Below are 112,870 nucleotides of genomic sequence, written 5' to 3' on the forward strand. Positions count from 1 at the left end.
TAAAATACTTTCCCTACACCCCCCTGTTCCTAACTCAAAACCCCAGCCCCCCAAAACCCAAGCACCCCCAGCCCGTCCGGCGCTTGAGGACGGAACCCCCAACCCCCCGGAGGCAGAACCCAAAGAACGAGCCCCACCCGGAACAAGCGAAGGGACCCGCACCCCAGCCCCGGGCACAGGCCCAGCGCCAGCCACCCCAGCCCGTCCGGCGCTTGAGGACGGAACCCCCAACCCCCCGGAGGCAGAACCCAAAGAACGAGCCCCACCCGGAACAAGCCAGCCCCCCCACCCGACAAGGGCACCCCCCTCACCCCGGCAACACCGCCGAAACCCTAAACCCCCCCGCATCCGTCGCCCCCGACACGAACACCCCGCCCAACGCCTGCACCCGTTCCCGCATCCCCACGAGCCCGTTCCCCCCGCTCGGCAGATCCGCGTCCGCCGCGCTCCCGGCGTCCGATGTGTCGGGCGCACCGTTCTCCACCTGCATGGCGACCTCGGCGTCCCGATGCGCGATGCGCACCCTCACCTTCGCGCCCGCCGCGTGCTTGTGGACGTTGGTGAGGGCCTCTTGGATCACGCGGTACGCCGTCTGCTCGACCTCGGGTGCGTACTCCCGCACCTCGCCCTGCACCAGGAGTTCCACCACCATCCCCGTCTGCCGGGACTGGCCGATGAGGGCGTCCACCTCGGTGAGGGAGGGTCCGGTCTCCGCGGCGGCAGCCGCTGCCGCCGCCGCTGCCGCGCCGACCGCGGCCAGTGGCACGGACGCCGTGTGGCGTTGCTCGCCCTCTCCCGTACGCAACACCCCGAGCATCTCCCGTAGCTCGGTCAGCGCCTGTCGTCCCATGTCGCCCACGAGCGCGGCGTTCTTGACGGCCTTCTGCGGGTCCTTCAGCGCCACGGCCTGGAGCGCCGCGGCGTGCACGACCATCAGGCTCACCCGGTGGGCGACGACGTCGTGCATTTCGCGGGCGATGCGGGTGCGTTCTTCCGTACGGGCCCACTGCGCGCGCTGCTCGGCCCGGTCGGCGAGGAGGGAGAGCTCCTGCTCCAGGCTGTCGGCACGTTCTCGCAGGCTCTCCATGAGCCGGCGCCTTGCGCCTATGTAGAGGCCGAACAGCACGGGCGGAAGCGTGACGCCGACGGCGATGAAGCCCGACATCAGGGGCACGTACCAGACGCCGGGGTCGACGAGGTCGGATGCTGCGACGTCCTGGCGGACCCGGATGAAGCTCACGATCATGGTGCCGATGAGCGACATCCCGGTGAGGATGGCGATGATCCGCCGCGGCACTTCGGAGGCGGCGAGCGTGTAGAGGCCGACGACGGACAGCAGGTAGCCCATTTCGGCGGGTGTGACGGCGATGGCGACCAGGACGACGGCGATCGGCCAGCGTCTCCGTACGACGATCGCCGACCCTGCGATCAGCCCGAGCAGTACGCCGATGGGAACGGGCAGTGCGGTCCTGTCCGCGAAGGCCGCCCCTTCGACGGCGCACTCCAGCGCGGAGACCAGACCGAGCCCCACGTCCAACGCGACACTGCGCCGCCGTCCCCACCACAGCCAGCCGCGGGCGGTCGTGCCCGTGGCGTCCTGGTGTGCCCCCGTTGTGGTCATGGCTCCCAGCCTACGGGCGAGGGTGGGGCTTTCTCCCGGCACTTTTGTGGTGATGGTTTCGGCCGTTGGAACTCTCAAGGTGGTGGTTCCGGCCGGCGAAATCGATGTTCGTTCGAGGGCGCCGCGCCCTACCGTCGCATCAAGTGCCGTTGGTACGGCATAGTAGGGGCTGCCCTATCGCGACCGGTCGAGCAGGACTCAGCGACGAGTCAGACCGGACATAGGGGGCGATCTATCCCAGGTCGTCTAATGGCAGGACAAATGGTTTTGGTCCATTGAATGAGGGTTCGATTCCTTCCCTGGGAGCACAAAGCGGTGGGTCCCGGCCTCAAAGGTCGGGACCCACCCTTATTTTCTTGGCGAAACCCCCCGGTATCCTGCGGATGTCCACCACTCGAAGCCGAAGGGCATTTCCGTGAGCGTCAACCGCCCGGCAGCCGTCGTCGTCCTCGCAGCGGGTGAGGGCACCCGCATGAAGTCGAAGACTCCCAAGGTCCTGCACGAAATCAGTGGGCGATCCCTCGTCGGCCATGTCGTGTGTGCCGCACGCGAGCTGCAACCGGAGCACCTCGTCGTGGTCGTCGGCCATGCGAGCGAACAGGTCACCGGGCACCTCACCGAGCAGTACGCCGGCACCCGCACCGCGTTCCAGGCCGAGCAGAACGGCACCGGGCACGCCGTCCGCATGGCCCTCGAAGAGCTGGGGCAGGGCTTGGACGGCACCGTCGTGGTCGTCTGCGGCGACACCCCGTTGCTCTCGGGCGAGACGCTCACCGCGCTGACCTCCACCCACGCCGCCGACGGCAACGCAGTGACGGTCCTCACAGCCGAGGTCCCGGACTCGACCGGCTACGGACGCATCGTGCGCGACGCGGCCACCGGCGCCGTCACCGCGATCGTCGAGCACAAGGACGCCACCGCCGCCCAGCGGGCGATCCAGGAGATCAACTCCGGGGTGTTCGCCTTCGACGGACAGCTCCTCGCCGACGCCCTCGGCAAGGTGCGTACGGACAACAGCCAGGGCGAGGAGTACCTCACCGACGTCCTCGGCATACTGCGCGCGGACGGACACCGGGTCGGGGCCTCCGTGGCCACCGATCACCGCGAGATCCTCGGCATCAACAATCGCGTCCAGCTGGCCGAGGCCCGCAAGCTGCTCAACGAGCAGTTGCTGGAGCGGGCGATGCTGGCGGGGGTGACCCTGATGGATCCGGCGTCCGTACTGCTGGACGTCACCGTCACTTTTGAGCCAGACGCCATCGTGCACCCCGGAACCCAACTGTTGGGCTTCACCCATCTCGGCGAGGGCGCCGAAGTCGGTCCCAACACCCGCCTCAAGGACACCAAGGTCGGCAGCGGCGCCCGGGTGGACAACACCGTCGCCGACTCAGCCGAGGTGGGCGACGGGGCCTCGGTCGGCCCGTTCGCCTATCTGCGCCCGGGCACCCGGTTGGGCGCGAAGTCCAAGGCGGGCACCTATGTGGAAATGAAGAGTGCCGTCATCGGCGAGGGCACCAAGGTCCCCCATCTGTCCTACGTGGGCGATGCAACCATCGGCGACTACACCAACATCGGTGCCGCAAGCGTGTTCGTCAACTACGACGGAGAGGCCAAGCACCACACCACGATCGGCTCACACTGCAAGACGGGGTCGGACAACATGTTTGTGGCTCCCGTCACTGTCGGGGACGGCGCCTACACCGCCGCCGGCTCGGTCATCACCAAGGACGTACCGGCGGGTTCGCTGGCCGTCGCCCGCGGCCAGCAGCGGAATATCGAGGGTTGGGTGGCCCGCAAGCGCCCCGGCAGCGCGGCTGCGCAGGCCGCCGCAGCGGCCACGGATCGAGCCACTGACGAGAACTGACCGGAAACAGCTGCGCCGAACTCGGCGTACCGTGATACGTGCACACAAATTCGGCTGGCTCGCGACTGGCGAACACACCGCGGCCAGAGAACACCCTCTGAGGAGACAGTGCTGTGACCGGGATCAAGACGACCGGCGAGAAGAAACTGATGCTCTTCTCCGGCCGCGCCCACCCCGAGCTGGCCGAGGAAGTCGCACATCAACTGGGTGTCAGCCTGGTGCCGACCAAGGCCTTCGACTTCGCCAACGGCGAGATCTACGTACGTTTCCAGGAGTCGGCGCGCGGAGCCGACTGCTTCCTGATGCAGAGCCACACCGCTCCCATCAACAAGTGGATCATGGAGCAGCTGATCATGATCGATGCTCTGAAGCGGGCCTCCGCCCGGAGCATCACCGTGATCGTGCCGTTCTACGGGTACGCCCGGCAGGACAAGAAGCACCGCGGCCGTGAGCCGATCTCCGCCCGTCTGGTCGCCGATCTGATGAAGACGGCCGGCGCGGACCGGATCCTCACGGTGGACCTCCACACCGACCAGATCCAGGGGTTCTTCGACGGCCCGGTCGACCACCTGTTCGCCCTGCCCCTCCTCGCGGACTACGTGGCCGCCAAGGTGGACCCGTCCAAGCTCACGGTGGTCTCCCCCGACGCCGGTCGGGTCCGCGTGGCCGACCGCTGGTGCGACCGTCTCGGTGCCCCCCTGGCCATCGTCCACAAGCGCCGTGACAAGGATGTCGCCAACCAGGTGACCGTCCACGAGGTCGTCGGCAACGTCAAGGGCCGGGTCTGCGTCCTGGTCGACGACATGATCGACACCGGCGGCACGATCTGCGCCGCCGCCGACGCCCTGTTCGCCAACGGCGCCGAAGACGTGATCGTGACCGCGACCCACGGAGTGCTCTCCGGTCCGGCCGCGGACCGGCTGAAGAACTCGAAGGTGAGCGAGTTCGTCTTCACGAACACGCTGCCCGACCCGATGGACCTGGAGCTGGACAAGATCACGGTCCTCTCGATGGCCCCCACGATCGCGCGCGCGGTCCGCGAGGTCTTCGAGGACGGCTCGGTGACCAGCCTCTTCGACGAGCAGGCGTAGGGCGACGAGCAGGCGTAGAGCCGGCACAGTCGCAGCGCAGGGCCCGTATCCCGCATCGGGGTACGGGCCCTGCGGCATATCCGGCCCTGCCCCGACCGCTGCGCCGAGGCCGTCAGTGATCGATTGGGTGCTGGGGGCCGACGTGCGTAGACTGTCGAAGTTGCTCGGCGAGGGAGGCCGCGTCTTCGGACGCAGCGGTCCGTTATCGACGCGCTCTTCGTAGCAGGCCAGTCGTGGCCGGGTGACCGCCAGTTCTCTCACCCTACGAGGAGTGCACATGTCCGAGGTCAAGATCGCCGCTGAGCTCCGTACCGAGTTCGGCAAGGGCGCCGCCCGCCGCACCCGTCGCGCCAACAAGGTGCCCGGTGTCCTCTACGGCCACGGCACCGACCCGGTCCACATCTCGCTCCCCGGCCACGAGCTGCTGCTCGCCCTGCGCACCCCGAACGTCCTGCTCGCGCTGGACATCGAGGGCCGCAACGCCGAGCTCGCGATCCCGAAGGCCGTCCAGCGCGACCCGCTGAAGGGCCACCTGGAGCACGTGGACCTGCTGCTGGTCAAGCGTGGCGAGAAGGTCACCGTCGAGATCCCCGTCCTCACCGAAGGCGACCTGGCCCCGGGCACCTTCCTGGTGGAGAACGTCCTCAACACCCTGACCGTCGAGGCCGAGGCCACCCACATCCCCGAGTCCGTCACGGTCTCCATCGAGGGCCTTGAGGCCGGCGCCTCCATCCTCGCCAAGGACATCTCCCTGCCCAAGGGCACGACCCTGGCCATCGACGAGGACGCCGTCGTCATCCAGATCCTCGCCGCGCAGGCCGAGGAGCCCGCTGCCGAGACCGAGTCCACCGAGGACGCGGCCAACGCCGAGGCGTGAGTCTGCGCCGCTTTCTCTTCAGCCGCCGCCCGGGCCCTTCGGCCCGGGCGGCGGCTGGTCTTCCGGATGGAGGCAGTCAGATGACGACCGCGGCGAACGCCCCCTGGTTGATCGTGGGGCTCGGCAACCCCGGCCCCGGCTATGCGGCCAACCGCCACAACATCGGCTTCATGGTCGCCGACCTCCTCGCGGAACGCGTGGGGGGCAAGTTCAAGCGCGCACAGAAGGCCCAGGCCCAGGTCATCGAGGGTCGCATCGGTCCTCCGGGGGACGCAGGACGCCGCATCGTGCTGGCCAAGCCCATGTCGTACATGAACCTCTCCGGCGGCCCGGTGATCTCCTTGCGCGACTTCTACAAGGTGCCCACCACTCAGATCGTCGCCGTACACGACGAGTTGGACATCGACTACGGCGTGCTGCGGCTCAAGCTCGGCGGCGGGGACAACGGTCACAACGGTCTGAAGTCCATGACCAAGGCCATGGGACCTGACTACCACCGGCTGCGCTTCGGGATCGGTCGCCCGCCCGGCCGGATGCAGGTCGCCGACTTCGTGCTCAAGGACTTCTCCGGTGCGGAGCGCAAGGAACTCGACTACTTCGTCGATCGCGCGGCCGACGCGGTGGAGTCTTTGGTGATCGAGGGCCTGGAGCGCGCGCAGAGTACGTATAACTCCTGAAAAGTCAGCCACCAGTTCAGGCCAAAGGTTGACCGAGTGCGGTCGAATGGCCAAGGATCGCGCCCCATGAAGCGGAGTTCTTCGCACCGCGCGCTGACGTACGGACGCTATTTCCTGATGTCCCTGGTCGCGCTGGTGCTCCTGGTGGCCGGGGTCTGGTCGTCCTGGGGGACGGCACAGCACGTCATCCTCTCCAAGGGCCGAGAGCACGGGACCATCACCGTCACCGGCTGCGGTGAAGAGACGTGCACCGGCCCCTACGACCCCGACGGCGCAGCCGCTCCGCGCACCGGGATGACGATCGAGAAGTCCGTGGCGGTGGAGAAGGGCGCAAAGCTGGCGGTGGTCGTGAAGCCCGGTACGGCCGAAGTCGTACGGGCGGGCACGGGCGGTCTCTTCCACGCCTGGTTGCCCCTGGGCGGCGCGCTGGTGCTCGGCGCCCTCGTCATCGGCGGTGGGCTGGGACTGACCCGGTGCGCCTGGGCAGCGGCAGCCCTCGGCGGTGGGGTACTGGCCGGCGCCTTCTTGACCATCTGAACCCTCGGCCGTCCACCGGCCCCGCCCCTCGAACACACCGCTGCCCGGTGCGCCGAGCGCGCACCGGGCAGCGGACGTGGGGACGGAAGGCGTCAGCCCGTGTTCCGCAGTCCCGCCGCGACTCCGTTCACCGTCAGCAGCAGCGCCCGAGCCAGCAGCGGATCCGGCTCCTCACCCCGCGCCACCGCACCGCGCTGGCGGGCGAGCAGCGAGACCTGGAGGTAGGAGATCGGGTCCAGATAGGCGTCGCGGATCGCGAAGGTCTGCTGGAGCACCGGGTTGGAGTCGAGCAACTGCTCGCCACCGGTGACCTTCAGGACCTCACTGACCGTCAACTCGTGCTCGGTCACGATCGCGTCGAAGACGTGCTTCAACTCGTCCGGTACGAGGGTGTCGACGTAGTGGCGGGCGATCCGCAGATCGGTCTTCTTGAGCGTCATCTCCACGTTGGCGATGAAGTTGCGGAAGAAGTGCCAGCGCTCGTGCATCTCCGTGAGGACCGTGTCGAGCCCGGCCTCCCGTAGCGCCCTGAGCCCCGATCCGACCCCGAACCAGCCGGGCACGATCTGCCGGGACTGGGTCCAGCCGAAGACCCACGGGATCGCCCGCAGCCCGTCGAGACCCGCGCCCGAGTCGGGACGACGGGACGGCCGGGAGCCGAGGTGCAGATCGGCGAGTTGGTCCACCGGCGTGGAGGCGAAGAAGTACGCGGGCAGGTCCGGGTCGTCGACCAGCTTCCGGTAGGCGGAGTGCGCGGCGTCCGACACGGTGTCCATCGCCGCGTCCCAGCGGGCCAGCGCCTCGTCGGACTGGCGAGGGGCCGTGTGGAGGGCGGACGCCTGAAGGGTGGCGGCGACCGTCAGCTCCAGGTTCTCCCTGGCCAGCGACGGGATCAGATACTTGTCGGAGATGACCTCGCCCTGCTCGGTCACCTTGATCTCACCTTCCAGCGTGCCCCACGGCTGGGAGAGGATCGCGTCGTGCGAGGGGCCGCCACCGCGGCCCACGGTGCCGCCGCGGCCGTGGAAGAAGCGCAGCCGCACGCCGTGGCGGTGGGCCACGTCGCGCAGTCGCCGCTGGGCACGGTGGATCTCCCACTGCGAGGTGGTGATGCCGCCGAACTTCGACGAGTCGGAGTAGCCGAGCATCACTTCCTGCACGTCGCCGCGGAGCGAGACCAGACGGCGGTAGGAGGGGTCGCCGAGCATCCCGTCGAGGATGACGTCGGCGGCCCGCAGTTCGTCCGTCGTCTCCAGCAGGGGCACGATCCCGATCTTCGCCCACCCGGCGTGGAGGTCGATCAGTCCGGCCTCACGGGCCAGCACGGCCGCGGCGAAGACGTCGTCCGCGCCCTGGCACATGGAGATGATGTACGACTCGATGACCTCGGGCCCGAAGCGCTCGAACGCCTCCTTGACGGTGAGGAACACCCCCAGCGTCTTCTCGCCCGCCGCGTCCAGGGGCGCGGGGGAAGGCGCCAGCGGCCGGCGCGAGCGCAGCTCCTTGGCGAGCAGCTTCTCGCGGTGCTCGCGGGGCATGTCCGCGTAGCGCCAGGACTCCTCGCCGAGTCGGTCGAACAGCTGGCCGAGGGCGTGGTGGTGGGCGTCCGCGTGCTCGCGGACGTCCATCGTGGCGAGCTGAAGGCCGAAGGCCGAGAGCGTACGGATCGTACGGTCCATGTGGCCGTCGGCGAAGAGGCCGCCGCGGTGCTCGCGCAGGGAGGTCTGGATGAGGGCGAGGTCGCTGATCAGCTCGGCGGTGCCGAGATAGTCACGGCCGGCCTCGTGCGGAATGCCCTTGGCGAGGCGCTCGCGGGTGTTGACGAGCTTCTGCTGGATGCAGGTGGCCTTGAGACGGTACGGCTCCTCGGCGTTGAGGCGCTTGTAGCGGGGGCTGATCTCCGGGAGCCGTTCCAGATCGGCCTGGAGGGAGCTGAGGAGCTCCTCGGTGGCGCCGGTGTAGCGGATGGAGTTGGAGAGCAGTCCGCGCAGGGAGTCGATCAGTTCCAGGGCGTCCGTGATGCCGTGCTCGTGCTGGAGGATCAGCACCTCACGGGTGACGGCGGGGGTGACGTTGGGGTTGCCGTCGCGGTCGCCGCCGATCCAGGTGCCGAAGGTCAGCGGACGGGTGTCGGCGGGCAGTTCGACGCCGATGCGCTCCAGCTCGGCGGCGAGGTCTTCGAGGACGTCGCCGACGGCGTTCGCGTGCAGCTCGTCGAGGTAGTAGATGGCGTTGCGGGCCTCGTCGGCGGGCTCGGGCCGCACCACGCGCAGCTCGTCGGTCTGCCAGATGAGGTCGATGTTCTCGGCGAGGCGGAGGTCGGAGCGGCGCAGGTCATCCTGGCCGACGCGGGCCTCAAGCAGCTGGGCGATGCGGCGCAGCTTGTTCAGCACCGAGCGGCGGGCGGCCTCGGTGGGGTGCGCGGTGAACACGGGTCGGACATTGAGGTTCTTGACGGCTTCGCGCAGGTGGTCCGGGTCGGCGTCCTTGAGCCGGTCCGCGGTGCGGGCCAGCAGACTGCCTTCGGCAGCCCGCCGCTCGCGCATCTCATGGCCGCGGTGCACCTGCTCGGTGACGTTGGCCAGGTGGAAGTAGGTGGAGAACGCGCGCACCAGCTTGGCCGCGGTTTCGAGGTCGGTCTCGCCCAGCAGTTGCGCCGCCGCCTCGCCGTCGCTGCGGGTGAGGGCGCGGACCTGTTCGACGAGGTCGAGCAGATCGGAACCCTCCTGGCGGACGATGGTCTCGCCGAGGAGGTCGCCCAGTCGGCGGATGTCGGCACGGAGTTCGGCGCTGGCCGTGGGTGTCTGGTCGGCACTGCTCACAGGTGCGGCTCCTTGCAGTGTTTAAGCACGTCTGGAGGGGTACTGGAGGCTGCGGACCGCGCTGTCCGACGAGACCTAAGGATAGGCGCCCACCGTTTGACGTTATCCACAGGGCCCTTGCCGCGGAGCTACGCACTGACATACTTACGTCGCCGTAGGTTACGGATCCGTAGCCACGCCTCGGTCTTCACCTCTCTCACCCCCCAGGGGACCTTCATGACGACAAGCCCCGATGTGCTCGGCGACGCCCAGAAACAGGGCGTCGAGGGCCTTCCCTCCGCCACCCTCGGTGGAGACAGCAAGGGTTCCATCGAGCAGATCGCCCTGCTGCTGTTCATCGTGGTTCCGTTCCTGGCGCTGGTCGCGGCCGTGCCGCTGGCCTGGGGCTGGGGCGTGAGCTGGCTGGACCTGGGTTTGATGACGGCGATGTACTTCCTCGGTTGCCACGGGATCACCATCGGCTTCCACCGGTACTTCACCCACGGCTCCTTCAAGGCGAAGCGTCCGCTGCGGATCGCGCTCGCCATCGCGGGGTCGATGGCGGTGGAGGGACCGCTGGTGCGCTGGGTGGCCGACCACCGCAAGCACCACAAGTTCTCGGACGCGGAGGGCGACCCGCACTCGCCGTGGCGGTTCGGGGAGACGGTCCCGGCCCTTATGAAGGGGCTGTGGTGGGCGCATATTGGCTGGATGTTCGACGAGGAACGGACCCCGCAGGACAAGTACGCCCCGGACCTGATCAAGGACCCTGCGATCCGTCGGATCTCGCGCGACTTCATCTGGTGGACGATCCTCTCGCTGGCGATCCCGCCGATCGTGGGCGGTCTGGTGACGATGTCCTGGTGGGGGGCGTTCACGGCCTTCTTCTGGGGTTCGCTGGTCCGGGTGGCGCTCCTGCACCACGTGACCTGGTCGATCAACTCGATCTGCCATGCGGTCGGCAAGCGCCCGTTCAAGTCCCGGGACCGCTCGGGCAACGTCTGGTGGCTGGCGGTGCTGTCCTGCGGCGAGTCCTGGCACAACCTGCACCACGCGGACCCGACGAGCGCACGGCACGGGGTGCTGAAGGGCCAGGTGGATTCCAGCGCCCGGCTGATCCGCTGGTTCGAGCAGTTCGGGTGGGCGTATGACGTCCGCTGGCCCAGCGAGTCCCGTATCGATGCCAAGCGCAAGGGCGATCCCGTTCCGAGCACTGACACGGCATGATGGATGACGTGGCGACCGAAGGCAGCAGTAGTGGTACGGACAAGGCCCGCGCCGGACGGCGGGCGCGCCGGGTGCGGATGACCGGCGCGGAGCGTCGCGAGCAACTGCTGGACATCGGTCGCACCCTCTTCGCCGACAAGGGCTTCGAGGGCACGTCGGTGGAGGAGATCGCCGCCAAGGCCGGAGTCTCCAAGCCGGTGGTGTACGAGCACTTCGGCGGCAAGGAGGGGCTGTACGCGGTGGTCGTGGACCGCGAGATGCGCCAACTGCTGGAGGGGGTGACGGGCGCCCTGACGGCCGGCCATCCGCGCGAGCTGCTGGAGCAGGCGGCGTTCGCCCTGCTCGACTACATCGAGCGGTACACGGACGGCTTCCGGATCCTGGTCCGGGACTCGCCGGTGGCCCAGTCGACGGGCACCTTCGCCTCGCTGATCAGCGATATCGCCACCCAGGTCGAGGACATCCTCGGGATGGAGTTCAAGAACCGCGGCTTCGATCCCAAGCTGGCCCCGCTGTACGCACAGGCCTTGGTGGGCATGGTCGCGCTGACCGGCCAGTGGTGGTTGGACGCACGCCGGCCGAAGAAGGCCGAGGTCGCGGCCCATCTGGTGAATCTGGCCTGGCACGGCCTCGATGGCCTGGAGCAGAAACCCCGTCTGATAGGTCACCGCAAGAACTGACGGACCCCCGTCGCACACCCGCCCGTCGCCCCGGTCGCTCATCGCTTGAGCGTCCGGGGCGTCGTCGTGCGGAGCCCGGGAAGGGGCACCGGTGCCACGGGCGCGCTTCGACGGCTTCCGTGGGCCCCAACCGGTTCGCACCGGGACGTCCGCCCATAGGCGATGCGTCACGCTGGGGGATCGCTCTTCACCGGGCGGAAGGGGTCTTCACGCCGCGTGTCTTCACCCGGTGGGAGCGGCTTTCCGGGCGACGGCGAAGAGGCGGCGGAAGGGGTAGACGGTGCCGTGCGGTCCCGTCGGATAGGCGGTGCGCAGCAGCTCTCGGTACTCATCGAGGAACTCCTCCCTGGCATCGTCGTCGTCCGCCAGTTCGGTCAGGACTGGGCGCAGGGTGGTGCCCTTGAGCCAGTCGAGTACGGGGTCCTCGCCGGGCAGCAGTTGGGCGTAGGTGGTCTCCCAGACGTCGGCGGTGCAGCCGAGGTCCAGCAGGCGGTTCAGATAGTCGGCGGGTTCCAGCACGGCGGCACGCTCGCGCGCTCCTGCGAGGCGCTCGTGCCAGCGCGGCGAGGTGAGCAGTTCGACGAGCAGGGTGTGGCTGGGGGCGGCGAAATTTCCCGGGGCCTGGAAGGCGAAGGTGCCGCCCGGCGTGAGGCCGTCGATCCAGCGGTCGAAGGAGGCGGCGTGGTCGGGCACCCAGTGCAGGAGGGCGTTGGAGACGATCAGGTCGTACGACGCCGGTGCGGGCGTCCACTCCTGGGCGTCACCGGGGCGGAAGTCGAGGTGTCCGCCACCGCGGGTGGGGCCCGCGTGGTCGCGTTCGGCCGTGGCGAGCATGTCGGGGGAGTTGTCGAAGCCGGTGATCCGGGCGGTGGGCCAACGATCGGCGAGGAGTGCGGTGACATTGCCCGCGCCACAGCCGAGATCGGCGATCCGGATCGGCCGCGCAGCCCCGTCGCGCTCGGCGGGGAGGTCCGGGATGCGGGCGAGGAGGTCCAGGAAGGGACGGGTGCGGTGGCCTGAGTGGCGGAGGTACTGCTGGGGGTCCCAGGTGGCTGGCGTGGGGGCAACCGGCGGTTCGGTGGTCATGGTGTTTTCCTCGCTGGGGCGTACGGGGACGGACGGCGGGAGCGGTACGCCCGTCGACGGCGTCATCGTCCAGCAGAGAATATCTTGACGTCAAGAGACTTCATGTCGACAGACCCTTTACACTGATCGTTATGGAGGACGAGGTCGATCGATTGGTCGCAGCATGGCGTCGCGAGCGCCCTGACCTCGACGTGGAACCGCTGGAGGTGCTCAGCCGGGTCTCCCGGCTCGCCCGCCATCTCGACCGCGCCCGACGACTCGCATTCTCCGAGCACCAGCTCGAACCGTGGGAGTTCGACGTACTGACCTCGCTGCGGCGCGCAGGAGCGCCCTACCAGCTCTCCCCGGGACAACTGCTGACCCAGACGCTCGTGACGTCGGGCACCATGACCAACCGCATCGACAGGCTGGCCAAGAAGGGTCTCGTGGAGCGGCTGCCCGACCCCAGCGACAGGCGCGGGGTACTGGTGCGCCTGACCGCAGAGGGCCGGGACCGCGCGGACCAGGCGCTGGCGGGACTGCTCGACCAGGAGCGTGCGATCCTCGGCGAGCTGTCCCGGGCCCAGCGGGCGGAGCTGGCGGCCCTGCTACGCCAGCTGACCGCCCCGTTCGACAACATCCCCGGCTAGGTCCACCGGACCCACACCCGCGCGGCGGGCGAGCGCCACGGCGGCGAGCGTGGAGTGCACGCCCAGCTTGCCCAGCACGTTCTGCATGTGGGTGCGGACGGTGTGCGGGGAGAGGAACAGCCGCTCGGCCACGGCCTTGCGACCGAGCCCCGCGACCATGCACCTCAACACCTCGCGCTCGCGCGGGGTGAGGGACTCCACGAGCCGCTCGCTCTCCGTGCGGTGCTTGCGCGCCGCGGTCAACTCCCGCAGCACGCCCGTGAGCAGCGCAGGCGGCAGATGCGTCTCGTCCCGCAGGACTCCGCGGATCACGGCCAACAGCCGCTGGAGCGAGCAGTCCTTGGCGACCCAGCCGGAGGCTCCGGCCTGGAGCGCCAAAGCAGCCCGGCGCGGATCGTCCTTCTCGGCCAACACCACCGTACGGACGGACGGCTGGCCGGTGCGCACGCCCTCGACCAGCGTTATGCCGTCCACGAGGCCGTCGTCGCCCTCGTCGGACACGGCACGGGCGACGGGCGCACGGGCGAAACCGCCGTGCGCTGCACCGAGATCGGCGTCGACGAGCATCACGTCGAACGCCCGACCCTCACCCGCCGCCCGCTCCAGACATCGCAGCGCGGCAGGTCCACTGCCGGCAGCGGCGACGTCGACGTCGGGCTCGGCCGCAAGAGCGGCAGCGAGCGACTCGGCAAAGATTCGGTGGTCATCAACCACCAGGACCCGAATACGGACCACAGACACCCCCTGGCTCGGAGGGCGATCGACGGACTCGGCGCCCGGAGACATGGTTGCAGCACCTGCCCGGCCGACGCCGTGCTGTGCCTGGTTCCCCGCCCCCGGGTGTCCTACCCGACTGTCTCGCCCCCTGATCAACACCGGCCCCCACCGGCGCTGAGGATCAGAGTACGGGCGGGGGGACCTGGGGGAAGGATATTTGCAGAACTGATTGCCTGAACTGTGCCGGGTGCGCTGATTGTTTGGTATTGGGGCGGAAGTCGACAGAGATCGACGAGTTGACGACGGAGAGTCGACGTACTTCTTCTACCCCGCTCTTTCTCCAACCCGCCGGCCCAGCAGCCAACCCGCCCGGAGCTCCTGACAGCGGATCACGGGCTGCCGGGTGCTCCGGAGCAGGATGCGGTCGCGAACCTTCACCGGGAAGGAAATCCCCTCGGGTGCGGCGCGCTCGTCCGGGGTCAGGACAGACGTCTCGCCCCGCTGGACGGAACGGCCTCCAGCACGAGGGGCGTACGGTACGAAGCCCGGCCGAAGGCGGACACGACCGCGTCCGCCACCGCCCCCGCCTGCGCCCCGGGGACCAGGGCGATCGCCGAGCCGCCGAATCCGCCCCCGGTCATCCGTGCCCCGAGCGCGCCCGCGGCCAGCGCCGACTCCACCACGAGGTCCAGTTCCGGACAGGAGACCCGGAAGTCGTCCCGCAGCGAAGCATGGCCCTCGGTGAGGATCGGACCGAGTTCGCCGGGCTCGCCCACCAGCAGCCGTTCGGCCGACCGCTCCACCCGCGCGTTCTCGGTCACCACATGGCGCACCAGGGGGCCCAACCCGGTCGGTAGCCGTTCCAGTGCCGCCGGGAGGTCCTGCGGAGTCAGGTCCCGTAGCGCAGGCACCCCCAACAGCCGTGCCGCCGACTCACAGCCCGCACGGCGCTCCCCGTACTCGCCCTGGCTGTGCGCGTGGGTGACACGCGTGTCGACGACCAGGAGGGCCAGGCCCCGCGCTGCGAGGTCCAGGGGGATCTGACGTCCGGACAGATCCCGGGTGTCCAGCAGGAGGGCGTGTCCTTCGGTGCAGCACGCGGACGCCATCTGGTCCATGATCCCGGTGGGGGCGCCCGCGTAGACGTTCTCCGCTCGACGGCAGAGCAGGGCGAGTTCCGTGCGGTTCACGTCGAGTTCGTGGAGATCGCGCAGGGCGAGGCCGGTGACGACCTCAAGGGCGGCCGACGAGGACAGTCCGGCGCCGGTCGGCAGCGTCGAATCGAAGTGGAGGTCCGCGCCGGCGACCGGGTGGCCCGCCTCCCGCAGGGCCCAGACCACCCCCGCGGGATAGTCGGTCCACCCGCCCGGACCGCTGCCGGGTGCGAGGTCCTCGATCCGGAGTTCGACGCTCTGGCCCGGGGCGTTCGCGGAGGACAGCCGCAGCCGTCCGTCCGTGCGCGGGGACGCGCTGACCTCGATGGCGAGCGGCAGGGCGAAGGGCATCACCAGACCGTCGTTGTAGTCGGTGTGTTCGCCGATGAGGTTCACCCGGCCGGGCGCGGTCCACACCCCTGCGCTCATGAGGCGCGCACCCGGGCGAACTCCCAGGCATCCGTGATGATCCCGGCCAGGTCCGACCGCTTGGGGGTCCAGCCGAGCCGCGTTCGGGCGAGGGCCGCGGACGCCACCAGCGCGGCCGGATCGCCCGCACGGCGGGCCGCGGGGACCACCGGCACCGGATGCCCGGTGATCGTGCGTACGGCGTCGATGACCTCGCGCACGGAGAAGCCCCGGCCGTTGCCGAGGTTGCAGATCAGATGCTCCCCCGCAACGGCCGCGCCGAGCGCCAGCAGATGGGCGTCGGCGAGGTCGGCGACGTGGATGTAGTCCCGTACACAGGTGCCGTCCGGAGTGGGGTAGTCGTCCCCGTACACGGAGATGGACGCCCGGCTGCCGAGGGCGACGCCGAGGACAAGGGGGATCAGATGGGTTTCGGGGTCGTGGCGCTCACCGAGGCCCCGGTAGGCACCGGCCACGTTGAAGTAGCGCAGGGAGACGGCCGCGAGGCCGTGGGCGGCGGCCTCGCCCGAGATCATGTGGTCGACGGCGAGCTTGGACGCTCCGTACGGGTTGGTCGGCGCGGTCGGATCGGACTCGGTGATGGGCGTGCGCGCCGGCTCCCCGTACACCGCGGCCGTGGACGAGAAGACGAGCGTCCGCACGCGGTGCGCGCGCATGGCCGCCAACAGGGCCATCGTGCCGCCCGTGTTGTTCTCCCAGTACTTCTCGGGACAGGTGACGGACTCGCCGACCTGCGAGAAGGCGGCGAAGTGCAGGACTCCGGCGTAGCTGGGGTCCAGCCAGTCGGCGGCCTCGCGCACATCCCCCTCGATGAAGTCGGCGCCTTCGGGGACCGCCGTGCGGAACCCGGTGGAGAGGTTGTCGAGGACGGTGACCTCGTGTCCCGCCGACAGCAAGTGGAGCGTCACCACGCTGCCGATGAATCCGGCCCCACCGGTCACCAGATACCTGCTCATTGACTGGCCGCCTCTCGCAGTCGCCGGGCCGCGGACTCCGGCTGTACATCGTTGATGAAGACGCTCATACCGGACTCCGAGCCGGCGAGGTACTTCAGCTTGCCGGAAGTCCTGCGAATGGTGAAAAGCTCAAGATGGAGTGCGAAGTCATCCCGTCCGGATGCGTGGAAGGGCGCCTGGTGCCACGCGGAGACATAGGGCGTCGGCGATCCGGAGATTCCGAACAGTCGGTCGAATCTCCGCAGGAGTTCGAGATAGATCCGGGGGAATTCCGCTCGGGCCGCTTCATCGAGCCCGCGGAGGTCGGCGACCCGACGCCGTGGATAGAGATGCACTTCATACGGCCAGTGCGCGGCATAGGGGACAAACGCCAGCCACTCCTCCCCCATGAGAACCATGCGTTCGCGCGCCGCCAGTTCACGGGCGACCACGTCGTCGAAGAGGTTTCCGCCGGTGCTCCGCCGGTGCGCCTCGGCCGATCGCAGCATCAGGGCCGTGCGCGGGGTAACGAAGGGATAGGCGTAGATCTGTCCGTGGGGGTGGGCGAGCGTCACCCCGATGTCGGCGCCGCGGTTCTCGAAGCAGAAGACCTGCTCGACCTGCGGCAGTGCGGCCAGGGTCGCGGTGCGATCGGTCCAGGCAGCGAGCACCAGCCCGGTCTGCTCCTCGTCGAGGTCGGCGAAGGAGCCGTCGTGGTCGGGGGTGAAGCAGACCACTTCACAGCGGCCGGAGTTCCCCGCGAGGGAGGGGAACCGGTTCTCGAAGACGACCACGTCGTAGTCGGCGGCGGGGATTTCGCTGAGGCGCCCGTCGCGGGACGGACAGAGGGGGCATTCGCCGGGGGGCGGCTGGTAGGTGCGCTCCTGACGGTGGGAGGCGATGGCGACGAAATCGCCGAGCAGGGGGTCGCGCCGGATCTCGGAGCCGGTGGTGACCGGTGCGAGGGGTCTTCGGTCGATCACCTCGCGCACGGTGTCGTCACGGCAGTCGTAATAGAGCAGCTCTCGACCATCGGCGAGACGGGTCGCGGTCTTCTTCACCCACAGACTCCCTCCTACCTCAACAGAATCACACATAAAAAACCACAATCAAACAATCAAGGCAAGGAAGACGCTGGTCTTCCACTGGGATCCGGGGATCGGACCACCCGTTCGGTGGCCCAAGTTCCGCCGGACGCACGATCCCTCCGGACACACGCTCCCCGCCGCGCGAACGTTCCGCCCAGCACGCGATCTGTCCCCCACCCGATCCGTCCGGCGCACGCTCCGCAACGCGGGAGGGAACCGGGGACGCGGCCCGCACGGGAAACAGAACGGAGCGGCCTTGCCGCACCCTCCGCGAACGGGGGTGCGGCAAGGCCGCTCCGTCTTCGACATCCGTACGGCCGGGCGTCCCGCCCGGCCACGAGTCCTCGACTCCGCTGCCCGCCCGAAGGCACGCGTAACGGCTCGGCGGTCAGCGCTCCATCGGCAGCGACGGCCGGGGCACCGTGGACGACAGCGCGGGCGGGAAGACTCCCGGTGACGCCGTCGCCCGGTCCAGCAGCCCCGTGCGGGCCGCCAACGCCGCGGCCTCCAACCGGGAGCCGACGCCGAGTTTCATCAAGACACGCTGGACATGGGTGCGGGCGGTGCTGGGTGCGATCCCCATGCCCGCCGCGATCAGCCGGGTGTCCTCCCCCTCGGCGACCCGCACCAGCACCTCGACCTCGCGCGGGGTCAGCAGGTGCAACAACCGCTGGCCCTCGTCGTCGGGCTGGGCCACCGGGTTGAGCAGTTCCGAAAAAGCGCCCTGGAGGAGCTGAGGGGCGACCACCGCCTCGCCCGCCCGCGCCTTGACCATGGCCCGCTCGACTCCCTCGATGCGCTCGTCGTGGCGCACATATCCGGAGGCACCGGCGGCGAAGGCCGCCGCGATACCGCGGGGGGAGGGCACCGGGCCCAGGACCACCACGGCCACCTGGGGCCGCTCCCGCTTGATCTTCACAATCGGATCGAAGGCGCCCGGCTCCGCCGGTGTCGCCGTACCCAACAAACAGACTTCCGGCGCCCTACTGACCACCAGATCAGCCGCACCCGCGGCCGGCGCCGCCGCGGCGAGCACCCGGTGCCCCCGCAGCTTCAATGCTGAGGCGAGCGCCTCCGCGAGCAGTCGGTGATCGTCGACCACCATGAGCCGCACGCCCATCGAGCAACTCCTATCCCCCGCCGCATGCCGCTCCACCCCGGCCCTGCCCCGGCAAGTTACACGCTTGTTCGACTTTGCGCCGCGCTAACTTGTGAGAAGTCCCCCGTACTGCCGAATTCTTCACCAAACAGGGCTACTTATGACCTTCCCATGACCAAAGCATGACCTTGGCCCGGCATTTCGGTTCACCGATCGGCCGGGCCAAGGAAGCGCGAGAAGCGGCTATCAGTCGGCCGTACTGAAGGCCACGGCCAGATACTTCTTTCCGATGGACGACTTGCTCATCAACGTGGCACCGACATAGAGCCGGCCATTGGCGTACCGGTACTCGGCCGAGTCGGAGGAGAAGGCGGTCTCCGACTCCCGTACCGAGCGGTCCGCCGGATTCTTCATCAGCACGGTCTGCTTGAAGGTGGCGCCGTCGATGCTGACGACCTGACCGCCCGCGTCATACGGGGGCCACTTGTAGGCGATGAGGTTCCCACCGTCCATGCGCAGCGGGAACATCGAGTAGCGGTCGCCCGCGTCGGCGCGGTCGCTCGTGGGCTTCCCGGTGGCGAGGTCGTACGAGACGATCTCGTTGGTGTCGCCGTACTCGCTGGCGCCGTCGTGGTCGGCGGTCGGCAGGTAGACGCGGTCGTTGCCGACGACGATCTTGGTGCAGCTCTCGACCTCGGTGGTGCGGCAGCGGGCCTGGAACTTGTCGCCCGTCGCCGAGATCTTGGCCCGGAGCGCGCCCTTGTCGTCCAGCGAGAAGAGGTCGGAGAAGCCTCCGGCGCCGGCCGTGTCGCCCACGTCGGCAGCGACCACGAGCGGCTTGCTGGACACGACGCTCGCGTACTCGACGCCCGCCGGGAGCTTGTACGAGAACAGTGGGGTCCCGTTGTCCGGGTTGACCGACTGCACGATGATCTGGGCGTTGTCGTAGCCGCCGCACTTGCGGATCGCGACCAGGGCGGGGCCACCGCCGTATCCGAGGTCGTCGCACTGGTCGGCGTTGACCGTCGGCTTCCAGCGGACCGCGCCGCTGTCGAGGTCGAAGGCCGCGCCCCCGTCGAGACCCCCTGCGGCCACCGTCTGGCCGCTCTGGGTGATCTCGTTGAAGCTCACCTTCTTGTCACCGCTGGTGGTGCTGGTGAGGGACTTGCTCCAGAGCAGCTTGCCGGCCGCCAGATCGACGACGCCTACCTCCGTGCACTGCTGGAAGTTGCGCGGGGGCGTGCGCTTGCCGGGCTCGAACGCGATGGCGACCTTGTTGTCCGTGGGCTGCTGACGGGAGGCGGCACAGATCTGGCCCGGCAGGGGCAGGGTCCACAGCACGGTGCCCTTGGCCGGGTCGTAGCCGGTGATGGACCGCACTCCGGGCTTCACGTACGCCTTGTCGGTGACCCAGGAGCCCTGGACGTCCGTGAGGTCGGTACGGGCCGGTTCCGGCAGTTGGAACGCCACCTTCGAGTTGACGTTGGCGGGCGCCTTCTCCTTGCCCGGGCCGTCACCGGGCTTCCCGCCCTCCGCTCCCTGCGAACCGTCTTCTGACGGGCCGTCCTTGCGCTGGGAGGTGTTCTTGTCGGCCGTGTCCTTCGTGTCACCGTCGTCCCGCGTGTTGGCGAAGTAGACCCCGCTGCCGACGATCAGGACCACGGCGACGGCCGCCGCGATCACGATCCGCATCTGGGTGCTGAGCTTCTTGCCGCCGCCGGGACCACCGCCGGGGCCGGGAGCCGGGTACTGCTGCTGCATGGGTGCGGTCGGATGGCCGTAGCCCGGCTGCTGGCCCGGTGCCTGGGGCTGTTGGGGATAGCCGTACTGCGGTTGCTGGCCCGGTGCCTGCGGCTGTTGCGGATAGCCGTACTGCGGTTGTTGCGGCTGTTGCGGCGTCTGGGGATAGCCGTAACCGGGCTGGCCCTGACCGGGCGTCGGAGTGCCGAAACCCGGGGCCGTGGGCTCTTGGGGAGCGCCGAAACCCGGTCCGGAGGGCTCCTGCGGGGCGCCGAAGCCCCCTGCGGGCGGCTCCTGGGGCGCGCCGAAACCACCGCCCTGCGGCGGCTGGTTCGGCGGAGGTGGCTGCGTCATGGCGTACGTACCTCGGAAGGGGAGTGGGAGACCGGGAGGGAGTCCGCACGGGTGCTGCGGCCCGACCCGAGAACGGCCGGCGCATCCAGCCGGCGAGCGGTCCGGGGACCGGTGCGAACCGGTCCCCGAGAACACGGGGTGAAGCTCACTTGCCGAACGCCATCATGGTTTTGACCTGCTTCTCCTCGGCGTCGTTGGACGCGGAGACCCGGCTGCTCGCCATGAAGAACCGACCGTCGGCGTAGACCATGCGCGGCGTCCAGATGGTGCCTTCGATCCGGGCGGTCGACTCCGGATGCTGGAGCAGCACCTTGGGCGCACCGCCGGTCGGGGCGATGGTGGCCACCGCGCCGCCCTTGTCGAAGGATCCCGACTGGTAGACGAGGAGGTCGCCGCCCTCCATCCGCAGCGGGGTCATCGCCCGGTCGCCGATCGCCGGGGAGCGCCACTTGGCCTTGCCGGTGTCGAGGCTGAAGGCGACGACCTCGTTGGCACCGCCGAGCCGCTTGCCCTCGGTCGCCATGTAGAAGGTGTTGGCGTCCGCGGCGACGCCGGTGCAGCCCTCCAGGTTCTCCCCGAAGATCACGAACGAGCCGCCGCAGCGCGGACGGAACTTGTCCTTCCCGCCGTCGATCTGCGAACGCTGGGTGCCGTTGGCGTTGAGCGCGAGGATGGCCCACTGCTTCGGTTCGCGCTGGATGAGGGAGACCACCGTCGGATTGGTCGAGTAGACCTTGTCGACTTCCCAACCGGGCTTCAGCTTGAAGGTCCACCGGTGCTTGCCCGTGGTCGGGTCCACCTCGTGGATCTGCTGCTGGGGCTTGTTGTAGTCGGCCGTCGGGCAGCTGGAGGCGGCGAGCAACTTGGGTCCGCCGGCGAACGCGAACGGCTTGCAGCCCGAGGTCGGCCCCTTGAAGAGCTGGCGGCCGTCGGTGAGCGAGAACCCGTACGAGCTGCCCGTGCCGGCGGCGGTGAGGGTGTTGCCGCTGATCGACAGCGTGAACTCGCTCAGCCCGGAGAAGCCGAACCCCTCGGGGATGGACTTCTTCCAGCCGGCCTTGCCGGTCTTGATGTCGATCAGTTGGAGGTCGAGGCACTTGGCCTTTTCGGTGGTGCCGTTCTTGACGCCGACGACGATCTTCCCGTCGGCGGACGCCTGTACGGGTGCCGAGCACACCTCGGTGGCGACGGGCACGGACCACTTCTTGGAGCCGTCGGTGACGGAGTACCCGGCGACCTCCCGGTACATGGCCTTGGCCACGACATCACCGGCCACCCAGGGTCCGAACACATCGGAGCCGTTGCGCGGCAGGTCCACGTCGTTGGTCGTCAGGAAGAGGACCTTCGCCTCGCCGCTCTTGCGGCCGGCGTTGAGGTCGTCGTCGGCCTTCTCGCCACCGGTGCCGTCGCCCTCGTCGACGGATGCGGAGGTGGAGGGCTTGGGATCCGCGCTCTTGCTGACGTTCTTCTTCTTGCCGCTGCCCTCGTCATCGCCGCCGGCTATGAGGTAGGCGCCGCCGCCGATCACGAGCAGTGCGGCCACCGCCGCGGCGATGATGACGCCCGGCTTGCCCTTGAAGAACCGCCCGGGTCCGCCGCCGGTCGGCGGTGCGGGCGGTACGGGCCCGCCCGGGTACTGCGGTTGCGCCCCCGGATAGCCGTACGGTCCGGGAGCCTGCGGGTAGGGCGCGGTCTGCTGCGGATAGCCGTACCCGGGTGCGCCGGCGGACGGCTGTTGACCGTAGGGACCGGGCTGCTGGCCGTAGGCACCGGGCTGCTGCTGGCCGTACGGACCGGGTTGTTGCGGCGGTTGCTGCGGAGGGCCGCCCGGCTGCTGGTAGGGCCCCGGCTGCTGCTGGTACGGACCGGGCTGCTGGCCGTAGGGGCCCGGCTGCTGCTCGCCGTAGGCACCGGGCTGCTGCTGGCCGTACGGACCGGGCTGCTGCGGCGGTTGCTGCGGATAGCCGTAGCCCGGTGCGCCGGTCGGCGGCTGCGGCGGTGGCGCCGCGGGCGGCGGAGGGACCTGCTGGTGCGGGTCCCGGGGAGCTCCGAAGCCTCCCTGCGGTTCCTGTTCGGGCGGCTGAGACATCAGCGCATCCCCCTTCGTACGGAACCGCCGCCCGAGCTGCCTCCCCCGCTGTCCCGGCGACCCCGTGGGTAGGGGCCGTCCCCCGGGACGGAGCGTTTTCGGACAGGGGTCCCGCGTTCTCACTGCATCTGAGCGGGACTTCTTTCTATCACCCGAGTCAGTTCAGATGCCTGTCCGGTCCACCCTGTGCCCAAGGGCAGACCGGCCTGTAATGCCGTTGTTACGGCATCTCCACCAAGCTTCCACGCTCGTACCAAAAGCGGAACGCCCTCAACGGCTCAGGAATCCTCGGCCAATTCCAGCCAACGCATCTCCAGTTCCTCGCGCTCGTTCAACAGTGCGCGCAGATCTGCGTCCAGCTTTCCGACCTTCTCGAAATCAGTGGCGTTTTCGGCGATTTGGGTGTGCAGATTCCGTTCGCTGTCGGAAATCTTGTCGAGTCGACGCTCGATTCGCTGCAATTCCTTCTGGGCGGCACGGGCTTCCCCGGCGGACTTCGCCTTGGGGGCCGCGGATTCCACCAGCGCGGGCACGGCGGCCTCGATCATCTTCTGCCGCCGCTCCAGGTACTCCTCGATCCCGCGCGGCAGCATCCGCAGCGTCAGATCGCCGAGGAGCGCGAAGGTGCGGTCCGTGGTGCGCTCGATGAAGAACCGGTCGTGGGAGATGACCACCATCGAACCGGGCCAGCCGTCGAGCAGGTCCTCCAGCTGGGTCAGGGTCTCGATGTCGAGGTCGTTGGTGGGCTCGTCGAGGAAGAGGACGTTCGGCTCGTCCATCAACAGCCGCAGCAGTTGCAGCCGGCGGCGCTCCCCACCGGAGAGGTCCCCGACCGGCGTCCACTGCTTCTCCTTGCCGAAGCCGAACTGTTCGCACAGCTGGCCCGCGGTCATCTCCCGGCCCTTGCCGAGGTCGACGCGATCCCTGATCTGCTGCACGGCCTCCAGCACCCGCAGGGTGGGCGGCAGTTCGGTGACGTCCTGGGAGAGGTACGCCAGTCGTACGGTCTTGCCGACGGCGATCCGCCCCGCCGCCGGCTGGATCTCCCCGCCGCTGCGCTGGGCGTCGGCCAGCGCCCTCAACAGGGAGGTCTTGCCCGCGCCGTTCACCCCGACCAGGCCGATGCGGTCACCGGGTCCGAGCTGCCAGGTCAGATGCTTGAGCAGCAGCTTCGGGCCGGCCTCGATCGACACGTTCTCCAGGTCGAAGACGGTCTTGCCCAGTCGCGCGCTGGCGAACTTCATCAGCTCGCTGGAGTCCCGGGGCGGGGGCACGTCCGCGATCAGTTCGTTGGCGGCCTCGATGCGGTAGCGCGGCTTGGAGGTGCGCGCGGGGGCGCCGCGCCGCAGCCAGGCCAGCTCCTTGCGCATCAGGTTCTGCCGCTTGGACTCCTCCGTGGCGGCGATGCGTTCGCGCTCGGCCCGGGCGAAGACGTAGTCGCTGTAGCCGCCCTCGTACTCGTACACCGCACCGCGCTGGACGTCCCACATGCGGGTGCAGACCTGGTCCAGGAACCAGCGGTCGTGGGTGACGCAGACCAGCGCGGAGCGCCGGGCCTGGAGGTGGCGGGCCAGCCAGGCGATGCCCTCGACGTCGAGGTGGTTGGTGGGCTCGTCGAGGACCAGGAGGTCCTGGTCGGCGATGAGGAGCTGCGCCAGCGCGATTCGACGGCGCTCACCGCCGGAGAGCGGGGCGATGACGGTGTCCAGCCCCTGGGGGAACCCGGGCAGGTCCAGCCCGCCGAAGAGGCCCGTGAGCACATCGCGGATCTTGGCGTTCCCGGCCCACTCGTGGTCGGCGAGGTCCCCGATGACCTCGTGGCGTACGGTCGCCTCGGGGTCGAGGGAGTCGTGCTGGGTGAGCACTCCGAGCCGTAGTCCGCCGCTCTGGGTGACCCGGCCGGTGTCGGGCTCCTCCAGCTTGGCGAGCATCCGGATCAAGGTGGTCTTGCCGTCGCCGTTGCGGCCGACGACGCCGACGCGGTCCCCTTCGGAGACGCCGAGGGAAATGGTGTCCAGCAGGGGACGGGTCCCGTACACCTTGCTGACGGCCTCGACATTGACCAGATTGACGGCCATTACTCTCCTGTACGGGGGGACGGATCGGCTTCCAGAGTAGTCGCCGTGCGGGCCGCCCAGAATCGCGCTTGGAACGGCCCCGGGCGGCCGTCATCCGGTGCCCTTCGCCCCGAACCGTCAGGAGGAGCGGCGCCTGCCGCCCGCCCGCTCGACGAGCAGCCAGCCGCCCAGCGCCATCGCGACCGCCGTCGGGGCGGTGACCTCGACCACCACCAGCATCGCCGACCTGCCCTCCAGCAGTCCGGCGAAGCCCACCATGGACAGTCCGAGCACGCCCAGCAGACAGAGCGTGATCCCCGCGGCGGCAATGGGTCCGGAGCCGCCCGCCTGGGGGGCGGTGGTCGCGGGGCGCTCGAAGCCCCGGAAGGCCGCGACCAGGAGGGCGGTGAGCCCGGCGGCGAGCGCGATGCGGACGGGGGTCTGCACCCACCAGGCGGCCGACGCCGGCTCGGACAGGGGCAGGTCGAGGGCCAGCATCGCCCCGTACACGCCGAGCATCGCGGTCAGGTGCCAGAGGAAGGCGGTCATGGCGAGCCCGTTCGCGGCGACGACGGCGTGCCAGACGCGGGTGCGCTGCACGAGTCGGGTGCCCGGGCCCTTCAACGACTCGACCGCGCCGACGAGCCAGAAGGCGTGGCAGAGCAGGGCGAGGGTGGGCGGCGCCATGTTGGACACCTTCTCGCCGGGCATTCCCACCATGGAGAGCGGATAGGGCCCGTACGCCACCAGGGCGACGGTGCCGAGGAGTCCGGCGCCGGCGAGCGCGGCGGGCATCCGGATGCGGCCGTCGGCCCGCAGGAAGCCCAGTTGGTGGACGGCCAGCCAGACGAAGACGAAGTTCGCGAAGGCGATGTGCGGCACGTCGAAGGCGAACCGTGCCACATCGACGAGGACCGCGGCGGCGACCAGGGCGCCGAAGGCCGTCCAGCCGTGGCGCTCGTGCAGCTTCAGCAGCAGCGGTGTGAAGGCGACCATCGCCAGATAGATCCCGATGAACCACAGCGGCTGGGTGACCAGCCGCAGGGCCACTCCGGTCAGCCCGCGGTCACCGCCGAGGAGTTGCACGACCAGCGCCGCGAGGCCCCACACGAGGATGAACACCACGGTCGGCCGGAGCAATCGCTGGAGCCGGGCGCGCAGGAACACCGCGTAGAGGGGCGCCCCCTGGGGGTGCTTGCGGCGCAGGGAGCGGTAGGAGAGCGCGTGCGAGAACCCGCCGACGAAGAAGAACACCGGCATCACCTGGAGCACCCAGGTGAGCAGCTGCATCTCGGGGACGACGGCGAGGAGGTTGCCCACGCCGTCGTCGGTGACGGCGGCCATCAGCCAGTGCCCGAGCACCACGACGCCCAGGGAGGCGACCCGGAGCAGGTCGACGTATCGGTCCCGGGTGTCGGGGGTTGCGGCGGCGAGATCGCGAACGCGTGCTTCCATGCGTCCCACGGTCACCCGCGGGCCGGGGGCACGGCCAGGGCCGTCGTACTCATGTCCGTATCTGAGTACGCGCGGTGGCGCCCGTGTGCAGCCGCCCGCCGCGTGTCCCCGAGCCGTGTCGGCGGTCGACAGCGACAGGTCAGAGGATCGTGGCGCCCGGTGCGGGCGAGGTCGCCGCCCGAGCCGTGCGGCACGTCCCCGACACCCTGAGCGCCTCGGCCACGGCCGCCCCCGCTTGCGCGTCCTTGACCAGGAACGCGGTCGTCGGACCCGAGCCCGAGACGAGTGCCGAGAGCGCGCCTGCGGACAGTCCCGCGTCCAGGGTGGAGCGCAGGGCGGGCCGCAGGGAGAGGGCCGCGGGCTGGAGGTCGTTGGCGAGGGCCCCGGCGAGGACGGTGCAGTCCCCCGAGGCGAGCGCGTCCAGCAGGGCCTTCGACGCCCGGGGCTCGGGCACGCGCAGCCCTTCGTTGAGGCGGTCGAACTCGCCGTACACCGCGGGGGTCGACAGACCGCCGTCCGCCACCGCGAACACCCAGTGGAAGTCACCGCCGACGGGCAGTTCGGTGAGCTGTTCGCCGCGCCCGATGCCCAGCGCCGCCCCGCCGACCAGACTGAAGGGGACGTCGCTGCCGAGTTCGGCGCAGATCGCGAGCAGTTCGGCGCGGCTGGAGCGCAACCCCCACAGCGCGTCGCAGGCGAGGAGTGCCGCCGCGCCGTCCGCACTGCCGCCGGCCATGCCCCCGGCGACCGGAATGTCCTTGGTGATGTGGATGCGCACGTCGGGGGCGATGCCGTGGCGTTCGGCGAGCAGGACGGCTGCGCGCGCCGCCAGGTTCGTCGTGTCCAGGGGCACCTGGTGGGCGTCGGGCCCTTCGCAGGTGACGGTCAACCGGGTGGCGGGTGCCACGGTCACCTCGTCGAAGAGGGACACCGCGAGGAAGACGTTGGCCAGGTCGTGGAAGCCGTCGGCGCGGGCGCCGCCCACGGCCAGTTGGACGTTGACCTTCGCGGGGACGCGTACGGTCACGCTCCGGCTGTCGACACCGCTCATGCCTTGGCCTCCGCGATCCGTGCGAACTCCGCCACCGTCAGGGACTCGCCGCGCGCCTGCGGCGAGATCCCGGCCGCCACCAGGGCCTCTTCGGCAGCGGCCGGGGAGCCGGCCCAGCCGGCGAGGGCCGCGCGCAGGGTCTTGCGGCGCTGTGCGAAGGCGGCGTCCACCACGGCGAACACCTCGGCCTTGGTGGCGGTGGTCTGCGGAGGGTCGCGGCGCACCAGGGAGACCAGGCCGGAGTCCACGTTGGGCGCGGGCCAGAACACATTGCGGCCGATCGAGCCCGCCCGCTTCACATCGGCGTACCAGTTCGCCTTCACGGACGGCACTCCGTACACCTTGTTCCCGGGGCCAGCGGCCAGCCGGTCGGCGACCTCGGCCTGCACCATCACGAGGGTCCGCTCGATGCTGGGGAAGCGGTCCAGCATGTGCAGCAGCACGGGCACGGCGACGTTGTACGGGAGGTTCGCGACCAGGGCGGTCGGCGGCGGGCCTGGGAGTTCCTCGATGAGCATCGCGTCCGAGTGGACGAGGGAGAAGTGGGGCACGCGCTCGGGCAGCCGGGCGATGATCGTGGCCGGCAGGGCGCTCGCGAGGACGTCGTCGATCTCGACGGCCACCACTTCATCGGCCGCTTCCAGGAGCGCCAGCGTCAGCGAGCCGAGCCCCGGTCCCACCTCCACGACCACGTCGTCGGCGCGCACCTGGGCGGTACGGACGATCCGGCGGACGGTGTTGGCGTCGATGACGAAGTTCTGACCGCGCTGCTTGGTGGGGCGTACGCCCAGTGCTGCGGCCAGTTCGCGGATGTCGGCGGGGCTGAGAAGTGCGTCGGGCTCAGTGGTGCTCACCGATACAGCCTACGGCCGCAGTGCGGCCAGGGAGTCGCGCCCCTTTGCACGTACAGCTTCTTGGCCCGGTACGTCTGCTCCGTCGCGGGTGCGTCCTGCGGTCGGCCGCTGCCGCCGAGCGCCCGCCAGGTCCCGGTGTCGAACTGGTAGAGGCCGCCGTGCGTGCCCGTCGAGTCCACGGCGCCGGGGCGCCCACCGGACTCGCACCGGGCGAGCGCCTCCCAGTTGAGTCCTTCGGCGCCCTCGACGGACTGCGGCATCCGCTGGGTGCCGACCTTGATCACCTGGGTCACCGGTTCCCGCACCACCTCGTCGGCGAGCTTCTTCGGCTTCTGCCGGACGCCGTTGACGCTCCGCAGTTCATAGGTGACCCGTCGGGTGCCGGGCCGGCCCTGCTGGGTGACGATCTCGGTGCCGCGGAACAGTTGCGGGTCCTCGGTCCTGACCGTGTCGTACGGGATCGACTCCTCGCGCACCTCGCGCGACCCGGAGATCCGCATCACGGTCACCGTCTGCCCCTGCCGCGGGAAGCTGTCTGGGGCCACGGATGTGGTGTCCTGCCCGCGCAGGGTGATGCCGGCCTCGGCCAGGGCCTGGGCAACGGTGGCCGCGGTGGTGCGGACGGTCCGCGCCCGGCCGTCGGCCATGAAGGTGACCGCGCGTTCGGTCCGTACGTCGAGGGCGAGGCCCCTGCGGGAGATCGGCAGCGAGCGGGACGCGGAGAGGTGGGCGCCCTCGGCCCGGACGCCGAGTTGGCGCAGGGCGCCTTCGACGGTGCGGGCGGTGGTCCACACCCGGCGGCGTTCCCCGTCGAGCGTGAGGGTGACGGGCCTGCCGTAGCGGACGACGACCTCGTCGCCGCTGACGAGGTCCTGGCCGGGCGAGGGGGCGACCAGGTCGTGGCTGCCGACCTCGACGCCCTCGTCCTCCAGGAGTTCTTGGACGTCGTCGGCGAAGGTGTGCATCGTGCGGGGCACACCGTCGACCGTGAGGCGCACGGCCTTGTCGCTGGCGACGAAGGCGGAGGTGCCGCCGGCGAGGAAGGCGACCACGAGGGCCTGGGGGACGAGTCTGCGCAGGGAGTCCGGCCTGTCGGCCGCACGCCGCCGGACGGGTGCGGTCGGCGCTCGCCGCTCCGAGGCATCGGGATGGGTCGGTGCAGCGGGGGCCCGGGGCACATCAGGGATACCGGGGGCATCGGGGGCATCGGGGGCTGACTGCACGGCGTGCACGGGCTGCCGCCGCCCGGGCTGTGCGTCCCCGTACGCGTCCGGGCCGAGGTCGACGTCCCATGCGGGGTCGTGCGCCTGGGGGCCGACGGGCCCGTCGAACCACGGGTGCGGATGGGTGGTTCCCGCTTCGGGCGGGTCGAACAGGCTGGGCAGGGGGCGGAAGACGGGCCCGGGCCCGGGGGTGAAGCGGTGGTCCAGCGGCGGCCCGTCCGCCGCGCCGCCCGCGTGGTACGGGTCGAAGTGGCCGGCCAGCCCGCCGATCCCCGGGCCGTGGGCCTGCCCCGGGGAGAAACCGCCGGGCGGCTCATCGTGCGGGCCGTACGGGCCGGGCTCGAACCCGTCCCACGGTGCGTGGGTGCCCGGCCACGGCTCCCATGCGTCCTCCGGGGACTGCGGGCCCCAGGGGTCGGCCCGGGTCTGCGGCTGGGCGTACGGGAGTGCGTACGGGTCCACGACGTCGTACGGCCCGGCCTCGGGCGCACACACGGGGTCGTACTCCGCGCCGAACCCGGGCGCGAACCCCGTTTCGTGCATCGGCTGTCCGTCGGACGTGAAACCGGTCCTCGGCACGGTGTCGTAAGGGGGTGCGGAGTCGTAAGAGGGTGGTGAGTCGTAAGAGGGTGCCGAGTCGTGGGCGGGCACCGTGCCGTACGGACGCGTGGGGGCGACGTCATGGCCGAAGGGGTCGCGGGCCGTGGCTCCTACCACCCCCGCGGGATGCGCGCTCCCCGCCGCACGGTGTCTGCCCTGTGCACTGCTCACATCGCTCACGACGCTCCGTAAGGTCCGGGTCCGTTTCGCTTGATGGCGCTGCGGCCGGGACGCTATCGGAGGAACCGTCACTCTCCAAAGCGAGACAACTACTCAGCGTCGTAATCCTGGGGTGTTCGACGCCCCAAGGGGCCCTGCTCGTTATCCCTCAGTAATCGAACGCGGCCGCCGTGTTCGCTGCCACCGCCGCGGCCAGCGTGTCCTCGTCCAGCCCCTTCACCACGGCCATGGCACGCAGCGTGACCGGAATGAGATACGGGGCATTAGGCCGTCCGCGGTAGGGCACGGGCGTGAGGAACGGCGCGTCCGTCTCCACCAGCACCAGTTCGCGCGGTGCGACGGCCAGTGCGTCCCGCAGCGGCTGGGCGTTCTTGAAGGTCACGTTGCCCGCGAAGGACATGTAGTAGCCGGCGGCGGCGCAGATCTCGGCCATCTCCGCGTCACCGGAGTAGCAGTGGAAGACGGTCCGTTCGGGTGCGCCCTCCTCGGCGAGGATGCGCAGCACGTCGGCGTGGGCGTCCCGGTCGTGGATGACCAGGGCCTTGCCGTGCCGTTTGGCGATCTCGATGTGGGCGCGGAAGGACCGCTCCTGCGCGGCCACCCCGTCCGGGCCGGTACGGAAGTAGTCGAGGCCGGTTTCGCCGACCGCGCGCACCTGGGGCAGCGCGGCGAGCGCGTCGATCTCGTCGAGGGCGTCGTCCAGTCCGGCCTCACCGCCGGCCTCCCGGGCGATCTGCCGCGGCCCCTCGCCCCCCGCTTCACCGTGGACGATCCTCGGCGCCTCATTGGGGTGGAGCGCGACCGCGGCCCACACGGCCGCGTGGTCGGCGGCCGTCTGCGCTGCCCAGCGGGACCCCTTGATGTCGCATCCGACCTGGACGACGGTGGTGACTCCGACGGCGGCGGCCCGGGCCAGTGCCTCTTCCACCGTGCCCTCCTGCATGTCCAGGTGGGTGTGGGAGTCGGCGACCGGGACCCCCAGCGGTTCGGGCAGCGGCGGCAGGGCGGACGAGGCACTCATGGGCGCGATCCTACGAGGCCCGCGCCCATGGGCTCATCTGCGGTGGAAGGGATGCAGCAGATCGGCGAGGTGCCAGTGGTGCTTGGCCTTGGCCGGTGCGCCCGGCTGCTCCTGCCCGGCCGTGGCGTCCGCCGCGGGGTCGATCTCGTCCTCGATCTCGCCCGCGCCGAGCGGCCCGGCCGTCGGCGATGCGGGCAGAGACTTGCGCTGCCGTCCCGTGCGGGGGCGGGTGGTGCTCATCGACCGGGCCATCAGGTCCATGACCGACGAGACCTGTCCGGCCCGCATGATCCGTACGACGTGCCCGCCGCAATTCAGACACGTCGGGCTCGACAACGGGGACGGGACCCGCTCACCGCCTGCGCGGTAGACGACGTACTCCTGTCCGTGGCTGTCGACGTGATGCTCGATGTCGTACGCCTGCTCCCAGCCGTGTCCGCAGCGCATACAGGCGAAGGCGTATGCCTCATGGACCCTGGCGGTGCCCGCGATCTCACTCATGCCTGCTCCTCTCCACTGCCCCAGTGGACGCCCATTCCGGCGGGAGCGCATCAGCGCCTGTCGAATAATGGAATGCTCTTTTGCCTTCCCATGCCCGGAGGGCTCCGGACACGGTCTGGGCTTTGCTTTCTACGGTAGTCCTTTACCCTCTGCGGGGACTGACCGAGCCGTGTTCTTTGCCGCCACGACCGCATCGAACACCTCGCGCTTGGGAATCCCGGCGGCCACCGCCACCGCGGCGATCGCCTCCTTGCGGCGCTCCCCCGCCTCTTCGCGCACCAGTACCCTGCGCACCAGTTCGGCGGGGTCCAGCTCGCCGGGTTCGACGTCCGGGGCGCCCTCCACGACGACGGTGATCTCTCCGCGCACCCCGTCGGCAGCCCACACGGCCAGCTCGCCGAGCCCGCCGCGCTTGATCTCCTCGTACGTCTTGGTCAGCTCCCGGCACACCGCGGCCCGGCGTTCGGCGCCGAACACCTCGGCCATGGCGGCGAGGGTGTCGTCGAGCCGGTGGGGAGCCTCGAAGTAGACGAGGGTGCGCCGCTCGGCCTGGTTCTCCTTCAACCGGGCGAGGCGCTCGCCCTGCTTGCGCGGGAGGAAGCCCTCGAAGCAGAAGCGGTCCACCGGGAGACCGGACAGGGCGAGCGCGGTGAGGACCGCGGAGGGGCCGGGTACGGCGGTGACCCGGATGTCCCGGGCGACGGCCGCAGCGACCAGCCGATAGCCGGGGTCGGAGACGGACGGCATCCCGGCGTCGGTGACCAAGAGGACGCGTGCACCACCGGCGAGCGCCTCGACGAGCTCCGGTGTGCGGGCCGACTCGTTGCCCTCGAAGTAGGAGACGACCCGGCCCCGGACCTGGACGCCGAGGGCCTGGGTGAGCCGGCGCAGCCTTCGGGTGTCCTCGGCGGCCACCACGTCGGCGCCCGCCAGTTCGGCGGCCAGCCGGGGCGGGGCGTCGGCGACATCGCCGATGGGGGTCCCGGCGAGGACCAGCAGTCCGGCCGAGGGGTCGGTCCGCAGGGGAGCGGGGGGAGTTTCACGGGGCGGCTCAGTCGTCACGCCGTCCATTGTCCCAGCGTCGAAGCCCGGGCCGGTCCCCGTGCTCTTGACCGCGGTGCGTGTGCCGGCTGCGGCAACGACTGTGGGGACCCTCACGCCGATCCCGGTGATCAGAACGCTCAGCGGATCGCTCAGCGGGCCGGACGGCCCTGGTTCGAGGGGTGTTGTCCGGTGCGGAAGGCGGCGTTCCCGTCCGCGGCGCACCCCGCTCATGGAGACGGACGCGCACCCGGGCCGGTGTCGTTCCCTACGATGGCGCGGTGACCAGTACCGCGCCACAGACCGTCCCGGGCAAGGACGCCGACGAACAGCCGTCCGGCTGGCAGCAGCGGCTGCGCAGATTCGGCTATGCGCCCCGGCCCGTGATCGGGCTGCGCGAACGCCTGGTGCCCCCGTACACCCGCCCTTCCGAACGGATCTGGCCGGTGTTCGGCATCCGGCCGGAGCGGGTGAACGCACTGCTGCGGGCGTCGGCCTGGGGCGGCCCGCTGCTGGTGGCGCTGGTCGCCGGCCTGCTGAGGTTCTGGAACCTGGGCACGCCGAAGGCCGTGATATTCGACGAGACGTACTACGCCAAGGACGCCTGGGCCCTGATCAACCAGGGGTACGAGGGCAGCTGGCCCAAGGACATCGACAACAAGATCCTCCGGGACCCCTCGTCCGTCGACATCCCCGTCGACCCCGGTTACGTGGTGCATCCGCCGGTCGGCAAGTGGATCATCGGCATCGGCGAGAAGCTCTTCGACTTCACACCGTTCGGCTGGCGCTTCATGGTGGCCGTGCTGGGCACGCTGTCGGTGCTGATGATCTGTCGCATCGGGCGCAGGCTGTTCCGTTCGACCTTCCTCGGCTGTCTCGCGGGGCTACTGCTCGCCGTAGACGGACTGCACTTCGTGATGAGCCGCACCGCCCTGCTCGACCTGGTGCTGATGTTCTTCGTGGTCGCCGCCTTCGGCTGTCTGCTCATCGACCGGGACTGGGCTCGGGCCAAACTCGCGGCGGCGCTGCCCCTGGACGAGAACGACGTCTTGCACCCCGACCGACGGATCGCGGAGACGCTACGGCTCGGCTGGCGGCCCTGGCGGATCGCGGCCGGTGTGATGCTGGGCCTGGCCGCGGGCACCAAGTGGAACGGCCTCTATGTGATGGTCGCGTTCTGCGTGATGGCGGTCCTGTGGGACGTGGGCGCCCGGCGCACGTCCGGCGCCTCGCGCCCCTACCGCGCGGTGATCAGGCGCGATCTGCTGCCCGCGTTCGTCTCCACCGTGCCGGTGGCCATCGTCACCTATGTGCTCTCCTGGTCGGGTTGGATCTTCACCGACAAGGGCTACTTCCGGGACTGGGCCGAGAACGACGGCAAGGACTCGTCGTGGGACTGGCTGCTCCCCGACTGGCTGCGCAGCCTCTGGCACTACGAGAACGAGGTCTATGACTTCCACGTCTCCCTGACCTCGGGGCACACCTACGAGTCGAACCCGTGGAGTTGGATCGTCCTCGGCCGCCCGGTCTCGTACTACTACGAGGACCCCAAGGCCGGAGAGGCCGGTTGCCCGGCCGACGCCGCCGACAAGTGCGCGAGCGAGGTGCTGGCGCTCGGCACTCCGCTGCTGTGGTGGGCGGCCTGCTTCGCGATCTGTTACGTCCTGTGGCGGTGGTTCTTCCGCCGCGACTGGCGGGCCGGGGCGATCGCGTGCGCCATCGCGGCCGGCTGGGTGCCGTGGTTCCTCTACCAGGAGCGCACGATCTTCCTGTTCTACGCGGTCGTCTTCGTGCCGTTCCTCTGTCTGGCGGTGGCGATGATGATCGGAGCGATCCTCGGCCCACCGGGCTCGGACGAACGACGGCGGGCGATCGGGGCGATCGGCGCCGGAGTCCTGGTGCTGCTGATCATCTGGAACTTCATCTACTTCCACCCGCTCTACACGGGCACCCCGATCCCGGTGGAGGACTGGCGCGACCGGATGTGGCTGGACACCTGGGTCTGACGTCCTGGCCCCCGGTGGGGACGCTGCAACGGCGAGGACCGCTAACGGATCCAGGAGGGGCTGGCGGGGCGGGTGGGATTCTCCGCTCGCTGCGCCGCACCCCGGCGAGACCGCCCCGCGGCTTTAGGTGGCCTTTATCGAAAATCGACTGACCAGGCTGAACGTCGGATTTGAAGAAGATCCGGACACGAGATGGTCACGAAGTGTCCCGCCATGTCACGGGAGAGCGGCCAACTGGACAAATGTCTTGACCCGCACACTTCAAGCCCCTAGCTTTCGGCTGGCCTAGTCCATCTGGACGGGCCTCCGTCGCAGTCCTATGGGGGGACGAACGTGAACTACTACCTGGACGTCGTCAAGCAGTACGCAGTATTCAACGGCCGTGCGCGCCGCAAGGAATACTGGATGTTCTTCCTGATCAACTTTGTGATCAGCATCGTCCTGTCGATCATCGAAGCAGTGGCGGGCATCGCACCGTTCCTCTCCGTGATCTACGTCCTGGCCGTCCTGCTGCCGAGCATCGGTGTCGGCATCCGACGTCTGCACGACACCGACCGCTCCGGCTGGTGGCTGCTCATCGGCCTGGTGCCGATCGTCGGTGGAATCATCCTCCTGGTCTTCGCCTGCCTTGAGGGGCAGCGCCACGACAACAAGTACGGCCCCGACCCCAAGGCGGGCAGGTACTAAACACATGCGTGCCGGCCGGTCGGGACCGCTCCCCGACCGGCCGGTGCTTTGCTGTCCGGGCCCTTCCGGCCGGCGCGCCGGGACCGCGCGCCCACCTCACGGGCAAGCCGGATCTACCGTCAGTCGGTGAGCCCGGCGAGGGCGTTCACCTTCGCCACCCGGACCCTGACGGTCAGTTCGCCGGGCCCGCTGTTGCGCCGCCCGAAGTCCTCGGCCCGGTCCTCGCCCATGTAACGGGCGGCGATCCGCGTCGCCCAGTGCAGGGCCTGTTCCTCGTCCTCGCTGACCTCGGCCTGTCCCTGGAGCAGCACGAAGGCGAACGGCGGTTCATCGTCCTCGATGCAGATCGCGACCCGGCCGTCCCGGCGCAGACTGCGGCCCTTGACCGTCTCCTTGCCGGTGTTGAAGACCAGTTCGTCCCCGTCCAGGAGGAACCACACCGGTGCGACATGGGGGCTACCGTCGACCCGTACGGTGGAGAGCTTCGCGGTGCGGGTGCCCTCCGAGACGAACTTCCGCCACTCGTGCTTCGTCATCGTCTTCGCCATTGCCCCATCTTCGGGCCAGGGACACCGGGCGACCGGTCCGGCACGCCGGGGCCGCGCGCAGGGGTCCACCGGGGAGCTTGCGGAGGGATTTCCTCCTCTGTCGCGGTCCCGTAACAGTCCTGGGACACCGTCAGGAGGTCCCGTAGGGTGCATGAGACACCCATTTTCTTGAACGCGTTCAAGGCACTTCCGAGAAGGGACCGCGCCAGATGCGCAGCGGAATGAAGGTCGCCGTCATCGGCGGAGCGTTCGTCCTCGTCGCCACCGGCGTGGGTTACGGCGGCTACGCGCTGCTCTTCGACGACGGTTCCACCTCCACGATGTCCGCGCCGGCGCGCAAGACCGGGCCGCCGGACGCGACGGAGATCGACCGGACCTCCAAGGCGTTCCTCGCGGCCTGGGCCGCCGGCAACGCCAAGGAAGCGGCCCAACTGACCGACAACGCGGTCGAGGCCGAGCCGCTGCTCGCCGGGTACCGGACGGATGCGAAGGTCAGCAAGGCCGTCATCACCCCCGCGGCCCCGATCGGCTCGGAGGTGACCTTCACGGTGGCGGCGACCGTCACCCACGACGGCGTGAGCAAGCCCTGGTCGTACTCCTCGTACCTCCAGGTGATCCGCGGACTGACCACCGGCAAGCCGCTGGTCGCGTGGACGCCGACCGTGCTCCACCCGGGGCTCCGGAAGGGCACGACCCTCCAGACCGGGCCGGCGACGGTCGCCCCGGTGACGGCCGTCGACCGCAACGGCCGGGAGCTGAGCCGGGAGAAGTACCCCTCGCTCGGCCCGGTGCTGGACGCCCTGCGCAAGAAGTACGGGAAGCTCGCCGGCGGCACCCCCGGTGTGGAGTTGGCCATCACCTCCGCCGACCCCAACAAGGCAGATCAGACCCTGCTGCCCATCAGCGAGGGCAAACCGGGCGAGCTCCGCACCGCCATCGACGCCGATGTGCAGGCGGCGGCCGAAGCCGCGGTGAAGCAGCACGCATCGGCGGCCCTGGTGGCGATCAAGCCGAGCACGGGAGAGATCCGGGCGGTCGCGAACAGCCCGGCCGGCGGCTACAACACGGCGATGCTGGGCGCCCAGGCCCCCGGCTCCACCATGAAGATCGTCACCGCCGCGATGATGCTGGACCAGGGCATCGTCGACGGCCCGGCCTCGAAGGTCGAGTGCCCGGCGACCGTGCAGTGGATGGGCCGCACTTTCGAGAACCTCGAACGCTTCTCCATCCCCGACAGCACCTTCAAGGACGCCTTCCGCCGCTCCTGCAACACCACCTTCATCAAGTCGGTGAAACCGCTCGACGAGCGCGGCGAGTCCGGTACGGCGCTGGGTGAGACGGCCCGGAAGTTCTTCGGCATCGGGCTGGAGTGGAAGACCGGCGTGGCCAGCTTCGACGGCAAGGTGCCCGAGTCCGACGGCACCGAGACGGCGGCCTCGTACATCGGCCAGGGCAAGATCACCATGAACGCCCTCACGATGGCTTCGGTGTCAGCGACCGTCAAGGACGGCGGCTTCCGCCAACCGGTGCTGGTCCCCCCGTCGCTCGACGACCGCGAACTCGCCACCGCCGAGCGGATGCCGGGCTCGATGTCGGCCGCACTGCGGGAGATGATGGCGGCGACCGCGCAGTCCGGTTCCGGTCAGGCCGCGATGAGTTCCGTAGCGGGGAACAAGGGCGCGAAGACGGGCTCGGCGGAAGTCGACGGCCAGGGGAAGTCCAACAGCTGGTTCACCGCGTACGCAGGGGATCTCGCGGTGGCGGCCGTGGTGCAGTCCGGCGGCCGTGGCGGCGAAGCTGCGGGCCCGGTGGTGGCGAAGGTCCTCAACGCACGGTGACGCGGGTCGCCCGGGAAACCCCTCCCGTGTGTGGCACAACTACCGCTAGCGTGCGGCCATGAGCACCTCCGGGTCCCAAGCCCACCCCCGTTTCGCCGAAGCCCTGCGCACGCTGGGGCTCGACGTGGAAGTGCGGCGCTTCCCCGAAGCCACCCGCACGGCAGCCCAGGCGGCAGCGGCCATCGGCTGCGACGTCAGCGAGATCGTCAAATCACTGGTCTTCGCCGCCGACGGAGTGCCCGTCCTGGTGTTGATGGACGGCTCCTCCCGCGTCGACGTGGAGCGCGTGCGCGAGGAGTTGGGCGCCGGGTCGGTCGGGCGCGCCGACGCCGACCTCGTCCGCCGGACCACCGGATACGCGATCGGCGGCGTGCCTCCGTTCGGCCACTCCACGAAGACCCGGGTACTGGCGGACCGCGCCCTGTTGAACCACGACGTCGTCTGGGCGGCTGCCGGCACCCCCCACACCGTCTTCGCACTCGACCCCAAGACGCTCGTCTCCCAGGCGGGCGGCGAACTGGTGGACGTACGCGAGCGCACCGCGTGAACACCCCGGCCCGTGGTCGAACCGAGCGCGGGACATGACCCCGCTGGTGATCTCCGCGGTCCTCCTGGCGGCGATCACGCACGCCACCTGGAACGCCATGGCGCACGCGGTGAAGGACCGGTTCGCGGCCTTCACCCTCCTCGTCGGAGGATCGGCGCTGGTCGGAGCCGTGCTGGTCTGCTTCACCGGTCTGCCGCGGGCCGATGCCTGGCCCTATCTGGTCGCGTCCGCCCTGCTGCACCTCGGCTACCAGGCGCTGCTGTTCAAGTCGTTCAGCCTGGGTGACTTCGGCCAGATGTATCCGATCGCCCGCGGTACGGCGCCGCTGGTCGTGTTCGCCCTCGCGGCGGTCTTCCTGGACGAGCGACTGTCCGGCTGGCAACTGGCGGGCCTGGTCCCGGCGTCGGCCGGCCTGGTCGGGATCGCCCTGTGGGGCATCAAGGGCTCCTCCGTCCGCCCGCAGTGGCCGGCTCTCCTCGCCGCCCTGGCCACGGGCCTGTTCATCGCCGCCTACACGGTGATGGACGGCGCCGGAGTGCGGGCCTCCGGTTCGGCGCTGAGCTATATCGCCTGGCTGACGCTGCTCCAGGGTGCCCTGATCCCGTTCTACGCCTTCGCCACCCACGGCCGGAGCCTCCTCCCCCGCCTCCGCCCCTACGCGGCGCGCGGTCTGCTCGGCGCGGCCCTGTCGATGGTCGCGTACGCACTGGTGCTGTGGGCCCAGACCCGGGCCCCGCTCGCGACGGTTGCGGCCCTGCGCGAATCCTCGATCATCGCGGGCGCGGCCATAGGAACCCTGTTCTTCAAGGAACGCTTCGGCGGACCGCGCCTGGTGGCGGCGGGGCTGATGGTGGTGGGGATCGGACTGATGCTGCAAGCGGGATGAGGCCCCCTTGAGCGATCAGTTCTCAGGGGTGTCGGTCAACGCGGTTACGGCGTACGGACGGAGGACCATGAGCGAATCCTCCTGGGTCGCCACCACGGCGAAGGGAAAGCGGTCGAGCTCAAGGCAGAGTGCGACGTCATCGGGATGCGCTCCCTGGCGCACACCCTCCGTCAACTCGGCGGCGGCGCGCGACTCGGCAGCACGCTGAAGGAACCCGGCTGCATCGGCCCCGGTATCCGTGGCCCTCTGAGCGATGTACTGGGCGCACGCCAGATCTTCATCGGCCCGCCCGTCTTCGCCGGTGACCACGAAGGTGACGTCGTCGCCCTTGCGGGTCCGCAGGAGCCGAGCCGTTGCCTCCGCCACGACAAAACTGGCGCAGAGCACCAGGGACGCCTCCTTGACGGCGAGAGCTCCGACCGTCCCAGCCGTGGTCTTCTGCACGACCGTCCGTCCACGAAGCTCGACAGACCGCAGCAGACCTGGCGAGTTGACCAGGTCGAACCCGGGCGCGGGAGGACCGTCCTTGAGCGCCACCCAATCCGGGTTGCGAGCCTTGAGCGCCAGGGCTTCATCCAGCGACCCAGCGAGAACGATCTTCTCCGCCCCCTGGGCGAAGACCCAGGGAGCCACGGTGAAGGCACGCATGACGTCGACGACGACCGCCACGGACGGGGTCTCACACAAGTCGGCGATGCCGAGGAATCTCAGGTCCATTCCCACCATGATCGCGCACGCCCGACGCCGAGAACCTCTCGGGGGCAGGGCGTGCGTCGGACAGGCGGGTCCGTATCTCGGCCGTACGGATCAAGACGGAGTACGCAGAGTGCTGTGAAACCGAACGATGGACGAGAGCAACGCAGCTGCGTAGGCGGGCGTCTGGAAGAGTCCCGGCATGACGTGTGACGCGTAGCCACGGTGCAGCCTGGTGCGTTCAATACAGCGGAATACGTGCCTCTTGCAGACGGCGGAGCCCGGTGCGCTGTACCCGCTTCAGGCCGGCTCCCAGGCGCACTTCCCGAAGTCGTGCCGCAACCATCTTGCGGGCGCTCTCGGCACTTGATGACTGGTACTGGGGCATGGCCCGGCGCGGTTAGACCGTGAACCCCTCGTGTGGGATGGCGCGCTGCCACACAGTCTCGAACGCTTTACTGAACTTCTTGATCACTTCTGGGTCATGACACATTTCGTTGCAGCCCCCGTAGCCGTCACCCCGCGACCGTGTCAGCGTCATGGACAGTACGACGCGTTGTCATGCGTCTGGGGTGCGCGTCTCGGGGCTCGACACGTGAAGACCAACAGTCCTTGAGGGCACGCAGCCGCGGCGGGGCGCCAATCGTGCACGTTGAGGGGACTGTCAGTGGTGGGCGCTAGCTTCGATGGCATGACCGCACGCTTTGATCTCACCCTTGACTGTGACAACGCACCGGAGCTGGCCGTGTTCTGGAAGCTCGCCCTGGGCTATGTGGACGAGCCGCCGCCACCGCCCTTCAAGACCCGCGAGGAGTGGGTCGCCCACGTCGACCCCGACGGGGACAACTCCGATGATGCCGGGGAGTGGCTGTGCGACCCCGAGGGGGTCGGGCCGCGGCTGTCGATCCTGAAGGTGCCCGAGCCCAAGACCGTCAAGAACCGGTTGCACATCGACATCCGGCTCCCCAAGGGCGGGTCGCCCGAGGAGCGGTGGGAGCGCATCCGGATCGAGGCGAGCAGGCTGGTGTCGGCGGGGGCCAAGGTGCTGAGGGAGGTGGAGGGGCAGCACATGGTGATGGCCGATCCCGAGGGCAACGAGTTCTGCGTCTCCACCGGCTGACCCGCCTCCTCGGGACCTGCATCCGTCCCGAGGAGATCTCGTACGCCGCGCCCATCAGCCGTCAGGCGCAACACTCCAGGCCGTGCCGGCGTGTCCTGGAGGGCGCTTGGCGGGGGTGGGGCAGCAGGTCGGGGCTCATGCGTTGGTCCCCGCGTCGACTGTGATGGCCGCTCCCGTGATGCTGCGCCCACCGGGGCCGGCCAGATGCAGGACCGTGGCGGCCACGTCGTCGGGGTCGAGGAAGCGGCCCAGCGCGGAGAGTGCCCGCTGCTCGTCGGCGCTCTCGCCGTCGATCGGGTTCATGTCCGTGTCGGTGGAGCCGGGGTGCACCACGTTGACCGTGATGCCGCGGGGTCCGAGCTCACGGGCCAGGCCCCGGGTGAGACCGCCGAGGGCCGCCTTGCTCATCGCGTACAGCGCGATGCCGGGGAACGGCACCCGATCGGCGAGATTGCTCCCGACGCTGATGATCCGCCCGCCGTCGGTCAGATGGCGCGAAGCCGCCTGAGCGGCAAGGAAGGCCGCCCTGGCGTGCACGGCCAGGGTGCGGTCCAACTCCTCCAGGGTGACGTCCTCGAACGGGCCCCAGGGATAGATCCCGGCGTTGTTCACCAGGATGTCCAGTCGGCCCCACACCTCGGCCGCTCTGTGCACCGCGCCACTGACCTCTTCGGCCCGGGCGGCATCGGCCTTGATCATGAGCGCCCGGCCGCCGAGTGCCTCGACCTCCTCCACCACTCCGCGCGCCAACTTCTCGCTCTCGGGGCTGACATAGGTGAAGGCGACATCCGCACCCTCACCGGCCAGCCGTCGCACGATCGCCGCGCCGATCCCCCTGCTGCCGCCCGTCACCAGCGCAGCCTTGCCCAACAGTGCGTCGCCCATGGCTCCCCATTTTCATATCGATCGCTACAGAAATGGTTTCACGCGCCCCGAGACCGGTCAAGGTATATTTTTAGTGATCGGCACAGAATTAGTCGTCGAACGGCACGGGTCGGAACGCACAAGCGCAGCGAGCGGAGGAGGCGCAGTGGCGGCACGCGGACGTCCCAGGGGTTTCGACCGGGCCACCGCTCTCCAGCGGGCCATGGAGACCTTCTGGGCACACGGGTACGAGACAACGTCGATCGCCGAGCTGACGTCTGCCATGGGGATCAACTCCCCGAGCCTGTATGCCGCGTTCGGGTCCAAGGAGCAGTTGTTTCGTGAGGCGGTGGCCCTGTACGACGCCACCGAAGGAAGCCCGGTGACCCGTGCGCTCAACGAAGGGCCAACGGCGTACGCGGCCATCGCGGCCGTACTCCGGGAGAACGCCCGCGCGTACACGGAAGAGGGCCGGCCCACCGGCTGCATGATCGTGCTCGCCGCGACGAACGTTTCCGACGTGGGTACGGAGGCCCGCGACCATCTCGCCCAATGGCGCAGGTCGGGCGTCGAAATGATGACGGCCCGGCTGGACCGGGGCGTACGGGAGGGCGAACTGCCCCCGGATGCCGACACCGCGACGATCGCCGCCTTCTACACCGCCGTGCTCCAGGGCATGTCCGTACAGGCCCGCGACGGTGCCCGGGCCGAGGAGTTGGAGCGCGTCGCCGAGTACGCCCTCGCGGCCTGGGACGTCATCACGGCGAGCCCCAGTCGCCGGTTCGATCTCCCACCGACTCGACATTCGAACTCTCCGGAGCGTGGCGAAGGTTGAGTCCGGGCGACCTGTCCTTGATGGGCCCCTGGTACGGGTCCCGCAGAGGGGGAAGCCAATGGGAACTAGCCCCATAGCCGCTCGGCCAGCGACGGCCCGAACCGCTCGACCAACCAGCGGCGGAGTGTGGCGCGCATCCACTCGTCGCCCGCCTTGTACTCGTTCTCGATGGTCTTCCGGCTGGTTCCCGCGGCGTGGCGGGAGAGGATCAGATCCCGATGGGCCTCGAAAATCTCGCGTCGCGCGTTCAGCTCGGCCCTGGTGCGTCTCTTCCTTTGAGGCGGCATCGATCCCCTTCAAGGGCCGTTGGTGTGTCGGGTGGAGTCTTGGGAGGGTGGCCCCGATCGTCCGGTTGGGGGAGCAGTAGACGACCGGGGCCGGGGCAGCGACCCTCAACGCTGCCCCCGGGGCCGCTCCATGCGATTTCCCGCAGCACGGGGGTGCTGCCGCACAGAACGGGGTCTGTGGGTGGTCCGCCCGGCTGTCGCTGTCCATGGACCAGTCGGGCGGACCGGTTTGCCGCCCCGCATGATGAACCCGCGAATCGAAGTGGCCGGGTATTCAGGGGGCGGACATCTTCAATGCTGGTAGCGGACCAGCATCAGCAGCAGGGCAAGAGTCACCAGCAACCCACCGAGGAAGAACAGGGCAACCGCGTACGGCCGGAGCCATTTCATGTGGTCACGCCCTGGACGTTCTGCGGATCGACATCGGCAGGTTCGTTCCACTGCCCGGTGTCGCTGCTGCCCCGCGTGTAGTTGCGGTGACCGTTCGTGCGGAAGTGGCATTCGGCCCATGCTTGGGCGTCTTCCGGAGTGAGCCCCTGCCGTGCGTTCTCCAGTTCAGCGCCGCACGGAGGTTCACCGGACACACACGCAATGGCGACTTGCACTTCTTCGGATTCCCTCTGCCGCACTGTCCACAGGAGCTGTCGGAACCAACAGATCACCCCCATGCCGCACCCCCCTTGCGGCTCCGCGCGTTCACCTCGGAGAGAGCGGGTCGGAGTCGGTCGGCATTGGTCGCCGGACGAACGTCCCCGGGGTCGGCGGTCCATTCGACTCCACCCCCGAGCGGACGGAGCGAATAACGGCCATCCCTAGGATCGACACCGGTGTCCATGACCACCCCGAGATCACCTGTCCGGGTGTCCACAGCGATGTCACCGACCGCGAGAGTGTCACTCATGTCGCCCCCGTGAGCCGGTGCGGGTGCCCCCGCATCGAAGCAGTCGTCGTCACGTACCCGTTCCCTTCACTGTCGGTTTGGGTGGGTGACCAGCTGAGCACAACTTGCATGAGATCAGCCGCACTTGCAGCGCCTCTTGCAAGTAAGCCATCTACATCCGATACGAGCAGACGAAGAATCTATGAGGTCGAGAGCATGACCAACGATCCGCCCGCAGAGGCCTTGCATCCCTATGAGTCATTTGGGATGGACGTAAGGCAAGTGAGACTTGCTAGGAAGATGACCCAGAAGGGTTTAGGGCTGGCCACGGGCTACTCAGAGGGGCATGTCTCCAAGGTCGAGGCGGGCAAGGTGACACCCAGCGTGAAGTTCGCGCTGGGCTGTGACCGCGCGTTCGGGACAGGCGATCTCTTCGCGCGCCAACTGAGTCGGGCCCTTGAGGGCGACTATCCGAGTTGGTTCCTTCCGTATCTAGAACTCGAACGGGAGGCTTCACGGATCTTCGACTACTCCACCACGCTCATCATGGGGATGGTCCAGACAGAGGAGTACGCACGTGCGGTCTTCCGGACAGGCATCCCCCGTGATGGGGACTCTGAGATTGAGAGCAAGGTCGCAGCCCGCTTGGCACGCCGTGAGGTGCTGGAGCGCGACTTTCCGCCGTCCCTGTGGCTCGTACTGAATGAATCCTGTCTGAGGACCATGGTCGGTAGCGCCGAAGTCATGGCCCAGCAGCTCAACTACCTCTGCGAGCAGGCAGATTTGCCAAGTGTCACGATCCAAGTCCTTCCCTTCAAGGAAGGACCGTCAGCGCATCATCTGCCGTTCACACTGTTGGCATTCAGGAATGGTCCGATGCTCCTGCATACCGAGTCGCCTCAAGGCGGGCGGCCGTATGACGACGCTGAGACGGTGGCGACAGCAAGCGATAGATACGATCGGATTCGGGCCGACGCATTGTCGCCCGCAGAATCGGTGGCCCGCCTTCAGCAACTCGCCAAGGAGTACACCAATGATCAGCCTGACAGGTTGGATCAAGTCCAGCTACAGCGGGAACGACGGGGGGCAGTGCATCGAGGTCGCCCCCGCGTACGCACCTTCCGGAGTCGTCCCCGTTCGGGACAGCAAGCGCCCGAGCGGACCCGTTCTGATGGTCTCCACTGACGCGTTCGCCGGTCTGGTCGCCCTCGCGCGGTCCAGCGACGTCTAGTCACCCGCACAAGGCCCGAGCCCCGCCGTTTCCCATTTCCCGGAACGGTGGGGCTCGTTCGTGCCATCAGACACTCAGGACTCAGGCACTCAGGCCGATCGGCTATTCGGCTTCGGCCGATGCTTCCGCCGCCTTCTCCTCCGCCTCCATGATGGCCTTGTTGAACGTCGTGTTCACCGCCAGGACGCCTCCGTCCACCCTCAGGACCGTGCCCGTGATCCAAGAGGCGTCGCTCGACGCCAGGAAGGCCACGGCCGAGGCGACGTCATCCGGTTCGCCCACCCTGCCCAGCGGATAGATGTCGGCGAGCGCCGCGATGACCTCCTCGCGGCCGTCCCAGTTCCGGGTGCGGATCGTGCCCGGGTTGATCTGGTTGACGCGTACGCCGAGAGGGCCGGCCTCCCCCGCCAGGGTGCGGGTCAGCGAGGTCAGGCCCGCCTTCGCCGCGCTGTAGGAATGGCCGCCGAAGGACTGCTCGGCGTTGACCGAACCGATGTTGACGATCGCTCCCCGACCGGACTTCGCGAGCACCGGCAGGGCGGCCCGGGCGAAGCGGAACGCGCCTCCCAGGGTGACGTCCAGGTCGCGGCGCCAGTCGTCGTCGGAGAGTTGGGCGAGTGCGAGTTCAGGGGTGGCCGCGAAAGCGTTGTTGACCACGACGTCGAGGGTGCCGAAGCGCTCGACGGCGTACGCCACGGCGGCGTCCACCTGCTCGCGGTCACTCACATCGCACCGAAGGGACTCCGCACCGGGGATGTGGGCCGCGGCCTGCTCGGCCGCCTCTTCGTCCACGTCGGCGATCAGCACGCGTGCGCCTTCCGACGCCAGCCGCCGTACGATCGCCTCGCCGATGCCCCGGGCGCCGCCCGTGACCAGTACGCCATACCCCTCGAAACGTTTCAGCGCAGTGTTCATAGGGTTGAACGTACCGCTCTGACCAGCGCTTGGGCACGGGGATCCGCGGTAACTCCCTTGCGTAGTCCGTTGGTCACATAGCCCAGGGCGATGCCCGATGCGGGATCGGCGAACCCCAGCGATCCACCGCGGCCGGGGTGACCGAACGAGCCGGGGCCGAGGAGGGGGGCGGCGGCGCCGTGGAGCATGAAGCCCAAACCGAGGCGGGTGGGGACGATCAAGACCCGGTCCGGGCCCACCGACTCCTCGGTACGGGCCAGGGTCAGGGTCGCCGGGGCGAACAGACGGCGTCCGCCGTCGACTTCGCCGATGGTCGCGGCGTAGAAGCGGGCCAGGGCGCGGGCGGTGGAAATGCCGCTGGACGCGGGGAGTTCGGCGGCCCGGTAGTCGGGGGCGTTCTCGTCGGGGAAGGGGTGGATCGCTCCGAAGGCCCGCCGGGTCAGCGAATCCGGATCACGGTACGCCTCGGTCACCGAACGCTTGGGGCGCAGGCTCAACCCACCGCTCACGGCGGCGGGCGGCTCCGCGATCGGGCCGATCCGGCCGACGCGATGGGCCTCATCGGCGGGGAGCCCGATCCAAAAGTCCAGGCCGAGCGGGCGCGCGATCTCTTCGGCGACCCAACGGCCGATGGTGCGCCCGGTGACCCTGCGCACGAGTTCGGCGACCAACCAACTGTAGGTCTGCGGGTGGTAGCCGTGATCGGTGCCGGGCTCCCACTGGGGGCGCTGGGCGGCCATCGCAGCCGGACCGCTCACCCCGTCGATCGCCTCGGCCGGGGTCAGCGGGCGGTCGATGGCGGCCAGCCCTGCGCGGTGTGACAACAGATGGCGTACGAGCACCCGTTCCTTGCCGGCGTCCTTGAACTCCGGCCAGTAGGTGCCCACGGGCGCATCCAGATCGATCTGACCGCGCTGGTGCAGCAGGAGGACGACCGCGGCTGCCACGCCCTTGGTCGCCGAGCGGACGACCTGCGCGGTGTCCACGGCCCATGGATCGTCGCCGTCCACATCGCGCGTCCCCGCCCACAGGTCGACGACCTTGTGGCCGTCCCGATAGACGGCGACGGCCGCCCCGCGTTCGCCGCGCTGCTCGAAGTTGCGCCGAAACGCCTCCTCGACCGGCTCGAAGCCTGCCGCCACCGTGCCCCGGACGTCCACTGTGCCCACTCTCCCGCGTCTATTGCTCTCCCCCATGGTGCAACGGCCGCGCACGGGCGATGCTTCCGGGCTGGTCGAGACCACCCCGAAGGGGTTCGTCCCCTGGTGCGATGAAGGCCGAATGCGGGGGTTCCGGACGGTGCCCGGGTGGCACGCCGGGCCGACGCGCCAGGTGACGGTTTCGACGCGACGGGCGGAGGGCGTCAGGCCCCGGTGTCCGGCCCCGCAGGACGAAACCCCTGGCCAGGGCTGTCGACTAGCCCGCTGTCCTCCGCCGTATGACGAGATCCCATCTGTTGCGGGGCGGTCTGCCCCCCTGATCCGGCCTGGTGAAGGGGGACCAGGTGTTCCATGGTGCCGGTGACGGTCAGCATCCGGTCCAGCGCCTGGGTGCGCTGGTCCAGGTGCAGGGTGACCCGAGCGGCGGTGGTGCGGCGGTGGAGCATCAGCAGCATGGCCAGTCCCATGGAGTCGATGCCCTCCAGGCCGCCGCAGTTCAGGTGCAGGGCCCGTAGTCCGGGAGTATCGGCGAGGTGCTTCGTGGCGGTGGCCAGGAAGTCCTCGGACGTCTCGTAGTCCAGGTACCCGTGCATCTCCAGGTGCACGGTGCCCTCGTCGGTGCCGGGGGCGGCGGTCAGGCGAAGGTTCATGGGTTCAAGCCCGGGATCTGGCGTCATGCGGTTTTCCTGGAGTCGGAGGCGATCACCGGTCCTGCCCCGGGGAGGCGGTCGGCGGCCTGGTTGAGCATGGAGGTGGCCCGGGGGAAGTCCTTGAGTTGTTCACTCAGGATGTCCAGGGCGGGTGCGAGGGAGTGAGCGGGAACACTGCGGGCGGTGAGGATGCCCGCCGTCCAGCTGAGGAAGTCGATGAAGAGTTCCGGGTCGTCGGTGTAGAGGGCGGTCGTCAGGAAATCGACGATGTGCGCGACATCCTCGGCGGTGCGGGCCCGCTGTGAGGCGGTGTAGTTGCGCACTGCGGGCAGGCGTTCCGCCATGGCGCCCATCACCGTCCGCACCAGTCGTGTCCGGGTGCGGGCGACCATCGTGTATTCCTGATCGATCAGGTGCGGCAGGTCGTCGATGGGTTGGTGCGCCGGCGCGGGGGGCGGCGGCAGACGCTCGTCGAGCGTGTCCGCGGCGGCTCTGGCGTCCGGTGCCCAGGCATCGGCGCCGAGCAGCCGGGCGTACTGACCGTGCCGGCCGAAGGCAGCGCCGCCGACCAGTACAGGTGTGCCGGTGGCCTGAACGGCGGTGATCGCCGCATGTGCGGTCGGCAGGCGGGTGGCGATCGAACTGGAGAGGGCCACCAGGGCCGGACCGGTCTGGTGAATGTGGGAGATCAGGTGATCCGTGGGGACTTGGGCCCCGAGGTAGTCGACCGTCCAGCCGCGCAGCTTGAGCACTTCGGCCAGGATCCGAGCGGGAAGGCCGTGCCATTCCCCGTCCACACAGGCCACCATGACCCGGCCCCGACTGGTCGCGGGGCCCGCGGCGTACTCATGGGAGAGTGCGGCGATGGCACGGTCGTTGATGGCGGTGGCCGCGTGTTCCTGCGCGACCGTGAGGCGATTGGCCGCCCATTCCTCGCCGATCCTGCGCTGGACGGGGGCGATCAGGTCCAGGAGGACGCTCTGCGGCGGTGCGCCGTCCTTGAGCGCGCCGAGGACCGTGCTGGAGGCGGCCCGCTCATCGCCGGTGGAGACTGCTTCCCACAGCCGGTCTCTCCAGTGCTCCTGCGGGATGGTGTCGGTGGTCATGCAGTGAATCTGCCCCGGGTATGACCTCCCACCGCACTGAGATGGTGGGAGCGGGGGGCAGCGATGACCACGACGGCCATGTCGTCGTGGGGTCCGGATCCCAACCACTGGCCGGCGAGCATCTGCACGTGTTCCACGATCGCCTCGGCCGGCATCCCCGCGCACTGCGCCAGGGCTTCCTTCAAACGGTCCTCACCGAACAACTCATCACCCATGGGGCCGCCCCTGGCTTCGGTGATGCCATCCGTGAACAGCACACAGAACTCGCCCGGAGCAAGCAACTCCAGCGTGGTGGTCGCACGGGCCGTGGGCAGGACCCCCACGAGGGTGCCGCGGGATGCGCCCTCCTCGACGGTTCCGTCGTGTCGCACGATCAGCGCTGGAGGATGTCCGGCGCTGGTCACCCGCAGCCGTACGCAACCGGCTTCGCGCACCGCCGAGGCCATGACGAGGGTGGCGAAGCGGGTGTGGTGGGAGTTGATGAGCGCGCCGTTGAGCAGGTCGATCATCTTCTGGTGGTCGCCGGCCATCGGCAGGAGCGCATGGAGCGTGTTGCGGATCTTCCCGGTCAGGACGGCGGCTTCGAGGCCCTTGCCGCAGACGTCACCGAGCACCGCGAAGGACGCCTCGCCCTCGGTGGCCGCGGGATGGACGTCGTAGAAGTCCCCGCCGATCCGCTCGTGGTCCTTCGATGGACGGTAACCGCCGGCGAACTCCACACCCGAGATCTGGTGCAGGGCCGGCGGGAGCAGATCCCGCATGAGGGTCTGGGAGAGGGAGGACTGTTCGGCGTACAGACGGGCCGCGGACATCGCGGCGCCGGCGCGGGTGGCGAAGAGACGGGCGAAGACCTCCTCAGCCTCGCTGAACGCGGCCTCCCCACCGCGCCTCAGCAGGATCAGGGCTCCGGCGGGCACACCGTGCCCGGGCAGAGGCGTGACGACGATCGAACCGACCGTGCCGAGACCCTCGGGGATCAGCCACTCGGGGGCGGAGGCCGGGTCGATCCATCGGGAGGGCACCGGAGGGAAACCCTGGAGCGCCTCCCCCAGACCGGGAACCTCCTCCGGGTCCACTTCCCAAGTCGAACGCCGCGGAGAGCCACCGTGGTCGCACATCACGACCGGCAGCCGGTGGCCCCTGCGGGGTGCGACGACCAGCGCGGCGTCCGCGAGGTGCTCGGCCGCGAGTTGCGCGGTCACGTCCATGCACCGGTCCAGGTTCAACGACGAGAGCAGGGTGTTGGAAGCCTCCGCGAGAAAGGCGGTCCGCTCGCGCTCCATCTGGAGGGCCTCACGGGCGATTCGGTGGTCGGTGTCGTCCACGAGCCACCACACGACGCCCCCGTCGTCCCGCACGGTGGGGTGGGCTTCGAAACTCCGCTCCGCCACTGCTCCCCGCACCAAGGAGTCGTCGCCCCTGTGGTGCATCACCCGTGCGTGGCCGTCAGACAGCCAGGCCGGCACGCTCGCGGTCAGGGCAGCACCCGGACGTATGCCGGGAAAGAGCCCGATGGCCTGCGAGTTGGCGTGGCGGACCGTACCGCCCGCGTCCACGATCAGAACCGGGTACGGCACGGACGTCCATGCCAAGTGCGCAGGAGCGCTCGCGCTCCCGACATGTGCCTGCTGTGCGGAACTCACAACCACGAAGGCCCGCTGTGCGAACCCCTCACCTCATCTGGTCGATGGTATTTGCCGTTCGGCAACCATCCTCCATCGGCGTCCGCCGTCGCAACCCACCCCCCTGCCCCGGCCTCCGTACCCCTACGGGCGCGGCCCGCTCAGGGGAGGAGGCGCGCACCGGGAGCGGGCTCGGGCCCGCCGAGGGATCAGAGGTTGTCGCCCCAGCCGCCCTGGACCATGGTTTGGAAGGCCCAGCCGCCGTCCCGCCTGAGCAGGATGTCGGCGTAGCGCAGCTGCTGGGTGTGCCCTTCGACGGTCATGGTGGAGTCACTGAAGACGATGGCCATGGCAGCGGAGAGGAAGACCGGCGTCCGTACGGAGTCGAACGTGATGTCCTCACTGCTGCCGCCGCCCATCACCTGAGTCATCGTCTCGACGAACTGTGCGCGATCCCACTGGGCCGAGCGGCCGTTCCCCGCGGAGTCGTCGCTCACGAGATTGAGCGGGAAGACCGCCATGTCGGCCATCCGGTCGACCTTCCGCTGCGCGCTGAGGGTGTCGTAGTCGGCGAACCAGGCGTCCAGACTCTCCCGGTCCTCAGCGGTGGGCTGGTATCCGGTGTCGGGCAGGACGGGCATATGGACTCCCTCACTACGGGCGATCCCGTATTAGTCAAGTTTGATTACGCTACTGAGAGTACTCCCGAGGAAGTCGGTAGTCAAGCTTGAATAGTCAGTCGCCCCGGGACGCCGCGAACCTCGGGTCGAAGCCGAACGGCAACTCCAACCGGTGCTCCCGCATCAACGCGTCATTCGCGAGCAGTTCCCCCGTCGGCCCGTCCGCCGCGATGACCCCCTCGCTCAGGACCACCGAGCGCGGGCAGAGCTCCAGTGCGTACGGCAGGTCGTGGGTCACCATCAGCACGGTGACGGCCAGGGACCGCAGGACGTCCGCGAGCTCCCGCCGGGACGCCGGATCGAGATTGGACGAGGGCTCGTCGAGCACCAGGATCTCGGGCTCCATCGCCAACACGGTGGCGACCGCGACCCGGCGCCGCTGCCCGTACGAGAGGTGGTGCGGCGGGCGGTCCATGTACTCGGCCATCCCCACCTGCTCCAGCGCCCCCCTCACCCGCTCCTCCAACGCCGCACCCCGCAGCCCACCGGCGGCGGGCCCGAAGGCGACGTCCTCACGGACCGTGGGCATGAAGAGTTGGTCGTCCGGGTCCTGGAAGACGATCCCGACGCGGCGGCGGATCTCCGCCAGATGCTCCCGTGCGACCGGCAGACCGGCGACGGACACCGTCCCGACCCCACCGCCGAGGATGCCGTTCAGATGGAGTACGAGTGTGGTCTTGCCCGCGCCGTTGGGGCCGAGCACGGCCACCCGCTCACCCCGGGCCACGGTCAGATCGACGCCGAACAGGGCCTGATGTCCGTCCGGATAGGCGTAGGCGAGACCGCGCACATCGAGGGAGGGCGGAGGGGAGGCGGTCATAGGGTCCATCCCATCAGGCAGACGGCGAGTGCGGCGAGGGGCAGGGCCGCCGCGTGCGCCCATTGGGTCCGGGAGGCCCGTACCTCGTCGATCACCGGCATCACCCCCGTGTATCCGCGGCTGACCATGGCCAGATGGACCCGCTCGCCGCGCTCGTAGGAGCGGATGAAGAGGGCGCCTGCCGACTTGGCGAGCACGCCCCACTGATGTACGCCCCGGGCCTCGAAGCCCCTGGAGCGGCGGGCGATCGACATCCGCCGCATCTCGTCCGCGATCACATCTCCGTAGCGGATCATGAAGGAGGCGATCTGGACGAGCAGGGGCGGCAGCTTCAGGCGTTGGAGGCCCAGCAACAGGGCCCGGAGTTCGGTGGTGGAGGCGAGGATCACCGAGGTGGCGACGCCCAGGGTCCCCTTGGCGAGGATGTTCCAGGCGCCCCACAGCCCGGGCTCGCTCAGCGAGAGCCCGAGGACGGTCGTGCGTTCGCCGGGCACCACGAACGGCATCAGCAGGGCGAAGGCCGCGAAGGGGATCTCGATCAGCAGCCGGCTGAGGAGGAAGCCGGGCGGGATGCGGGCCACGGCGGCGACCGCGGCCAGCAGGGCGGCATAGCAGGCGAAGGCCCACACCGCCTCCCGCGGGGTGCAGACCACCACGAGGACGAAGCAGAACGCGGCGACCAGTTTGCAGTGCGGGGGCAGGGCGTGCACCGGGGAGTGGCCGGGGCGGTAGAGCTTGTGGCTGTGTCCGGCGCCCATCGCTCACTCCCGCGGGGCGTCCGACGGCGGTTGGGACGCCGACGGTGGTGAGGGTGCCCGTCCCGCCTGGTCGTCCTGTCGGGTACGGCGACGGCGAGCGGTCACATAGAAGACGCCACTGCCCACGACGACGGTGGCGCCCACACCGATGACCCCGGCCAGCCCACCGGAGATCCGGGCATTGGTGATGTCCTCGATGCCGTAGTCGGCCAACGGCGAGCCGGCGGCTGCGTGCTCCTCGACCTTCTCGTCGATGCCCTTGTCGGCGGCGACCTTCTCCAGGCCGTCGGGGTGGGCGGAGGCGTAGAAGGAGCCGAATCCCGCGAGAACGAGAGCGGCGGCCAGGCCGACCAGCCACACCGTGCGCGGCGAACGGGAGGGGCCGGGCGGTTCGGCGGCGGGCGCGTCGATCAGTTCGCCGCCGACCCGGAGCTTCAGCGGACGCCGCAGCCCGCGGGCTCCGTACACCAGGTCCGGGCGGACCGCGAGGACCGCCCCCACGGTCAACATGGTGATCAGGGCTTCGCCGATGCCGATCAGCACATGGACGCCGACCATGGCGACCAGCACCTTGCCGATCGGTACGTCGGTGGTCCCGCCGAGCCAGTACAGCAGGGTGAAGGCCGCGGCCGACGCCGGTACGGAGACGAGCGCGGCGAGGAAACCGGCCGCGGCGATGGATCTGCGACCACCCGGCAGAACGGCCAGCAGCCCGCGGAACAGCGCATAGGCCACCACCGCCGTCACTACGCCCATGATCGTGATGTTGACGCCGAGCGCGGTGAGACCGCCGTCGGCGAAGAGGACGCCCTGCATCAGCAGGACCACGGCTATGCAGAGCACCCCGGTGTACGGGCCCACCAGGATCGCGGCGAGCGCACCGCCGAGGAGATGGCCGCTGGTGCCTGCGGCCACGGGAAAGTTCAACATCTGTACGGCGAAGATGAACGCGGCCACCAGACCGGCGAGGGGTGCGGTGCGCTCGGCACCGACGAGGCCGCCCGCATGGGCGGGGCCCGCCAGTTCTCGACGGGCCCCACGGAGGCTGACGGCGACCGCTCCGGCCGCCACCGCCCCCGCTGCGATCGACACGGGAGCATTGATGAATCCGTCGGGCACATGCATGGCTGGCTCCGCATCGGACAGACGAGAAGGGCTGCCCGTCGATAGTGGGCCTACTGCACATGGCTTGCAAGAGCGCATGTATGACGAAAAGGGTGCAGGCCCGCTGCCAGGTCGAGCATTGGGCTGAAATATGCAACATTGGTTAATAAAGACGATGAATGCGAGGAGCGTCCCATGTCCGCCGCCTCAGTCGAAGATCACGCGTGGGCCCGAATCGTCACCGACGCTCCTCAGCACCGCCCCGTACGCGTCGCGTTGTGTTACGAACCGGCCGACGATCCCGGCGCTGTGCGGTTCTCCTTCGCCAGCGGACGGGACTGGACCTTTCCGAGGGAAGTGCTGGAGACCGGCCTGCGCTCGCCCGTGCGCGAGGGCGATGTGGAGGTCTGGCCGTGCGGCCGGGCCCAAGCGGTGGTGGAGTTCCACACCGCGGACGGGGTGGACGTCCTCCAGTTCGACACCAGGGCGCTCACCCGCTTCCTGACCCACACCTACGCGGCCGTCCCCACCACGACCAGCTGACCCCGCGAACGCCAGTGGCCGCACCCCCGCCGGAAGGCGAGCGGCGCGGCCACGGTCACCGCACCCCGAAGGGGCGCGGTGACGGACGTCAGACGCGGGACAGTTCGCGGTCCTCGTCGCCGCCCGAGGAGTCCTGCAACAACTGCTGGAGCTTCTCGCCCTCGACATCGACGTTGGGCAGGCCCCGGTCCAGCCAGCGCGGCAGCCACCACGCCTTGTGACCGAGCAGGGCGAGCACCGCGGGCACGATCGCCATCCGGACCACGAACGCGTCGAAGAACACCGCGATCGCCAGACCGAAGCCGATCATCATGACCATCTGCTCACCGGAGCCGATGAAGCCCGCGAACACCGCGATCATGATCACCGCGGCTGCGGTGACCACCCGGGCGCCGTGCTTGAAGCCGGTGACGATGGCCTCGCCCGGCCGCTCCCCGTGGACGTACGCCTCGCGCATCCGCGTGACCAGGAAGACCTCGTAGTCCATCGCCAGGCCGAAGACCACACCCACCATGAAGATCGGCATCATCGACATGATCGGGCCGGGCTGCTCCACGCCGAAGATGTCGGCGAGCCAACCCCACTGGAAGACCGCGACGACTGCGCCGAGCGCGGCGACGACGGAGAGCAGGAAGCCGAGCGCCGCCTTCAGCGGTACCAGGATCGACCGGAAGACCAACACCAGCAGCAGGAACGCGAGTCCCACGACCAGCGCGAGGTAGGGCATCAGGGCGTCGTTCATCCGCTGCGAGAAGTCGATGTTCATCGCGGTGGCCCCGGTGACGAGCACCTCCGCTCCCGTGTCGGACTTCAGCGCACTGCGCGCATCGCGGATGTCGTGGACCAGGTCCTCGGTCTTCACCGACGACGGCCGGTCCTTGGGGATGACGGTGACGATCGCCGTGTCACCGGTCTTGTTGAGCGGGCCCGGGGCCACCGCCGCCACACCGGGCAGCTTTTCCACGGTGTCGCTGACCTTGTCGACCGCGCTCTGCGGGTTCTCGCTGCCCTTGGCGTTGACCACCAGCATCAGCGGACCGTTGAAGCCGGGGCCGAAGCCCTCGGACAGCATGTCGTAGGCCCGGCGCGGGCTGGACTCGGTGGACTGGGAACCCTCGTCGGGCAGGCCGACCTTCAGCGAGCCCACGGGGATCGCGATGACACCGAGACCCACCACACCGGCGAGCAGCACGGCGACCGGGCGGCGCAGTACGAAGCGCGCCCAGCGGACGCCGCCGTTCTGCTTCTCGGCGACCTCGCCCTCGGCAGCGGTGCCGCCATTCTTGGCGTTCTTGCGGACCTTGCGTCCCATCACCTTGTCGCCCGCGAAGCCCAGCAGTGCCGGGATCAGGGTGATGGCGATGACGACGGCGATCACGACCGTGCCGGCGGCGGCGAAGCCCATCTTGCTGAGCATCGGGATGTTGACGACGGCCAGGCCGACCAGGGCGATCACCACGGTCAGACCGGCGAAGACGACGGCCGAGCCCGCGGTGCCCACCGCACGTCCGGCGGCTTCCTCGCGTTCGCGGCCCTCGGCCAGTTCGGCACGGTAGCGGGAGACGATGAACAGGGCGTAGTCGATGCCGACCGCGAGGCCGATCATCATCGCCAGGGTGGAGGTGGTGGAGCCGAGGTCGAGCGTCTTGGCGAGCGCGGTGATCGTCGAGATGCCGATGCCGACCCCGATGAGGGCGGTGATCAACGGCAGGCCGGCGGCGATCAGGGAGCCGAAGGTGATGACCAGGACCACCGCGGCCACCGCAATGCCGATCATCTCCGCGGAACCGGTCTCCGGCTCCGCCATGGAGGCGTCACCGCCGATCTCCACGGTCAGCCCCGCGTCCCGGGCGCCTTCGCCGGTCTTCTCCAGCGCGTCACGGGTCTCGTCCGTCAACTCCATCGAGTTGACCTTGTAGCTGACCGAGATGTACGCGATCGAGCCGTCCTCGGAGACCGCGTCGGCGGTGTACGGGTCGGTGACGGACGCGACCTGCGGCGAACCGGACTTCAGCGCGGCGACCGCTTCATTGACCTCGGTCTTGTGCTCTGCGTCGGTCATCTTCTGGCCCGCGGGGGCCTTGAACACGACACGGCCCGTTGCACCGTCCGCACTCCCACCGGGGAAGCGCTCTTCCAGGAGGTCGAAGGCCTTCTGGGCCTCCGTGCCGGGCATCGAGAAGGAGGCTTCGGTCGGCTTGGCCGCGGCGGACGCACCGACTCCGGCGAGTACGAGGAGGGCGACCCACAGCAGGACGGCTATGCGACGGCGCCGGAAGGCGAGCCGTCCGAGTTTGTAGAGGAACGTGGCCACGAGGGCTTACTCCCATTGGTGTAGAGACGACAAAGGGCATGGGGAGCCGGCCCGACGACGAGAGCGGCGCACGTCAGGTGCTGCGGTGATACCGAGCGGAGGGTGGGGACCCCGGGGAAGTCGTGGGGGGGGCGGGGCCGGTGTCCTGGGGAAGGGCACCGGGCTCGTTCAGGAGCGAGTCATGAACGACGCCCGTGGGACGGAACACACGGTGAAGGCCGACAGGACTCACCGAAGCGGCGGCGCTGACACCGTTGGCAGAGCAGCCGAGGGGTTGGGGTCGACACGGACGGGTGGGGGAGAGCGAACCCTGTGGGGCAGGGGTCGCCGAGGTCCGGTCGAACGGAATGCGGAGGTGCGGGGCTGGGTCGTGTCCTGTTGTGTCCCGCGCCCGTGCACCGGGCGGGGTCGAGGACGGGGGCCGGGAGCGAGGCCCCCGGTCCGGTGGCACGCCTTCTCGGTGGGGTGCACCGAGTGGCGTGGCCGGGGTGGGAACGGAGCAGGGTCGACATCATCAGACCCCCAGCGCCGGCAGGACCACGGCATCGATGTACTGCCTGGTGTACGCCTTGTCGGGATGCTGGTCATCGATGATCAGGCAGGAGAACAACGCCCCCACCAACATATGTGCGACGAACTTGACCGCCGGATTGGCGGCGCTGACCTCACCGCGCTCGATGGCCCTGCGCACGATGGCGTCGAGCTCGCGCTTCTCGGGTTCGATGAGTTGCTCGCGCAGCGCCTCCTGGAGGTCCGGATTGTCGTGGACGGCCTGGATCAGCCCGCGCAGCAGCGCCGAGTCCCGCTCCAGCTTGGAGTCGTCCGTGCGCGCGAGGATCTCGTAGAAGTCACCGCGCAGGGAGCCGGTGTCGATCTCGTCGAGCCCGGGCGGCTTGGTCTGGTGGAGGGCCCGGGCCACCAGTTCCGGCTTGCTGTGCCACTGCCGGTAGAGGGTGGCCTTGCTCGATCGGGTCCGGGCGGCGATGGCGTCCATCGTCAGTGCGTCGTAGCCCACCTCGGCGAGCAGATCGAGCACTGCCTCGTACAGCTCTGCCTCGCGCTCGGCGGTCAACCGGGTGCGCATCGCCATGGTGGACCTCCCCCCAAATGCCGAACGAAACGGTTTCGTACACCTCCAAGTTAACCCACCCTTCCCCGCGAAACGAAATCGTTTCGCTTGTGTTCTGGGTCACCGAACGATCCCGGCCGGACCGGCGAACTCATTCAGCCAGCGGCCAGCACGAGAGGGTGCGACACCTCCCCTCCGCGGAGAAGGTCACCTCCCGGCACAGGGCGCGGCAACGGCACCGGGCAGGTGCACTCCGGCCCCACGAGTTGCCGCATCCCGAGCCCCCGGAAAGGATGGGGGAAGTGAGCGACGACGTGGCATACCTCCGCTTCCCGCACCTCCACGACGACCTGCTGTGCTTCGCATCCGAAGACGATCTGTGGGTCGCGCCCCTCGTGCCGGAGGGCCACCGGCCCGGCCGCGCCTGGCGGATCACCGTGGACCGGACCCGGATCGGGCACCCCCGCTTCTCCCCCGACGGTCGTCACATCGCGTACACCAGCTGGCGCAGTCTGGATCCGGAGGTCCATCTCGCACCGGTCGACGGTGGCCCGGCCCGCCGGCTGAGCCACTGGGGCTCGGCCGACACCCGGGTCTGCGGCTGGTCGCCGCCGGATGCCGAGGGCCAGAGCCAGATCCTCGCGGTCTCCTCGCACGGGCAACCGTTCTCGTACTTCTCCTGGGCCTACTGCGTACCCACCGACGGGGCTCCGGGGGCGAAACTGCCGTGGGGGCCGGTGTCGGACATCGCGGTCACCGGCACCAACGGCGACAGGCGCACCCTGTTGCTGACGGGCAAGCCCCCGCACGAACCCGCCTCCTGGAAGCGCTACCGCGGCGGGGCGACGGGCCGGCTGTGGCTGCACGGCGAGCGGCTGTTGTCCGAACTCGAAGGCCATCTCGACTGCCCGATGTTCGTCTCGGGTCGGATCGCCTTCCTGTCCGATCACGAGGGGATCGGCAATCTGTACTCCTGCCTTCCCGACGGCAGCGATCTTCGGCGGCACACCGACCACGACGCGTTCTACGCCCGCCATGCGTCCAGCGACGGCCACCGCGTGGTCTACCAGTGCGCGGGCGAGTTGTGGATCGCCGACGACCTGCTGTCCCCAGAGGCCGTACCGCGCCGGCTGACGGTCGAACTGGGCGGCACCCGCGCCGGCCGACGCCCGTACCAGGTGCCGGCCGCCAACCACGTGGACGCGGTCTCGGTGGACACCACGGGCCGGGCCAGCGCCATCTCCGTACGCGGCAGTCTGTACTGGCTGACCCACCGTGACGGTCCGGCCCGCACGATCGCCGACACCCCGGGCGTACGGGTGCGACTGCCGGTGATGCTCGGCACGGGCGGACAGGTCGCGTACGTCACCGACGCGACCGGCGAGGACGCGATCGAGGTCGCCTATCTGCCCCGGGCCAGCGGGGACCGGCTGCCGCGGCGGTTGGCACCCGGAGCGCTGGGGCGGGTGCTGGAGTTGGTCTCGGACCCGGAGGGGGAGCGGCTGGCGATCGCCTCGCACGACGGCCGGCTGCTGCTCATCGACGCGGGCGAGGACACCAGCGGCGATACGGCACAGGCGACGGGCACGGTCACCGAACTGATCCGGTCGCTCAACGGGCCCGTACGCGACCTCGCCTTCTCCCCCGACGGTTCCTGGCTCGCCTGGGCGCAGCCGGGCATCGGCCGTTCCCTGCGACAGATCAAACTGGCCCGGATCAAGGACCGTACGATCGTCGACGTCACCAACGGCCGCTTCGAGGACGAGAATCCCGTCTTCACCAGCGACGGCCGCTATCTGGCCTTCCTGTCCTGGCGCGGTTTCGACCCGGTGTACGACGTCCACACCGGGGACCTCTCCTTTCCACTCGGCTGCCGCCCCTATCTCGTACCGCTGTCGTCGGCGACGCCGTCGCCGTTCGCGCTCTCCCCTGACGGACGGCCCGCAGCCGGCGGTCTGGACCCGCTGGACGACGTGCCGTCGGCGTCCGACGAGCCGGCGGGTGCGGTGACCGTCGAGATCGAGGGGTTGGAGAGCCGGGTCACCCCGTTCCCCGTGTCCGCGTCCAAGTACTCGGAGCTCCATCCCGTCAGCGGCGGCGGTCTCGTCTGGCTGCGCTGGCCCATCTCGGGCGCCCTCGGGGAGACGTTCGCCAATCCCGCGGACACCTCGGGCCGGCCGACGCTGGAGCACTTCGACATCTCCAAGGCGCGTCGGATCGAACTGGTCGACCACCTGGACTGGTTCGCGGTGAGCGGGGACGGCAGCCGACTGGTCGTGGTGGACGAGGACGAACTGCGCGCGGTCCCCGCCACCGAGGCGGGTGACGGCGACTCCACCGTCTATCTGGACCTCCGTCGCATCCTGCACGAGGTGGATCCGGCATCGGAGTGGCGGCAGGCGTACGAGGAGGCGGGGCGGCTGATCCGGGCCTACTTCTGGGAACCCGGCATGGGAGGCGTCGACTGGGACGCGGTCCTCGCCCAGTACCGGCCGCTGGTGGAGCGGGTCGCCGCACCGGACGAGTTCGCCGACCTGCTCCGGGAGGTGCTCGGCGAACTCGGCACCTCCCATGCCTATGTCGCCCCCGCCCGCCGCAACGAGGGACCCCCGCACTACCAGCGGCCGATGGGGCTGCTGGGCGCCAACCTGGTCTGTCGGGACGGGCAGTGGGTGGTGCAGCGCATCCTGCCGGGCGAGTCCTCCGACTCGAAGGCGCGCTCACCGCTGGCGGGGACCGGCATCCGGGAGGGCGCGGTCATCACCCATGTGGACGGACGCCCGGTGGACGCGGTCTCCGGCCCCTTCCCCATGCTGGCCGCCGCGGGCGGAACGACGGTGGAGCTGACGTTCAGGTCCGCCGAGGGCGGCTCGCGCCGGGTGGCCGTGGTGCCGCTCATCGACGAACGGCCACTGCGCTACCAGGACTGGGTGGCGAAGCGGCGCGAAGTGGTCCGGGAGTTGAGCGACGGGCGGTGCGGCTACCTCCACATCCCCGACATGGGCGGCTCGGGCTGGGCCCAGTTCAACCGGGACCTACGGCTGGAAGTGGCCCGCCCCGCGCTGATCGTCGACGTACGGGGGAACGCCGGCGGCCACATCAGCGAGTTGGTGGTGGAGAAGCTGACGCGGAAGATCCTCGGCTGGGACCTCACCCGGGACGCCCAACCCGTCTCGTACGCCTCCCACGCACCCAGGGGCCCGGTGGTGGCACTGGCGGACGAGGCGACCTCGTCGGACGGAGACATGATCACCGCGGCCTTCAAACTGCTCGGGCTGGGGCCGGTGGTGGGATGCCGGACCTGGGGCGGGGTGGTGGGGATCACGGGACGCCACCAGTTGGGCGATGGCTCGGTGATCACGGTCCCGATGAACGCGGCCTGGTTCGAGCAGTACGGCTGGGGGATCGAGAACCACGGTGTGGCACCTGACCTGGAAGCGCTGCGCACTCCTCTGGACTGGGCGGAGGGGCGGCACGCGGGACTGGACGACGCGGTGCGGCTGGCCCTGGAGATGCTCGCGGACCAACCTGCGGCCACCCCTCCCGGATACGACCATGTGCCGGACCGCAGCCGGCCGAAGCTGCCGCCGAGGCCGCCGAGACCGCCGAGATCAGTCCGTTCGGGCGGTTGAGACCGGGCGGCCCCTGTTACGGGCGCCCCGGCACGCACCGCCCCCGCCCATATCGGGTTCCCGGCCGCCCGTTCCGGGTGCCGTGACGCCTTCGCTCCCCCCGCAGCCCTTCGCCGTACGGCACCGACCCGCACCTGTTGGCGAACTCCCTCGCCACGGCGTCGCGAAGGCGCACCCGCCCGTGTGGGGGCGGGTGCGCCTCGAAGCGCTACTGGTCAGCAGCCGGTTCAGGCAGCCGGGTTGGGGCGCCGGTTGGGCGGCTCCTGACGGGCCGGGTTCTGCCGAGCCGGGTCCTGACGGGCCGGGTCCTGGTCACGGCGCTCCCGGCCGTCACGGCCGCGCTCCGGAGACTCGTCCCTCTCCCTGCCCGCAGCCTGCTTCGCGTGCTGCCCGAGCTCCTGCGCCTTGTCCTGGAACTGGTCCTTGATGCCCATGTGAGTCACTCCTGAAAGGGGTGCGGAAAGAGCGGGACATTGATGTCCCCGGGGCCGGGAGTGGCCCCGGCTCAGACTCTTCCACGACCGGACATAGCTCGCATTTCGATCAACTACGCTCCGTGCGCAACGCCTCGTCCGCCGCCCCTCCCGCACCCACGAGCCCCTTGCCCACACCGGCCAACCGCGGCTCAAAGCGCCGGACCTCGCGCTGCCCCACCAGCCCGATCAGCGACGGCAGACCTCCGCGCACCGACTGCATCCCGCGCAACCACCACTGCCCGTACACGTGCGAGGAGCGCCGCTCGATCCCGGCCACGATCCGGTCCACGGTCGGCCCCGGTGGATGGGTGCGGTTGGCGGGCCAGGGCAGCCGCCCGCGCAGTTCCCGCATCACCTCGTCCCGGTCCGCGCCGCGAACCATGTCGGTGTCGGTCCAGGACAGGTACGCCACCCCCACCCGTACGCCCCGATGGGCGACTTCGGACCGCAGGCTGTGCGCGAACGCCTCGACGCCCGACTTGGATGCGCAGTAGGCCGTCATCAGGGGCGCCGGTGTGATGGCGGCCAGGGAGGCGATCTGGAGGAAGTAGCCGCGGCTCGCCACGAGCAGGGGCAGGAACGCCCGTCCGGTCACGGCGCTGCCGATGAGATTGACCTCGATCACCCGCCGCCAGGCGTCGGGATCGCTGTCCACGAACGGCCCGCCCGCGGCCACACCCGCATTGGCGACGACCACGTCGACCTTGCCGAACCGCTCCTTGACCTCACGGGCGACGCGATCCATCGCATGGTGATCCGTCACATCGACCTCCCACCAGTCGCTTTCACCGTGGAGCCGGTCCGACACGCCCTTGAGTCCGTCCGGCTCCAGGCCCAGGAGCGCCACCTTGGCCCCGCGCGCCGACAGTTTGCGGGCCAGGAGCTCCCCCACCCCACGGGCGGCACCGGTGACAACGGCCACCTGTCCCTCCAGCTCCATCCGGGGCCTCATGCGACCTCCTCCTGCGCCGCCGGCTCGGCCGGCCCGTCGGGCGGAGGAGCGATGACCCGCTTGCGGACGATCTCGTACTCCCCCAGGTCCACTTCACGGGTCTCCCGGCGGAACTCGCCGGTCGTCCCGGGCCAGAGCGTGGTGTTGCGACCGTTGGCATCGAGGTACCAACTGTCGCAGCCGCCCGTGCTCCAGACGGTCCGCTGCATCCGCTCCTGGACCCGACCGTTCCAGGCGCAGACCGCGGAGGGCTTGGGGTCCAGCGCGACCCGCCCCCCGAGGACGGTGAGTTGACGCAGGTAGTCGATCAGATAGTTCAACTGGGACTCGATCATGAGGATCATCGAGGAGTTGCCGAGTCCGGTGTTGGGCCCGATGAGAGTCATCCAGTTGGGGAACCCGGCGGCGGTCGCCCCGCGCAGCGACTGCACCCCCGCCTTCCAGGACTCGGCGAGGGTGACATCGTCCGCGCCAATCACCCGATCGGCGATCGGCATGTCCGTGACCCGGAAGCCGGTGCCGAAGACGATCACATCGGCTTCGGTCTCGGTGCCGTCGGCGGCGATCAGCTTCGAACCGCGCACCTCGGCCAGCCCGGACGCCACCACCTGCGCATTCGGTCGGGTCAGGGCCGGGTAGTAGTCGCTCGACAGCACCACCCGCTTGCACCCGATGCGGTACGAGGGGGTCAGCTTCGCCCGCAGCACCGGGTCCTTGACCGTGCGGGCCAGGTGCTTCCTCGCCACGGATTCGACCAGCGCCAACCGCCCTGGGTGCTTGGTGAAGGCGGAGACCTGCAACTCCCGTACGCCCCAGAGCAGCCCCCGGCGCACGGTGGCCGTCAGCGGAACCTGTCGGTGCAACCAGCGTTCGGGGGAGCTGATGTCGCGGTCCACCTTCGGCAGGACCCAGGCGGGAGTGCGTTGGAAGAGGGTGAGCGTCTCGACCTGCGGTTGGATGGCGGGCACGATCTGCGCCGCGGAGGCTCCGGTCCCCACCATCGCCACCCGTTTGCCGCGCAGATCGACCCCGTGGTCCCAGCGGGCCGAGTGGAAGACGGCGCCGGGGAAGTCGGCGAGACCGGGGATGTCGGGCGACTTCGGGTCGGAGAGGGGGCCGGTCGCGGAGACGACGACGTCGGCGGTGTACGTGCCCTGGCTGGTGTCGATCGTCCACCGCAGTTCCTCGCGGTCCCAGGTCATCGTGCGCACCTCATGGCCCAGACGCAGATGCGGACGGAGGCCGAAGGTGTCGGTCACCCGCTCCAGATAGGCGCGGATGTGTCGCTGGCCGGAGAAGGTGCGGGGCCAGTCGGGGTTGGGGGCGAAGGAGAAGGAGTAGAGGTGGGAGGGCACGTCACAGCAGCACCCGGGGTAGTCGTTGTCGCGCCAGGTGCCGCCGACCGATTCGGCGCGCTCCAGCACGACGAAGTCGGTGATCCCTTCGCGACGCAGCCGGACGGCGGCACCGAGACCGGCGAAACCGGACCCGACGATCGCGACCCGTACGTGCTGTTGCTGTTCGTGCTTCTTACGGCCCATGCCGCCTCCCACTGAACGCCACAACTGGACACCGCCGATACTGCCAGTAATCACTGGCACGATTGGAGCGTAGGGCAGCCTGCCTACCGAGCGGTAGGGGTAGGGCAGGAGGAGTTGCCGGCCGCACAGCCTAGGCTTCCCCCGTGGCAGAAGCACGCGAGTACCGCATGGAGGAACTGGCCGAAAAGGCCGGTATCACGGTGCGCACCCTGCGCTTCTACCGAGAGCGCGGCCTCCTGCCCCCACCCCGCCGCGCAGGACGAATCGCCTGGTACGGGGACCAGCACCTGGCCCGGCTGCGCACCATCACGGCACTCCTTGAGCGGGGCCACACCCTGAACGGGATCGCCGATCTGGCCAAGGCGTTCGAGAGCGGCCGGGACGTCGGTACGGTGCTCGGGCTGACCGAACCGACCGAAGAGACCCCCGTACGGCTGACGCCGGAGGAGTTGGCCGACCACTTCGAGGGGGAGGTCACCCCGGAGAACCTGGCGAACGCACTGTCCCTCGGCTATCTCACCGTGGACGGCGGCGAACTCGTCCACATCAGCCGTCGACTGCTGGACGTCTCCGCGGCCCTCGTGCGCCGTGGAGTGCCGCTGTCGGTGGTCCTGGACGCCGGACAGCGCGTACGGGCCCACGCCGACGCCCTCGCCGAACTCTTCCTGGAGATCGTCGCGGAGCATCCGGTCACGGGCGGTGCGGAAGCACTGCGCCCACTGGCGAAGAGCGTGGTGGACGCCGAACTGTCGATGGCGCTGGACCGCAGGCTAAGCCCGGACGGAGTCCCGCCCGGGCCCGCACCCGCCGACGAGAACGATCAGCCCAGGTCGTAGACGACGGTCACCGGAGCGTGGTCCGACCAGCGCTCCGGATGGGTCTCGGCCCGCTCCACGAACGCCTTGACCGCCAGGGCGGCCAACCGCTCGGTCGCCACCTGGAGGTCGATGCGCCAGCCGGAGTCGTTGTCGAAGGCCCTCCCCCGGTAGGACCACCAGGTGTAGGGGCCCTCCTGGTCGGGGTGGAGCGCCCGGACCACATCCACGTACGCGCCCTCGGCATAGACCTGCGACAGCCACTCCCGCTCCTCGGGGAGGAAGCCGGAGTTCTTCCGGTTGGAGCGCCAGTTCTTGAGGTCGGCCTCACGATGGGCGATGTTCCAGTCACCGCAGACGACGACCTCGCGCCCGTCCTGCGCGGCCCGGGCCCTGAGCTCGTGGAGGTACGGCAGGAACTCGCCCAGGAACCGCATCTTCTCGTCCTGGCGCTCCGTGCCCACCTCGCCGGAGGGCAGATAGAGACTGGCGACGGTCACGCCCGGCAGATCTGCCTCGACGTACCGCCCGCTGCCGTCGAACTCCTGCGACCCGAACCCGACCCGCACCTCATCCGGCTCGCGCCGCGTGTACAGCGAGACGCCCGCACGCCCCTTCGCGCCCGCGGGTGCGTGAGCGGTGTGCCAGCCGTCCGGTTGCCGCACGCCCTCCGGGAGCTGCTCGGGCTCAGCCCGCACCTCCTGGAGGCAGATCACATCGGCCTCGGTGGCCGCCAGCCAGGGCACGAAACCCTTCTTCGCTGCGGCCCTGAGGCCATTCACGTTCACGGACGTCACGGTGAGCACACCGGGCTCCTCTGGTTCACGGGCGGCTGGGGGCTGCCACCGCGCTGCGGAACGCCCACGGTGCACACCCCGGCACCCTACCCATCCGGCCCACCCCGCCCGTACACCCCCAAGACGTACGATCACCTGCATGGATGTACGTTCGGTCCGGTTCGACCACCCCGATGCCGTCAAGCTCAACGACGAAGTCCAGCTGGAGTACGTCCAGCGGTACGGAGACGGTGAGGGCGACGAGACCCCGCTCGACGCCTCGATGTTCCAGCCGCCGAGTGGCACGTATCTCATCGCGTACGACGACGAGGGCCACCCCGTGGCGACCGGCGGCTGGCGCAGCCAGGACCGGAACGACGAGGGTTACGAGGACGGCGACGCCGAACTCAAGCGGATGTACGTCATAGTCGAGGCACGCGGCCGGGGGCTCGCACGGCAGATGCTCGCCGCGCTGGAGGCGGACGCCCGGGCGGCGGGTCGTACCCGCATGGTGCTGGAGACCGGCGACCAGCAGCCGGAGGCGATAGCGCTGTACGCGTCCAGCGGCTACCGCATCTCGGAGAAGAAGTTCGGACACTACCGCGCCTACGAGAGCAGCCGCTGCTTTGTGAAGCCGCTCGACTAGGGCCCGACGACCCGGCCCGCCCGGAACTGCGCCCGCCGGCGCGGCGCAGCCCGGGCAGCGGACCGCGGCTCGTGGACCGCGGCTCGTGGACCGCGGCTCGTGGACCGCGGCTCGATCAGATGTCGATCACCCGGTAGGCGATGGTGTACACCCCGCCGGAGCCCTCCAGCGAGCGGTATTGGATCTCGTTGTTGAACTCGTTGCCGCGCACCAGGGTGGAGCCCAGCTTGTCGTTGCCGCTGGTCGAGTCGTAGTCCCAGAGGGTGAGCGTGCGGGACTCGTTCTTGCCGAAGACCAGGGCATCGTTGCCGTTGCCGTCCTCAAGGGAACGCCAGTAGTTCTTGCCCATGGTCTGGTAGCTGACGCCGCCGGGCCACACCTTCACATGGTTGCTGTTGCTGTCCGTGATGTTGAGGTACGCCTCGTCGTGGCCGCCCTCGCTGTTCGTGTGACAGGTCAGCCCGACCAACTCGATCCGCACCTGGTCGATGGGGTTGGCCTGGGCGGTACCGGCCATGCCGCCGAACGTGCCGAGGGCCAGCAGGGCGGCGGCGGTCATCCGGGCGGTCCTGGTCATACGCATGGGTGGTTCCCCCTTGGTGGTGTCACATCGCTGATGTGCGCTGACGGTGTGTCGGCCCCGCCGCAGCGGCCGGGCCGAGTGCCGTTCCCCCGGCACGACCCCTACTGTGCCGGGCCGGAACGAGCGCGTTCTACGCGCGTTCCACTCAATGGGACAGGGCTCAGTGCAGCAGTACGGGAGGCAGCTCCACCGACGCCCCCGCACCGAGGGCCAACCCCCGGGTGATCGCCGCACCCGCCTCGGCGACCGCTTGCGTCACCGCCTCCAGCCGCCGCCCCACCGGCACCATCGCGGCGAGCGCGGCCACCGTCCGCCCCTCCGGCGAACGCACCGGCAGCGCCGCACAACACACCCCGGGCACCACGTCCTCACGATCCAGCGCGGCCTGCGGCCTGGCACCACCGCTGCGCAGGGCCCGCCCGGCGGCGGTGTCCAGGGGAAAGCTCATCCCGTCCCGCACCGGTACCAGCGGCTCCACCTCACCCGGTATGGAACTGACCGTCAGCGCGAGATCGTCCCGCAGCACGGTCAGCACGGCGCTCGCACCGGTGGCCGCCCGCAAGCGGTGCAGCGGAAGTCGTGCGGCCAACCGGAGCCCGGGGTGGGGCTGCCAGGCGTGGCCTATGCGGTAGAGCTGGCTGCCGACGCGATAGCGGTCCCCGTGCCGTTCAACCGCACCCACCGCGATCAACTGGTCGAGCAGCCGGTGTGCCGTGCTCTTGGGCACCCGGCACTCCCACGCGAGTTCGGTCACCCCGGCACCCTGACCGTGCCTCCGCAACGCCTCCAACAGCGCGAACGCCCCCTCGACCACCCCTCGTCCGCGCGTCGGACGCAACGCGTCCCCCGTGGCCGCCACCTGGGACGCACCCGGTTGATCTGCCGACCGGTCCCCGCATAGACCGTCCGTTCCCGGTTCGTACGAGGCATCGGCAGCTGTCCTAAGCCCTGCACGATCACTCGGAACGGGTCTCTCAGGACGTGAGTGCGGACGCATGGGTGTGTGCATCGGTCCCCCCGGACTGCTCGCTCCCGGCCGTTGCCCCCCAATGGCACGGCTTCGGGCACGAGGGAGAACGATGCCGTACGGGCACCCGTGCGTCGAAGCCTTTGCGATCCGGCGGCGCGCCGCGCTGGCCCCTCCCTCGGGCTACGTACCGCGCTGGCACCAACCGTGCGGAACGGGCCCTTCAGCAAAGGCCCGCTGCCATACTCGCCCGATGCCAGAGGCGAGCAGAAGATCCGGCCTCCATCGCGCCGGACTGCGCTATTTCCACGAGATAGAGAATCGACTCACGGGAGTGTCAGGGCCGGGCGTACCGCCCGACAACGAAGCGGGGGTCATCGGCTGGGGCACGTCCTGGCGGATGCAGGGCTATTTGATGATGGCCCAGAGCACGGGCAACACCGCCTATGTCGAACGGCTCGCCGACCTCATCGACCAGGTGCTTGAGGCCCGCGACGAAGTCCGCGGCATCGAGGACCACCGGGGCGAGAGCGGCCCGGTGTGGAGCACCGCGGGCAAGTTCACCGCCGCGACGGCGATCATCCCCGACACCGACGGCCACCCCGCCCTCGCGGTGACGGTCTGCCCGCCCCACGCCAAAACGGCCCGGGTGACCGTTCAAGCCGAAGACGACGACCTGTTCTCCATCACCGTCACCGGCCCACCGCAACGCAAGAAGTCGGGGGTCATCAGCCTCGGCTTGGACCCCTTGGGCGAGCGCAGTGCGGACCGGCTGATCTACGAGGCGTACATGCAGCGCACCGGAGTCACCGCCCGCCTCCTCCCCCGCGATAGTGGCGCCCCGTCCGCAGGGCCGAGACGGGCCCGACCGGGCACCTATCCCGTACGCCCGGCCATGGTGTCGCTCGCCGCCCAAACCGGCATGATCGCCTACCCCATGGCCGGTCTGGCGCGGCTCGCCAGGGAACACCCGGCGCTGGTCCCCGACTCGGTAGCCAAGCGGGTCCCGACCTATCTGGAGGCGGCCGAGCGAGCGGTGCGCGCCCATGACGAACAGTGGGACACCACCACGGACGGCCGCGGCTTCTACCGCTGGCTCCCCGACGAGCCGGTGTCGTTCGCGGGTGCGGAACTGCCGACGAACGAGTTCCTCGCCATGGGCCGCACCCTGGTCCAACTCGCTCTCGCCACGGGCGCCGAGGAACACGTCGAACGCGCCGCCGCCATGGCACGCGCCTTCCACACCGACCTCACCATCAAGGACGGAGTGGCCGACTGGCCCTACTGGCCCAGCTTCGGACGCGTCTACCGGGGGTGGCAGGCCACCGGCTCCCCCAAGGCGGACGGCTCCTACGTACGCCCCTCGTACGCCCCGGTCACCGTCCCGGAAGACGTCACCCACTCGCTCATCGACATCGACTTCCTCTGCCTCTACCACGACGCCCCGGGGCTGCCGGAGGTGTTCACCCCATCGGACATGAAAGCGGTGGCGGCCACCTTCACCCGTCAGGTGGTGGAGCGCCGCAGACTGCGCCCCCGGATGCGCCACGACGTGGGAGGCACCGGCAAACCGGGCACGGACCGCCAACAGGCCCATGTAGCAGGCTGGTTGCCACTCACCCGCTGGTCCCCCCGAGTGGCCCGCAAGGTCCGCGCCATCCAACCGGAACTTCCACCACCGCCTTTGATGGGAGTGGACACCTACTGCGGCGCGCTGCTGGCCCGCTGGGGGTAAGCGACATCCCGTCAAACCACGGACAGTCAGAGCTGAGGTGCGAGAGGGGTCCAACGCGAAACCCCAGCAACGGCGAGGAGCACAGCCACTCCGCTCCCGGCCACTGACGGGATCACCAGCCCCATCACCTGGTGATCGAACAATCCGCTCGCCACCACGCACAATTCCGTGTCGGTTGACCGGGGCGGGGGGATAGATTCCGCCACGGGAGCGCGTGCACGCGCCGGGGTGGGGGCTGGGATGCGTGGACGAACGACGGTTTCGATGGTCATCGCACTGCTCGTCGGTGCCGTGCTCGGCGCGGCGGCCGTGTTGTTGGGGTCGAATGCACCGCTTGGATCAACGGCGTGGGCAGTGCTGTGCGTAGCGGGGCTGATGGGCGCATTTCTCACGGGCTTCGCTGCGCACAGGCGCAGTCTTCCTGCGGCCGGTCCCCAAGGTGCGTTCGGCGGGACGAACCCCACGGTTGCTGATGCTGCGGAGGCGGCTGCGACGGCAAGGACAACTTCTCCGAGCGGACCGTACTCAGTCGACACCGTGCGCTCGGAGCGTTCCACCGCGCTTCGGCCCACCGTTGCGATCGCCGTCTGTCTCGGTCTTCTGGGTGGGCTGTGGGCCCTGTGGCCCGGAGACGATGACGACCGCCGCCAGAAAGCCAGCACGCGCGACTCGTCGACGCGCCCCACGATGCCCGCCAGCCCGTCGAGCCCGTCGACGCCCGCCGTTGCCTGGCAGGTCCCGGCCACCGGGGACGGATACGCCGAGGGGCCCGGCGCGTGGGGGCTCGGTGACGTCGTCGTGCAGGGGCGGATCGACGGCCTCTTCGCCTACCGCGCTGGTGACGGCGCAGTGCATTGGACCCGGCCCGCACCGGCCCGCCAAGCAGTCTGCGCCATGAGCCGAAGCGCCCAGCAGGGCATCGGCATCATCGCGTACGGACGGCACGACAAGCCCTGCTCGACCCTGGTCGCCGTGCGCACATCGGACGGGAAGGAGCTGTGGCAGCGCACCCTGGCGGACGACGGACTCGTCGAACTCACCCTTGCCGTTGGCGGCTCCACTCTCGTCACTGCGGAGGACGGTGCCCTACGCGCGCGCTCCACCACAACGGGCACACAACAGTGGCAGCGCGTCCCGCCGCGAAGCTGCGAAGCCAGGGCCGTGGGCGCCACCGCCGCCCGTACGCTCCTCGTCGAGCAGTGCGGCAAGGGCGCACGGCTGATCGCCCTCGACACCCGTACGGGCAAGGAGCAGTGGGGCAGGCCGCTGCCCGTCGAGTCAGAAGTCGGCGCGGCCGTGATCTCCGTGGCGCCGGTGGTCGTCGCCGTGACGGAGGACGACCAGCGCGGTACCCAGGCCCTCCTCAGCTTCGACGACCGGGGTGCGCCGGTGGCCAGAGTGCCCATGTCCGGACCTGCGGGCCATCTCGTCCTCCCGGCGGGCGCGGGGCCTGCGATCGGGAACAGCGGTCACCCGGTCGTCCTCGGCGATCTGGTGATCACGCTCGCCGAGCGGGACATGTGGCCCGATGTGGTGGTCGCCCACTCCCTGAAGGATGGCCGCAAGGCGTGGGAGTACAGGGCAGGGGGCACCAGCATGTACGGCGTCGCCCGCGAGCCCGACGGCCGCATCGGGGTGCTGATCGGAGGAGGAAACTCCGCACATGTCGTCCTGCTCGATGCGACCGGCCGCGTGAAGGACCGGATCGCCCCGGACAACGGCACGGGGGCACTGCTCTCCATCAGCCCGGAGCTGATTCCCGTGACGGGTGGCCATGTCGTCGTCAACCACCAGTCGACGAGAGGGGAGCCGGGCATCTTCGCGATCCGCTGAGCTCTGAGCACCAACTGGCGATGCAATCGCCACCAGGAGAGGCACCCCGTATGCGACCGCTGGTGCTGTTCGACCTCGACAACACTCGTGGATCGGCAACTCGCGCTGATCGACGAGCGGGTGTCGACGAGCGGGTCGGCGGAGGAGGCAGAAAACCAGTGGAGCCGCACTCCCGTGTGCCGCTACCGTGCTCCCGCCCGCAGTCGCCGCCCCGTCAAGGACGTGCCGTTGTACACCAAGTGAGATCCCCCGAGCGCTGAACCGTCGCGCGTCGCACCTGTGCGCCGCGCTCCTTTTCGCTGCGGTCTTCTCACTGGAACCGGTGTGTTTCTGTGTCCAACAACTGGGTGGTTGTGCCCACCTGCCTGCCCATCGTTCTCCGCCGTTGCCACAGGTGCGCCTCAGGGCGCTTCCGAACGAACGGCAAATTCCGTGTCAACGCGAACCACAAGCTGCTTGACGCCTGGCTCCTCGCGCTGTGCACCAAGTGCGGGGACACCACCAAGCTCACCGTCCTGGAGCGGATGCACGTGCGCTCCGTACGACCTGAGCTCCTGAACCTGCTCCACGACAACGATCCCGACCTGGCAGCCAAACTCCTCCGGGACCCGTTCGTGCGACGGCGCAATCGCATCGCCCTCGACTGGGACAACGCCTGGCGCCTCGACAGCGGCGGGCCGGATCGGCCGCATCGGCCGGAGGGTGAGGCGATCGAGGTCTCGGTCCGTTTCGCGGCGCGGATTCCCGTGCGGCCGGTGCGACTCATCGCGTCGGGCCTCGGCTTGTCGCGAGCCGAGGCCGAGGAACTGATCGCCGAGGGGAACATCGTGTCGACGGTCCGCCTGAGCGGCAAGCTCTCGGGCGACTTCACCTTCACGCTCAAGCGCTGAGTCCTTCCGGGCCCAGGGCCTGGCCGGCAGTTCCGAACCGCCGGCCAGACCCTGGTCCTGGGCTTCCGACGTGGTGAGTGGCGGACCCTGACCTGGAGCTCCACCCACCCGTTTCTTCGGAAGCGAGACACAAGGCGCAGCGGAAGTTGGGCAAGCATCTGGACGCCGAGAGGAAACCGAAGTAGCTACCGCACTTCCCTGCTGTAAAACGCCAAAGAGCCCCTGCCGGATCTCTCCGACAGAGGCTCTGAGCTGCGGTGGACCTGTGGGGATTTGAACCCCAGACCCCCTCGATGCGAACGAGGTGCGCTACCAGACTGCGCCACAGGCCCTTGCAACGAGTGAAACTCTAGCATCCTCATCCGCATGCCTGGAAATCCGTTCCCGGGCTGGTCACCAGGGTCCGGCTCGCCTCATTCGTTGGCTGCGCGGGGGCGCTCCTCGTCGGCGTACTGGTCGAAGAGGGGGGTGCGGCCCCGGTCGCGGGTGGTGCGGCGTGACGGTGAGGGCTGGCGGTTGGCGGGGTCGTCCGGGAGGGGGGTCGGGTCGGCTGTGGAAGAGCGGGCCGAACTCCAGGTCTCGGGGTCGTTCATATCGACTCCGGAGGTGGCTCGGGGTGCCACCGGGGCCGTCACGTACGTCGGCAGGGGAACGGGGACCGGGTCCCAACTGTCACCGCCGGCAGGGCCGCGGTCCCGCTGCTGGTCGACCCATTCCGCATGGTCCGTCTGTTCCACGAGCGCACGACGGCCGGCCTCCTGGGGGGAGACCGGTGCCGGCTCGGGCCGCGGTGCGGAGTCATCGCCGTGAGGGTTGTGGAGATGGTGAGAGCTACGGGCGTCGGGGGTCTCATGGCGGGACGAGGGCGGCGGCGTGGGCTGCTGCTGGCGGCGGGGCCGGGCACGCAGGCGGGCCGCCGCGGCTTCGGCGTGGCGGCGGTCCATCACGACCACGAATCGCCGACGCTCCTGGGTGCGCAGGTACATGATGTAGACGCTCAGCAGTACCGCCGGCACGGCCGGCACCCAGAGCAGACCGAGACCGCCCACCGCGGCGACGATCGCACCGAAGGTGAAGGCCAGGAAGAGCATCACGGTGGTGCGACGACGGCGCGCGAGGACCTTGCTGCGTCGCGCACGCTCGGTGGCGGCACGGCTCGGGCGCGGGCTCTGCCGAGCCGGGGCGGGCGGCTCGGCGACGGCCGGGGCTGGCGCCCTCACCTCCGTGCGGGGCGCGGCGAAGGCCCGGACGTCCACGGAACTCAATCGGTCCGTGACGACATCCGGGTCGACGTCGGAAGAGGGCTGCGCCTCGGTGCGATCCCGTAGCTCCTTGGCGTACCGGCGCTCCATCGCACCCCGTCCGGACAGCAGCCGGATGGCGGTGGAGAAGCGTTCCGTCGGACGAGCTTCGTTCAACTCGTCCTGCCTGCGGAGCCACATCGGCACCAGATAGGCGGCCCAGGCCCCGACGATGACTGCATAGATGAGGCCGCTGCTGCTCACGGTCACACCGTAGAGGGATTCTTGCAAGGGCATCCGCCAATTGGCCCGGTGTGTCGCCCGATCCCGCTGATATCACGGACTTTTTTGCGAATGTTCAGATCACAAGATGGTCACTCTGGAGAGTATTCGAATATCTGTTTTATTTAGCGCGGCGTTGCCGGTCGGGCCCGGTGCCAGCGGTGCAGCAGGCCGTCGGGGAGCTCCTCCGCGGTCAACGCGAAGACCAGATGGTCACGCCACGCACCGTCGATATGGAGATAGCGGGGGCGCAGTCCCTCTTCGCGGAATCCGAGTTTCTCCACGACCCGACGGCTCGGGGTGTTCTCGGGGCGGATGCAGACCTCCATCCGGTGCAGCCCGATCGCCCGGAAGCAGTGGTCGACGGCGAGGGCGACGGCCGTCGGCATCACCCCTCGGCCCGCGACCTCCCGATCCACCCAGTAGCCCACATGGCCTGAACACATCGACCCCCAGGTGATCCCCGCGACGGTCAGTTGTCCGACCAGACGGCCCCGGTACTCGATGACGAAGGGCAGCATCCGACCGGCGTTCGCCTCGGCACGCAGATGGCGGACCATTTGGCGGTACGTCGGGCGCTGTGCGATCGGGGCACCCGGAGCAGCGGGTGGAATGGTCGCTTCCCAGGGGCGCAGCCAGTCGCGGTTGCGCCGGTTGACCTCGCGCCAGGCTCGCTGGTCACGCAGCTTTATCGGGCGGAGGACCACATCGCCGTCCGCCAGCACCACCGGCCAGGACGTGTTCAGCTCGGGCTCCCGGCAGGTCTGGGGTGGTCGCCGCCGTGGAGTTGGTCCACCGCGTGCGACAGAAGTCGTTCCAGGACGGTGAGGCCGTCGCGCACTCCGCCGGTCGAGCCGGGCAGATTGACGATCAGGGTGCCGCCCGCCACTCCGGCGAGCCCCCGTGAGAGCGCCGCGGTCGGCGTCTTGGCCAGGCCGTGGGCACGGATGGCCTCCGGGATGCCGGGGATCTCGTAGTCGAGAACGGCAGCGGTGGCCTCGGGGGTGCGGTCGGTGGGTGAGATGCCGGTGCCGCCGGTGGTGAGGACGACGTCGTACCCCTGGGCGACCGCGGTGCGCAGGGCCTCGCGGACGGGGTCGCCGTCGGGCACCACCAGAGGTCCGTCGACGCTGAAGCCGAGCCCGGCGAGGCCCTTGACCAGCAAGGGGCCCGTGGTGTCGTCGTACACGCCCCGGGCGGCACGGTTCGATGCGGTGATCACCAGTGCTCGGCGCGTGGGCACGGGCGGCACGGGGGCTTCCGCGGCCGGCCCGTGACTGTGGCTGTGCACCTCGCCGGCGCGCGGGACCTGGCTCACGACCGGCTCCAGACCCCGGACTTGCCGCCCGTCTTCTCCTCCACGCGCACATCGGTGATCACGGCCGACTTGTCGACCGCCTTGACCATGTCCACGACGGTCAGGGCTGCCACGGACACGGCGGTCAGCGCCTCCATCTCGACGCCCGTTCGGTCGGTGGTCTTCACGGTGGCCGTGATCTCCACGGCGTCATCGGCGACCGACAGGTCGAGGGTGACGCCGGAGACCGCGAGCGGATGGCAGAGCGGAATCAGTTCGGGGGTCCGCTTGGCGCCCATGATCCCGGCGATGCGGGCGGTGGCCAGTGCGTCCCCCTTGGGAACCCCCTCGCCACGCAGCAGTTCCACCACGCGGGGTGACACCTGCACCCGGCCGCTGGCGCGTGCGGTGCGCGCGGTGATCTCCTTCTCGGAGACGTCGACCATACGGGCCGCACCCGCCTCGTCGATGTGTGTGAGCCTGGCTTGGCTACTCATGCTGGTGCCGTTCCCGGTCGGGGCCTGGGGGGCCTTCGGGGCGAGGAAGGGCCGCAGGGGCCCATGTGCGCAGACACGCTACTCCCCCTGGCCGGACGTCAGCCGAGGAGGACCACCTCCACCTGCGCACCGGACGCGACCGTCGTCACCGTCTCCGCCAGCACGATCAGGCAGTCGGCGTGGGCGAGCGCCGCGACCAGATGGGACCCGGAACCGCCCACAGGGGTGACGACGCCCTCGACCGGGTCGTAGGTGCCACGGAGGAACTGTCGACGGTCGGCAGGCGAGCTCAGGGTCCCGTCGGTGCGGAGGGTGGCGTGCACCCGGGGCCGGTGGAGGTCGTCCAGGCCCATGAGGGCCCGGATCGCCGGGCGCACGAACAGTTCGAAGGAGACGTACGACGAGACGGGGTTGCCCGGCAGCGCGAGCAGCGGGGTGTGTTCGGGGCCGATCGTGCCGAAGCCCTGCGGCTTGCCCGGCTGCATGGCGAGCGTACGGAAGTCGATCCCGCTGCCGGGCTCTTCAGCGTCCCCCACGGAGGCGAGGGCTTCCTTCACCACGTCGTAGGCACCGACGCTCACCCCGCCTGTGGTGACCAGGAGATCGGCGCGGATCAACTGGTCCTCGATGGTGGAGCGCAGTTCGTCGGCGTCGTCCGTGACGGCACCGACGCGGTACGAGAGTGCGCCCGCGTCCCGCGCAGCGGCGGCCAGCGAGAAGCTGTTGGAGTCGTAGATCTGGCCTTCGCCGAGCGTCTCACCGGGCTGGACCAACTCGCTCCCGGTGGAGAGCACCACGACGCGCGGCCGGGGCCGCACCCGCACGGTGCCGCGGCCGATCGCGGCGAGCAGCCCGATCTGCGGCGGCCCGAGGACCGTGCCCCGGGCGAGCGCGAGGTCGCCGGCGCGCACATCGCTGCCCCGGGTGCGAATGTGGGCGCCCGCGGTGACCGGCCGGTGGATGCGGACCTCCCCGGCGGCGCCCTCGGGCGCCGTCTCGGCCGGCAGCATGGTGGTGACGGCGCCCCGACCGGTGCCGCCGTCGGTCCACTCGACCGGGATCACGGCTTCGGCACCGGGCGGCAGGGGTGCACCGGTCATGATGCGGGCGGCTTGGCCCGGCCCCACCTCGGGTGGGGTTCCGCCGCCGGCCGCCACGTCGCCGATGACGGTGAGGACGGCGGGGAACTCCTCGGTGGCCTGCTCGACGTCGGCCGTGCGCACCGCGTACCCGTCCATCGAGCTGTTGTCGAAGGGGGGCAGGGCGACCGGGACGGTGATGTCTTCGACGAGGACGCAGCCCTGCGCCTCCAGGAGGTGCAGCTCGATCGGTTCGAGCGGGCGGATCGCCCCGAGGATGTCCTCCAGGTGGTCGTCCACCGACCAGATCGTGCTGCTCACCGTCGTTACATCTCCTCGGTCACATAGCTGCGCAACCAGCTTCGGAACTCGGGTCCCAGGTCCTCACGTTCGCATGCGAGTCTGACAATGGCCCGCAGGTAGTCGCCGCGGTCGCCGGTGTCGTACCGCCGTCCCTTGAAGACGACTCCGTGCACCGGGCCGCCGACCGTCTCGTCGGCGGCGAGCTTCTCGATGGCGTCGGTCAGCTGGATCTCGTTGCCCCGGCCGGGTCTGGTCTCGCGGAGTATGGCGAAGATCGCGGGGTCGAGCACATAGCGGCCGATGATCGCGAGGTTGCTGGGGGCGTCGGCCTTGTCGGGCTTCTCGACCAGGTCGGTCACCCTGACGACGTCCTCTTCGTCGGTGGCCTCGACACCGGCGCAACCGTAGAGGTGGATCTGTTCCGGCTCGACCTCCATGAGGGCGATCACGCTGCCGCCCTCCCGCTCCTGGACTTCGACCATGCGCGAGAGCAGGGGGTCGCGGGGGTCGATCAGGTCGTCGCCGAGGAGGACGGCGAACGGCTGGTCCCCGACGTGCGGGGCGGCGCACAGGACGGCATGACCGAGTCCGCGCGGGTCACCCTGGCGCACATAGTGCATGGTGGCCAGGTCACTGGACTCCTGGACCTTCTTCAGCCGGTTCTCGTCGCCCTTGCGGCTGAGCGCCTCTTCGAGTTCGTAGTTGCGGTCGAAGTGGTCTTCCAGGGGGCGCTTGTTCCGGCCGGTGACCATCAGTACGTCGGAGAGGCCGGCGGCCACCGCTTCTTCGACGACGTACTGGATGGCGGGCTTGTCGACGACAGGCAGCATCTCTTTGGGAGTGGCTTTGGTGGCGGGGAGGAAACGCGTTCCGAGGCCGGCGGCAGGGATGACCGCCTTGCTGATCCTGGGCTTCGACTGAGTCATGTTCGGCACACTATCCGGTGAGTATGGGCAGAAGATAAGCCTTCGGGCAACTTCCTTACGATAAAGGGACATACGAGAGGTTTATACGGATCTCATGGGACGTCATGTGCATGAAAATGATAGGGAGTCGTCGGCCATGAAGAGGACGTTGCGTCGAGAACTCCTCAGCGCTCGTGCCGCCCTCCAGCCCGGCGAGACAGGGCAGGCCGCGGAGCTGCTGGCGGGCCAGGCGCTGCGACTGCCCGAGTTGAGCGGAGCGGCCACGGTCGCGGCGTACGTCTCCATCGGACGCGAGCCCGGCACCCGGGCGCTGCTGGACGCGCTGCGCGAACGCGGGGTGCGCGTGCTGCTGCCGGTGTTGCTGGCCGACAACGACCTGGACTGGGGCGAGTACCGGGGCTCCGAAGCGCTGGTGTCCGCCGGACGCGGACTGCTGGAGCCCGTCGGGCCGGGGCTCGGCACGGATGCCGTACTGGAGGCGGATGCCGTGCTCCTTCCCGGGCTGGCCGTGGACGCCCGCGGAATGCGGCTGGGCCGCGGGGGCGGCTCGTACGACCGGGTACTGGCCCGACTCGCGGCGGCGGGCGCCCGGCCCGCGCTGGTGGTGCTGCTCTACACGCACGAGGTGGTCGAGCGGGTTCCCGTGGAACCGCACGACCACCCCGTGGACGCCGCCGTCACACCCGACGGGGTGCGACGCTTCACCGAAACCGTCAGGGACCGGCCTTCGGAGTGAGGGTGAGGGTGTCGACGGTGTTGGTGTCCACCGCCTTCGCACTGAAGGACCAGTCGAGCAGTTCGCCGTTGGCCCACTTGTCCGTCTGATCGGTGTAGTGGGCGCTGTAGGCGTGGCCGGATGCGCCGGAGAGGTTGATCCAGCGCGACTTGTCCCAGTCGCCGACGTTGACGACCATCCGCATCGACGGCACCCAGACGACCTCGTAGCCCGCAGCCGCGTTCCATCCGGTGGCGTTGACCGTCGCCTCGCCGCCGCCGAGGTTCCACGGCCCGCGGTTCAGGAGGTACTGGAGGAAGCCGGGGCCTTCGGTGCCGAGCGTCTGGTTCTTCAGCGTCAACTGGTGGAGCCGGCCCCAGCTCCAGCTGGAGATGTCCTTGCCCAGCTCAGCCGTGAGCTCCCAGCGGGCGTCCTCCATGGCCCGGGCGAACAGTTCGTCCCGGGTGTCGGTCGCCTTGTCGTTGCGGCTGGCGGGCGAGCGCCACCAGCTGTTCTTCTCGTCCTTCACGATCTTCCGCACAACCTCGAACCAGCGGTCGCCGCCGTCCGGCTGGGCCGAGTCCGCATCGCGCTGACCGCACTCGATGACCCGCTCCAACTCGTCCAGGGGCGCCGTGCTGTCCGCCGGGCGAACGCTCAGGCAATCGCCCTCGACCCGCATCTCCTTGGGCAGCTTGTTGCCGAACGCGAGCTTGAGGACGTGGCGCCACACCGCATTGAAGTACGCGGCGGCGGCCGAGTCGGGCTCCTGGTTGTAGTCCCAGGTCTCCAGCAGCTTCTGCGCCTCGCGGACGTACGGGTCCGAGATGTCGATCTTCAGCAGATAGGGGGTGAGGATCTTCGCGATCTCACTGGTGTTGTCCATCTGCATGGTGCGCATGTCTTCGGTGGAGATCTTGCCGCCGTCCCTGATCTTCGACTCGATCAGGTTGTTGATCCGCTGGCTGCGCGCACCGTAGCCGTAGTCCTTGGTCAGCAGGTGACCGTACGTCTCGGGGTCGATGACGGCCTGGTTGGCCGTGACGATGTAGCCGCGCTTCGGGTTCTCCTCGTACGGCATCTCGTCGAAGGGGATCGGGTCCTTCTTCCAGTCGTAGTCCGGATCCCAGCCGGGGGCGGGGACGATCCCGTTGCCCTTCTTGCGGACCGGGATCTTGCCGGGGGCCTGGTAGCCGATCTTGCCCTTGGTGTCGGCGTAGATGAGGTTCTGCGACGGCACCTCGAAGTTCTCGGCCGCGGCCCGGAAGGACTTGAAGTCCGTCGCACGGTTGAGGTCGAAGACGGCGTCCATCGTCTTGCCCGCTTCCAGGGCGGTCCATTTCAGCGCTATGCCGTAGCCGGTGGCGCGGTCGGGGGCGTCATTGGCGACCGGAGCCCGCTGGCCGACCTTCTCCAACTCGGTGCTGCGGTCGGAGACCAACGGGCCGTGGCCGGTCTCGCGGACGGTGATCGTCTTGCTCTTGCCGCCGGCCACCTTGATCACTTCCTTGCGGGTGACCAGTTCCTTCTGCTCGTCGCCCACCTGGTAGGAGTTGCCGCTCAGCTTCTCCAAGTAGAGGTCGGTGACGTCGGCGCCGAGGTTGGTGAGGCCCCAGGCGATGTCCTGGTTGTGGCCGATGACCACACCGGGCATGCCGGAGAAGGTGTAGCCCGCAGTCTGGAAGGTGCAGGCGTCGGAGACCTTCCGGCAGTGCAGACCCATCTGGTACCAGAGCGAGGGCAGCTGGGGTGCCAGGTGCGGGTCGTTGGCCAGCAGGGGCTTGCCGGTCGTCGTGTACTCGCCCGAGACGACCCACGAGTTGGACCCGATGCCGTTGCCGTTCGGGCCGAGCAGGGCGGGGATGGTGTCGAGGGAGTCGGAGAGGGCGGCGAGCTGGGAGCTCAGGCCCTCCGCTGCGTCCGTGGCGTCCGCGGGTGCGCCGTCGGTGCCTTCGGCCGGGGTGCCTCCGGCGTCATGGCCGAGCGTGCCATCGGTGCTGCCGTCGCCCGTGCCCTCGGCTCCGGACTCTGCGGTACTGCCACCATTGCCGTCGCTGTTGTTGCCGTTGCCTTCGTTGTTGCCGTTGCCGTCGTCGCGGATGTCACCCTTCGGCTCCGCCTCCGGGTCGAACTTCTTCGTGGCGGGATCGACGGCGCCGTTCTCCATGATCGGCTTGTTCTCGATGCGATATGGCGGATACAGATCCTTGATCTGCTTATCGTCGAGCCGGCTCGTCAACAGTGAACGGTCGATCTCCTCCTGCATGTTGCCGCGCAGGTCCCACGCCATCGCCTTGAGCCAGGCCACCGAGTCCACCGGGGTCCACGGTTCCGGCTTGTAGTCGTTGGTGAAGGCGAGCGCCGCGTACTCGAAGGAGATGTCCTTGCCCCCCTTGCCCTGGAGGTAGGCGTTCACACCGTCCGCGTACGACTGGAGGAACTTCTTCGTGTCGGGCGACAGCTTCTCGTCGTACTCCTTCTGCGCGACCTTGCGCCAGCCCAGCGTGCGCAGGAACGAGTCCGTCTCCACCTGGCCGGAACCGAACATCTCGGAGAGGCGGCCCGACGTCATATGACGGCGTACGTCCATCTCCCAGAAGCGGTCCTGGGCGTGGACGAACCCCTGGGCACGGAAGAGGTCGTCGTCACTGTCGGCGTAGATCTGCGGAATCCCGTAGTCGTCGCGCTTGACTTCGACCTCACCGCGAAGGCCGGGAATCTCGATGGTTCCGGTGGTTTGGGGGAAGGAGGCACGTACGGCGCTCACACCCCAGTAGCCGCCGTACCCGATCCCGCCCAGCAACGCCAGCACCAAGAGGATCACGAGCAGGCGGGCGCGTCGCCCCTTCTTCTTCTTGGGGGAAGAGGCGGTTGTGTTGGCGGGCATCGCTGTCCTTCGAGGCGCAGGCTGGTCCAGGAGTGCTGGGAGCAACCATAGGCGCAGCGTCGCGGCGCCCCTGACGCGGCATCCGAAATGCGTACCCCCCGGCCGGGCGTTTCCCATGGCTGCGGCCCTGTTGGCCATGATGATCTACGCGTCAAGGAAACGTTAAAGATTAGGTAAGGTAACGAAGTGTCGCCGCCCGGAGTAACGATCCGGCATGTAGAGGCGCGAGGGGAAGGATCGGCCACTGACTGTCCACGATCTCAACGAACTCCTGCTCGTCTGCTCGCTCGTGCTGCTCATCGCCGTTGCGGCAGTGCGGATCTCATCGCGCAGCGGACTCCCCAGCCTGTTGCTGTACCTCGGTATCGGCATCGCCATAGGGCAGGACGGCTTCTTCGACGTCAAGTTCAACAATGCCGAACTCACGCAGGTCATCGGCTATGCCGCCCTGGTGGTGATCCTCGCCGAAGGTGGACTCGGGACCAAGTGGCAAGAGGTCAAACCGGCCCTGCCCATCGCGGTGGCACTGTCGACCGTGGGCGTTGCGGTCAGTGTGGGAATCACCGCTTCCGCAGCCCACTACCTGGTCGGCCTGGAGTGGCGCCAGGCGCTGATCATCGGCGCCGTGGTGTCGTCGACGGATGCCGCCGCGGTCTTCTCCGTCCTGCGCAAAGTGCCCCTGCCGTCCCGGATCACCGGTGTGCTGGAGGCCGAATCCGGCTTCAACGACGCACCCGTGGTCATCCTGGTCGTCGCCTTCTCCGCGGCCGGCCCGGTGGACCAGTGGTACATGCTGGTCGGCACGATCGCCCTGGAGTTGGCGATCGGGGCGAGCATCGGATTGGCGGCCGGATTCCTGGGCGCCTTCGCGCTGCGACACGTGGCACTGCCCGCCTCGGGCCTCTATCCGATCGCCGTGATGGCGATCGCCGTGGTCGCCTACGCCGCGGGCGCGATGGCACACGGCAGCGGATTCCTCGCCGTCTACCTGGCCTCCATGGTCCTCGGCAACTCCAAACTTCCGCACGCCCCGGCCAACCGGGGATTCGCGGAGGGCCTCGGTTGGCTGGCCCAGATCGGCATGTTCGTCCTGCTGGGGCTGTTGGTGACCCCGCACGAACTAGTCGACGACTTCTGGCCCGCGGTCACGGTTGGGCTGGTGCTGACGGTCGTGGCCCGTCCGCTGTCGGTGTTCGTCAGCCTGTTGCCGTTCCGGCTGCCGCGCCGCGAACAGATCCTGCTGTCGTGGGCGGGACTGCGCGGAGCGGTTCCCATCATCTTGGCCACCATTCCGATGGTGAGCGGTGTGGAGGGCAGCACCCGGATCTTCAACATCGTGTTCGTCCTGGTCGTCGTCTACACGCTGGTGCAGGGGCCCACGCTGCCCTGGCTCGCCAGGGCGCTGCGGATCGGACCGGGCGCGCCGTCCGACCTGGGGGTGGAGTCCGCACCGCTGGAGCGGTTGCGCGGGCACCTGCTCTCGGTGTCGATTCCGGACGAGTCGCGGATGCACGGCGTGGAGGTCAGTGAACTGCGCCTTCCGCCGGGGGCCGCAGTCACGCTCGTCGTCCGGCAGGACAAGAGCTTCGTGCCGTTGCCGTCGACGGTGCTGCGGCGCGGCGACGAACTGCTGGTGGTGGCCACGGACCCGGTACGGGACGCGGCCGAACAGCGACTGCGGGCCGTGGGGCAGGGCGGGAAGCTGGCGGGATGGCTGGGGACCGGTTAGCCGGCCGGGCACGGCGAACACGGACCGGACGGACGTACGGGACGTGGCGGACGGCGCCCCGGGGCTGCGCCCGTGGGTGCCTGACGTCCTGGGGCGCGCGCTCGGGGCGGGGTGCCGGGGTGGCGCTGCGGAGTCGTCCGGCGGGGGTGGACGGGTGCGTCACGAGTGGTCCCTACGCAGGTGGCACGGGTGCGTTGTGATGTGGTGCGCACCGCTAGCAGAATCGTTCCTGCTGAACCGTCCCCACCTCGCCTGGGACCGCCAATTGTCGACTATCGACACCTTTGAAGATCCCTGTACGATGAGTGCACATCTGATCGACCACCTCTGCCTGACGCAGAGCTGGCGCGACCGTATGGCGGCCGAGAAGCCCTCCGCAGTTCGCAGTGGGGACCCGGTATCTACCGCAGTCCCGCGCGCATAGAGGACAGCTCTCGGTCGCTCCCGCCTCGCCATGGGAGCGCCCACCAGGCGGCAGAAAGGCACGGACCGTGGCATCCACGGTCACCACCGGCAAGCGTCCGGGCTACGGACAACTGCTGCGCACCCCGGGAGCCTGGAGCTTCCTGCTTCCCGGCTTCGCAGCCCGACAGCCCTTCGCGATGTTGACCATCGGCATCGTCCTGCTGGTACAGCACACCACCGGTTCCTACGGCAGCGCGGGAGCCGTCGCCGCCGTCACCGGTGTCTCCATGGCGATCTTCGCCCCTCAGAGCGGCAAACTCGCGGACCGTTTCGGCCAACGCGCCGTACTGCTGCCCGGCGTCCTGGTGCACGCCGCATCCGTATCGGCCCTCACCGCGCTCGCACTGGCCGACGCCTCCTTGTGGGTGCTGTTCGCCGCAGCCGTACCGGCTGGGGCGTCCGTCCCCCAGGTCGGCCCCATGGTGCGGGCCCGCTGGGCGGCCAAGCTCGACGGATCGCCCCTGATGCAGACGGCAGCCGCCTTCGAATCGGTGACGGACGAGTTCACGTTCGTCGTCGGCCCGGTGCTCGCGACGGCCCTGTGCACCGGAGTCCACCCGGCCGCCGGTCTGATCGCGGAAGCCGGACTGACCCTGGTAGGCGGCCTCCTCTTCGCAGCTCAGAAGCGCACCCAGCCGCCCGTACGCCGCTTCGAAGGCGCTGCGGGCACCGGGCGCCGGGTCTCTGCGTTCTCCATCCCCGGCGTACGGGTCCTGGTGGTCGCCTTCCTCGGCATCGGCTCGGTCTTCGGCGGTATGCAGGTCTCGCTCACGGCCTTCACCGAGGAGATCGGCAACCCCGGGGCGAACGGCCTGTTGTACGGGATCTTCGCCGCGGGCAACATGCTGGCGGGCGTCGTCTTCGGAGCCGTCGCCTGGAAGACCGGCCCACGCCGGCGGATGGTGATCGGGTACATCGGTCTGACGCTCGCGGCGTCGGTCCTGTGGACCATCGACTCACCCGCCCTGCTCGCTGTGGTCGGGTTGCTGGTGGGGCTCTGCATCGCACCGGCGCTGATCGGCGGCTACACGCTCGTGGAGCCGCTGGTGCCGGCGTCGGCGCGGACCGAGGCGTTCACCTGGCTGACGGGAGCGGTGGCCCTCGGCCAAGCGGCGGCCGTCACCACGGCCGGGCAGCTGGCCGACGCCCATGGGTCGGCCGCCGGCTTCGCGGTGCCGCTCGCGGGGACCGCGCTCGCCCTGGTCACCCTTCTCGCCCTAGGGTCACGACTGACACCGGCCACCGCCGGCACCACGGCCACGGGGCTCGTGGCAGCTCGTGGGGCGAGTGGGATGGATCACCGCACGCGAGTGACGGTGGACTGATTCAACGGAATACGTCACTATGGACCGTCGTTTAGCACTCATTGAGTGAGAGTGCCAGGAGGAAGACCAGTGCCGACCTACCAGTACCAGTGCACCGAATGCGGCGAGGGCCTTGAGGCGGTGCAGAAGTTCACCGATGACGCCCTGACCGTGTGCCCGAGCTGTGACGGACGCCTCAAGAAGGTGTTCTCGGCGGTCGGCATCGTCTTCAAGGGCTCCGGCTTCTACCGCAATGACAGCCGCGGCTCATCGTCGAGCAGTTCCACGGCCGCGTCGGGGAAGTCGTCCGATGCGAAGTCGTCCGACGCCAAGACCTCGGAGTCGAAGGCGAGTGCATCGTCCACCTCGTCGGCGTCTTCGTCTTCCGGTTCGACGTCGTCGTCCGGTTCCTCGACTGCGTCTTCGTCGTCTTCATCATCTTCGTCGTCTTCGGCGGCCTGACCGGACCGCTCCCACCGGTACGGCCGTCAGCTGGACCGGTCCGTACCGCGCTGCGGTTCCGCTACGCCCTGGGTCCTGCCGTACGCATACGGCGGGGCCCTTTGCGTGTCCGGGCGTAGGCGCGCTTGTCCGGAGGTAGACGCGCTTGTCCGGGCGGGGTCGAGTGCGTCCGGGCGGGGTGGCGCGTGTCCCGGCGGGGTCGCGTCGGCGGTCGGCTTCGGTGTGCTGGAGCGCCATTCCGGCCGCGTCCCCTGCGTCGATAGTGTGGCCGGCATGGCGAACACGAACGCAGAGATCGGCGTGATCGGTGGCTCCGGGCTGTACTCCTTCCTGGAGGACGTGACGGAGGTGCAGGTCGACACCCCGTACGGCAGTCCGAGCGACTCCCTCTTCCTCGGCGAAGTGGCAGGTCGGAAGGTCGCCTTCCTCCCCCGGCACGGCCGCGGGCACCACCTTCCTCCCCATCGCATCAACTACCGGGCCAATCTGTGGGCCCTGCGCTCAGTGGGTGTGCGCCAGGTCCTGGCGCCGTGCGCGGTGGGTGGGCTACGACCGGACTACGGACCGGGAACACTGCTCGTACCCGACCAGTTGGTGGACCGTACGAAGTCCCGCGCGGAAACGTACTTCGATGGAGCCCCGCGGGCGGACGGCATCGTTCCGCGCGTGGTGCACACCACCTTCGCCGACCCCTACTGCCCCGCCGGACGTTCCGTGGCGCTCAAAGCCGCACGCGGACGCCAATGGGAACCGGTCGACGGCGGGACGCTCGTGGTCATAGAAGGGCCACGCTTCTCCACGCGGGCCGAATCCCGCTGGTTCTCGTCCGAGGGCTGGTCGGTGGTGGGCATGACCGGACATCCGGAGGCGGTGCTCGCCCGAGAGCTCGCCCTTTGTTACACCGCGTTGGCGCTGGTCACAGATTTGGACGCCGGTACGGAGACGGGCGAGGGCGTTTCCCATACGGAGGTGATGCGGGTGTTCGGCGAAAAGGTGGGACAACTGCGCGAAGTGCTCTTCGACGCGGTGGGTTCGCTGCCGGGCGTGGACGAACGCGACTGCTTGTGCGTGGACGCGCACGCCGGGTGGGACCTGGGCTTCGACCTGCCCTGACCTTCGAAGGGAACTCCCCCTGCTCCGACCCGCTGCTCCGACCCGAGAAAGCACGGCGACGGTGAGGTGGTGAGCACGATCAGGTGAGGGAGTTCTCCACACCGGGGGCTCTGTCCACAGGCATCAGCGGAGTACGGGCACAACAGGGATCGTGAGGAGCGTAAGGCCCCGGGCAACCGGGGCGGCTCCCAACGACGGGCGGTTCCTGGTCATGGACTCACATCCCTCCCTTCCCACCGGTGCTCGGTCGGCGAACGCCTCACCGGAGCGGTCTCCATCCGGGCCGGTACCGCCGCTGGTGTCTGCTTCCCCGGCCGCTCCCTCAGCCGCTTCCTCAACCGCCTCGTTGGCCGCCTCGTCGGCGGCGTCCGCATCACCTGGCGCGGTCAGCAGTGCCGGTGCCAGCGAGGCGGCCCTACCGGCAGACTCGCCGATGGCGCCACAGCAGGCCCGGCCACCTGGGTCGGCGCCGGCACACTCCTCGGCGTCCCGGGCGGCATCGGGCCCGTTCGCCGGCCGACCGGTCTCCTGCCACTGCCTGTCGAGTAGGCACCTGCCCGGGACGCTCTCATCGGACGCATCGCGGAGGACGGCGGGAGGCAGTTCGGCCCTTCCCGCCGCAGCCGTCCCCGAACCGCAGCGGATCCCCTCGTTCGCACCCCTGCGGGCCCACGGTGGTGCACACCGTTTGAGGCGTGCTCTTCGGCATCGCCGCCGGCAGGGGCTCGCGGCGGGGCTCGCACTGGTTGCGACGGCCGTAGCGATCGCCAGCGCGCGAGGGGAGGACGGCGACCCCGGCAGCGCCTCGGCTTCGCCGCCGCGCTCCAGGCCACCGAGCTCCGTCGAGATGGTCTCGGCTCCCGTGCGCATCGCCGACGCGGAGACTGTTCGGCTGCTCAGGCCGGGCGATCGGCTCGATGTGATCGCGGTGCCCGATGCTCCGGTCGGCCGGCAGGGCGAGCAGCCTGCGGCCAAGGTGGTGGCGGCAGGAGCCCGGGTGACGAAGGTGCCCACGGTCTTCGACGATGCCGGGGCCGGCGACGGGGACGGCGGAGCACTGATCGTCCTCTCCGTCCCGCGCAGCACGGCCACGGCGCTGGCCGGGGCGAGCGGGGCGAGCAGGCTGGCGGTGACCCTGTGGTGATCGTCGCGGTTCGGCCCGGCCCCGCTGCTGGGATCCCGTATCCCCTTGCCCGATCCCTGTGATGACCGAGCCCCGGATCTCTTTTGACCGAGCCTCCCTGATGACCCTTCGTCGCATATGGCCGTTCTTTCGCTCGTGACCGTGCTCGTTCCCACGGAAGCACTCGCACTGGAGTGCCGTCGGGTCACCTCCGAATCCTCGTGAAGTGGACACCGTGGCCATGCGTTGGCGTAGGTTGCGGGGGGTTTGACCCCGTCCCATGTACATGCGAAGAAAGGCTCAGTGTTGAGCGAGCAGAAGGTCAGCGTCCTGGAGGGCTTCAAAACCTTCCTGTTGCGCGGCAATGTGATCGATCTGGCCGTCGCCGTCGTCATCGGCGCGGCATTCACCCAGATCGTCAACGCCGTGGTCAAGGGCGTTATCAACCCCTTGGTGGGCGCATTCGGCACCAAGAACCTCGACTCCTACAGCTCCTGCATCAAGGGCACGTGCGAGGTGGTGAACGGCGAGGTCGACGGCATCAAGATCCTGTGGGGATCCGTCCTCGGAGCGACGCTCAGCTTCCTGATCACCGCGGCGGTCGTCTACTTCCTGATGGTGCTGCCCATGGCGAAGTACCTGGCGAAGAAGGCCGCCCGCGACGCCGCGAAGGAAGGCGCCAAGGAGGTCGTGGAGCTTTCGGAGCTGGAGGTGTTGAAGGAGATCCGCGACGCGCTGATCGCTCAGTCACGGGGTACGCGCACGGGCTCCACGGGCTCTGGTCCCGCACCGGGAACCGGCACCGGCTCAGACCGGAGCTAGCGGCAATCCGGACCGCAGGAGCTCAGACGTGGTGGGGAGGCTTCTCGTCGAGAAAGCGCGCGAGGTCGTCGGAGCCGTCGCCGCCCGTAGGAGGCCGCTCACCCCACCCTCGGTCCGTATCGTCCGAGGACTGCCGGTCCAGCGGATCGTCGAAGTCGATCCTCGACTTCGGCGACTCCTGCCGGAGGTGCTTCGCATCTCGCGATCCGGGGGCGGGGGCGGTGCTCATGCTTCCAGGGTACGGCGGCGCTCAGCGCCCGGGCGAGCAGCACCCCGGTCCGGGGGCGCGCTCGGCGGGTTAGCCCACTCGGCCGGGCCGAGGCAGGCGAACAGCCGCCGGGGGCGCGCGTCTCGCCTCCGGGCCGATTCCCTCTGGTGTTCTTGGACCCATGACGTCACCTGGCAGCCCGGACGGCCTGGGGGACCCCAGCGATCCGAACGCTCCGGGCTCCGAGGGGGCACCGGAACCGTCGGCCGGTTCCATCGAGCGGCCACGGCCGTCCGGAGCCGTCGGCGGCCCCTCGGGATCCGATCCCACCGGCAGCACGAATTCCGCGGACTCCGCCCGCCGCACCGGGCGTGAGCACAAGCCTGCGGCGCCCGGCGCCTCCACCGAGGACGGCACCGACGGTCCCGATGACAACGACAACAGGAACGACAACGGGTACGAGGAACACCAGCACCCCGAGGAGGAACACGGAGCCGAACAGCACGAACAACACGAGCAGTACAAGCAGCGCCAACAGGCTGAACAGGCACAGCAGTACGACCGAGGCGTGAACACAGACGGGGACTACGGGCCGCTGCGTCCGATGGTCCCGCGGCGAAGGGACGAGCCTCACCGTTCCGCCACCCCGTTGGAACTCTTCTTCGACCTCTGCTTCGTCGTCGCGGTCGCCCAGGCCGGTCTCCAGTTGGTCCACTCCCTCGCCGAGGGCCATCCCGGCACGGGTCTCATCGGTTACGTCTTTGTCTTCTTCGGCGTCTGGTGGGCCTGGATGAACTTCACGTGGTTCGCATCGGCGTACGACTGCGACGACGTGCCCTATCGGATCGCCACCCTGGTGCAGATCGCCGGCGTCCTCGTCTACGCGGCCGGGATCCCGCGCGCCTTCAGCGACAACGACTGGGCGATCGCCGTCTCCGGTTACCTGATCATGCGGTTGGCGCTGGCCACCCAGTGGTTGCGTGCGGCAGCGGCGGAACGGGGGCGGTCCCGGGCAACGGCTCTGACGTATGTGGTGGGCATCGCCCTGTGCCAGGCGGCCTGGGTGGTGCTGCTGCTCGCGCCGAAGGAGTCCCGGCACTGGCTGTTCCCCGTGGTGCTCGTGGCCGAACTCCTGGTGCCGCTCATCGCGGAGCGGCACCAGGAGACGCCCTGGCACGCGCATCACATCGTGGAGCGCTACGGCCTGTTCACCCTGATCGTGCTGGGCGAGACGATGGCCGCGAGCACGGTGGCCGTCCAGTCGGCGTTGGACGAACACAAGGCGGTCGCCGAACTGCTCCCCATCGCCGGGGGCGGACTGTTGATCATCTTCTCGGCCTGGTGGATCTACTTCGCCGTGCCGGCGCACGAACTGTTGATCTCCAACCGGCAGGCGATCCCCTGGGGTTACGGCCATGTACTGATCTTCGGCTCGGCGGCGGCGATCGGAGCGGGTCTGGAGGTGGCGATCGAACACTCGGTGGGCGTGGCCCACATTTCGGAGGTGGCCGCTGCTGCCGCGGTCACCGTCCCCGCGGCTGTCTTCCTGCTGACCGTCTGGCTGCTGCACGCACGCCACTTCACGCGCGGCCCGGTGGAACGAGTCCTCCTCCCGCTGGCCGCACTCGCCGTGCTGGGGGTCACCTTCGCGGCCGGTTGGGCGGTCCTCGCGGCGGGCCTGTTGTTGGCGGCGACGGTCGCGGTCGGCGTGACGATCAGCTATCGCTACCGTCCCAAGGTCGCGTGATACCCAGGGGACTTGACTTCTTCCCCGCCCTGAAGGGAGGGGATTCCTACGGCTCGCGCCGTGGGGTTTTCTGCTTCATCGCCGACTGCCCGCCCGGAGTGCTCCGTTGAGGTCTTACACCAGCTCCACAGACAGACACCGTCAGCCCGGCGGTCAGGATGTTCTGCGCTGCGTTCACGTCCCGGTCGTGGGTCGTCCCGCAGTCGCACGTCCAGGTGCGGACGTTCAGCGGCATCTTGCCCTGCAAGGTGCCGCAGGTCGAGCACAGCTTGGAGGAGGGGAACCAGCGGTCGATCGCGATCACTTCGCGGCCGTACCACTGGGCCTTGTACTCCAGCATGCTCCGGAATTCCGACCAGGCCGCGTCGCTGATGGCGCGGGCCAGGCTCGGGTTCTTCACCATGTTCCGGACGGTGAGGTCCTCGATCACGATCGTTTGGTTTTCACGCACGAGACGAGTGGTGAGCTTGTGCAGGTGGTCACGCCTGCGGTCGGTGATACGGGCGTAGACCTTGGCGGCCTTCTGGCGGGCCTTACGGCGGTTGGCGCCGTCGCCCTTGGCCTTGCGGGCAAGCCGCCGCTGGGCCTTGGCCAGACGGGCACGGTCGCGGCGCTCGTGCCGCGGGTTGGAGATCTTCTCGCCGGTCGAGAGCGTCAGGAGGTGGTCGAGTCCGACGTCTATGCCCACGGCCTTATCGGTGACCGGAAGCGGTTGAACCGTCGGGTCCTCGACGAGCAGGGACACGGACCAGCGTCCGGCCGCGTCCTGGGACACGGTCACCGTGGACGGCGACGCGCCCTCCGGGAGGGGGCGGGACCACACGATGTCGAGCGGCTCCGCCATCTTCGCCAGGGTGAGGCTGCCGTCCCGGAACCGGAACGCGCTGGTGGTGTACTCGGCGGACTTCCGCGACTTGAAGCGCGGGTACTTCGCGCGCTTGCCGAAGAAGTTCGTGAACGCCGTCTGAAGGTGCCGCAGGGCCTGCTGGAGCGGGACAGAGGAGACCTCGTTGAGGTACGCGAGCTCCTCGGTCTTCTTCCACGCGGTCAGCATCGCCGACGTGGCGTTGTAGTTCACCCGTTCCCGCGTCCACGCTTCGGTACGCGCGGCGAGGGCGAGGTTGTAGACCTTCCGCACACAGCCGAACGTGCGGGACAGCTCGGCTGCCTGCGCATCGGTCGGATAGAAGCGGTACTTGAACGCCCGCTTCACGTGGACGGTCTTCACGGTTCACACGCTGCCCCATCAGCTTGTGACGGAGCCGGTGATTGGGGGTGAACGCCGGTCCGCCCTGGCGGCAGACCGGCTTTCCCTGCCCTGCTCCACAGGAGCTTCGTCTCCTCCCCGCCCGAACGGACGGGGTATCCACGAAGGAGAGCCCCGATGAGTGAAACGACCAGGATCGACGCCCTGACCGATGTGTCGGGCCTGCGCGTCGGCCATGCACGCGTGCCCGGCACCCTCGCCCTCAGCGGCACCACCGTCGTGCTCGCCCCCGACGGCGGTGCGATCGCGGCAGTCGACGTACGCGGAGGGGGCCCGGGCACTCGGGAGACCGACGCACTCGATCCGCGCAATCTGGTCCAGCGCATCGAAGCCGTCGTGCTCACCGGGGGCAGTGCCTTCGGCCTGGACGCGGCGTCCGGCGTGATGGCGTGGTTGGAGGAGCAGGGCAGAGGGGTACCCGTGGGCGCGCCGGGGCAGGTGGTGCCCGTGGTCCCGGCGGCCTGTGTCTTCGACCTCGGTCGTGGCGGCGACTGGAAGGCGCGGCCGGATGCGTCCACCGGGCGGGCTGCCGTGGTGGACGCGGCAGCCTCGGCGATGGGCGCCCCCGTGGCGATGGGCACGGTCGGAGCGGGCACGGGAGCGGTGGCCGGCGGTCTCAAGGGTGGGATCGGAACCGCGAGCACGTTGGTGGAGTCGACGACGGGCGGCGCCGGAATCACCGTGGCCGCACTCGTGGTGGTGAATGCCGTGGGCTCGGTGATCGACCCCCTGACGGGGGTGTTGTACGGGCAGCACTTCATCGGCACGAACGGCGGCGCGGATCCCGTCCCTCGCCCCTCCCCCGCCGTCCACGCGGAGGCGGTGCGCCGGCTCGAAGAGGCGCGGGCGGCCAGTGGTCCCGCGCCGCTCAACACCACCCTTGCGGTGGTCGCGACGGACGCCGTACTGACGCGTGCGCAGGCGCAGAAGCTTGCAGGTACGGCGCACGACGGCATTGCGCGCGCCGTCCGTCCGGTGCATCTTCTGAGTGACGGAGACACGGTCTTCGCGCTCGCCACGGAGGAGGTGCCGCTTCCGCGCGACAACCCGCTCGCTTTCAACAACGTGCTGGCTGCGGGCGCGGACGTGGTGACAGAAGCGATCGTCAAGGCGGTTCTCGCAGCAGAAGGGATCACCGGCCCAGGTGGCTCATTCCCCTCTTACAGGGAGCTTTACGACATCAACTGATCCAGGCAGTATGCCGCTTGTTGCGGCTCCGGGAACTTCACAAAGAGTTCCTTCGTTTTTCGGAAGCCGGGACGCACTGTCAGAACCAGGGGCTACTTTTAGCAATCAACAAGTTACGTGTGGCGACGGCCAGGAGACCCCATTGAACGATCCGCATGAGACAACCGAGTCGCACATCGCGCGGCTTCTGGGTCGGGCACTCAACTCCTTCGAACTGCCCGATGCCACGGTCGAGAGACTCGACTCGGCCCTGGCCCACGCAAGTTCACTCCATTCATCGCACCACAGCGGCACGCTCGACCGGGCGACCTACCGTCACGTCTACCTCCTCAGCGACGGCAGCGACCTCGTCCTCTGGGAGCTGGTGCACAGCTCCGGACCCACGGGTGCCGAACAGCACGAGCTGTACGAGGAGGAGGCGGAGGTTCGGCTCGCCGCATCCCGCCTACCCGCAGGGTTCCCGGGCTTCGCCGACGACGAGGCCACCGACCCGCACCACACGACGGAGTTCGACCCGCACCACCCCGACGCACAGTCCGCGGCGTCGTTCGGAAGCGCGACCTCGTCCGAGGCCGCCGGTCTCCTGGAGGCCATCGCCGACCTCGAAGCCGCCCAACTGATGGGGCCGACCAAGCCTGGCGGGGACGGACCGCCGCTCGACCACTCCGGCATCGACGCCGACTTCGCACTGCTCGCCCGGCTGCTGGCCGCTCCCCCTGCCCCGCTCCCCAGGATGTACGTACCGGATAATTCGGCGGACCATGCCCGGCGTGTGCTGCGTCGCGCGGAGAACGTCGACCGACCGGGCGAGGAGACGGCCCAGGTGCTGCGGTCGGCCTTCGCGCACCACATCACCCAGGTCTTCGGACAGCAATGCCTGATGGCGGGTAAGGACGCCGGATTCGCCCTGTACGAGCACGCCTTCCTGCTGTTCGACGGAACCGAGTTGAGTCTGTGGGAGGTGGAGCACACCCTCACCCCCGACGGACGCCATATGTGCGAGGTCTACGGCTCCGAGCACCGCGCACGGGAGGCCATGGAGCACCGGTCCCGAGTGCGCTGACCGTCCATCCGGGTGTGTTGACCACCGCACGGCCGCCACGCCCCGGGGACCGGTAGGCAATCTCGGCAAACCCCCCACGCTCAGCCTTCACCCACGCCCATCCGCTTCACCCACGTCCGCTTCACACAGTTCCTGTTCCGAGGTCGAGTAGTCGTTTCGCCGCCCTCGCCCCAGATCTCCACCGGGCAGCCTCCAGGAGGAGCCTGAAGACGGTCTCCGGCTGCGCGCGCCCAAGGGAAAAGGCCCGACACGGGACGTACTCCCCGTCGAGCCCTTCGTCCGGTTCCAGGACCATCCTCGTCTGTCTTTGACGGACGCCTCTCGGTCAGTTCCTCAGTGCGTCATCGCGTGCGTCTTCGGCAGATCGGTCCCGTCGGAGCCGTCGGAGCCTTGCGGGCCCGCCGAGCCAACGCCCTCGCCCGTGTCTTCGCCGTCCTCGACGCCTTCCAGGTGTTGCTTGGGCTTCGCAGGCAGCGCGAACATCACCACGAAGATCAGGGCCAGCACGCCCACCACCCACCACAGCGAGTTCTGGAACGCCTCACCGAACGCCTGCCCCACCGCTTGCGGAGCCATGTCACGCTCATCGATCGAGCCGAAGAAGACCACCGACACCAGGGCGAGCCCGAGCGCGTTGCCCATCTGCTGTGTCGTGCTGATCAGGCCGGACGCCGAGCCCGCGTGCCCTCGGGGCACATCGGAGAGCACCGCGTCCGTCAACGGTGCCACGATCAGGCCCATCCCCACGCCCATCACCACCAGGGGCGCCATCATCTGCCAGGAGTTGATCTCCGTCCCGTAGTGGTCGGCCTCCCAGATGTAGAGCAGCATCCCGGCGGCCATGGTCAGCGCACCCGCCTGGAGCACCTTGCGCCCGAAGCGCGGTACGAGCTTCTGCACGGAGAGACCGGCTGCCACCGAGACGGCGATGGAGAAGGGAACACCGGTCAGCCCGGCCCTCAGCGCGCTCCAGCCCAGTCCGATCTGCATGTAGAGCGTCCAGACCAGGAAGAAGATGCCGCAGACGATGCCGAAGACCAACTGCACGGCGATGCCGGCGGCGAAGCTCTTGACCGTGAACAACGACAGCTCGATCAGCGGTGAACCGTCCTTGCGGGCCTTGTACCGCTCGTACGCCACCAGCACGGCGAAGACGACGAGGCTGCCCGCCATGCACAGATGTCCCCACAGCGGCCAGTCCAGCTCCCGGCCTCGGGTCAGCGGGTAGACGAGCATCAGCAGCGCGGTGGTGACGAGAACGACACCGATCATGTCGAGGCGCAGCGCCTTCGGGGCGCGCGACTCGGTGATGTACCTCCGGCCCAGGATCAGCCCCGCGACGCCCACCGGCAGGTTGATCAAGAAGATGGGGCGCCACTCCAGCCCGAAGAGGTTCCACTGGGTCAGCAGTGCGCCCAGCAGTGGACCGGAGACGGCTCCGAGACCGACGATCGCACCGAACAGGCCGAACACCTTGCCACGTTCGTGTGCGGGGAAGGTGGCGTGCACGATGGCGAGCACCTGCGGAACCATCAGGGACGCGGTGGCTCCCTGGAGCAGTCGGGAGGCGACCAGCATCTCGGAGCTCGCCGCGAATCCGCAGAGCGCGGAGGCGAGGGTGAATCCGGTGATGCCGATGAGGAAGAGCCGCTTGCGACCGTAGATGTCGCCGAGTCGACCACCCGTGATGAGGCCAGCGGCGAAGGCCAGCGCATAGCCAGCGGTGATCCACTGGATCGCACCGAAGGACGCGTCGAGGTCCCTCTCGATGCTCGGGATGGCGATGTTGACGATGGTGACGTCGACCAGGTCCATGAAGGCCGCGGTCATGACGATGGCAAGGGCGATCCACCGTCGCCGATCTGAGGCCGCATCAGTTGCGGTGGGCTGTGAACTCATGAGGAGGAAACTAGGCCCCCAATAGGTCAGATGGTGTCCTATTGAGCGGTCATCCTTGGGCCATGACCGACACGCCTGCACGTCTGCTGAATCTGCTCTCCTTGCTCCAGACCCCGCGCGAGTGGCCGGGCAGTGAGCTCGCCCAGCGTCTGGAGGTGAGCCCCCGGACCATCCGACGCGATATCGACCGGCTCCGTGAACTCGGTTATCCCGTGGAGGCGACCAAGGGGGCGATCGGCGGGTACCGGTTGGTCGCGGGAAGTGCCATGCCCCCACTCCTCCTCGACGATGAGGAGGCGGTCGCCATCGCGGTGGGTCTGAGGGCGGGGGCCGGTCATGCGATCGAAGGGATCGAGGAAGCCTCCGTACGGGCGCTCGCCAAGTTGGAGCAGGTGTTGCCGGCGCGGTTGCGGCACCGGGTCACCTCGCTCCAGTCGGCCACCGTGCCGCTCACCAGGGGGGACGGTGCCACCATCGACCCGCGGACGCTGACGGTGATCGCGGGGGCCGCGAGCGGGCAGGAGCGACTGCGCTTCGGATATCGGGCGGGGGACGGTACGGAGACGAATCGCCTGGTGGAGCCCTACCGGCTGGTCTCGACCGGGCGCCGCTGGTATCTGGTGGCGTACGACCTGGCGCGGGAGGACTGGCGCACGTTCCGCGTGGATCGGATATCGGAGCCCTTCGCCACGGGCGCTCGCTTCACCGCACGGGAGCTTCCCGGGGACGGGGCGCAGGAGTTGCTGGGCCACTCCCTCGCGCGTCAGCAGGCGCACGAGGTGGATGTGGAGTTCTTCGCCCCGCTGGCCGAGGTGGCGGCCAAACTGCCCGAGTCGCTGGGCGTGCCGGTGGGTACGGGTGACGGCTGCCGGGTGCGGGGGCGGTCGATGGACTCGGTGGAGTGGCTGGCGGTGCGGCTGGCATTGGTGGGGTGTGAGTTCCGGGTGCACTCCCCGGTGCGGTTGATTTCCTATCTGGCGGAGCTGGGGGACCGTGTGTCCCGCGCGTCCTCAGCGGCCTGACCCTTCGGGGCCGCGCGGCCCGCGCTCGCGGCGCGAGTAGCCAGAACCACGGAGGGCGAGGGTTCGGAAGGGGAAAGGGGAGGACCCCGAGACCAGGGGGGGAAGGTCTCGGGGTCCGTCTAGGGGGGCGGGTCAGGCAGCTGCGTCGAAGCCCGTGTCCCGCGCCATTTTCTTCAGCTCCAGCAGTGCGTGCTTCTCGATCTGCCGAATGCGCTCGCGCGTCAGTCCGTGTTCCTTGCCAACCTCGGTCAGCGTCCGCTCCCGGCCGTCCATGATTCCGTACCGCATGCGGATGATCGATGCCGTGCGCTGGTCCAGTTTGCCGATCAGGTCGTCGAGTCCCTCGCTGCGCAGCAGCGTCAGGACCGACTGCTCCGGGGACACGGCCGAGGTGTCCTCCAGCAGATCACCGAACTGGGTCTCCCCCGCGTCGTCCACGGCCATGTTGAGGCTGACCGGATCCCGCGCCCAGTCGAGCACGTCGATCACTCGCTCCGGCGTGGACCCGAGCTCCTCGGCGACCTCGGCGGGCTCCGGATCGCGGCCCTTCTCTCGGTTGAACTCGCGCTGCACCCGGCGGATGCGCCCGAGCTCCTCCACCAGGTGAACGGGGAGGCGAATGGTCCGGGACTGGTCCGCTATGGACCGGGTGATCGCCTGGCGGATCCACCAGGTGGCGTACGTGGAGAACTTGAAGCCCTTGGCGTAGTCGAACTTCTCGACCGCGCGCACGAGTCCTGCGTTCCCCTCCTGGATCAGGTCGAGCAGGGGCAGACCGCTGCGCGGATAGCGGCGGGCGACCGCCACCACGAGTCGGAGGTTCGAGCGGATGAAGACGTCCTTGGCGCGGTCGCCCTCGGCCTCCAGGGCCTCAAGCTCCTCGCGTGTGGCTCCGCCGGCTTCGCTCTCGACCTCTTTCTCAAGGATCTGTCGGGCATACACCCCGGCCTCGATGGTCTGGGACAGCTCGACCTCCTTTGCGGCGTCGAGCAGCGGCGTACGCGCTATTTCGTCGAGGTACATGCCGACCAGGTCGCGGTCGGCGATCTCCCCGCCTACTGCGCGAACGCTGCGTACCCGGTCGGTGGTCCCTTTGTTCTCGGACTGGCGACGGGCGACGGCACGGGTTGCCATGCGAGCTCCCTTGCTGATGTAAGTCGCGACACCCTTTCGGGTGCCCTGCATCCGATGGAATCAACGACTGGAATCAAGACAGAATTCCCGTGGATCACTTCAATTTTTACGATCTTGCAGTACCCTGTCCGCCCACCAAAGGAGGATCAGTGCTGCGGGAACGTACAGACGTACAGGTCAGAGCGGGTGACGAGACCGATCTGGACTCGCTGACGGAGCTCTACAACCACTACGTCCGGGAGACGGCGATCACATTCGACATCGCCACCTTCACCCCTGAGCAGCGTTTGCCGTGGCTGCGTTCCCACCCTAAAGACGGCCCGCACCGTCTTCTGGTTGCTCGGAGCGTCACAAATGCTGATGAACACCCTGAAAACACTTCGCAAAAAGAAGGTGCACTGCTCGGGTACGCCACCAGTAGCCCTCTACGCCCCAAGGCCGCATATGCCACCTCCGTCGAGGTGAGCATCTATTGCGCTCCCGAGGCAGCGGGCCTCGGTATAGGAACGCTTCTGTACGAGCACTTGTTCCGCGCGCTGGCCGATGAGGACGTCCACCGCGCCTATGCCGGGATCACCCAGCCCAACGAGGCGTCGGCCAAACTCCACGCACGGTTCGGCTTCCGCCCGATCGGCACGTACACGGAGGCGGGACGGAAGTTCGGAAGCTACTGGGACATCACCTGGTACGAGAAGGAGCTGGGCGGGACTCCCTGACGCCCCAGCGGCCCATGGGTCCACAGGTCTAGGACCACAGCCCGTTACGGTCCGGCGACGCCACGCCCTACCGTCCCCTCATGGACACCACCGGCACCCTCGACGAAGCGTTGGACCGCATCCACCTCAGTGGCCCCGAGCGGCACGGCTGGCTCAGCAACCACGCCCCGATGGCGGTCGAAGCACTGGTACGCCACGGTCAGGCGCGTTCCGTTCACCCCTGGGTCGACCGGTACCGCCATAAGTTGGAGGAGATGCCGTCGCCCACCGACCCGATCGCGCCCGCCGACTGGCGGGAGGCGTTGGGCGACCCGCGCCGGATCGCCGACTGGGCGCAGCACTTCGAGCGGGAGGTCGCCGAACGCCCCTGGCGCGAGGTGCTCGCCGAGTGGTGGCCCCGACTGCTGCCGGGCATCGCGGGCGGCGCCACCCATCCGGTGATCAGGGTCGGCCACTCGGTACGCACCTTGCTGTCGGGCACTCAAACGAGCCCGCGCACGGTCGAGTTGGCCCATGCGTTGGGATACTGGGCGGCCCGCCATGCACCCCTGCCGCCCTTGGGGCATCTGGAAGTCGCGCCCAGCGCGGCCTCAGCGTTGGATCTGGTGCCGCCGGTGGTGGACCGGTCCGGTGGGATCGAGCAACGGTTGGAGCGCCTGACCGCGTTCCCTCAATGGCCCGCCCCCGGAGCGTCCACTGACGGTGCGTCCGAAAGCGCGACAGCGATCGCCGACACGGCCCGGGAGCGGCTCGTCGAGTTGGTGACCGCGGCCACCCATCGCTACGCCACGCACGGACACGGCGAGCCGGTGATGCTGGTGCACGCGGCCACGGCCCCCAATGCCGTACTGCGGACGCTGCCCGCGTTGCCCAGGGAGCTATGGGCGTCGAGCCTTTCCGCAGCCTGGGCGGCGAGTGCTGCGGTCACCGCCGCGTACACCCCGGCCGCCGGTACGACTGCGCCTCTCCCGACAACGCGTCTGGACCCGGCAGAGATCTTCGCGCGGGCGGCCGACCATGGTGATGACCACACGATCAAGTTCACGGACACGGCACTCGACGTCGGCGATGACCTCGCGCTGACCGCTGCCGTACGGTCGATCGAGCTCAATGTCCCCTTCCGCTAGCTCGACGAGCCGCCGACTCCGCGGAGCTCAGCCGAACTGCACGGAGCGTTTGGCCAGGCCCATCCAGAAGCCGTCGATCACACTGCGCCCGGTCGACAACTCGCCCTCCGACGCCCCGAGGGTGACAAAGAGCGGGGCGAAGTGTTCCGTACGCGGGTGGGCCAGTCGGCCTGCCGGGGACTTGTTCTCGAAGTCGAGGAGCGCATCGACGTCCGCCGCGGCGAGAGCCCGTTGCCCCCAGTCGTCGAACTCCGCGGACCAGCCCGGCACCCCGGAGTGGCGCAGGGCCGCCAGATTGTGGGTGAAGAAGCCGCTGCCGACGATCAACACCCCTTCGTCGCGCAACGGCGCGAGTTTGCGCCCGATCTCCATCAGCTTCTCGGGGTCGAGGGTGGGCAGGGAGATCTGGAGTACGGGAACGTCAGCGCTCGGATACATCTCCACCAGGGGGACGTAGGCGCCGTGGTCCAGTCCGCGATCCGGGATGTCCTGCACCGGATGACCGGCGCCCCGAAGCATCTTGCGTACGGAATCGGCCAGCTCGGGAGCACCGGGGGCGGGGTAGAGAACCGCGTAGTAGTGGGCCGGAAAGCCCCAGAAATCATAGACGAGTGGGACGCTCTCGACCGCTCCGAGCGCGAGCGGCGCCTCTTCCCAGTGGGCGGAAACCATCAGGATCGCCTTGGGCCGAGGCAGGTCAGCGGACCAGTCGGCCAGCTGCCCGCGCCACAGGGAGTCATCGGCGAGCGGCGGTGCGCCATGCGAGAGATAGATGGCCGGCATGCGCTTCGGCGCGGGAGTCAACGGGGTGGCGGCCATGTCCGAATCCTATCTACTTGAAATTTCAAGCTCACCGATAGAGTAGACGAATGTAGTTCAACTTTCAAGAACTAGTCGTAGAGTGGAGTTATGAACACGGCATCCCCCGGCGGCGACGAAGGCCCCACGCGCTGGCTCACCGCTGACGAACAGCACGTCTGGCGTGCCTACCTCCACGCCACCATGCTCCTGGACGACCACCTCGACCGCCAGCTCCAGCGGGACGCGGGGATGCCCCACATCTACTACGCCCTCCTCGTCCAACTCGCCGGGGCTCCGCACCGCCGCCGCCGGATGACCGAGCTGGCCATCGCGCTGAAGATCACGCGCTCCCGGCTCTCCCACGCCGTGGCCCGACTGGAGAAGAACGGCTGGGTGCGCCGGGAGGACTGCTCATCGGACAAGCGGGGACAGAACGCGATCCTGACCGACGAGGGCATGAGCGTGCTGGAACGGGCCGCGCCCGGCCATGTGGAGGCCGTGCGGCAAGCGATGTTCGATCGGCTGACACCGCAACAGGTGGAGCAGCTGGGCGAGATCATGCGCATCCTGGCGGCGGGGCTCCAACCGCAGGACTCGGGCGCGGACCTGCCCTGGCTGCGCTGACCAGGGCCTCCCGGCCCCGGGACGTGGTTTCTCGTTCGGGGAGGGCGCGCGTGTAAGGCGTGCCGGGGCGATGAACGCGACGAAAGGGCCCTGCTCGGATTCGCTCCGAGCAGGGCCCTCGTTCGTCACGTCCGCATCCACTCCGTCAGTGGAGTGCGACCGGCATGCGCACCTCGTCGTCCGATCCCTCGCCACCACCGGAGGAAGCCGACCCCATGTCGGGGCGCCCCGTGTTGATCAGGGTGAACGAGATGACCGCCGAGACCACCAGGATGCCGACCGCCCACCAGATGGCGGACGAGAACCCGTGCACCATGCCCTGGAGCTGGAGCAGCTGCGGATCGGCCGCACCGGCAGCCCGTGCACTGATGTACGAAGTGGTCGCCGATGCGGCGATCGTGTTCAGCAGCGCCGTACCGATCGCGCCGCCCACCTGCTGGGAGGTGTTGACCATCGCGGAGGCGACACCTGCGTCCTGCGGGTCCACCCCGTGCGTGGCGAGCGACATGGCCGGCATGAACGCCGTACCCATGCCCAGACCCAGCAGCAGCTGAGCAGGCATGATCAGCCCGACGAACGAGCTGTCGATCTCCAACTGCGTCAGCAGCAACATGCCGACCGCGGCGACCAGGAATCCGGGGGCCATCAGCATCCGCGGCGGAACCCGGGTCATCAGTCGGGTGCCGATCTGCGTCGATCCGACGATCATGCCCACGATCATCGGCATAAAGGCGAAGCCCGTCTTGACCGGTGAGTACTCCTGCACAATCTGGAGGTAGAAGGTGAGGAAGAGGAAGAGACCGAACATGGAGATGACGGCGAGGCCGAGCGAGAGGTAGACCCCGCCCCGATTGCGCTCGGTCAGAACCCGCAGGGGCAGCAACGGCGCCTTGACCTTCGCCTCCGTGATGACGAAGGCAGCCAGCAGCACGACGGACGTCACGAACATGCCCACCGTCAGGCCGTCCGACCAGCCGGAGTGCTCGGCGCGAGTGAAGCCGTAGACCAGCGCCACCAGACCCAGCGTCGACAGGACGACCCCGGGGATGTCGAGCGAGGCACGATTGCGGGCACCCGCGGGTTCACGAATGATCAGGTACGCACCGACCGCGGCGACGATCGCGAACGGAATGTTGACGTAGAAGGTCCAGCGCCAGTTCAGGTACTCGGTGAGGAAGCCACCGAGGATCAGCCCGACCGCGCCACCACCACCGGCGATGGCACCGTAGATGCCGAACGCCTTGGCGCGCTCCTTGGCGTCGGTGAACATGACCGCGAGCAGGGAGAGCGCCGCGGGTGCGAGGAGCGCACCGAAGACGCCCTGGAGGGCTCGGGCACCGAGCATCATCGCTTCGCCGTTGGCGGCACCGCCGAGCGCGGACGCGACGGCGAAGCCGATCAGCCCCACGATGAAGGTGCGCCTACGCCCCCACAGGTCGGAGATCCTGCCGCCGAACAGGAGCAGACCACCGAAGGCGAGCGCGTAGGCGGTGATCACCCATTGCCGGTTGCCGTCGGAGATCCCGAGATCCTGTTGGGCGGTGGGCAGGGCGATGTTCACGATCGTCGCGTCGAGCACCACCATGAGCTGGGCCAGGGCGATGAAGACCAGGGCTTTCCAGCGCTGGGGATCAGGACGGGATATGTCGGCTGTTTTTGGCATGGGTGTAGCCACCTAGCGTGCGGAGTGGTCAAAACGATCAAGAAATGGGACGGTCGGGCGGACCCCACCGGTGCTGCATGAGTCTTTGCACGGCCAGGGCCCCGCGGGCCCGGACGTACGGCTGGTCAGACGCTCGACTCACGACTGCGTGGGTCTCGCGGGCGCCATCGGCGCTCGGTCGGCCGTCCCGAGATGTCCACCCCGGCCGCATCGGCAGTTCCCCAGGGTGTCGGGCAGCGACTCTCTTCCCGGAGCTGACCGCTGCGTCGAGCGGAGCGCCGGGGCGGGCGGCTGCCCGGTCAGAGTCCGGTCATCGGCATGCCCCCGGTCCCCGTAGATCATCCAAGGTAACGGCCCGACCTGCGAGTTGCGAACGGGCGGGCGCTTCCAGACCGTCCAGGAAGACCTGGAGGTGGCGGTGGACGAAGTGATCGAGCTTCGCGCATTCGGTGCCGGGGAGCGGTCGAGCCAGTTGCCCCAGGGCCACCAGGAGATCCCCGAGACCGACGTCCTCGCGCATCCGCCCCGCGGCCTGGGCGCGTTCGATCAGTTCCCGTACGGCCCCTTCGAGCCGATCACGGCCGGCCAGTAGGTCCGGGTGGTCCTTGTCGAAGTCCCCGGCGATCATCGGGCAGAGCGCCCCGATGCGCTCGTCGGCAGCCGCGTGGACGAATCGACGGACGGCGGCGAAGGGGTCGCCCTCCTCCGCGGCCTGTCGCACCTGTTCATGGATGCGGTCCAGGACCGACACCACGACGGCGTGTACGAGTGCGGCGCGGTCGGAAAAGTGACGGTAGACCGTGGCGTTGCCGACACCTGCCGTACGGGCGACCTCGTCGAGCGGCACGTTCGGCCCCAGCTCGGCGAACATCTCCCGGGCGGCGGAGACGATCCGCTCCCGGTTGCGCAGGGCGTCAGCGCGCGGCCTGGGGACCTGTCGCACGTTCGTCTCTGCGGCGGTGCTCACGCGCCCACTCCCTCTCCATGCCATCCCCCGACAACCGGGGAGACCGTCCCCGCTTTTCGAAGACGATAAGGCAAACGGGGAAACGTTCCCCACTTATTTCTTCCTCCCATGTGACGTGGGTCACTGCCCTTCGAAGGGGCCTCCGTCTGAAGTCCAGGGCGTCCCACGAACGGCCCACCGGACGGGCGGGAGGACACCACCCGTCACAGGCTGATCCACAGAGCGCAGCGAGATCCGGCCTGCTGCCGCGGACCCGAAGGCGGATGCATGCACCCCACACGCCACCGGATACGCCCCGCCCGCAGAACCCGCCGTCTCACCGTCCTCGCCGGCGTCGCCGCTCTCGCCCTCGCCTCCCTCACCACCGCGAGCACCACCCTCCCGACCCCCGCCCGGGTCTCCGCGGGCCCCGTCGCCGCCCCGGACAAAACCGGAGTCGGACCGTGCCGGCTCCCGCCCGCCCTGGGAATCCAGATGTCGGAGGGGGTCCCCACCCCGGCCGGCTACTCGCCCTCCATAGGCGAGGTCCGAGCCCTCAACCTCATGATCGACTTCCCGGACGCGGAGGGAGAGGGAGAGGCGCTGGACCGGTTGGCCGAGTTCTTCCCCCAGACGTCCGACTGGTTCCGCACCAGTTCGTACGGACGGCTGAACTACCAGTCCCATGCGCCCGTCACCGACTGGCTGCGGATGCCGCTGTCGTTCGAGGAGTACGGCATAGAGCGCGGATCACCGTACGAGCCGGGCTACCGGAAGCTGGTCGAGGACATCGTCCTGGTCGCCGACGAAGAGGTCGACTTCAGCGCGTACGACCTGCTCAACATCATCGTCACCCCGAACGCCGGCCCGTCGGCGCTGGACACCGTGCTCTCCGTGACCTTCTCCGGCAACGCGGAGGCCCCGACCGCAGACGGCGTACCGCTGGCCAACACCTCGTTCGTCTACAGCCGCCAGGACGACGGCTCGGGGTCCTACGCCGAGACCGGCTACCGCGTACTGCCCCATGAGAACGGCCACGTCTTCGGCCTGCCCGACCTCTACACCGCCGAAGGCGGCGGTGCGGTGGGGCACTGGGACATCATGTCCGAGGACTGGGGGGCCAACAACGACCTGCTCGGCTGGCACAAGTGGAAGCTGGGCTGGTTGGACACGGACCAGATCAGCTGCGCCTCGGTACCCGGGACCACCGAACACACCCTGACCCCGCTGGCCACGGCGGGCGGCCACAAGATGACCATCGTGCCGCTGACCTCGGACGAGGGGTACGCCATCGAAGTCCGCACCAGGGCGGGCAACGACGAAGCGGTGTGCCGGCCGGGGGTGCTGATCTATCGCGTCCACGCCGGAGTGGACACCGGACAGGGACCGGTGACCGTCGCTGACAGCGAACGCGACAGCGGCGGCTGCACCCGCAAGCCCAACGTCCACGCGGAACTCTCGGACGCGCCCTACCGCCCGGGACAGACCTTCACCGACGAGAGAAACGGTGTCGAGATCTCCGTCGTGAAGGAGGACGGCGACCAGTACCGGGTGCGCGTCAGCCGCTCGTGAACTCCTGCGCCGCCGCTCCGGGTGTTGATCCGCCTCTCGACCGCACGACCCGATCACGGAGGACCCCGCGCAGAATCTTCCCCGCGGCGTTGCGCGGGACCTCCCCGAAACTCATCAGGGTCGGCACCTGGTAGGCGGCGATCCGACCGACCAGTTCGGCGGTCAACTGCTCCACACCGGCAACGGCCCCCTCGCGCAGCCGGACGACAGCCGCGACCTCCTCGCCGAGCCGGTCGTGGGGCACGCCGAACACGGCGGCGTCGGCGACGGCCGGCAGCTCGTGGAGGGCTGCCTCCACCCGGGCGCAGTACACGTTCTCGCCACCGCGGACCACCACCTCCTTGATCCGTCCGGCGACGCAGACCCGGCCCTCCCGCACGGTCGCCAGATCGCCCGTCCTGAGCCAGCCGTCCACGAAGGCGTCACCGGTGGCGGTCTCGTCACGCCAGTAGCCGCGCATCACCGACTGGCCGCGCAGCTGGAGTTCGCCGAGTTCCCCTTCGGGGAGCGGTCGCCCGTCCGTTCCGACGACCCGCACCTCGATCGTGGGCGCGGCGGTGCCCGCTCCCTCGGGCTCGTCCCGGTAGGCGTCACCGCAGTGGGCGAGCACTCCGCCGCTCGTCTCGGTGAGCCCGTACCCGGTACGCGGCTCGATCCGGCGCCCGTGGCGCGCGGCGAGCCGAGCCACCAGGGCCGGGGGTGCGACGGCCCCACCGGTGGACAGATGGGTGAGGCTCGCCAGGTCATCGCCCGTGCGCTCCGCGGCGTCCAGCAGATCGAGTGCAACGGTGGGAACCCCGGAGAAGTGGGTCACGCCGTGCTCCCTCATCAGCCCGAGCGCGGCACCGGCGTCCCACTTCCGCATCAGCACGAGGGTCCCGCCGACGCTCATGGCCGAGTACAGGGCGGTGAAGGCGGCCACGTGGAAGAAGGGGTAGGTCATCAGGGCGACGGGCGCGGGCCCCTGCCCCGGGAACCGCCCATCGGCGAGCGCGGCCAACGCCGCGTGATACCGCGGATGCTGGGCCGCTCCGGCCTGCGCAAGATGGGTTGCCACCACGCCCCGGGGCCGTCCGGTGGTCCCCGAGGTGTAGAAGATGGTGGCATCGTCCTCGGCGCGCACCTCGATCCCGGGCGGGGCGGTGCGGGGATCGGCCACGGGGAAGTCCTCGTACCGCTCGACGGTCTCATCGCGCTGAAAGACGGTCCCATCGCCCTGAAAAATGACTGCGCGCGCCCCGACCCGCTTGCGCCAGTCGTCGACGAGTGCCAACCCCTCTCCATCGACGAGCAGCACCCGCGGCCCGCAGTCGTCGAGCGCCTCCTGCAACTCTGCCGAGGTCCACCAGGTGTTGAGGGGTACGGCGATCAGCCCCGCCAACTGCGCCGCCCAGAAGGCGATCTGCCACTCGGGACGATTGCGCATCAGTACGGCGGCACGGTCGCCGGGCCGTAGCCCGTACTCCTCGACGAACCGCCGCGCGAGCGCACAGGCCGCGGCCAGGAACTCGCGGTACGTGTAGGACGTGCTCTCCCCCACGAGAAACACCTGGTCGCCGAAGCCCCAGGTGACCTCCACGAACTCCACCAACGTCCGCGGCCCGTCCGCGTAGAGCAGACCCCCGTCCTCCCCGCGCACCACGGCAAAGGGCGCCCCGTCAGCGGTGAGCGCCCGCACGGCCCTGCCCTCGGCAACGGCCCTGTCTTCGGCATTCGACACGGCTGCCTCACTCCTGACACGACGGTCAACGAACCTCGGTGGTCCCATCCGAGCCCCATGATCGAATTTCCTCACACGGCACGGCAGCCACCCTGCCGCCTGGCCGACCTCATGGTCAACGGCACTGCCGGACGGCACGCACGATGGACCACCCACGGAACGGGACCACCCGCCTCGGGCTCGCCCACCCCACCGAACCCCCGACAAAGGCCATCAACACCCCCATCCCGAACCCTCGGGTACCGCCCGCAGCCACCCGCTAGACTGTCCGCGGCGGCCAAGCCCTCCCGAGGGCCGATCCACCACACGCCTGTCGGCAGGCTGAACGGAAGCCGGCCCCACTCGGGTCGACTTCGGGTCACTGCTTTCCGACGGAACCCCGCCTTCGTAGCTCAGGGGATAGAGCACCGCTCTCCTAAAGCGGGTGTCGCAGGTTCGAATCCTGCCGGGGGCACCAGCCAAAAGGCGCCGGACCGATCATGGTCCGGGGCCTTTGACATCCACGTTTGACATCAACGTCCATGATCACTGACGGTCGGGACGCCTCTTGAGCAGCCGGTCCATGTGGCTGATCGCCTCCCGCTTGGTGTCCTGGACGACATGCGTGTACACGTCCATGGTGATGCTGATCTGGCTGTGGCCGAGGATCTCCATCACGACCCGGGGAGCGACCCCGGCCGCGGTGAGGAGGGTCGCACAGCCGTGCCGTGCGTCGTGCAACCGGATGACGCGGAGGCCGGCAGACTCGGCGACACGGGTGAAGGAGCGGTAGACGTTGCGCGGCTCGACCGGATGACCGGTGCGAGTGGCGAAGACGTACCCGCGCTCATCCCACAGCTCCGCGGCTCGTTGCTTGGCGGCAGCCTGGCGCAGCCGATGCCATCGAAGCGGCGGAACACACATCGCGGGGAGCGGCAGCGCACGACGGCGACGGTTCTTCGTCTCGTCGTTGTAGAGGACTCCGCGCCGCCGCTGGACCTGCTGCCGCACGTGGATCACGCGGTTGTCCAGGTCGACATCAACCCAGCGAAGACCGACGATCTCGCCCCGGCGGAGCCCCATGGCGATCGCGAGGACGAAGGCCGCATAGAGCGGGTCCTTTCGCGACGCCGCCAGGAAGTCGAGCGTTTCATCCAGTGTCCAGGGGGTCAGCTCCCGTGTGCTGGGGCGTGGCGGCTCCACCAGCCCGGCCACGTTCCTGGCGATGAGCTCTTCCCTGCAGGCCGCTGTGAGGGCCGTGCGAAGGACCCGGTGGGACTCCTTCGCCGTGGCAGCGGTCGTCTTGTTCTCCAACTGGACGAGGAAACGCCGGACGTCCCCGACGCTGAGGGATTCCAGCCGCTTCGTGCCGAGCAACGGCGCCAGGTAGAGCCGGACGTGTGCCTCGTACTTGTCGTACGTGCTGAGCTTCCGGCGAGGCTTGATGATGTTGTCCAGCCAGTACGGCAGCCATTCGGCGAGCTTGGCCGACTTGGTCGGTACGGGGATGCCGCTGTCCACCTTGGCCAGGAGCTCCCGGCGCTTGGTGTCGCACTCCGCCCAGGTCTTGCCGTAGGCGAACTTGCGGGCGCGGGTGCCGTCCGGTTGGAGGACGTAGACGGCTGCCTGATAGCGGCCGTCCTTGCGCTTGGTGATGGTCCCCGCGCCATTCGGGTTGCGTTTGCGTTGCTGAGCCATCAGGCAGCCGCCTCCAGTTGGTTGCTGATGTAGTCGCGGATGGCGCGTGCCGGGATGCGGCGGCAGCGACCGATGGTGAGCGAGGGCAGACGGCGGGAGCGGATCAGGTCGTAGACGGTGGACCGACCGAGCTTGAGCCGGGCCATGACGTCGGGAACGGTCAGCAGCTCGTCTTCAGGCATGGGCCGGTTCTCCTTCCGTTCCCGGTGCGGGGGCGAGGGTGGCTGTTAGCCATTCCTCGGTGGGGGTGAGGCCGGTTCCGGTGTAGGTCCAGTGGGCGAGGACGTACGTCGTTTCCTCGGACTGGCCTTCCGGGATTGCTTGGACGCGTCGCCATTCGGCGCGGGCATGGCGGAGGGTGCCCAGGGTGGTGGAGTAGTGGCGGGTTTTGGTGGAGAAGTGGCCGCGGAAGCCGAGCATGTGCGCCCATGCCCGGAGCCGTAGTTCTGCCAGGTCTTTGCGTGCGCCGAGGGTCCAGCAGGTGCGGATCATGCGGCGTGCGTGGTCGGTCAGATCGAGATGGGCAAGCTCGGCGACGAACCGCAACGGGCGGTCGAGGGTGCCCGTCGCGGTCTCGGCCCCCTTGGTCGCGTACTTGGCGATATACGCGGCGACCGCACGATCAGTCAGCTCACTGCCACCCGTGAAGTCGCTGCCGCGGATGGTGCGGACGTCGAGTTGCCGACCGAACGCGAACCGGTGAGCACGTCCATCGACCACCGGCCCGGAAACTCTTGCCGAGCGGACTGCGGCTTGGATGGCGTCGGTGAGGAGTTCGGCGGTGGCCCAGACCGGGGGTGGGGTGGTGTCGCCGTCGGGGCCGTCGAGGCGGATCACGGCATGGAAGTGGACAGCCCCGCGCCGCTGGTACTCGGCGACCTTGGCAAACGAGACCCGGGCCACGTGCCGGAAGTCCCGTTGGGTGAGTCCGGCTCGCTTGGCGATCTCGCGGCGCAGGTAGATCGAGAACCGCCGCCACAACATCCCCGCATGGGCGTTCCACAGCACCGCGGCTTCATAGTCGTACGTCGACGGGTTGAGCGGGGTACCGAGGGCGGGATCGTCGGCCGGATGGTTGGTGCCGCACCGGCAGGCTGGGCGACCACTGGGCCGGTTGTGGACAGGGCCGAAGCCGGGTGCGGTGAACGTGGCGAACACCCGAGGATGCGTGGAGACCTGTTCCGGAGTGCCCTTGCCCCCGCGCAGGCCGGCGGTGATCAGCTGGAAGGTGTCACGCCGATACACCTCAGCACAGGCCGTGCAACGAGTGGCCCGCCGGTTGTTGCACCGCACCAGCAGACTCCCCGCCGGAAGGTCAGCGGAGTCGAGACTATGCAGCACCGCACCGATCTCCCCCGATGAGGTATCGAGTCGGTGCTCCGTGCGGTGGCCGTCGAGACGAATGGGGTGGAGGCAGCCGCCCAGGCCGCGAAGTTGACGAGCCAGCGCGGGCAGCGTGCCGAAGGTAGCGAGTGCGCCCAGTTCCTTGAGTGGGACCGAGGTGGTTCCGGTAGTAATGGTGCTTCTCCTTGTTCTGACGTGTGTGTCGGGCGAAGGGGAAGGCCCGCCGGGACGGCGGATGCTTGGCGGTATCGGTGCCGTCCCGGTGGGCCGCTCAGCGGCGGTCGGTGCCGTTGACGATGTCGACACCGGTCCGGGTGCCGGAGTCGATGGCGGGGGCGAGCACGGTTTCGCTGAGGTAGAAGCCGAACAGCGCGATGACGACGACGATCCAGAGGCGGACGCCGAGGAACTTGATCGCGCCCCAGGCGATGACGCCCAGGATCAGGACGAGTGGCAGAGAGACGTTTACGGTCGGGACCTCCTGTCAGCGGATGGCGCAGCGGTGAGTTCGGGCGGCCAGCTCAGCGGCGGAGCGGGATGCGTAGTCGGCGGAGAGTCCGCAGCGGGGAGCCGTACAGGCTGCGGTGTGTCGTTCGCGGCCCCGGTGGTCGTACGAGGTGCCGACGTGCACGGGTCCGATACGGGCTAGGTCACGGAAGCGTTTGGGCGCCATGGGCGGCAGTCCTTTCAGGTGAGTTGGGCGGTGATCCGGTCCGCGAGCGCTTGCGGTACGCCGAGGCGGGCACGGAGGGTTGCGCCGTCGATGGGTTGGCCGGTCCGGTCCTGGTGGGCGGTGGCCACCTTCCGGGCGTGATCCAGCAGGGCAGCGGGGACAGCTGCGCAGCTTGGCCGCACATCGGGTTCCGGATCGGGCTCAGGCTCCGGTTCCGCAGTGGGCGGAGCAGTTTTCGGCTGGTGAGCGAGGAGAGTCCCGCCAAGGAAGGCGACCGCAGGCCATCCGGCGACGAGGATGCGGAGCCAGTCCGGCACGTCGCTGAGGTCGAGGAGTCCGGCGGTGGCGATGTTGGCGCCGAGGGAGGCCGCCAGCGCGGTGACGAACCAGCACCACCCGGACGCGGCTGAGTGCCCCGAACGCAGCCGACGCCAGGCCGCCACAAGCAGCAGGTCGACCGAGATCGGATAGGCCCACGCCTTCCAGCCGCCCTGTCCCGCGGCTTCGGCCAAGTCGTGCAGATGGGCGAAGGACAGTGCACCAGCGATCACGGCTTGGATCAGTACGGCGTCGATCTTGGCCAGGTGATGACGCATGGCGGAGCCCTCCAATCGGATTTGGGCATGGCGGGGGTAGGGAGTTGGCGCTTGAGTGGTCAGTGGGTGACGGGGTGCGGCTTGCTCAGCGGCATCGGAGGTTGCCCGGGAATCCACGGCATGGCAGGCCGGAAGCGGCTCAGCGCAGGTAGGTCCGGTGCCAGGACGGCTGTATCGCGGCAAACGGCGGCAGCGTCCTGAAGTGCGAGGTACGGAGTGCGGATGCGGGTCCAGCCGCCGGAGGTGTCTCCCGCGACAGCGAGGCCAGGGCGTTCAGGGGCGATGGAGCAGGCCGCCATGACAGCTTCCGGCGCGATGTCGCCCAAGGCCATCTTGGCCGAGGCTTCGTCGTTGACGCGGTGGCAGACTCGGCCGGTCAGCTGGGCCCGGAGCATGGTCGCTCCCTTGCCGAGTTCGGCCCCGAAGCGCTGCCCGCAGACTTCGAGATAGATGCCGGCCGCACGGCCGAGCTGGGCGAGCCTGATCAGCTGCGTGACCATCTCGTCCCGCCGTTCCTCGTCCTCCTTGGTCGCGGTCAGGAAGAGTTCCGCCACCTCATCGACGAACAGCACGATCGGCACCGGTCGTTCATGCTCGGCCAGGCCCCAGATATCCGACGCGGCGCACTCCCCCGGGCTCCCGGAGTTCGCCCCTTGCCGAGCTTTGATCAGGTCGTACCGGTCTTCCATTTCCTGTACGAGTACGGGCAGGAGTTCGGCGGCCTGATCCGGGTCGGTGGCCAGGGCGGAGAGCCGGGGAGCGAAGGGAGCCAGTTCGACACCCCGTTTGCAGTCGATGCCGACGAGGGCGATCGGCTGAGTGGCGAGTCCGGCGATCAGGTTCCGCAGGTACATCGACTTGCCCGACAGGGTCGCGCCGAGGGTGAGTTGGTGGGGAATGGTCAGGTAGTCCCGTACGAACGGAAGCGAGTCTTCCCGTAGGGCGACCGGC

The 112,870-nt window shown here is 69.2% G+C and carries 103 protein-coding genes, 3 tRNA genes and 1 pseudogene (1 of these 107 cut by a window edge); 42 read left to right on the forward strand and 65 right to left on the reverse strand.

Annotation, left to right across the window (positions count from 1 at the left end):
* Positions 1–307: 307 nt before the first annotated feature.
* The gene (locus ABZ348_RS16985; protein WP_358933718.1) at positions 308–1,621 is read right to left on the reverse strand and encodes a histidine kinase; all 1,314 of its coding nucleotides are present in this window, start codon (positions 1,619–1,621) and stop codon (positions 308–310) included.
* 235 nt (positions 1,622–1,856) lie between these two features.
* On the opposite strand from ABZ348_RS16985, the gene ABZ348_RS16990 reads away from it, so the two are divergent.
* The 6 genes from ABZ348_RS16990 (at position 1,857) to ABZ348_RS17015 (ending at position 6,667) form a co-directional block, all read left to right on the forward strand.
* Positions 1,857–1,927 (forward strand) — tRNA-Gln (locus ABZ348_RS16990).
* Positions 1,928–2,036: 109 nt separating this feature from the next.
* Positions 2,037–3,485, forward strand: a complete 1,449-nt coding sequence (gene glmU / locus ABZ348_RS16995) for a bifunctional UDP-N-acetylglucosamine diphosphorylase/glucosamine-1-phosphate N-acetyltransferase GlmU (protein WP_358933720.1) — start codon at positions 2,037–2,039, stop codon at positions 3,483–3,485.
* 113 nt (positions 3,486–3,598) lie between these two features.
* On the forward strand, positions 3,599–4,576 hold the full coding sequence (locus ABZ348_RS17000) for a ribose-phosphate diphosphokinase (RefSeq protein ID WP_358933722.1): 978 nt from the start codon (positions 3,599–3,601) through the stop codon (positions 4,574–4,576).
* Between the two features lie 277 nt (positions 4,577–4,853).
* Complete coding sequence (locus ABZ348_RS17005) at positions 4,854–5,453, forward strand: 50S ribosomal protein L25/general stress protein Ctc (protein WP_358933724.1); 600 nt, start codon at positions 4,854–4,856, stop codon at positions 5,451–5,453.
* An 80-nt stretch (positions 5,454–5,533) separates the two neighbouring features.
* The gene (gene pth / locus ABZ348_RS17010; RefSeq protein WP_358933725.1) at positions 5,534–6,130 is read left to right on the forward strand and encodes an aminoacyl-tRNA hydrolase; all 597 of its coding nucleotides are present in this window, start codon (positions 5,534–5,536) and stop codon (positions 6,128–6,130) included.
* A 66-nt stretch (positions 6,131–6,196) separates the two neighbouring features.
* Entirely contained in the window at positions 6,197–6,667 is a 471-nt protein-coding gene (locus ABZ348_RS17015; protein WP_358933727.1) for a hypothetical protein, read from the forward strand.
* 92 nt (positions 6,668–6,759) lie between these two features.
* Here the strand turns inward: ABZ348_RS17015 and ppc are convergent, their stop codons facing one another.
* Entirely contained in the window at positions 6,760–9,489 is a 2,730-nt protein-coding gene (ppc, locus tag ABZ348_RS17020) for a phosphoenolpyruvate carboxylase (protein WP_358933729.1), read from the reverse strand.
* A gap of 216 nt (positions 9,490–9,705) precedes the next feature.
* Between ppc and ABZ348_RS17025 the strand changes: the two genes are divergently transcribed.
* On the forward strand, positions 9,706–10,695 hold the full coding sequence (locus ABZ348_RS17025) for a fatty acid desaturase (RefSeq protein ID WP_358933731.1): 990 nt from the start codon (positions 9,706–9,708) through the stop codon (positions 10,693–10,695).
* Entirely contained in the window at positions 10,695–11,375 is a 681-nt protein-coding gene (locus ABZ348_RS17030) for a TetR/AcrR family transcriptional regulator (protein WP_358934011.1), read from the forward strand. Before ABZ348_RS17025 ends, ABZ348_RS17030 begins: the two co-directional genes overlap by 1 nt.
* 222 nt (positions 11,376–11,597) lie before the next feature.
* Here the strand turns inward: ABZ348_RS17030 and ABZ348_RS17035 are convergent, their stop codons facing one another.
* Positions 11,598–12,461, reverse strand: coding sequence for a trans-aconitate 2-methyltransferase (locus ABZ348_RS17035; RefSeq protein WP_358933733.1), 864 nt, complete (start codon positions 12,459–12,461; stop codon positions 11,598–11,600).
* Positions 12,462–12,592: 131 nt separating this feature from the next.
* Here ABZ348_RS17035 and tamR point away from each other — a divergent pair, with 131 nt between their 5' ends.
* The gene (gene tamR, locus ABZ348_RS17040; protein WP_329020134.1) at positions 12,593–13,090 is read left to right on the forward strand and encodes a MarR family transcriptional regulator TamR; all 498 of its coding nucleotides are present in this window, start codon (positions 12,593–12,595) and stop codon (positions 13,088–13,090) included.
* Here the strand turns inward: tamR and ABZ348_RS17045 are convergent.
* From ABZ348_RS17045 to rsmI, 15 genes are all read right to left on the reverse strand, one after another.
* Positions 13,049–13,825 carry a response regulator transcription factor gene (locus tag ABZ348_RS17045; RefSeq protein ID WP_358933735.1) on the reverse strand — a complete coding sequence of 259 codons (777 nt, stop codon included), beginning with the start codon at positions 13,823–13,825 and terminating at the stop codon, positions 13,049–13,051. The two genes, tamR and ABZ348_RS17045, sit on opposite strands and share 42 nt — an antisense overlap.
* A gap of 461 nt (positions 13,826–14,286) precedes the next feature.
* Positions 14,287–15,390, reverse strand: a complete 1,104-nt coding sequence (gene galK / locus ABZ348_RS17050; RefSeq protein WP_358933737.1) for a galactokinase — start codon at positions 15,388–15,390, stop codon at positions 14,287–14,289.
* A complete protein-coding gene (gene galE / locus ABZ348_RS17055; RefSeq protein WP_358933739.1) occupies positions 15,387–16,346 on the reverse strand; it encodes a UDP-glucose 4-epimerase GalE in 960 nt (319 codons plus the stop codon). The genes galK and galE overlap by 4 nt, the downstream gene beginning before the upstream one ends.
* Complete coding sequence (gene galT / locus ABZ348_RS17060; protein ID WP_358933741.1) at positions 16,343–17,386, reverse strand: galactose-1-phosphate uridylyltransferase; 1,044 nt, start codon at positions 17,384–17,386, stop codon at positions 16,343–16,345. Before galT ends, galE begins: the two co-directional genes overlap by 4 nt.
* Positions 17,387–17,801: 415 nt before the next feature.
* Positions 17,802–18,533, reverse strand: coding sequence for a LuxR C-terminal-related transcriptional regulator (locus tag ABZ348_RS17065; RefSeq protein ID WP_358933743.1), 732 nt, complete (start codon positions 18,531–18,533; stop codon positions 17,802–17,804).
* Between the two features lie 225 nt (positions 18,534–18,758).
* Positions 18,759–20,606, reverse strand: coding sequence for a PQQ-binding-like beta-propeller repeat protein (locus ABZ348_RS17070; RefSeq protein WP_358933745.1), 1,848 nt, complete (start codon positions 20,604–20,606; stop codon positions 18,759–18,761).
* A 145-nt stretch (positions 20,607–20,751) separates the two neighbouring features.
* The gene (locus tag ABZ348_RS17075; protein ID WP_358933747.1) at positions 20,752–22,695 is read right to left on the reverse strand and encodes a PQQ-binding-like beta-propeller repeat protein; all 1,944 of its coding nucleotides are present in this window, start codon (positions 22,693–22,695) and stop codon (positions 20,752–20,754) included.
* 278 nt (positions 22,696–22,973) lie between these two features.
* Positions 22,974–24,773 (reverse strand): ABC-F family ATP-binding cassette domain-containing protein, encoded by a 1,800-nt coding sequence (locus ABZ348_RS17080; protein ID WP_358933749.1) that lies wholly within the window; start codon positions 24,771–24,773, stop codon positions 22,974–22,976.
* Between the two features lie 117 nt (positions 24,774–24,890).
* Positions 24,891–26,207, reverse strand: coding sequence for an acyltransferase (locus ABZ348_RS17085; RefSeq protein ID WP_358933751.1), 1,317 nt, complete (start codon positions 26,205–26,207; stop codon positions 24,891–24,893).
* A 139-nt stretch (positions 26,208–26,346) separates the two neighbouring features.
* A complete protein-coding gene (locus ABZ348_RS17090) occupies positions 26,347–27,258 on the reverse strand; it encodes a 4-(cytidine 5'-diphospho)-2-C-methyl-D-erythritol kinase (RefSeq protein WP_358933753.1) in 912 nt (303 codons plus the stop codon).
* Positions 27,255–28,112 carry a 16S rRNA (adenine(1518)-N(6)/adenine(1519)-N(6))-dimethyltransferase RsmA gene (rsmA, locus tag ABZ348_RS17095; RefSeq protein ID WP_358933755.1) on the reverse strand — a complete coding sequence of 286 codons (858 nt, stop codon included), beginning with the start codon at positions 28,110–28,112 and terminating at the stop codon, positions 27,255–27,257. Before rsmA ends, ABZ348_RS17090 begins: the two co-directional genes overlap by 4 nt.
* The gene (locus tag ABZ348_RS17100) at positions 28,109–29,488 is read right to left on the reverse strand and encodes a ubiquitin-like domain-containing protein (RefSeq protein ID WP_358934013.1); all 1,380 of its coding nucleotides are present in this window, start codon (positions 29,486–29,488) and stop codon (positions 28,109–28,111) included. The genes rsmA and ABZ348_RS17100 overlap by 4 nt, the downstream gene beginning before the upstream one ends.
* 775 nt (positions 29,489–30,263) lie before the next feature.
* A complete protein-coding gene (locus ABZ348_RS17105) occupies positions 30,264–31,136 on the reverse strand; it encodes a TatD family hydrolase (protein ID WP_358933757.1) in 873 nt (290 codons plus the stop codon).
* Between the two features lie 33 nt (positions 31,137–31,169).
* Positions 31,170–31,637, reverse strand: coding sequence for a hypothetical protein (locus tag ABZ348_RS17110; protein ID WP_358933759.1), 468 nt, complete (start codon positions 31,635–31,637; stop codon positions 31,170–31,172).
* Between the two features lie 129 nt (positions 31,638–31,766).
* Positions 31,767–32,660 (reverse strand): 16S rRNA (cytidine(1402)-2'-O)-methyltransferase, encoded by an 894-nt coding sequence (gene rsmI / locus ABZ348_RS17115; RefSeq protein WP_358934015.1) that lies wholly within the window; start codon positions 32,658–32,660, stop codon positions 31,767–31,769.
* Between the two features lie 299 nt (positions 32,661–32,959).
* Here rsmI and ABZ348_RS17120 point away from each other — a divergent pair, with 299 nt between their 5' ends.
* Positions 32,960–34,684, forward strand: coding sequence for a phospholipid carrier-dependent glycosyltransferase (locus tag ABZ348_RS17120; protein ID WP_358933761.1), 1,725 nt, complete (start codon positions 32,960–32,962; stop codon positions 34,682–34,684).
* Between the two features lie 333 nt (positions 34,685–35,017).
* Positions 35,018–35,371 carry a DUF805 domain-containing protein gene (locus ABZ348_RS17125; RefSeq protein ID WP_358933762.1) on the forward strand — a complete coding sequence of 118 codons (354 nt, stop codon included), beginning with the start codon at positions 35,018–35,020 and terminating at the stop codon, positions 35,369–35,371.
* A gap of 119 nt (positions 35,372–35,490) precedes the next feature.
* On the opposite strand, the gene ABZ348_RS17130 is transcribed toward ABZ348_RS17125, so the two are convergent.
* Complete coding sequence (locus ABZ348_RS17130; protein ID WP_358933764.1) at positions 35,491–35,919, reverse strand: PPOX class F420-dependent oxidoreductase; 429 nt, start codon at positions 35,917–35,919, stop codon at positions 35,491–35,493.
* Positions 35,920–36,128: 209 nt separating this feature from the next.
* On the opposite strand from ABZ348_RS17130, the gene ABZ348_RS17135 reads away from it, so the two are divergent.
* Genes ABZ348_RS17135 through ABZ348_RS17145 form a run of 3 tightly spaced genes read left to right on the forward strand, consistent with a single transcriptional unit; the run spans position 36,129 to position 39,190 of the window.
* The gene (locus tag ABZ348_RS17135) at positions 36,129–37,757 is read left to right on the forward strand and encodes a penicillin-binding transpeptidase domain-containing protein (protein ID WP_358933766.1); all 1,629 of its coding nucleotides are present in this window, start codon (positions 36,129–36,131) and stop codon (positions 37,755–37,757) included.
* Between the two features lie 58 nt (positions 37,758–37,815).
* Positions 37,816–38,304 (forward strand): YbaK/EbsC family protein, encoded by a 489-nt coding sequence (locus tag ABZ348_RS17140; protein WP_358933768.1) that lies wholly within the window; start codon positions 37,816–37,818, stop codon positions 38,302–38,304.
* 34 nt (positions 38,305–38,338) lie between these two features.
* A complete protein-coding gene (locus tag ABZ348_RS17145; protein WP_358933770.1) occupies positions 38,339–39,190 on the forward strand; it encodes a DMT family transporter in 852 nt (283 codons plus the stop codon).
* Positions 39,191–39,205: 15 nt separating this feature from the next.
* Here ABZ348_RS17145 and ABZ348_RS17150 read toward each other — a convergent pair whose 3' ends face one another.
* Together ABZ348_RS17150 and ABZ348_RS17155 are read right to left on the reverse strand one after the other, a co-directional pair.
* On the reverse strand, positions 39,206–39,907 hold the full coding sequence (locus ABZ348_RS17150) for a 2-phosphosulfolactate phosphatase (protein ID WP_358933772.1): 702 nt from the start codon (positions 39,905–39,907) through the stop codon (positions 39,206–39,208).
* Between the two features lie 90 nt (positions 39,908–39,997).
* Positions 39,998–40,087, reverse strand: coding sequence for a hypothetical protein (locus tag ABZ348_RS17155; protein WP_358933774.1), 90 nt, complete (start codon positions 40,085–40,087; stop codon positions 39,998–40,000).
* Between the two features lie 487 nt (positions 40,088–40,574).
* Between ABZ348_RS17155 and ABZ348_RS17160 the strand changes: the two genes are divergently transcribed.
* Positions 40,575–41,003 (forward strand): VOC family protein, encoded by a 429-nt coding sequence (locus ABZ348_RS17160; protein ID WP_358933776.1) that lies wholly within the window; start codon positions 40,575–40,577, stop codon positions 41,001–41,003.
* A 135-nt stretch (positions 41,004–41,138) separates the two neighbouring features.
* Here the strand turns inward: ABZ348_RS17160 and ABZ348_RS17165 are convergent, their stop codons facing one another.
* Positions 41,139–41,888 (reverse strand): SDR family oxidoreductase, encoded by a 750-nt coding sequence (locus tag ABZ348_RS17165; RefSeq protein WP_358933778.1) that lies wholly within the window; start codon positions 41,886–41,888, stop codon positions 41,139–41,141.
* Between the two features lie 145 nt (positions 41,889–42,033).
* Between ABZ348_RS17165 and ABZ348_RS17170 the strand changes: the two genes are divergently transcribed.
* Positions 42,034–42,702: a TetR/AcrR family transcriptional regulator gene (locus ABZ348_RS17170; RefSeq protein WP_358933780.1), complete on the forward strand. Its 669-nt coding sequence runs from the start codon at positions 42,034–42,036 to the stop codon at positions 42,700–42,702.
* A gap of 65 nt (positions 42,703–42,767) precedes the next feature.
* Here ABZ348_RS17170 and ABZ348_RS17175 read toward each other — a convergent pair whose 3' ends face one another.
* The 3 genes from ABZ348_RS17175 to ABZ348_RS17185 form a co-directional block, all read right to left on the reverse strand.
* A complete protein-coding gene (locus ABZ348_RS17175; protein ID WP_358933782.1) occupies positions 42,768–42,989 on the reverse strand; it encodes a hypothetical protein in 222 nt (73 codons plus the stop codon).
* 386 nt (positions 42,990–43,375) lie between these two features.
* Positions 43,376–43,573: a hypothetical protein gene (locus ABZ348_RS17180; RefSeq protein ID WP_358933784.1), complete on the reverse strand. Its 198-nt coding sequence runs from the start codon at positions 43,571–43,573 to the stop codon at positions 43,376–43,378.
* Between the two features lie 74 nt (positions 43,574–43,647).
* A complete protein-coding gene (locus tag ABZ348_RS17185) occupies positions 43,648–43,890 on the reverse strand; it encodes a hypothetical protein (RefSeq protein WP_358933786.1) in 243 nt (80 codons plus the stop codon).
* A gap of 246 nt (positions 43,891–44,136) precedes the next feature.
* Between ABZ348_RS17185 and ABZ348_RS17190 the strand changes: the two are divergent.
* A pseudogene (locus ABZ348_RS17190) lies at positions 44,137–44,868 on the forward strand (helix-turn-helix transcriptional regulator); the annotation flags it as partial.
* 34 nt (positions 44,869–44,902) lie between these two features.
* Positions 44,903–45,100, forward strand: a complete 198-nt coding sequence (locus ABZ348_RS17195; RefSeq protein ID WP_358933787.1) for a DUF397 domain-containing protein — start codon at positions 44,903–44,905, stop codon at positions 45,098–45,100.
* Between the two features lie 102 nt (positions 45,101–45,202).
* Here ABZ348_RS17195 and ABZ348_RS17200 read toward each other — a convergent pair whose 3' ends face one another.
* The 9 genes from ABZ348_RS17200 to ABZ348_RS17240 all read right to left on the reverse strand — a co-directional run bounded on the left by ABZ348_RS17200 (position 45,203) and on the right by ABZ348_RS17240 (position 53,936).
* A complete protein-coding gene (locus ABZ348_RS17200) occupies positions 45,203–46,015 on the reverse strand; it encodes an SDR family NAD(P)-dependent oxidoreductase (protein ID WP_358933789.1) in 813 nt (270 codons plus the stop codon).
* Complete coding sequence (locus tag ABZ348_RS17205; protein WP_358934017.1) at positions 46,012–47,175, reverse strand: serine hydrolase domain-containing protein; 1,164 nt, start codon at positions 47,173–47,175, stop codon at positions 46,012–46,014. Before ABZ348_RS17205 ends, ABZ348_RS17200 begins: the two co-directional genes overlap by 4 nt.
* A gap of 203 nt (positions 47,176–47,378) precedes the next feature.
* Positions 47,379–47,825: an STAS domain-containing protein gene (locus ABZ348_RS17210; protein WP_358933791.1), complete on the reverse strand. Its 447-nt coding sequence runs from the start codon at positions 47,823–47,825 to the stop codon at positions 47,379–47,381.
* A 23-nt stretch (positions 47,826–47,848) separates the two neighbouring features.
* Positions 47,849–48,931 (reverse strand): cobalamin-dependent protein, encoded by a 1,083-nt coding sequence (locus ABZ348_RS17215; RefSeq protein ID WP_358933793.1) that lies wholly within the window; start codon positions 48,929–48,931, stop codon positions 47,849–47,851.
* Complete coding sequence (locus ABZ348_RS17220; protein WP_358933795.1) at positions 48,928–50,508, reverse strand: GAF domain-containing SpoIIE family protein phosphatase; 1,581 nt, start codon at positions 50,506–50,508, stop codon at positions 48,928–48,930. Before ABZ348_RS17220 ends, ABZ348_RS17215 begins: the two co-directional genes overlap by 4 nt.
* Positions 50,509–50,762: 254 nt before the next feature.
* Complete coding sequence (locus ABZ348_RS17225; RefSeq protein WP_358933797.1) at positions 50,763–51,194, reverse strand: nuclear transport factor 2 family protein; 432 nt, start codon at positions 51,192–51,194, stop codon at positions 50,763–50,765.
* A 94-nt stretch (positions 51,195–51,288) separates the two neighbouring features.
* Positions 51,289–52,053 carry an ABC transporter ATP-binding protein gene (locus ABZ348_RS17230; protein ID WP_358933799.1) on the reverse strand — a complete coding sequence of 255 codons (765 nt, stop codon included), beginning with the start codon at positions 52,051–52,053 and terminating at the stop codon, positions 51,289–51,291.
* On the reverse strand, positions 52,050–52,811 hold the full coding sequence (gene cbiQ, locus ABZ348_RS17235; RefSeq protein ID WP_358933801.1) for a cobalt ECF transporter T component CbiQ: 762 nt from the start codon (positions 52,809–52,811) through the stop codon (positions 52,050–52,052). Before cbiQ ends, ABZ348_RS17230 begins: the two co-directional genes overlap by 4 nt.
* 3 nt (positions 52,812–52,814) lie before the next feature.
* Positions 52,815–53,936, reverse strand: coding sequence for an energy-coupling factor ABC transporter permease (locus ABZ348_RS17240; protein WP_358933803.1), 1,122 nt, complete (start codon positions 53,934–53,936; stop codon positions 52,815–52,817).
* A gap of 174 nt (positions 53,937–54,110) precedes the next feature.
* Here ABZ348_RS17240 and ABZ348_RS17245 point away from each other — a divergent pair, with 174 nt between their 5' ends.
* On the forward strand, positions 54,111–54,458 hold the full coding sequence (locus ABZ348_RS17245; RefSeq protein WP_358933804.1) for an SsgA family sporulation/cell division regulator: 348 nt from the start codon (positions 54,111–54,113) through the stop codon (positions 54,456–54,458).
* 88 nt (positions 54,459–54,546) lie between these two features.
* Here the strand turns inward: ABZ348_RS17245 and ABZ348_RS17250 are convergent, their stop codons facing one another.
* The gene (locus ABZ348_RS17250; protein WP_358933806.1) at positions 54,547–56,772 is read right to left on the reverse strand and encodes an MMPL family transporter; all 2,226 of its coding nucleotides are present in this window, start codon (positions 56,770–56,772) and stop codon (positions 54,547–54,549) included.
* Between the two features lie 514 nt (positions 56,773–57,286).
* Positions 57,287–57,862: a TetR/AcrR family transcriptional regulator gene (locus tag ABZ348_RS17255; protein ID WP_358933808.1), complete on the reverse strand. Its 576-nt coding sequence runs from the start codon at positions 57,860–57,862 to the stop codon at positions 57,287–57,289.
* 281 nt (positions 57,863–58,143) lie between these two features.
* Between ABZ348_RS17255 and ABZ348_RS17260 the strand changes: the two genes are divergently transcribed.
* Positions 58,144–61,473 carry a S41 family peptidase gene (locus tag ABZ348_RS17260; RefSeq protein ID WP_358933810.1) on the forward strand — a complete coding sequence of 1,110 codons (3,330 nt, stop codon included), beginning with the start codon at positions 58,144–58,146 and terminating at the stop codon, positions 61,471–61,473.
* Between the two features lie 227 nt (positions 61,474–61,700).
* Here ABZ348_RS17260 and ABZ348_RS17265 read toward each other — a convergent pair whose 3' ends face one another.
* The 3 genes from ABZ348_RS17265 to ABZ348_RS17275 all read right to left on the reverse strand — a co-directional run bounded on the left by ABZ348_RS17265 (position 61,701) and on the right by ABZ348_RS17275 (position 64,442).
* Positions 61,701–61,907, reverse strand: coding sequence for a hypothetical protein (locus ABZ348_RS17265; protein WP_358933812.1), 207 nt, complete (start codon positions 61,905–61,907; stop codon positions 61,701–61,703).
* 109 nt (positions 61,908–62,016) lie between these two features.
* Complete coding sequence (locus tag ABZ348_RS17270; RefSeq protein ID WP_358933814.1) at positions 62,017–62,901, reverse strand: SDR family oxidoreductase; 885 nt, start codon at positions 62,899–62,901, stop codon at positions 62,017–62,019.
* The gene (locus ABZ348_RS17275) at positions 62,898–64,442 is read right to left on the reverse strand and encodes an NAD(P)/FAD-dependent oxidoreductase (RefSeq protein WP_358934019.1); all 1,545 of its coding nucleotides are present in this window, start codon (positions 64,440–64,442) and stop codon (positions 62,898–62,900) included. The genes ABZ348_RS17270 and ABZ348_RS17275 overlap by 4 nt, the downstream gene beginning before the upstream one ends.
* 167 nt (positions 64,443–64,609) lie before the next feature.
* Here ABZ348_RS17275 and ABZ348_RS17280 point away from each other — a divergent pair, with 167 nt between their 5' ends.
* Complete coding sequence (locus ABZ348_RS17280; RefSeq protein ID WP_358934021.1) at positions 64,610–65,278, forward strand: MerR family transcriptional regulator; 669 nt, start codon at positions 64,610–64,612, stop codon at positions 65,276–65,278.
* On the opposite strand, the gene ABZ348_RS17285 is transcribed toward ABZ348_RS17280, so the two are convergent.
* Positions 65,263–66,054, reverse strand: a complete 792-nt coding sequence (locus ABZ348_RS17285) for an exodeoxyribonuclease III (protein WP_358934023.1) — start codon at positions 66,052–66,054, stop codon at positions 65,263–65,265. The genes ABZ348_RS17280 and ABZ348_RS17285 overlap by 16 nt on opposite strands.
* A gap of 139 nt (positions 66,055–66,193) precedes the next feature.
* Between ABZ348_RS17285 and ABZ348_RS17290 the strand changes: the two genes are divergently transcribed.
* Positions 66,194–66,679: a GNAT family N-acetyltransferase gene (locus tag ABZ348_RS17290; protein WP_358933816.1), complete on the forward strand. Its 486-nt coding sequence runs from the start codon at positions 66,194–66,196 to the stop codon at positions 66,677–66,679.
* Positions 66,680–66,794: 115 nt separating this feature from the next.
* Here ABZ348_RS17290 and ABZ348_RS17295 read toward each other — a convergent pair whose 3' ends face one another.
* Positions 66,795–67,262 carry a hypothetical protein gene (locus ABZ348_RS17295; protein WP_358933818.1) on the reverse strand — a complete coding sequence of 156 codons (468 nt, stop codon included), beginning with the start codon at positions 67,260–67,262 and terminating at the stop codon, positions 66,795–66,797.
* Positions 67,263–67,422: 160 nt separating this feature from the next.
* Entirely contained in the window at positions 67,423–68,121 is a 699-nt protein-coding gene (locus ABZ348_RS17300) for a helix-turn-helix domain-containing protein (protein WP_358933820.1), read from the reverse strand.
* 361 nt (positions 68,122–68,482) lie between these two features.
* On the opposite strand from ABZ348_RS17300, the gene ABZ348_RS17305 reads away from it, so the two are divergent.
* The 4 genes from ABZ348_RS17305 (at position 68,483) to ABZ348_RS17320 (ending at position 72,687) form a co-directional block, all read left to right on the forward strand.
* On the forward strand, positions 68,483–69,964 hold the full coding sequence (locus ABZ348_RS17305) for a hypothetical protein (protein WP_358933821.1): 1,482 nt from the start codon (positions 68,483–68,485) through the stop codon (positions 69,962–69,964).
* A gap of 537 nt (positions 69,965–70,501) precedes the next feature.
* Complete coding sequence (locus tag ABZ348_RS17310; RefSeq protein ID WP_358933823.1) at positions 70,502–71,797, forward strand: PQQ-binding-like beta-propeller repeat protein; 1,296 nt, start codon at positions 70,502–70,504, stop codon at positions 71,795–71,797.
* 87 nt (positions 71,798–71,884) lie between these two features.
* Positions 71,885–72,040: a hypothetical protein gene (locus tag ABZ348_RS17315; RefSeq protein ID WP_358933825.1), complete on the forward strand. Its 156-nt coding sequence runs from the start codon at positions 71,885–71,887 to the stop codon at positions 72,038–72,040.
* 89 nt (positions 72,041–72,129) lie between these two features.
* Complete coding sequence (locus ABZ348_RS17320) at positions 72,130–72,687, forward strand: DUF1062 domain-containing protein (RefSeq protein WP_358933827.1); 558 nt, start codon at positions 72,130–72,132, stop codon at positions 72,685–72,687.
* Between the two features lie 258 nt (positions 72,688–72,945).
* On the opposite strand, the gene ABZ348_RS17325 is transcribed toward ABZ348_RS17320, so the two are convergent.
* From ABZ348_RS17325 to galU, 7 genes are all read right to left on the reverse strand, one after another.
* Positions 72,946–73,019: transfer RNA gene (locus tag ABZ348_RS17325), tRNA-Ala, on the reverse strand.
* A gap of 81 nt (positions 73,020–73,100) precedes the next feature.
* Positions 73,101–74,192, reverse strand: a complete 1,092-nt coding sequence (gene glpR, locus ABZ348_RS17330) for a gephyrin-like molybdotransferase receptor GlpR (RefSeq protein ID WP_358933829.1) — start codon at positions 74,190–74,192, stop codon at positions 73,101–73,103.
* Between the two features lie 143 nt (positions 74,193–74,335).
* Positions 74,336–74,938 carry a GNAT family protein gene (locus tag ABZ348_RS17335; protein WP_358933831.1) on the reverse strand — a complete coding sequence of 201 codons (603 nt, stop codon included), beginning with the start codon at positions 74,936–74,938 and terminating at the stop codon, positions 74,336–74,338.
* 14 nt (positions 74,939–74,952) lie between these two features.
* Positions 74,953–75,462 (reverse strand): MogA/MoaB family molybdenum cofactor biosynthesis protein, encoded by a 510-nt coding sequence (locus ABZ348_RS17340; protein ID WP_358934025.1) that lies wholly within the window; start codon positions 75,460–75,462, stop codon positions 74,953–74,955.
* 62 nt (positions 75,463–75,524) lie between these two features.
* Positions 75,525–76,004 carry a cyclic pyranopterin monophosphate synthase MoaC gene (moaC, locus tag ABZ348_RS17345; RefSeq protein WP_358933833.1) on the reverse strand — a complete coding sequence of 160 codons (480 nt, stop codon included), beginning with the start codon at positions 76,002–76,004 and terminating at the stop codon, positions 75,525–75,527.
* 98 nt (positions 76,005–76,102) lie between these two features.
* Positions 76,103–77,404: a gephyrin-like molybdotransferase Glp gene (gene glp / locus ABZ348_RS17350; RefSeq protein ID WP_358933835.1), complete on the reverse strand. Its 1,302-nt coding sequence runs from the start codon at positions 77,402–77,404 to the stop codon at positions 76,103–76,105.
* Positions 77,405–77,409: 5 nt separating this feature from the next.
* A complete protein-coding gene (galU, locus tag ABZ348_RS17355; RefSeq protein WP_358933837.1) occupies positions 77,410–78,312 on the reverse strand; it encodes a UTP--glucose-1-phosphate uridylyltransferase GalU in 903 nt (300 codons plus the stop codon).
* A gap of 136 nt (positions 78,313–78,448) precedes the next feature.
* Between galU and ABZ348_RS17360 the strand changes: the two genes are divergently transcribed.
* Complete coding sequence (locus ABZ348_RS17360; protein WP_358933839.1) at positions 78,449–79,048, forward strand: 5-formyltetrahydrofolate cyclo-ligase; 600 nt, start codon at positions 78,449–78,451, stop codon at positions 79,046–79,048.
* Here the strand turns inward: ABZ348_RS17360 and ABZ348_RS17365 are convergent.
* A complete protein-coding gene (locus ABZ348_RS17365; RefSeq protein ID WP_358933841.1) occupies positions 79,026–81,914 on the reverse strand; it encodes a penicillin acylase family protein in 2,889 nt (962 codons plus the stop codon). The genes ABZ348_RS17360 and ABZ348_RS17365 overlap by 23 nt on opposite strands.
* Before the next feature lie 289 nt (positions 81,915–82,203).
* On the opposite strand from ABZ348_RS17365, the gene ABZ348_RS17370 reads away from it, so the two are divergent.
* The 6 genes from ABZ348_RS17370 to ABZ348_RS17395 all read left to right on the forward strand — a co-directional run bounded on the left by ABZ348_RS17370 (position 82,204) and on the right by ABZ348_RS17395 (position 88,932).
* Complete coding sequence (locus tag ABZ348_RS17370) at positions 82,204–83,643, forward strand: potassium/proton antiporter (RefSeq protein ID WP_358933843.1); 1,440 nt, start codon at positions 82,204–82,206, stop codon at positions 83,641–83,643.
* Between the two features lie 491 nt (positions 83,644–84,134).
* Complete coding sequence (locus tag ABZ348_RS17375; protein ID WP_358933845.1) at positions 84,135–85,433, forward strand: MFS transporter; 1,299 nt, start codon at positions 84,135–84,137, stop codon at positions 85,431–85,433.
* 69 nt (positions 85,434–85,502) lie between these two features.
* On the forward strand, positions 85,503–85,874 hold the full coding sequence (locus tag ABZ348_RS17380; protein WP_358933847.1) for an FmdB family zinc ribbon protein: 372 nt from the start codon (positions 85,503–85,505) through the stop codon (positions 85,872–85,874).
* Positions 85,875–86,147: 273 nt separating this feature from the next.
* Positions 86,148–86,987, forward strand: coding sequence for an S-methyl-5'-thioadenosine phosphorylase (locus tag ABZ348_RS17385; protein WP_358933849.1), 840 nt, complete (start codon positions 86,148–86,150; stop codon positions 86,985–86,987).
* Positions 86,988–87,675: 688 nt separating this feature from the next.
* The gene (locus ABZ348_RS17390) at positions 87,676–88,131 is read left to right on the forward strand and encodes a hypothetical protein (RefSeq protein ID WP_358933851.1); all 456 of its coding nucleotides are present in this window, start codon (positions 87,676–87,678) and stop codon (positions 88,129–88,131) included.
* A gap of 285 nt (positions 88,132–88,416) precedes the next feature.
* The gene (locus ABZ348_RS17395) at positions 88,417–88,932 is read left to right on the forward strand and encodes an MscL family protein (RefSeq protein WP_358933853.1); all 516 of its coding nucleotides are present in this window, start codon (positions 88,417–88,419) and stop codon (positions 88,930–88,932) included.
* 22 nt (positions 88,933–88,954) lie between these two features.
* Here ABZ348_RS17395 and ABZ348_RS17400 read toward each other — a convergent pair whose 3' ends face one another.
* Positions 88,955–89,161 carry a hypothetical protein gene (locus ABZ348_RS17400; RefSeq protein WP_358933855.1) on the reverse strand — a complete coding sequence of 69 codons (207 nt, stop codon included), beginning with the start codon at positions 89,159–89,161 and terminating at the stop codon, positions 88,955–88,957.
* Positions 89,162–89,744: 583 nt separating this feature from the next.
* On the opposite strand from ABZ348_RS17400, the gene ABZ348_RS17405 reads away from it, so the two are divergent.
* Positions 89,745–90,887, forward strand: a complete 1,143-nt coding sequence (locus ABZ348_RS17405; protein WP_358934027.1) for a low temperature requirement protein A — start codon at positions 89,745–89,747, stop codon at positions 90,885–90,887.
* Positions 90,888–90,933: 46 nt separating this feature from the next.
* Here ABZ348_RS17405 and ABZ348_RS17410 read toward each other — a convergent pair whose 3' ends face one another.
* Positions 90,934–92,115, reverse strand: coding sequence for an RNA-guided endonuclease TnpB family protein (locus tag ABZ348_RS17410; RefSeq protein WP_358933857.1), 1,182 nt, complete (start codon positions 92,113–92,115; stop codon positions 90,934–90,936).
* Positions 92,116–92,271: 156 nt separating this feature from the next.
* Here ABZ348_RS17410 and ABZ348_RS17415 point away from each other — a divergent pair, with 156 nt between their 5' ends.
* Positions 92,272–93,342, forward strand: a complete 1,071-nt coding sequence (locus ABZ348_RS17415) for a P1 family peptidase (RefSeq protein ID WP_358933858.1) — start codon at positions 92,272–92,274, stop codon at positions 93,340–93,342.
* A gap of 142 nt (positions 93,343–93,484) precedes the next feature.
* A complete protein-coding gene (locus ABZ348_RS17420; RefSeq protein WP_358933860.1) occupies positions 93,485–94,405 on the forward strand; it encodes a DUF6227 family protein in 921 nt (306 codons plus the stop codon).
* 333 nt (positions 94,406–94,738) lie between these two features.
* Here ABZ348_RS17420 and ABZ348_RS17425 read toward each other — a convergent pair whose 3' ends face one another.
* On the reverse strand, positions 94,739–96,304 hold the full coding sequence (locus tag ABZ348_RS17425; protein ID WP_358933862.1) for an MFS transporter: 1,566 nt from the start codon (positions 96,302–96,304) through the stop codon (positions 94,739–94,741).
* Positions 96,305–96,366: 62 nt separating this feature from the next.
* Here ABZ348_RS17425 and ABZ348_RS17430 point away from each other — a divergent pair, with 62 nt between their 5' ends.
* A complete protein-coding gene (locus ABZ348_RS17430) occupies positions 96,367–97,326 on the forward strand; it encodes a YafY family protein (RefSeq protein WP_358933864.1) in 960 nt (319 codons plus the stop codon).
* A gap of 132 nt (positions 97,327–97,458) precedes the next feature.
* On the opposite strand, the gene ABZ348_RS17435 is transcribed toward ABZ348_RS17430, so the two are convergent.
* Entirely contained in the window at positions 97,459–98,460 is a 1,002-nt protein-coding gene (locus ABZ348_RS17435) for a sigma-70 family RNA polymerase sigma factor (protein WP_358933866.1), read from the reverse strand.
* Positions 98,461–98,609: 149 nt separating this feature from the next.
* On the opposite strand from ABZ348_RS17435, the gene ABZ348_RS17440 reads away from it, so the two are divergent.
* Together ABZ348_RS17440 and ABZ348_RS17445 are read left to right on the forward strand one after the other, a co-directional pair.
* A complete protein-coding gene (locus ABZ348_RS17440) occupies positions 98,610–99,176 on the forward strand; it encodes an N-acetyltransferase family protein (protein ID WP_358934029.1) in 567 nt (188 codons plus the stop codon).
* A gap of 80 nt (positions 99,177–99,256) precedes the next feature.
* A complete protein-coding gene (locus tag ABZ348_RS17445) occupies positions 99,257–100,303 on the forward strand; it encodes a questin oxidase family protein (RefSeq protein WP_358933868.1) in 1,047 nt (348 codons plus the stop codon).
* A gap of 27 nt (positions 100,304–100,330) precedes the next feature.
* On the opposite strand, the gene ABZ348_RS17450 is transcribed toward ABZ348_RS17445, so the two are convergent.
* The gene (locus ABZ348_RS17450; RefSeq protein WP_358934031.1) at positions 100,331–101,107 is read right to left on the reverse strand and encodes a class III extradiol ring-cleavage dioxygenase; all 777 of its coding nucleotides are present in this window, start codon (positions 101,105–101,107) and stop codon (positions 100,331–100,333) included.
* 105 nt (positions 101,108–101,212) lie between these two features.
* Between ABZ348_RS17450 and ABZ348_RS17455 the strand changes: the two genes are divergently transcribed.
* A complete protein-coding gene (locus tag ABZ348_RS17455) occupies positions 101,213–101,728 on the forward strand; it encodes a MarR family transcriptional regulator (RefSeq protein WP_358933870.1) in 516 nt (171 codons plus the stop codon).
* Positions 101,729–101,873: 145 nt separating this feature from the next.
* On the opposite strand, the gene ABZ348_RS17460 is transcribed toward ABZ348_RS17455, so the two are convergent.
* Together ABZ348_RS17460 and ABZ348_RS17465 are read right to left on the reverse strand one after the other, a co-directional pair.
* Positions 101,874–103,391 (reverse strand): MFS transporter, encoded by a 1,518-nt coding sequence (locus ABZ348_RS17460; protein ID WP_358933872.1) that lies wholly within the window; start codon positions 103,389–103,391, stop codon positions 101,874–101,876.
* 310 nt (positions 103,392–103,701) lie between these two features.
* Positions 103,702–104,382 carry a TetR/AcrR family transcriptional regulator gene (locus ABZ348_RS17465; RefSeq protein ID WP_358933874.1) on the reverse strand — a complete coding sequence of 227 codons (681 nt, stop codon included), beginning with the start codon at positions 104,380–104,382 and terminating at the stop codon, positions 103,702–103,704.
* A 243-nt stretch (positions 104,383–104,625) separates the two neighbouring features.
* Here ABZ348_RS17465 and ABZ348_RS17470 point away from each other — a divergent pair, with 243 nt between their 5' ends.
* A complete protein-coding gene (locus ABZ348_RS17470; protein WP_358933876.1) occupies positions 104,626–105,909 on the forward strand; it encodes a M6 family metalloprotease domain-containing protein in 1,284 nt (427 codons plus the stop codon).
* Here ABZ348_RS17470 and ABZ348_RS17475 read toward each other — a convergent pair.
* Positions 105,896–107,629, reverse strand: a complete 1,734-nt coding sequence (locus ABZ348_RS17475; RefSeq protein WP_358933878.1) for a class I adenylate-forming enzyme family protein — start codon at positions 107,627–107,629, stop codon at positions 105,896–105,898. The two genes, ABZ348_RS17470 and ABZ348_RS17475, sit on opposite strands and share 14 nt — an antisense overlap.
* A 381-nt stretch (positions 107,630–108,010) precedes the next feature.
* Between ABZ348_RS17475 and ABZ348_RS17480 the strand changes: the two genes are divergently transcribed.
* Positions 108,011–108,086: transfer RNA gene (locus ABZ348_RS17480), tRNA-Arg, on the forward strand.
* Positions 108,087–108,154: 68 nt separating this feature from the next.
* Here ABZ348_RS17480 and ABZ348_RS17485 read toward each other — a convergent pair.
* The 7 genes from ABZ348_RS17485 to ABZ348_RS17515 form a co-directional block, all read right to left on the reverse strand.
* Positions 108,155–109,306 carry a site-specific integrase gene (locus ABZ348_RS17485; RefSeq protein ID WP_329020327.1) on the reverse strand — a complete coding sequence of 384 codons (1,152 nt, stop codon included), beginning with the start codon at positions 109,304–109,306 and terminating at the stop codon, positions 108,155–108,157.
* Positions 109,306–109,488, reverse strand: coding sequence for a helix-turn-helix domain-containing protein (locus ABZ348_RS17490; RefSeq protein WP_358933880.1), 183 nt, complete (start codon positions 109,486–109,488; stop codon positions 109,306–109,308). The genes ABZ348_RS17485 and ABZ348_RS17490 overlap by 1 nt, the downstream gene beginning before the upstream one ends.
* On the reverse strand, positions 109,481–110,761 hold the full coding sequence (locus ABZ348_RS17495; RefSeq protein ID WP_358934033.1) for a replication initiator: 1,281 nt from the start codon (positions 110,759–110,761) through the stop codon (positions 109,481–109,483). The genes ABZ348_RS17490 and ABZ348_RS17495 overlap by 8 nt, the downstream gene beginning before the upstream one ends.
* 160 nt (positions 110,762–110,921) lie before the next feature.
* Positions 110,922–111,107, reverse strand: a complete 186-nt coding sequence (locus tag ABZ348_RS17500; RefSeq protein WP_358934035.1) for a hypothetical protein — start codon at positions 111,105–111,107, stop codon at positions 110,922–110,924.
* A 27-nt stretch (positions 111,108–111,134) separates the two neighbouring features.
* Entirely contained in the window at positions 111,135–111,323 is a 189-nt protein-coding gene (locus ABZ348_RS17505; RefSeq protein WP_358933882.1) for a mobile element transfer protein, read from the reverse strand.
* Positions 111,324–111,337: 14 nt separating this feature from the next.
* Positions 111,338–111,919, reverse strand: coding sequence for a DUF2637 domain-containing protein (locus ABZ348_RS17510; protein ID WP_358933884.1), 582 nt, complete (start codon positions 111,917–111,919; stop codon positions 111,338–111,340).
* Between the two features lie 59 nt (positions 111,920–111,978).
* Positions 111,979–112,870, reverse strand: the 3' portion of a protein-coding gene (locus ABZ348_RS17515; RefSeq protein WP_358934037.1) for an FtsK/SpoIIIE domain-containing protein. It continues 485 nt past the right edge of the window; only the last 892 of its 1,377 coding nucleotides appear in the window; the start codon falls outside the window, past its right edge — the gene reads right to left on this strand; the stop codon is at positions 111,979–111,981.

The sequence above is a fragment of the Streptomyces sp. NPDC005963 genome, from assembly GCF_040638655.1.
In the GTDB taxonomy this organism is placed as follows: Bacteria; Actinomycetota; Actinomycetes; order Streptomycetales; family Streptomycetaceae; genus Streptomyces.

What these genes read in the sequence shown, in the direction of transcription:
- galU (WP_358933837.1), bottom strand. Translation starts at nt 78,312, where the DNA reads ATGACTCAGTCGAAGCCCAGGATCAGCAAGGCGGTCATCCCTGCCGCC.
- ABZ348_RS17430 (WP_358933864.1), top strand. Translation starts at nt 96,367, where the DNA reads ATGACCGACACGCCTGCACGTCTGCTGAATCTGCTCTCCTTGCTCCAG.
- ABZ348_RS17445 (WP_358933868.1), top strand. Translation starts at nt 99,257, where the DNA reads ATGGACACCACCGGCACCCTCGACGAAGCGTTGGACCGCATCCACCTC.
- ABZ348_RS17400 (WP_358933855.1), bottom strand. Translation starts at nt 89,161, where the DNA reads ATGAGCACCGCCCCCGCCCCCGGATCGCGAGATGCGAAGCACCTCCGG.
- ABZ348_RS17035 (WP_358933733.1), bottom strand. Translation starts at nt 12,461, where the DNA reads ATGACCACCGAACCGCCGGTTGCCCCCACGCCAGCCACCTGGGACCCC.
- ABZ348_RS16985 (WP_358933718.1), bottom strand. Translation starts at nt 1,621, where the DNA reads ATGACCACAACGGGGGCACACCAGGACGCCACGGGCACGACCGCCCGC.
- ABZ348_RS17295 (WP_358933818.1), bottom strand. Translation starts at nt 67,262, where the DNA reads ATGCGTATGACCAGGACCGCCCGGATGACCGCCGCCGCCCTGCTGGCC.
- moaC (WP_358933833.1), bottom strand. Translation starts at nt 76,004, where the DNA reads ATGAGTAGCCAAGCCAGGCTCACACACATCGACGAGGCGGGTGCGGCC.
- ABZ348_RS17265 (WP_358933812.1), bottom strand. Translation starts at nt 61,907, where the DNA reads ATGGGCATCAAGGACCAGTTCCAGGACAAGGCGCAGGAGCTCGGGCAG.
- ABZ348_RS17135 (WP_358933766.1), top strand. Translation starts at nt 36,129, where the DNA reads ATGCGCAGCGGAATGAAGGTCGCCGTCATCGGCGGAGCGTTCGTCCTC.
- ABZ348_RS17155 (WP_358933774.1), bottom strand. Translation starts at nt 40,087, where the DNA reads ATGCCGGGACTCTTCCAGACGCCCGCCTACGCAGCTGCGTTGCTCTCG.
- ABZ348_RS17305 (WP_358933821.1), top strand. Translation starts at nt 68,483, where the DNA reads ATGCCAGAGGCGAGCAGAAGATCCGGCCTCCATCGCGCCGGACTGCGC.
- galK (WP_358933737.1), bottom strand. Translation starts at nt 15,390, where the DNA reads ATGAGCGCAGGGGTGTGGACCGCGCCCGGCCGGGTGAACCTCATCGGC.
- ABZ348_RS17365 (WP_358933841.1), bottom strand. Translation starts at nt 81,914, where the DNA reads ATGCCCGCCAACACAACCGCCTCTTCCCCCAAGAAGAAGAAGGGGCGA.
- ABZ348_RS17195 (WP_358933787.1), top strand. Translation starts at nt 44,903, where the DNA reads ATGATCAGCCTGACAGGTTGGATCAAGTCCAGCTACAGCGGGAACGAC.
- ABZ348_RS17485 (WP_329020327.1), bottom strand. Translation starts at nt 109,306, where the DNA reads ATGGCTCAGCAACGCAAACGCAACCCGAATGGCGCGGGGACCATCACC.
- cbiQ (WP_358933801.1), bottom strand. Translation starts at nt 52,811, where the DNA reads ATGGGCGCCGGACACAGCCACAAGCTCTACCGCCCCGGCCACTCCCCG.
- ABZ348_RS17385 (WP_358933849.1), top strand. Translation starts at nt 86,148, where the DNA reads ATGGCGAACACGAACGCAGAGATCGGCGTGATCGGTGGCTCCGGGCTG.
- ABZ348_RS17140 (WP_358933768.1), top strand. Translation starts at nt 37,816, where the DNA reads ATGAGCACCTCCGGGTCCCAAGCCCACCCCCGTTTCGCCGAAGCCCTG.
- ABZ348_RS17275 (WP_358934019.1), bottom strand. Translation starts at nt 64,442, where the DNA reads ATGGGCCGTAAGAAGCACGAACAGCAACAGCACGTACGGGTCGCGATC.
- ABZ348_RS17510 (WP_358933884.1), bottom strand. Translation starts at nt 111,919, where the DNA reads ATGCGTCATCACCTGGCCAAGATCGACGCCGTACTGATCCAAGCCGTG.
- ABZ348_RS17080 (WP_358933749.1), bottom strand. Translation starts at nt 24,773, where the DNA reads ATGGCCGTCAATCTGGTCAATGTCGAGGCCGTCAGCAAGGTGTACGGG.
- pth (WP_358933725.1), top strand. Translation starts at nt 5,534, where the DNA reads ATGACGACCGCGGCGAACGCCCCCTGGTTGATCGTGGGGCTCGGCAAC.
- ABZ348_RS17130 (WP_358933764.1), bottom strand. Translation starts at nt 35,919, where the DNA reads ATGGCGAAGACGATGACGAAGCACGAGTGGCGGAAGTTCGTCTCGGAG.
- ABZ348_RS17470 (WP_358933876.1), top strand. Translation starts at nt 104,626, where the DNA reads ATGCACCCCACACGCCACCGGATACGCCCCGCCCGCAGAACCCGCCGT.
- ABZ348_RS17110 (WP_358933759.1), bottom strand. Translation starts at nt 31,637, where the DNA reads ATGAGTGAGATCGCGGGCACCGCCAGGGTCCATGAGGCATACGCCTTC.
- ABZ348_RS17460 (WP_358933872.1), bottom strand. Translation starts at nt 103,391, where the DNA reads ATGCCAAAAACAGCCGACATATCCCGTCCTGATCCCCAGCGCTGGAAA.
- ABZ348_RS17490 (WP_358933880.1), bottom strand. Translation starts at nt 109,488, where the DNA reads ATGCCTGAAGACGAGCTGCTGACCGTTCCCGACGTCATGGCCCGGCTC.
- ABZ348_RS17005 (WP_358933724.1), top strand. Translation starts at nt 4,854, where the DNA reads ATGTCCGAGGTCAAGATCGCCGCTGAGCTCCGTACCGAGTTCGGCAAG.
- ABZ348_RS17280 (WP_358934021.1), top strand. Translation starts at nt 64,610, where the DNA reads ATGGAGGAACTGGCCGAAAAGGCCGGTATCACGGTGCGCACCCTGCGC.
- ABZ348_RS17405 (WP_358934027.1), top strand. Translation starts at nt 89,745, where the DNA reads ATGGTCCCGCGGCGAAGGGACGAGCCTCACCGTTCCGCCACCCCGTTG.
- ABZ348_RS17105 (WP_358933757.1), bottom strand. Translation starts at nt 31,136, where the DNA reads ATGAGTGCCTCGTCCGCCCTGCCGCCGCTGCCCGAACCGCTGGGGGTC.
- ABZ348_RS17425 (WP_358933862.1), bottom strand. Translation starts at nt 96,304, where the DNA reads ATGAGTTCACAGCCCACCGCAACTGATGCGGCCTCAGATCGGCGACGG.
- ABZ348_RS17505 (WP_358933882.1), bottom strand. Translation starts at nt 111,323, where the DNA reads ATGGCGCCCAAACGCTTCCGTGACCTAGCCCGTATCGGACCCGTGCAC.
- ABZ348_RS17245 (WP_358933804.1), top strand. Translation starts at nt 54,111, where the DNA reads ATGTCCGCCGCCTCAGTCGAAGATCACGCGTGGGCCCGAATCGTCACC.
- ABZ348_RS17185 (WP_358933786.1), bottom strand. Translation starts at nt 43,890, where the DNA reads ATGAGTGACACTCTCGCGGTCGGTGACATCGCTGTGGACACCCGGACA.
- ABZ348_RS17015 (WP_358933727.1), top strand. Translation starts at nt 6,197, where the DNA reads ATGAAGCGGAGTTCTTCGCACCGCGCGCTGACGTACGGACGCTATTTC.
- ABZ348_RS17415 (WP_358933858.1), top strand. Translation starts at nt 92,272, where the DNA reads ATGAGTGAAACGACCAGGATCGACGCCCTGACCGATGTGTCGGGCCTG.
- ABZ348_RS17175 (WP_358933782.1), bottom strand. Translation starts at nt 42,989, where the DNA reads ATGCCGCCTCAAAGGAAGAGACGCACCAGGGCCGAGCTGAACGCGCGA.
- ABZ348_RS17435 (WP_358933866.1), bottom strand. Translation starts at nt 98,460, where the DNA reads ATGGCAACCCGTGCCGTCGCCCGTCGCCAGTCCGAGAACAAAGGGACC.
- ABZ348_RS17145 (WP_358933770.1), top strand. Translation starts at nt 38,339, where the DNA reads ATGACCCCGCTGGTGATCTCCGCGGTCCTCCTGGCGGCGATCACGCAC.
- ABZ348_RS17290 (WP_358933816.1), top strand. Translation starts at nt 66,194, where the DNA reads ATGGATGTACGTTCGGTCCGGTTCGACCACCCCGATGCCGTCAAGCTC.
- ABZ348_RS17200 (WP_358933789.1), bottom strand. Translation starts at nt 46,015, where the DNA reads ATGAACACTGCGCTGAAACGTTTCGAGGGGTATGGCGTACTGGTCACG.
- ABZ348_RS17165 (WP_358933778.1), bottom strand. Translation starts at nt 41,888, where the DNA reads ATGGGCGACGCACTGTTGGGCAAGGCTGCGCTGGTGACGGGCGGCAGC.
- ABZ348_RS17030 (WP_358934011.1), top strand. Translation starts at nt 10,695, where the DNA reads ATGGATGACGTGGCGACCGAAGGCAGCAGTAGTGGTACGGACAAGGCC.
- ABZ348_RS17150 (WP_358933772.1), bottom strand. Translation starts at nt 39,907, where the DNA reads ATGGACCTGAGATTCCTCGGCATCGCCGACTTGTGTGAGACCCCGTCC.
- ABZ348_RS17465 (WP_358933874.1), bottom strand. Translation starts at nt 104,382, where the DNA reads ATGGCATGGAGAGGGAGTGGGCGCGTGAGCACCGCCGCAGAGACGAAC.
- ABZ348_RS17215 (WP_358933793.1), bottom strand. Translation starts at nt 48,931, where the DNA reads ATGACCACCGACACCATCCCGCAGGAGCACTGGAGAGACCGGCTGTGG.
- galE (WP_358933739.1), bottom strand. Translation starts at nt 16,346, where the DNA reads ATGAGCAGGTATCTGGTGACCGGTGGGGCCGGATTCATCGGCAGCGTG.
- tamR (WP_329020134.1), top strand. Translation starts at nt 12,593, where the DNA reads ATGGAGGACGAGGTCGATCGATTGGTCGCAGCATGGCGTCGCGAGCGC.
- ABZ348_RS17075 (WP_358933747.1), bottom strand. Translation starts at nt 22,695, where the DNA reads ATGTCTCAGCCGCCCGAACAGGAACCGCAGGGAGGCTTCGGAGCTCCC.
- ABZ348_RS17270 (WP_358933814.1), bottom strand. Translation starts at nt 62,901, where the DNA reads ATGAGGCCCCGGATGGAGCTGGAGGGACAGGTGGCCGTTGTCACCGGT.
- ABZ348_RS17210 (WP_358933791.1), bottom strand. Translation starts at nt 47,825, where the DNA reads ATGAACCTTCGCCTGACCGCCGCCCCCGGCACCGACGAGGGCACCGTG.
- ABZ348_RS17255 (WP_358933808.1), bottom strand. Translation starts at nt 57,862, where the DNA reads ATGGCGATGCGCACCCGGTTGACCGCCGAGCGCGAGGCAGAGCTGTAC.
- ABZ348_RS17240 (WP_358933803.1), bottom strand. Translation starts at nt 53,936, where the DNA reads ATGCATGTGCCCGACGGATTCATCAATGCTCCCGTGTCGATCGCAGCG.
- ABZ348_RS17070 (WP_358933745.1), bottom strand. Translation starts at nt 20,606, where the DNA reads ATGACGCAGCCACCTCCGCCGAACCAGCCGCCGCAGGGCGGTGGTTTC.
- ABZ348_RS17230 (WP_358933799.1), bottom strand. Translation starts at nt 52,053, where the DNA reads ATGACCGCCTCCCCTCCGCCCTCCCTCGATGTGCGCGGTCTCGCCTAC.
- ABZ348_RS17025 (WP_358933731.1), top strand. Translation starts at nt 9,706, where the DNA reads ATGACGACAAGCCCCGATGTGCTCGGCGACGCCCAGAAACAGGGCGTC.
- ABZ348_RS17455 (WP_358933870.1), top strand. Translation starts at nt 101,213, where the DNA reads ATGAACACGGCATCCCCCGGCGGCGACGAAGGCCCCACGCGCTGGCTC.
- ABZ348_RS17160 (WP_358933776.1), top strand. Translation starts at nt 40,575, where the DNA reads ATGACCGCACGCTTTGATCTCACCCTTGACTGTGACAACGCACCGGAG.
- ABZ348_RS17225 (WP_358933797.1), bottom strand. Translation starts at nt 51,194, where the DNA reads ATGCCCGTCCTGCCCGACACCGGATACCAGCCCACCGCTGAGGACCGG.
- ABZ348_RS17065 (WP_358933743.1), bottom strand. Translation starts at nt 18,533, where the DNA reads ATGGGCGTGCGGCTCATGGTGGTCGACGATCACCGACTGCTCGCGGAG.
- ABZ348_RS17360 (WP_358933839.1), top strand. Translation starts at nt 78,449, where the DNA reads ATGAAGAGGACGTTGCGTCGAGAACTCCTCAGCGCTCGTGCCGCCCTC.
- ABZ348_RS17090 (WP_358933753.1), bottom strand. Translation starts at nt 27,258, where the DNA reads ATGAGCGGTGTCGACAGCCGGAGCGTGACCGTACGCGTCCCCGCGAAG.
- ABZ348_RS17085 (WP_358933751.1), bottom strand. Translation starts at nt 26,207, where the DNA reads ATGGAAGCACGCGTTCGCGATCTCGCCGCCGCAACCCCCGACACCCGG.